Raw genomic sequence first — 100,657 nt, forward strand, 5'->3', positions numbered from 1 at the left:
CAATCGCGGCAAATAGCTGGGCGACCTGCTCAGGATCGGCGCTATCTGCACGCACTGCTAAAGCCCGGCGACCGACAGCTTCGACATCGGCCGCCACGGCACGGGCGGCCGATTCATCGGAAACGAAACTGATCGCTACGTCGTAACCCTGTACGGCAGCTAGCCGCGCAGTCGCCGCGCCTACGCCACGGCCTCCGCCCGTTATCAGAATTAGCGGAGCCTGCGGAACAGTATTCATCGAGCGAACCTCCATATGATGGCGAGATATTGGTTTGGGCCGAAATAGAACCGATGCGAGCGATTGAGTAGGAGCCAGCGTGCGTCGCGAACGAACTCACGTGGTGCGCAGATGCGGCCGAAGTGCAAGCGCCAATGGCAAGACCGCCAAGGCCGTGGCGGCAGTCGCAATAGTGGCGCCGTGCACACCGATTTGATCGCCGAGAAATCCATACACGACCGGAGAGAGCGCTCCCGACGCGATGGTGCCGGTATAGAAAAGCGCAAACGCCCGCTCGGTACGATCGACCGAAGTCAACTCGGGCACCGTGCCGTAAAGAACAGACGACGTCCCGTTGAGCATCGCGCCAAGTAGCGGCAACAAGACCATAGCAGGCGTCAAGGGAAGGTAAATCACTGCAAGGATCAACGCGGCCGTACCGCCTTCGGTAGCGAAGACGGTGCCGATCACGCCCACGCGAGCGCCGAGCCAGCCACAAAGGAACTTGCCCGCGGCGCCACCGATGAAGACGAGCGCGAGTGCTGTACCCGTCATCGATTGCGAAATGCCCTTCGTTTTCAGGAGAAAGGGCAGGAAGGTCAATAAGCCCATCCGCACGGCTGTGTCGAGCACGCCGATCGTGAAGAGCAGCGAGAAGCCGGATCGCGAGTCGTTGCTGTGCTGCCTCGATGCTTTCTGCATGGACGAATCGCCACGCGGTATCGATGGGAGAAAAAGTGCAATCACTGCCGCGACTAAAACGCCGACGATCGACACGGCCCAAAGCGCATGGCGCCACGGCATGACGGTAATGAGAAGCGAGATAGCCGCTGGAAGCGCGGATTTTCCGAGGTCGCCCGAAAAATTGTAGATGCTGAGCGGCCCTCGGGCGTTGCGTCCATATACACGCGAGACTGCTCCCGAAGCCAGCGGATGCTGCGTGCTCGAGCCGCCGCCGGAGATGGCGAGTGCGACACATAAGCCGAGCAGAGTTCCAGATATGCCCGCAGCGGCATAGCCCAGCGCGGCGAGAAGCGTGCCGACCGCAAGCGTCGCGCGTGTGCCGAACTTGCGCGCGAGGCGTCCAGCGGGCAATTGCAGCGTCGCCATCGTACCCGCGTAGACGCCGCGCAAAATTGCCAGGGCGCCGTAACTGAGTCCGAACTCCGTCTGCCAAACCGGCAGCAACGCGTAGATCATGTCGGTGTAACCGTCGTGCAGCGCGTGCGCCGTGCATGACAGCCACAATACGCGCGCGCGTGAAACGGAACTCGACTGACCGGGTCCGTCAGTCAGGTCTGTCGTCGGGGAGGAGAAAGAGAAAAGTCCCATAGTCCAATGAAATGGCGCAAGCGCGGGCCATCGCGACAGCTGGCGCGTTTGGTTACAGAAGACCCTAGTCTAGGTTCGCGCAGAACGTGCCACAACTGACGTAAAATTGGGGTAGACGGGAGAAAAAGTCACCACATGGGCACTGAGAAACGCACAGAGAAACGAGAGAGAGAAGCGGAGATGTTGCCGCCATTGAATGCGTTACGGCACTTCGAGGCGGTCGCGCGCCTTGGGAGTTTCGCCGCCGCAGCGAACGACCTGCACGTCACGCATTGGGCAGTCGGCAAACAGATCCGGTTGCTGGAAGACTGGTTCGGCGTTCCGCTCTTTGAGCGCCGATCTCGCGGCGTCGTTCCTACCGACCAGGGCGCGGCTCTCCTTAACGATGTCGAAGGTGCGTTTGCACGTCTGAGCAGTTCGGTCACCCGCTTGCGCCACAAATCCACTACGCGTCGCATAGCGGGTGTTGTACGCGTGAATACGCTGGCGAGCTTCGCTTTGTGCTGGCTTATACCGCGGCTGGCAGATTTCCAGGCGCACTACCCGGACATTGAAGTTCGTCTCTCGACGACCTCACGCAAGTTGCGCTATGTCGGCGACGCCTTCGACGTCGGTGTGCGCTCAGGGCCCGAGGACGCAGCAGGCCTCACGTCAACAACGCTGATGCCCGATTTGCGTCTGCCTGCCTGCAGTCCAGCGGTGCTGAAAACCCATCCGATCAGGACGGTCGCCGATCTGCGAAATCACACGCTCCTTCACTCTACAAGCACTCGCACAGCCTGGTCCGACTGGTTACGGGACGCTGGCGCACCAGGCTTGCAGAGTGCGCGCCATCTCGACTTCGACCATGTTTTTCTCCAACTGGGCGCAGCCGCTGAAGGCCTGGGGGTAACGTTGGCGTCGCTGCCGCTCATCGAGCGCGAGATCGCAACAGGGCGCCTCGTGTGCCCCATCGCAGAGCCGGCAGGGCGCGGACCCGATTACACATTGGTCGTGAACAAGGACCGCGCGAACGATGACGCGGTCGTTGCGTTCAAGAAGTGGATCGTGACGGCGGCCACGCAGAATTCGGCAGAGCCGGGTACTAGTGAACGTGCGCGAAAGACTCGTCGCAGTAAGCCGCTCGCGGAGTCATCGCGACGTTAGTTGTGGCGATGGTTGTTGCACGTGACATCATCGTCAATCAATCAATCTGCGACAAAAGCAGCGACAAAAGGATCCGCCAAAATGCTCGTACGCCTACTTGGCACACAAGACGCCCCTTCGTTTCACTCGCTCCGTCTCTGCGGACTCAGAGAAGCACCCACGTCTTTCGCGTCGAGCTACGAAGAGGAAGTAGACCGCTCGGCTGAAGTCATCGAAGCTCAGCTGGCGACGCGCAACGGCCGCGGAGTATTCGGTGCTTTTGAAGGCTCGCGTCTAGTAGGAATAGCTGGACTTGGACGCGAGAACCGGCGAAAACTCAACCACAAGGCTTTTGTGTGGGGCGTGTATGTCGCGCCCGACATGAGGGGCTTAGGCGTGAGCAAAAAGCTCGTCGCCGAGGTGCTTACCTTCGCGCGGTCTATCCCTGACATCACCCAGGTGAACCTGACCGTGAACGCAAACAACCCGGCGGCAATTCGCCTTTATACGTCGCTCGGCTTCGAGCAGTTCGGGCGGGAGCACAACTCCTTGATGGTCGACGGACACATGTACGACGAGGTACACATGTCACTTCATTTTGGCGGATGAACTCAGTGGTATTTCAGCGCCCGCCCTTCTAGCCGAACTGCTTCACTGCACAGTAATCGTCTCCTTCATATTCGGATGTATGCTGCAGAAGATCTTATAGACTCCAGGCTTATCGAACTTGAACTGGTAAGTGTCGTTCTGATCAAGCGCGGCCGAGCGGAAGAGACCCGCATCGTTGACGACCACGTGCGGTTCGCTATCAAGGTTTTTCCAGGTCACGGTCGCCCCGGCTTTGACCGTTAGCGACATCGGCGAGAACATAAAATCTTTGATGACCACAGCGTTGGGCTGCTGAGCTAGCACGACGGCGGACATAACGCACATTGCGATGAGCATCGCCACTCCAACACCGATAACAAAGGCGTAGCGAAAAGTAGTCGTTTGCATGATGAGGTCCTCGTTGATAGGCATGGTCTTCAGTCAGACGAGCGTCGTATCGGCGAGCGTGGCTCTCGCGGGATGCCTCATGATCTTGACGCTCGTTACGCCCAGCATCCGCGGGAGTTCCGCACTGGACACCGTAAGCGGCCCGGGGCCCGGCCCGTTTCCAGCCGTCGGCTGCGGGTAGGCTGTCGAGCGAGCGGTATGGAAAGTCACGTTGCCTTCCACCTTCGATACGATCTGATGGATATGGCCGTTTAGCACGGTTACCGAGCCGAAGCGCTTCAGATAACTCATGGCCTGTCCTGCATCGCCAGTACCCCAACCCCACGGTTCGTAGATCGTCCACATCGGCATGTGCGCGAACACAACGATCGGCGTGCTGGAAGAGCGGCCCTTGAGATCTTTCTCCAGCCACTCAAGTTGTTCATCGCCCAGATTCCCCAAACCATTAGCCTTGAAGTGCATGACGTTGACGAGACCAACAAAATGCACGCCACTGTGGTCGAAGCTGTAGTAACCCTTGTTATCCGACGCTTGACCGAAACGTTTGAAGTACTCTGCGCCGGGTCCATCGGTAACATCATGCTCGCCCGGCACGGTGTGCAGTTCGGTGATACTGAGGCCCGACATCAGTTGCGCTGCGAGGTCGAACTCCTCGGGCTTCGAAAGATGCGTGATGTCACCGGTATGAATCGTCAGCGCCGGTTTAACGGGCATCGCGTTGACAAAGTCGATCGTTTGCTTGAGCGTGCCCGCGACGTCGGGATTCGCTTCCTTCTTGAAGCCGATATGAGAGTCGCTGATCTGCAGGAAAAGCGGGACGCCTCCCGAACCTGCTGAAGCGTCTTTGGGTGTGGCCGCAAGGGCCAAATCCACCGGCGACAGAACACCGCCGGTCAATACGAACACGGTGCCCACGCCACCGAATGCCAGACATTTGAGTACGCCCCGGCGCGACGGATCGGATGGATGATCTGACGACATATTCACCTCACAATGGATATTGATGAGGCAGGCGGCTGGACCAGCCGGCTGCGTTCAGTGAGTAGACCGCAGTGGAATCCGATTTATTCCATGGTGGTGGCTGCGTTGCATTTCGATGCCACGGTTCAGCATGTCATTGCATAGCAGAGGCCGAATGTACGCCACACTGCTTAGCATGCCGAATTAATGCAGACACGTTGACGCCGCGCGTTCCGGAATGTTCACGACGACCGGCGTAACAACGCAATGGCCGGGTTCCGATCGCGCCGCTGCAATGACATTTGCAGCGCTGCGGCTACGAAGCGGGATGCGCAAGCAGAGTCGTTACAAAGCCGTTCAGTTCCGCTTGACCAGCGTCGGTGATCGCCCAGTAATTCATTCCCCCGATGCTCCAGTGGGCGACGTGATAACCCTTCTCCTCGTAGATGCGCGGCGGCGGAGCGCCTGCATCGTTACCGGGCCACACGTAAAGATTGACGGGGTGCAACTTGTAGCGATACACCATCACCGCAACGGAGCGGCCGTTCAGATAGTCGAGCCGGCCACCGATCAGCGGATATCCCTGCTGCGCGAGGTCGACTACTGGCGGCGCAAAATCGAGTTTCCCGTCGAACCACGGCTTAACCGTATGCCGGTCCGTTGAGATCACGTCGGAAAGGTGGTTGACCTGCAATGAGCGAACATGACTGTCGACGAGTTCCTCCGTCAGGCGCGTTTCGCCGGAGGGCGCCGCAATGAACAGACTCGCGCCTGCCACCAGCGCGACAACGCTCAACGCCATCGCGCCAACCGGCGACCAACCCAGCGACCGGCCCGCGGACGGCCCGCCGAACCGCTCATGCAGCCGTTGCCAGAGCGTAGGCCGCCCCGGCAGCGCAGCTTTGATCCGTTTCACCAGCTCCGGCGGTGCATCCATGCGCAAATCGGCCTGCCGGAGTTGCGCATTGACCTGACGATCCTGTTCGTAAATTTGTCGGCATTCCTCGCAGGTTGCGAGGTGGCGTTCGAAATCAAGCGCCTCCGACAGGCTCAGTTCCTCGTCGATATAGCCCGGCAGTAATTGCAACGCCTGTTCGTGATCCATCATGCCTCCTCATCCGTCGGTGCGAGCAGTAATGCGAGTTGCCGGCGCCCGCGCCCGAGGCGAGACATCACAGTGCCCATCGGAATGCCCACGATGGCCGCAATTTCCTTGTACGACAAATCTTCCAGTTCGCGCAGCACGATCACTTCGCGGTACTCCAGACTGAGACTCTGCAATGCCTTGTGCACCCGTTTCCGGCTTTGACTGCGGATCAGCACAGTTTCCGGGCCATCGTCCCGCTCAGCGGCGCCGGTTTCGAGGCTATGCATTTCTTCCTCGAACATCGTGGTGTCCGCCGTGTGACTCCGGTTCTGGAGATACCACGTGTAGAACGTGTTGCGCACGATGCTCAATAGCCACGCGCGCGCGTCGTCCCCGCGGAACCCGCCAAAGAACCTGAACGCGCGAAGGTACGCCTCCTGGACCACATCCTGTGCATCCTGGTCGTTATGCGTGAGCCAACGCGCAACGTTGAAGGCCGAATTCATATGAACTAACACGAGCTTCTCGAAGCGCTGCACGGTAATCGGATCGGCCATCTCTCGGAATCCCTGCTGTAACGGCAAAGTGTGACCGACCAACAGCAGACTGCCGGCGTGTCATTTTTATTCCCGAAGTGCAAAATCCATCTGGCGCTCGTACGAGACTAGCCTAACGGCCGCAAAAGGCAAAAGGCGCAACGCTGAATGCCCGACCGCCGCCTTACTCTTACTATAAGGCGACGCTTTGCAGCCGCGCCGCCAGGAACTCGACGAACAGACGCGTGCGCGCGGGCAGATGCCGCGTGGGCAGCCACAGTGCCTGCAACGGCAGCGGCGACAGTTCGTAGTCGGTCAGAACAAGTTCCACCCGACGTTGCTGGACCAGTTCACCGATCTGCCAGTACGCGGCCCGGCCGATGCCGAGACCGCTCGCCACCGCGTCATTCAGCGCTGCCGTGCTATTGCTTTCGAAGCGGCCGCGCACTTGCACCGACTCGTCCTCGCCGCGTTTGCTGCGGTAACGCCACAGCGAGGCGTCGGGTAGCGCCGAACGCACCACGCAATCGTGCTGCTTGAGATCTGCGGGCCGCAGCGGACGCCCGCGCGCTTCCAGATAGGCAGGCGACGCAAACGTCACGCGACGGATCGTGCCCAGCCGCCGCGCAATCAGATTCGAGTCAGGCGTCTCACCGATGCGGATTGTGACGTCCGCACCGGTCGTCGCGGGGTCGTCGTACTCCTCGGAAAGATCCAGCGACGCCGTGAGTTCAGGATAACGCGCGAGAAACGCTGCTAGCAGCGGCGCGATATAGCGCGGACCGAACAGCGTCGGACCGCAGATGTGCAGACGCCCCGACACGGTCGTCGCGTAGTCGGCAAGTTCCGCGCGCGCCATTGCCAGATCGCCCAGCACCTGCTTGATGCGCGCGTAAAACTTCTCGCCTGCAGTGGTAAGCCGGCACTGACGGGTGGTACGCGCAACGAGCAGCGTGCCCGCCTCGCGCTCCAGCACCTGCAGCGAGCGGCTGACCGCCTGTAACGACTTGTCGAGCCTTCGTGCGGCGGCGGTCAGGTTGCCCTCTTCCGCGATCGCGACGAAGGTTTCGAGATCGCGTAACGATCCATTATCCATTTTTACGGGAGGAAGAGTCAGTTGGCAGCCTGATTATCTATCACGAATGTGCAGGTAGCATTCAGAACATGGTTTTTGCCGGAGCGCATGTCCATGTCAGCGAATGAACCGAATCCATCCGATGTCGCCGCGTCGGCGCGCATTCCCACGCGACCTTATGCGATCGCCGTCGGCATTGCGGTACTGGGTCTCTACGCGTCGCAGGCATTGGTCAACGATCTCGCCACCTCGATAGGACTCGGTCCGTGGGCTAACCTTGTGACCATGCTTACGCTCGCCGGCTACTCCGCCGGGCTGCTGCTTCTGGTGCCGCTCGTCGATCTGTTGCCGAACCGCCGGCTCATCATCGCGACACTCGGCGCACAGGTGGTGTCGTTGGCTGTGGTCGCCGCCGCTCGCGAGCCGGTAGCGTTTCTGGTCGCGTCGTTCTTCGTCGGCTTGACGTCGAGCGCAATCCAGATGCTGGTGCCGGTAGTCGCCATGCAGGCGCCGGAGGCGGACCGCGGCCGGGTGGTCGGCGACGTGATGAGCGGGCTGATGCTCGGCGTGCTGCTGTCGCGGCCTGCGGCGAGTCTGATCGCCGGCGCGCTCGGCTGGCGCAGCTACTATGCGATCGACGCCGTCGCGCTCGCCGCGATGACCGCGTGGCTCTGGACGCATGTGCCGGAACGGCGTCCGGCGCACCGTAGCTCGTATGCGGCGCTGATTGTCTCGCTGCTAGGTCTGATCCGCGACGAGCCGGTGCTGCGGCGCCGCGCGCTTTATCAAGGCTTGCTGATGGTGTCGTTCAATCTCTTCTGGACCAGCGCCGCACTGAAGCTCGCAAGCGCGCCGCTTCGGCTCGGCCACACCGGCATCGGCCTGTTCGCGCTGGCCGGCGCGGGCAGCACGATCATCGCGCCGGTTGCGGGACGCCTCGGCGATCGAGGTTTCGACCGGCAAAGCACGATCGCCTTCCACACGATCGTCGTGCTCGCGGCCGGCATCGCGCTAATTGGAGGCAGCGACCACTTGTCTCCTGCCGCTTCGCTCACGCTGCTAGTCGTCGCTGCACTGCTGCTCGATCTCGGTGTGATCGGCGATCAGGCGCTGGGGCGCCGGGCGGTCAACCTGCTCAATCCGCATGTGCGCGGTCGAGTGAACGGTCTTTTCACTGGACTCTTTTTCGTCGGCAGCGCAGTCGGTGCGTTGCTCGCCGGACCGGCGTGGGCTCATGGACACTGGACAGGCGTGTGTGTCGCCGCCGCCCTGTTCGCGACGGCGGCCGCGGCGCTGCATGTTCTGCAGACACCTGCATCCGCACAAGCCGCACCGCCTGCACAACCTGCACAACCTGCAAGCGAGCACCGGACGTGAAACTGCATTCCTGAACCGGAGGACCCCACCATGGACGCAACCCGCCGTACCTTCCGCTATCCGACCGTGAGCATCGATGGCGTCGATATTTTCTACCGGGAGGCCGGCCCGAAAGATGCGCCGACTGTTCTGCTGCTGCATGGCTTTCCGTCATCGTCGCGAATGTACGAACCACTGATGCCCTTCCTCGCGCGCGAGTTTCATCTGGTCGCACCGGACTATCCGGGCTTCGGCAACAGCGAAGCGCCCTCGCCGGATCGCTACACGTACACGTTTGACAATTTCGCACGGTCGATAGAACAGTTCACCGACGCGCTAAAGCTCGATCGTTATGTACTCTTTATGGCCGATTACGGTGGCCCGGTGGGATTCCGTCTTGCAATGGCGAGACCCGAGAAAGTGACCGGCATTGTGGTCCAGAACGCGGTCGCGCATGAGGAGGGACTCGGACCGTTGTGGGAAACGCGCAAAGCGTTCTGGAAAGACCGCGCCCAGCACGAAGAGCGCTTATGGCTCAATCTCGCGTCGCCGGACGCGTTGAAGCTGCGTCACGTGGGCACGAGCCCCGATCCGCAGCGCTACGATCCGGACAACTGGCACGAGGAGCAACACTTCCTGGCGCGCCCCGGACAGGCCGCGATCCAGACCGATCTCTTCTACGATTACCGCACGAATCTGGAATCCTATCCGCGCTGGCAGGCCTGGTTGCGCAAGCACCAGCCGCCGACGCTCGTGACGTGGGGCAAATACGATCCGTCGTTCACGGTGTCGGGCGCGCACGCTTACCAGCGCGACGTTCCTGACGCGGAAGTGCATGTGCTCGATGCGGGCCACTTCGCGCTCGAGGAGGCGAGTGATGAGATCGCCGCGCTGACGCTGGACTTTCTGCGGCGAGTGCATCGAACAGCGTGATGGCGACTTTACAAGAGGGTGCAGTGGTGTCGCGTCTCGACGTGTTGAGCATTTTTTTCGCTACCTGTACATGTCGAATTCATTTCGCGTCAGTGAGGCACCCTGCGCAACTATCGTCGCTGCACCCATCGGTATAGTCAGTTGCTAGACCCGCGCCGCGACTTCTTCACGAAGGTATCAGCCGGCGCCAGCGCGCCCCCATCCGCGCTGCGTAGTGCCACCTTAGGCACCGGCCTTCCACTTGCACGGTCGATCAACTGCGAACGCTTTTCGCCGCGTCCGAACAGGTTGCCTTCGCCCCACTGACGCAACGTGACGATTACCGGAAAGAGCGCTTCGCCCTTCGGCGTCAGGATGTACTCCTGATAGGCGGAACCGTCCGACGCGGCGACCACTTCGAGCACCCCCGCTTCGACGAGGCGCCGCAGCCGGTCGGTCAGTATGTTGCGCGCAATGTCCAGGCTCTCCTGGAATTGCCCGAAGCGGCGCACGCCGTCGAACGCGTCACGCACGATCAGCAGAGCCCACCGGTCTCCGACGATATCGATCGCTCGTGCCACCGGGCACGACGAATCCGCAAGACTCTTACGCGCAGCCATCTGCAACACCTCCTGTTGACCAAACCATTGCCGTTCAGCCCGCGCGCAACACGAAGAGATGAAAACTTCGTCACGCCAGAACCAGTTGCATTTTAAAACAAGCGTGAATACACTTCACGTAGTTTCATTTTGCAACTACGTTTCAGTTTGCGGAAAGGACGATAAATGGATTCCGGATGCACACAATGCGTTGTGACGGACCGGCCCAGGTCACGCGAGGTTCATGCGGAGCACGCCGTAGCGCCAGCGCTGGTTCTACTTCTCGCAATGTGTTGCGCGATGAGCGTCGCCAATGTCTACTACGCGCAACCGCTGCTCGACGCGATTGCCGCGGACTTCGGCATCCAGCAGGCGGCGGTCGGCGGAGTGATCACGGCAACCCAGTTAGGTTGCGCGATGGCCTTGCTGCTGCTCGTCCCGCTCGGCGATCTCGTGAACCGGAAACGCCTGATCGGTGCGCAACTGATACTGCTCGCCGCCGTATTGACCATGACCGGAATCGCGGACTCGCCGCTCATGCTGATGATCGGCATGGTCGGCGTCGGAATGCTCGGTACCGCCATGACGCAAGGACTCATTGCATACGCAGCGGCGCTGGCGCACGAATCGGAGCGCGGCCGTGTGGTCGGCGCGGCTCAAAGCGGTGTGGTAATCGGGCTGCTGATAGCTCGCTGCTTCGCGGGCCTCATTACCGATCTGCTCAGCTGGCGGTCCGTCTATCTGATATCGGGGCTGCTGACAATCGTCATGCTGATCGTGCTGCGGATCGCACTGCCCGCGCCGCGCGTGAACCCCGTCAAAATGAGCTACGCAGAATTGCTACGTTCGATGCTTACCCTGCTTGCGTCGGAACGCGTGTTACAGGTTCGAGGCGCAATCGGCCTCCTCATGTTCGCGGCATTCAGCAGCTTCTGGAGCGCTCTTGTCTTACCGCTGAGCGCCCCACCGTTTGCGATGTCGCATACGCAGATCGGCGCCTTCGGGCTGGTTGGCGCAATCGGGGCGTTGGCGGCAGCCAGAGCCGGGCGCCTTGCCGATCGCGGCCTTGGACAATGGACTACCGGCGCGGCGCTCGTGTGCCTGCTCGTGTCGTGGATACCTATCGGTTTCATGCAGCACAGCATGCTCGCGTTGATCGTGGGCATTGTGCTGCTCGACATGGGTGGCCAGGCGGTCCACGTCATCAACCAGAGCATGATCTTCCGGCTTCGGCCTGAAGCACAAAGTCGCCTGGTCGGTTGCTACATGCTCTTTTATTCAGCGGGAAGCGGTCTGGGCTCGGCAACTTCTACCTACGTATTTGCGCGCACGGGTTGGGCCGGCGTCTGCACACTGGGCTTTGCGTTTAGCATGGCCGCGTTCGTGCTGTGGGCTGTCACGCTGGTTCTCGCGAAGGTTGCGTCCCGCTAGATAGTTGGGCTCTCGTTTTGCAACCGGTCGCCGCTCGGCCAAATTAACTCGGCATTGAGCGCCGACATGTTCACCACTATCGGCCAGATCCGATGAACGGCGCGAGCAAAGGCGACGCAACATGCGTGCGCTTGCCGACCCATGCGCTGCTCAAAACGCCCGTACACTTATGGTTCCGGACGGACGTCCGCTACGGGAGGCTGCGCATGCCGACGATTGCCCTGATCATCCTGACGGTCGCCGTAACGCTCGCTATCGTGCTCGTCATCGCGAACCTGACGAGCGGCGAGAAGAAGATCGAGCACAAGATCGAAAGGCTTTACCCGAGCAACGATCCTCAGTTCACCCGCTCGATGGGGCTGCTGCTCGGGCCACCTGTTGTCGGGGGCAATCAATTCCAGGTGCTCGTAAATGGCGACGAGATCTTTCCGTCGATGATGGAAGGCATACGCTCGGCGCAGCACACCATCACATTCGAAACCTTCATTTACTGGTCTGGCGCGATCGGCGAAAAGGTTGCGCATGCATTGTCCGAGAAGGCGCGTGCGGGTGTCGCGGTGCATGTGCTGCTCGACTGGGTCGGCTCGTCGAAGATGGATAAGCGCTATCTGGAGATGTTGCGCGAGTCGGGGGCCGAAGTCATCCAGTATCACAAGCCGCACTGGACAGGCCTTGGTCGCATGAACGATCGCACGCACCGCAAGCTGCTCGTGATCGACGGACGCATCGGCTATACGGGCGGCGTGGGTATCGCCGACGAATGGACCGGTCACGCGCAGGACGAGAAGCACTGGCGCGACACGCACTTTCGCGTCGCGGGCCCGGCGGTCGGACAGATGCAGGCTGTGTTCATGGACAACTGGGTCAAGGCAACCGGAAATGTACTGCACGGCTCGCCATACTTTCCAGAGATCGACGCTGCCGGTGACGGCCTTGCGCATATGTTCAGCAGCTCGCCCTCGGGCGGCAGCGACGACATGCAGCTGATGTACCTCATGGCTATCACCGCCGCGACGCATTCCATCCACCTCTCGAGCGCCTACTTCGTGCCCGACAAGCTGACGATCAACGCCATCGTCGAGGCCGCGAAGCGCGGCGTGAGGGTGCGTGTCATCACGCCGGGCAAGCATATCGACACGCGCACGGTGCGCGAGGCATCGCGTGCTTGCTGGGGCGACCTGCTGGCGGCAGGCGTCGAAATGTACGAGTACCAGCCGACCATGTACCACTGCAAGGTGATTGTCGTAGACGAGTATCTGGTGTCGGTCGGCTCGACCAACTTCGACAGCCGCTCGTTCAAACTCAACGACGAGGCCAATCTCAACATCTACGATCGCGATTTCGCGCGCCAGCAGACAGCGATTTTCGACGACGACGTCGCTCGCGCGAAACGCATTACGCTCGAAGACTGGCGCCGTCGTCCGCTTGCCGAGAAACTGCTGGAACGCACAGTGGCGCTGCTCGATCCGCAGCTTTGACGATTGGATCGGCACGCCTCACTTGCTTTACTTCAATCAGCGGGCAACGGTATTCGTCCGCACACGATCATTGGCTTCGCGATCGGCAACGCGATGAACATGGGCATGACGCTGGCCGTCTATGCAACGCTGTGCAAACACACGGGTCAGCCGTTCGTTTTCCCGGGCTCCGCCGCGCAATGGGAAAGTCTCACCGACATGACCGACGCCCGCCTTCTCGCACGGCATCTGGAATGGGCCGCCACCTCGCCGAATGCGCGCAATGAAGACTTCAACGTGGTCAACGGCGACGTGTTTCGCTGGAAATGGCTGTGGCCGCGACTGGCGGAATACTTCGGCGTGGAAGCGGCTCCGTTCGACGGCGTCGTGCGTCCGCTTGAAAATCGCATGCAGGATGCGGGCAAGCAATGGGCCGACATTGCCGCACAGTTCGATCTGCGCGAAAGCGATATCGGCAAGCTCGCGTCGTGGTGGCACACGGACGCGGATCTGGGGCGTCCCATGGAAGTACTCACCGATATGACGAAGAGCCGCAAGGCCGGATTCCTCGATTATCAGAGCACGCCTGACGCATTCTTCGAACTATTCGACCGGCTCAAAGAAGAGCGGCTCATTCCGCGTTGAGCCGAAGCGCGGCAGCCAGCCGCGCCGGTCACGTCAGTTACGTCTGTTGCGTCAGTTACGTCCGCGATCGAATAGCGGCGATGCGTGGCTCGCGGCAGCCAGTTCGGCGGCTGCTGCGAGCAGCGTCGGGCCGAGGCTCGCCATGCGCTTCTCGTTGAGCCGCACGAGCGGTCCCGCTATGCTGATCACGCCGATGGCGGGATAACCGCGTCGCAGGACGGGCGCGGCCATTGCCGTCATGCCGGGCGCAAACACTTCGTTAATGGTTGCATAGCCGCGCTCGCGCGCCGCATGAACGAATTTCAACAAGCCGGCAATTGTCGTCGGCGCGTTCGGGCCGTACTGCTTGGGCTGCCCGAAGCCTTGCCGCGAGACGAGTTCCAGCGCTCGCTCGTCGGTCATCGTCATCATCCATGCGTGGCCGGTGGCGCTGCACGACAGGATCGTGTCCATGCCCATGTCGGGGTCGTAGCGCAGGCCCTTCAATGCGCCTTGCGACTTGGCGACCCACGTCAGTCTGTCGCCGTCGACTATTGCAAGCCGCACCAGTTCGCCCGATTTTTCGGCGAGGCGATCCAGTACGGTCTGTGCAATATCCACGATCCCCGAGGTCGCGAGATACCCCAACCCCAAGCCGACGAGCTTGGTTGTCAGCACATAGTCGCCGTGCTCGCGCAACTGCCGCACGTAGCCGCAATTTTTCAAATCGACGAGCAGGCGGTGACACGCGCTGCGCGGAATATCGAGCTCGTCCGCAATCAATGCGAGCGGCGTGCCTTCCATCTGCGTGGCTAGAAATTCGAGGACCGCCATGGTGCGTTCTGTGACGCCGGGCATATCTGTCTCCGGAGGTCCGCGTGCCTCAGCGGAACGCGGTGAAGCCGAATGGTTGCACGATATGAAACGAAATTCCACCCTGGAATAGCGTCCCACCTACCAATGCTAACCTTGGTTCACGAGATTCCCAATGCCCCCAGGAGTCCCGGCAAACAGCAATTTATAAAGCGCGAGAGCAGCGGACGGCGGCGACCGTCGGCACTTCCGCCATATTCCGCACGGCACGTTTTGCACGGCGGCAGGTCAAGGAGACAACATGGCACATGACGCACAACACAGCACATCTGCGGCGATGCGCACGCGCGCGGTGACCGCCGCCGCAATCGGCACCGCACTGGAGTGGTTCGATTTCACGCTCTACGGCGCATTGGCCGCAACGGTACTGCCCAAACTGTTTTTCCCTTCGATGGACTCCACCTCCGCTTTGCTGGCTTCGCTGGCAACGTTCGGCGTGGGTCTCGCCGCGCGTCCGCTCGGCGCGATCATCTGCGGACACCTTGGCGACAAGCTCGGGCGCCGCAATTTGATGCTCGGCACGGTCACGGTTATGGGTCTCGCTTCGATGATGATGGGCTTGCTGCCCACCTATGCCAGCATTGGCGTATGGGCGCCGATTCTGCTCGTCGTATTGCGCATTCTGCAGGGCTTCGCGCTGGGTGGAGAATCGACGGGCGCGCAGTTGATGGCGATCGAACACGCCAGTGCGGATCGCCGCGGCAAGTATTCCGGCCTGCTGGGCTTGTGCTCGCCGCTCAGTCAGATCATGGCGAACGGCGTGCTGCTATTGCTCGCGTCCACGATGTCGGCGAGCGCGTTCGACTCGTACGGATGGCGCATACCGTTTGTGCTGAGCTTCGTGCTGGTGATCGTCGGTGTATATATCCGCCTGAAGGTCAGCGAGACGCCGGCTTTCGTCGAGTTGCGCAAAACGGAGGTCGTGCACGTGAGCAGTCCGCTGCGAGACGCGCTGCGTCTGCACTGGCGAACCGTTCTGCGCTGGATGCTGTTCTTCTGCGGACCCGCTGCGATCTTTTATCTGATCGTCGTGTTCTCGCTCAGCTACATCACGAAGACGCTTGCCATCCCGAAGCAAACCGGCTTTCTGCTGTTGATGGGCGCGAACGTCTGCGCGATTGTCGGAGCGCTTGCCGGCGGCATGCTGAGCGACCGGATCGGCCGCCGCAAGGCGCTCGCCATTGGTTCCACGGCAACGCTGCTGATGCTGTTTGTCTACTTCCAGATTCTCGACACGAAGAGCTTCGTGCCGATGCTTGCGGCCATGGGCTTTTTCCTGGGCTTCACGCAGTTCCAGAGCGGCATTCAACCCGTCGCATTCGCGGAAGCCTTCCCGACTAACGTGCGCTATTCCGGTTCGGCCCTCGCCTACACCGGCGCGAATCTCATCGCAGGGGGGCCGATGCCCGTGCTCGCGGTATGGCTGTTCTCGGTTTGCCACGGTTCGCCGTGGGGCGTCGTGGCCGTGTGCGTCGCGTTCAACGTCATTTCACTGATCGCGATTCTGACGGCGCGCGAAACGCTTGGCATCGACATGAACCGCACGGATTCCACTTCCGCAGTGACGGGCGATGCGGGCTATGTATCGGCCGGCATCGGCAACGGGCGCCACACTTGAGACTTGTCCCGCCTTCGCGTCTTCTTGTCACGCATTACGCAACTTCCGCATTTATGAAACAGGCAAACCGATAATGACCGACCTCGTCTATGTGCTGAACGGCTCGAACCTGAACATGCTTGGCAAGCGCGAGCCGCATCTCTACGGAGCGACCACGCTTGCGCAGATACAGCAGCGGGTCGAGGCGCTCGCTGAGCAACTGGCGCTGACATGTGACTTCCGCCAGACCAATAGCGAAGCGACGCTCGTCGACTGGTTGCAGGAGGCGTTCGAGCGCAACGCTGCAGTCATCATCAACCCGGCGGGCTTCTCGTTTGCGTCGGTGCCTGTCTTCGACGCCGTCAAACTTATCCAGCAACCGTTGATCGAGCTGCACATCACCAACATCCATAAACGCGACGAGACGTATCGGCACTCGCTGATTTCGCGTGCAGCGACGGGGGTGATTTGCGGTCTCGGCGCGAACGGTTACCTGGTCGCATTGCAGGCGATGGCAATGGCGCTTGGGAAAACGCCGGCATTCGACTAACGCGCTTTACTGTCCGCGTTCAAGCTTGCGCGCGCGGGCAACTGCCTCGATGAGCTGGTCCCACGGAGCCGGAGACGGAAAGACTTCGGCGAGAAACGCAACGAACGCCTTCACGTTCGGATTGCCGCGCCGGCTCTCCGGCCATAGCGCAGTCAGCGGATGGCGGGCGTGCGCAAACTCGTGCATGACCGGTACCAGTTCGCCGCGCTTCACATACGGCGCCGCGATATAAGTCGGTGAAAGGCCTATGCCGCCGCCCGCGACCACAACCGCTGCAACTGCGTCGCTGACGTCGATGGTAATGGGCGCGTCCGGCACAATCTCCAGCACGCTCTTGCCCGTTTGGAACGGCCACCGCGCCGGCTGACCGGTGCTCTGATAACGGAAATTCACGCACTCGTGTGCCTTGAGCTCGTCTGGATGCCGAGGCTCGCCGCGTCGACGCAGATAGTCGGGCGATGCGAACGTACAAAGCCGGTGCGGCGCAAGGTGACGCGAGATCAACCGCGAATCGCCGGGGTCGCCAGCACGTATTGCAATATCGACGCCTTCCGCGATGAGGTCCACATATTGATCGCCAAGGCGCAGGTCGACATTCACGTTTGGATATCGCGTGCGAAAGCCGGGCAGCGCTGGCGCGAGGATATGAACGCCAACCGGCAGCGGTGCCGTGACCTTAATGGTGCCGGCGGGTTCAGCGCGGGCGGCGACCACTGCCTGCTCGATGTCTTCCGCTTCGCGCAGCAGGCGCTGCGCGCGTTCGAGCAGGTCGCGGCCTTCCGGCGTCAACGTGAGCGAGCGCGTGGTCCGGCTGAAGAGTCGCAACCCGAAGTGCTGTTCGAGCCGCTGCACGCTTTTGCCGACCGCGGACGGCGAAACCGACAGCGCTCGCGCCGCCGCTGTGTAGCTGCCGAGCGAAGCAGCCCGCGCGAAGGCGATCAGGCCCGTCAGTCGTTCAATTCCGATTTGTTCCATGATGGCATGATTAAAGCGAATCTCAACCCAATTATCAAGGCCACAGCTTCAATTTAATCTGTTCTCCAACGACGCCGCGATGGCGTCTTCAACGGAGAACAACATGAGCAACGCATCGAGCATCGGCACTTTCAGCAACGTCGCAGGCGGCCAGTCGCTGCGCGGACAACTCGAAGGCAAGACCGTGGTGATTGTCGGCGGCACGTCGGGTATCGGCCTCGCGGCCGCGACTCAGGCCAAGGCCGCCGGCGCACACGTGATCGTGGTCGGTCGCAACGCGGCGAGCACGGAAGAAGTAGCCACGAAGCACGGCTTCGACGGCTGGCGCGCGGCTGACGTTACCGACGGCGTTGCGCTCGAAGCTGCTCTGAGTGATATCGCGCGAGTCGATCATCTGGTCTTGCTGGCCGGCACCTTCGTGGCGGGCAAGGTTCGCGAGGCCGAGGTCGACTATCTTCGCCGCGCGTTCGACGAGCGGATGTGGTCCGCGGTCCATGCGGTGCGCGCGGTGGGCGACCGTCTGAGCCAGGACGGTTCGATCACGCTGATCTCAGGCGCGCTCGCCGACCGCCCCAACGCAAACGGGACGGCAGTGCTCGCCGCTGCTTCCGCCGCGATGGAGGCTTTCGCCCGGGGCCTTGCGCTGGAACTCGCGCCGGTTCGCGTCAACACGTTGTCGCCGGGGCCGATCGACACACCGATCTTCAGCAAGGCGCTCGGCGCGAACCGCGATGCGGTTGTCGAGTCGATGCGCAATTCGCTGCCGTTGAAGCGCTTAGGCACGGCGGACGAAGCCGGCGCGAGCGTCCTCTTTCTCATGACCAACGGCTGGATGAACGGGGCGACGCTCAACGTCGACGGCGGATCGCGGCTCGTGTGAAAGAGTGCGCGCCGAGCGCATGCAACAAACGGTGTCGATCAGGAAACCGATCGCTGCGGCGTTGCATCGCTTCGGGCAAATCCGTTCGACGATAGGCAGCCGGTTCAGCGAGCCGCAGACGCCCATTCTTCAGCATCGGCACCAGCTGGAATGTGCATCGGGGCTGACGGATCGGTCGCGGTGCGCCACACCGCTTTGGCGACGTCCTCCGCATGCGTGATCTGCGAGGACGTATCCGCGAACTGCGCAAAGACCTTCTTGCCGAGATCCTCGTACGCCTCGTGCTCAAACCCGTGCATGTTGGCGCGCGCGTTTTCGCCGAAGCGGGTATCGGGCGCGCGGCCCGGCAACACCAGACGTGCCCGAACGCCGAATTGCTCGAGTTCCAGCGCCATCGACTCGGTAAATGCATTCACTGCTGCTTTGCTTGCGCGATACGCGGCGAGCAGCGGCAGTGCCCTCAACGTCACGCTCGAGGTCACGTTCACGACGACGCCGGCGCCGCGCTCGCGGAACTGCGGCAGCACTGCCTGCGTCATTGCGATCGTGCCGAACGTGTTGGTCTCGAACACCTCGTGCACCGTCGATAGCGGAGTCAACTCAGCCGGAGATGCCGCGCCGATACCCGCATTGTTGACGAGCACGTCGATCGGCCCCGCCGCCTCAACGGCCTCGCGGATGCTGTCCGGGTTCGTAACGTCAAGCGCCAGTATGCGCAGGCGCTCCGAAGGCGGGAGCACGTCCGCGCGCGGCGTGCGCATGGTCGCCACGACGTTCCAGTCTTGAGCGAGAAAATGGCGGGCAATTTCGCGACCGAAACCGGAAGAGCAGCCAGTGATAAGCACGGTTTGCATTGAAACTCCTGTGGGAAAGGTTGGCGACTGCTCGTACGATAGATTGCTCGCGCCGTACTCGCTACAATCAAACGTCCGAATTTCATTTGCGAGAGTCCGACCATGACCGACCCACTTGCCGAAGTGGTGACGCTGCTGCAGCCGAGTGCGCGATTTTCGAAGCTCGTTTTCGGCGCGAGTCCGTGGCGCATCAGTCGCTCGGACGCAGGCCAACCGTTCTATTGCGTCATACTCGAAGGCGGATGCCGCATCGCGATCGACGGGCACGATCCAATCGAATTGACGTCCGGCGATTTCGTTCTGATTCCCGCAGCCTACGGCGTCGCCATGTCGAGCCTTCAGCCTCCGCCGCCGGGCATCGAAACGCCCGCGCCCATCGCGCTCGGAAATGGCGAGTTCAGAATCGGCGCGCCTGGCAACAAGATCGACGCACGAATGATGGCGGGACATTGCACCTTCGGTTCACCGGATGCGTCGCTGCTGGTTTCGCTGCTGCCGCAACTCGTGCATGTGCGTGGCGAGCAGCGGCTCGCCACGCTCGTTGACCTGGTGCGGGAAGAATCGCGCGAGCAGCGACCCGCGCGTGAAGTCGTGCTCTCTCGGCTTCTTGAGGTGTTGCTGATCGAGGCGCTGCGCTCATCCGCAAAAACCAACGCATCGCCGGGTCTGGTTTGCGGGCTTTCGGACTGCCGGCTCGCAGCCGCGATTCGCGGCATGCACCAGCGCCCGACGCACGCGTGGACGGTCGCCGAGCTTGCGAAAGAGGCCGCCCTCTCGCGCTCGACGTTCTTCGAACGGTTCAGTCGCGAGGTCGGCGTAGCGCCGATGCAATATCTGCTCACCTGGCGCATGGCGCTCGCAAAGGACATGTTGCGACGGAACGCGGGGCGCATTGCGGAGATTGCAGAACGCGTCGGCTACAGTTCCGCAAGCACATTTAGCGTCGCCTTTACGCGGCACGTCGGCCGGCCGCCAACCCAATATGCGCGCGACGAGCAAGCCGCCACAAACGCGGATTCATAGCGGGTTGTGTCTGTATGCGCCGCGTCACGTCGCGCCGCGTAGGTCAACGACTTGACAAGCCAGGTCACGCCATCTAGTTTACCGGACAATTCTCTCCATTAAACTGGAACATGGACGTTCACCAGATCATCGCGCGACGCATTCGCGAACTGCGCGACGCAAAAGCGTGGTCGCTGGAGACGCTCGCCGAGCGAAGTTCGGTGAGCCGCTCCAACATCTCGCTTATCGAGCGCGGGGAAAGTAGTCCGACCGCGGTCGTGCTCGACAAGCTCGCAACCGCACTCGGCGTTCCACTCGCGTCGCTCTTCGAGCATCCAGATGCTGCTTCAGCAACCGAGCTTTCTCCGCATTCGTCGTTGCGCGATCAGCCGGTATGGAAAGACCCTGTTTCAGGATACATACGGCGTAACGTGTCGCCGCCCGCGTATTCGCCTATCCAGTTGGTAGAAGTGGATTTTCCGCGCGGCAAGGAAGTGAGCTACGACACAAGCGCGCGCGACGCCGATATCCATCAACAGATATGGCTAATTGACGGCTCGATGGAAATCACGGTGGGAGAACGGAAATGGCAACTCGAAACCGGCGACTGTCTCACCATGAAACTGGACAGCCCGATTCGTTTTCGTAACACGTCGCGCCGGCGCGCTCGCTATCTCGTAGCGTTGTGCACTTTGCCCTCCGACTCGCGGAGCGAAAGATGACTGAATCAATAGCCGTTCGGCGCGTCGGCGCTGACGAAGCAATGCGCTACGCCGATCGGCTCGCCGATCTACTGATCGACTGCGTCGAAGGAGGCGCGTCGGTCAGCTTCATGTTGCCCATTTCGAAAGAAACAGCGCTGCAATTCTGGAAGCAGGTGGCCAACGGCGTAGCGCGCAACGAAAGAATCCTTCTTGTCGCTGAATCCGCGGACGGCAAGCTCGTCGGTACCGTGCAACTCGTCACTGCGCAACCTGAAAATCAGCCGCATCGCGCGGACGTCGCGAAGATGCTCGTTTGCCGTGCAGCGAGGCGCCAAGGCATTGCCGCGCGGCTCATGACAGCCGTCGACGAAGAAGCGCGGCGCGCGGGCAAGTCCGTGCTCGTGCTCGACACGGTGACGGGCGGCGACGCCGAGAGACTTTACGAACGCGCAGGCTGGCAGCGCGTGGGAGACGTGCCCAACTATGCGTTGATGCCTGACGGAAGGTTTTGCGGTACGACGTTCTTCCATAAGCAACTGCGGTAGGCGTTCAGCGCTGAATCCGGCACGGCCGTTAGGGGCGCGTTCCGTCGACCTCACGTTTAAAAGATCCGATGCGGCCACCGTTGAATGCGAACCGCTCTCCGATCGCCGCACGACGGATCAATAGTCGGTGAGGCCTCACGCTTCGCCAGGCTGATGCGAACCGTCTTATGGAAGCTTGCCGATACATGCGCTGAATTCGTCGGCGGAGAAGGCGCGAAGCGTTTGCGTCTTGACGTTCCCCGCTGAACCTAGCGCAAGGCCGAACGACAAAAAGCTCTGCTCGTCCGGTGCTTCAACGATGGTGACAATGTCGTATTGCCCCATCGTCCAATAGATCTCCCTCATTTCACAGCCAAAGCTCCTGGCCATTTCCGCAGCCTGACCAGCGCGTTGCGCGCTGTTTTTCACGTTGCGTATGCCTTGGTCAGTAAATTGTGCAAGAACAACATATGTCGCCATGACGTTCTCCTCACTTCCTGCCGGGACCCAGACGCGCAAGACGAACGCGAACGGCTCCGCGCTCACGCACTTTGGACAAGCATCCCGCGCGTAAGCCCAAGTATATGCAACCGATCTAGTGAAAAATCGTCGATTACTAGCCGTCAGTTACGCTAAGTATTTGTCGAGACTCAATGGCAGCGATTTGTGCCGTGCCCGCTGCGCTTTAACTGCCGATTGAAACGAAGAGAAGTACCATCGGCGCTTTGGAGCCGCCCGGCGTCGGTGCGCGAAGCGGCACGCCGTAAGTGCAGCGGAAATCGACGAAACGCGACCATTGAAAACGCACTCCCGCACCGACGCTGACCAGCGAACCGTTACCTGTCTCCGCAGGTTGGTCGATGCGATTCCACACATGGCCAGCGTCGATGAACACAAAGGGTTGCGCCGCCGCGCTGCTCGTGCCGAACGGCAACGCGGGCGCGCGCAATTCGGTCTGCACGTTCCAGCCGCGATCGCCCAGCACGACATACGGCTCGTAACCTCGCACGCTGGACTCTCCTCCCAAGCCCATTTCCTCGCTCGGCAACAGCGTGTTCGGCGTCCACTGGAACGCGCCTCGCCCGCTCAACGTGAATCCGCCGCCAAGCGCGAAAGCGCGCTGCGCAGCGAGTTGCAGATACGCGTAGCGCACTGTCGCGCCGTGTCGCGCCGTGGCGAACGCTGCGTCGTTGTTGGAGCCGTCCAATCTGCCGGGACTTGCCACAAGCGTTGCCGAGGCATGCGCTGCTCCCGCATCGCCCGGCTTGCTGAAATCGTACGTGAGCAGAAACTGGTGTATGTGCGTGTTCGAGTTGAACACCTGAAAGCCGCCGAATTCCAGATCGTTATTGCTGCGCTTGAAGTCATACCCGAGCTGGACGAGTTGCGCCGCATCCGCCGTCGTCGGCAAACGCCAGTCGTAGCGGAAACTCATCTGCGCCGAAATGCCGGTTTGCCCATAACTGTCCGGCAGGCGCGGCGTGCTTTGCGCATAGACGCCGAACATTTCGATGCTGTCGTGCCACGGCAGAGGCACGATATAGCTCAGCGCGTGGGCGGTGAAACGCGCGCGATTGGCGCGTCCCTCAATGTCCGGATTGCCGCTGAAAAAATCATTGCTGGCCGTGAATTGATATGCGATGTGCTGGTCGAGCCCGAACAGATTGCCATAGTCGATACCTGCGAAAAAACGGTCCCGGCCGAGGTCGCGCACACCCGCATTGTCGTACCCGGCGTTCACCCGCAGCGGCAGGCGGTCGTCGGTCTGCAAGATGACGTCGGTCGAATTCGCCGCTTCGCCTGGCGCGAAGACGGCATCCACGCGTCGATAGGGATTTGCGTTGAGTACGGCCAGACCCAGCGACACGTCCGATTGCAGAATCGGCCCGCCCGCTTCGAGCGGCATTTCGCGTTTCAGCAGGTCGTCGGAGAAGTAGCGATTGCCGCTCGTGCGCAGCTGCCCCAGGCGAAATTCCGCGACCGCAACACGCACGACGCCAGAGCTTACGTCCTGCTCGGGCACAAAGACATCCACGAGCGGTTTGCCGGCGGCTCGATAGTGCTCGACCACGGCGCGGCGGATTTCAGCGAGCCGTCCAAAGGTGAGCGGCTCGCCGAGATCGGCCTCGAACGTGCGGAGAAAAGCCGGGTCGAGTTCGGGCAACGACTCGGCGGCAACGCCTGGGTGTGTGGCCGCCGCTGGCGCATTCGCGCCCGCGGGTTCGAATATCAGACCTTCGAGCTTCGCCACCGCGACTTGCGCGGATTGCGCTTCGGACTGCGCGGAAGGTTGCGACGGCGCGCTGCGCGGAGTCGGCGGCGCCGGCCGCGGAGCGACGTCGCGCCAGGCCTGCGCGAACCCCGGCGAAGACTGAAGAGCCGCCAGCAGGCATGACGTCACCAGCGCCCACCGCAGGGGCGGCACGCGCGACGGCTCGTCCGCGAATGAAGTGCGCCGCCTAATGGGCAAGCTGCCAGCGCAACACGGGTTGCGTCGCGCCTGACGGCATCGCCCATACGCCGTTCGGTCCGAAGTCATAACCCGCGAAGTTCGCCGGGTCGCTCATCTGCGCGGTGGTCAGGCCGTTCGACGGCGGCAAGCTCCCGCCACTCGCGGGCTGCCCTGTCGTCTCCTTGTTCCAGTAGACGTCCGGCGCGAGTGTGCCTGAGCCGAACGCAATCACGCCGTGCGTGGGCATGCGTTGCGTTTGAACCGCGCCTGTCGCAAACGACTGCGCGACGGTTCCCTCGTTAATGCCGACCAGCCCGCCGCCGTACCCCGTCGAGAAAACCGGACTGACGCTGCCGGTTGCATACGACTGCGTAATCGAACCGAGGTTGTAGCCGACGAGTCCGCCGTTCGCGTCCGAGCCCGAGACCGAGGCACTGCTCCACGAGCGCTCGATGTTGCCGTCGTTGCGGCCGACCAGCCCGCCGAACGTGGTGCCGTTCTGGAAGAGTTCCATGGCCACGCCGGTCGAATGCGCATTCGCAATCGTGCCCTGGTTCACGCCGGCGAGCAGGCCGCTGCCCGAGTGGCTCGTGCTCACCGAACCGTTTTCCACACCGACATCGCGCAGCACGCCGGTCTGCCCGACAAGACCAAACAGGCCGGACGAATAATCCGTGCTGAAGTCGGCAATCTCGATCTTTGCGTTGCGCACGTTGTGCCACATGCCGTCGAACTGGCCGGTGAAAGGCGTCGTATGGTTGCCGATCGGCGTCAATGTGTAGCCGCTCGCGTCGATGTCCGTACCGAGCGCGTAATTACCCGCCAGATCCTGAGAAATGTTCTGGAGGTCCGTCACGTTATTGACCAGCTTGTAGGCGGTGATCTGCGTGATCTGACCGCTGCCGGCCGCGGCAGCCCATGCGGTATTGGCCAGCAACGTGCCGGGACTGTACGTCCCGTTCATGTCGTAGAGCGCATTGACGAGGCCCGTGCTGCGCGACCAGTCGATCACACCGCGATTGGCCACGCTGCCACCGTTGTCGATGCTGGCGGAGTCCGCGCGCAACGTCAGGCTCCCGCCGCCCTGGTTGCCGACGGTTGCACCTTGTGCGATCGTCAGGTTGCGATACGCAGCAAGCGTCAACGAGGCGTTGCCCTGCCAGCCGATTCCCGAGTTCACGTCGATGTCGCCGGTGCTGCCGTTCGCGCCGGTCGTTTGCACGTTAACCGATGTGCCGGTGCCGAGACTCGTGGAAAGCGCTTGCGCCGCGTTGCCGTCTACGGTGAATGCCGGTGTCGCGATGTTCCACTGGTTAGCCCGGACCGTGGCGCCGCCGGTTGGAAATGCCACCGTGTCCGCGCTCATGTCGACGGTGCCGCCGGTTGCCTCGATCGTGCCGCCTGGCTGCAGCGTGCCGTGTCCCGCAACGAGCCACACGTGTCCGTCGCGCGTGGTCGTGCCCGTTGCGCGGATCGCTTCGTTGTTGCCGGCGAGCGCGTAGATGTTGCCGTCAACGGCTTGCAGGCTGACCTGCGCCGCCTCGATCAAGCCGCTATTCCCGATGGTCCCGCCCGCGCCCTGCTGGCCCGGTTGCACGAAGACCTGCCTGCCCGAGGACGAGTCCTGCAGCAACACCTGCTGTCCGACTGCCAGTTCCACCGTGCCATTCGGCGCGCTGATCGTGCCGGCATTGGCCACCCGTTGCCGCGCGATGAGAAACACGTCGCCGGTGCCGGATCCGATCGTCCCCATGTTGACGATGCTCGCGCCGGAATTGCCCGCGAGTGTCAACGGCTGGCCGTTCATGAATGCGTCGATGTCGACGACGTTGAGCGTCGACGCGACAAAACGTCCGTTCGTCGAAATTACGCCTCCCGAGCCGACAAGGATGCCTTGGGGATTGATCAGGTAGACGCTGCCGCTGGCCGTGAGCGTACCCATGATGGCGGACGGAGAGCCGCCCGTGACGCGATTGAGCGTCGAGCCGTTACCGTTGGCGAACACGACGCGGTTGCCGCTGCCTATCGAAAAGCTATTCCAGTCGACGACGCCCCGGCTCGAACCCTGATTGATGGTCACCGTCGTACCGTCGCCGCTGATGGAGCCGTTTCCGCGGACGAAGCTTCCGCCCGCGGGCAGCGCACCAGCGGCGCGCGCTTCGATTGAAGCGACGCAGCACAGCAGCGCCGCAGCAAGCGGCAGGAGCGCATTGCGCGCACCTCGCCGACGTGAGTTTCCCAGGTCATACCCTGCCGGCGAAGTCTTGATCATCTCGTCTCCTGTCCCACTCGATGGGCGCCGCATGTCTGATCTCTTGCGGTTATGGCGCCACATGACCGCTGCACGCACGCCGTATTATTACAGCCGGTTTCAGGAGCACAATGAGGCCAGGTGAGCGGGATATCGACGGAATGTGCCTAAACGTCTGCAGAATTGGCCACGCCGGGAACAGCGCGTGCGGCAATGCGAATGCGCAAACCCATGATTTCCCCAATAGCAGCCAGGCACCGTGCAAACGACGATTAACTTCGCGTAGCCCGTGCTGGGCGGCGCTTCAATCTCACTTGGGATGCGAGCAGACGTTCTCCTGGAAGCAGTACGAACAGTGCGATTGATAACGCAATGAGCAACAACGATATTGCCGATCAGGTTCCGGCTCTCGTGTGGACTGCCGAAGCACGCGGAACCGTTACTTATGCCAACCTTGCCTGCCGCAAATATCTCGGCAATCCGTTCGCGCCCAACACGACGTTGCACTGGGACCAGTTCGTCCTCGAATCCGACGTCAAGAAAGTGCACGATGCATGGCGCACCGCGCTCACCGACGGCGAGAGCGTGAAGGTCAATGCGCGCCTGCAGCGTTTCGACGGTAAATACCGCTGGCACAAACTGCGCATACGGCCGATCTTCGACGAGGCGCGCGTCGTGTCCGGCGCGTGCGGCATCGCGATGGACATCGACGACTTCGTGAAAGCCGGCGAAGCCTACGAGGTCGGCGAGCGGCGTCTGCGTTTCGCGCTGGACGCGGCGCGTGTCGGCGCGTGGGAATGGGACATGGGCAGCCGCACCGCGCGAATCAGCGCTCAATTGGCACAGATCTACGGTCTCGATCCCGAGCAGGCGGAAGTGCCGCTGCAATGGCTGTTCGACAGAATCCCCGAAAGTCATCGCGCCTGGTTCGCGCGCGAGCTGACCGGCCGCCTGCATCAGTGTGTGCCGTTTGAACTGGACTTTCCGATCCAGCTCGAGGATGGGCAGCGCTTGTGGCTTCGGACGCGCGGCGAGACCGACTGCGGAACCGGCTCCGAAATCGAGCGCGTATTCGGCGTGACATACGACATCACCGAACAGCACGACGCGCAGACAGAACGTGAACGCAGCGAACAGCGCTATCGCGCGCTCGTCGAAGCGAGTTCCGAACTCACCTGGATCGCGGACGCACAGGGGAAGACGCATCAGCTCGGCAACTGGCAGTCATTCGCGGCGCAGGACGGCATGACCGCAGGCTGCGAATGGCTCGACCTCGTTCACCCGGACGACCAGGAAAGCGCTCGCGATAAGTGGTCGCAGATCATGAAGACCGAGATGCCGGGCTCGATGACGTTCCGGCTGCGCCGGCGCGATTCCAGTTGGCGGACGCTGGTCGCGCGGGCCGCGCCTTTACGTGACGACGACGGCACGCTGCGCGAATGGTTTTGCATGGCGACGGACGTCACCGACGAACGCGCCGCAGCCGCCGCGCTCGAAGAGCGCAATCTGCGCCTGCAGGTGGCCATGCGCGCCGCCAGAATGACGATTGGCTATCTGTCGCTCGATTCATGGACGCTCTGCTGGGACAGCGTCGACGCCGTGCCCGGCGTGCAAGCCGCGCCGAGCGCGCTCAGCTACGACGCGGCGCTTCATCGCGTGCACGCCGAAGACCGCGCGTCGGTGGACGCAGCGATGCGCCGCGTCGCGCTCACCGGCGAATTCGACAAACCACTGGAATTTCGCATTTCGTTGGGTAACAGGGAAAGCTGGCTGCAAAGCCAGGCCGTGTTGCAGCGAGACGCCGACGGCCGCCCGTGGCGCGTCATTGCGAGCGCCGTGGATGTCACGCAGCGCAAAACGCTGGAACTCGCATTGCGCGAAACGGATCGCCGCAAAGACGAATTTCTCGCGATGCTCGCGCACGAACTGCGCAACCCGCTCGCGCCGATGCGCAATGCCATTGCCTTACTGCGTCGAGAGAAAGAAGCCGGCCTGAAGGCCGGCGAACTGGTCGGCATGCTGAGCCGGCAGGTCGATCACATGGCGCAACTCGTCGACGATCTACTCGAAGTCTCGCGCATCACGCACGGCCGCATCGTGCTTCGACGCGAGCCGCTACTGGTCGGCGCGGCGGTTTATGGTGCGCTCGAAACGGTGTCGTCAATGGCGAGTTCGCGCGGCCAGCACCTCACCGTGCGGCTGCCGCCCACCCCGGTCTGGCTCCACGCGGACCCGCTGCGGCTGTCGCAGATTCTGGTCAACGTGTTGAACAACGCGTGCAAGTACACGGACCCCGGCGGCAACGTCTGCGTGACCGCCCTCGCCGACGAACGCTTCGCCACCGTCACCATTGAAGACAACGGCAGCGGCATCTCGCCCGATCTTCTGCCGCATATTTTCGATCTGTTCGCGCAAGGCGAGCGAACGCTGGACCGGGCGCATGGCGGCCTCGGCATCGGCTTGTCGCTCGTGAAAAAGCTTGTCGAATTGCACGGCGGCTCGATCGACATTGCGAGTCCCGGACCCGGCCGCGGCGCCACGGTGTCGATCAGGCTGCCGCTCTGCCACGCGCCCGAAGTGCCTGCGCCGCTGCACGACGAACCGTCGGCCGGGGGTCATTCGCATGCGGAGCGCGCTTCGCTGCATGTGCTGATCGTCGACGACAACAAGGACGCCGCCGACTCACTCGCGCTGCTTTGCGAGAGCGAGGGATATCACGTCAGCGTCGCCTACTGCGCCAGCGACGCTCTCGCGCAAGCCGAAGCGGAGCCTGTGGACGCAGCGTTGCTCGACATCGGGTTGCCCGACACGGACGGCTATGAACTCGCCAGTCTGATCCGCCTGAAGGGCGAGGTCCGGCCGGTGCTGATCGCGGTAACGGGATACGGCCAGGCGGACGATCATCTGCGGGTGCAGGCCGCTGGGTTCGACCATCATCTCGTCAAGCCGGTGGACATTGAATATCTGATGTCGCTGCTCGCGGAGTTGGCGCCGGCTGCGGCATCGCCGCATGCGGACTGACCTGCGCAGATTTGCGCAATTTTTTGCAACCCGGGCTCCCGCCCTCACGAGTTGAACGGCGCTGACGGCGGGCGCCGGATTACGCCATCCCAATGCAATAACGTCGGGATGACGACTTGCTGCTTGAAACGCCGGCGGCGCGTGGCGGTCCAATTCACCTACGAATTGGAGCATTGCGCCAAGGGAGTTTATGACTCACACGAGGTTACGCGCGCGCGACATCCGGCGCCTGCTGGTCGCGCTCGTGCTCGGCGGATCGGCCATGTCGATCGCGAATCAGGCGTGCGCCGTCTACGCGATCGCACAATATGGCGAGCCCAAATATCCGGCGGACTTCAAGCATTTCGATTACGTGAACCCCGACGCACCGCGCGACGGCACGCTTGTTCTCGCGAATCCCGATCGCCTGACGAGCTTCGATAAATTCAACCCGTTCACACTGCGCGGCAATCCGGCGCCCGGACTCGGGCTAATGTTCGAGAGCCTGACCACCGGCAGTTCCGACGAAGTCGCGAGCGCGTATTGCCTGCTCGCCGACGACATCGACGTGGCGCCAGATGGCCTTTCGACCACCTTCCACATCAATCCGCAAGCGCGCTTTTCAAATGGCGACGCGGTCACTGCCGAGGACGTCAAGTTCTCGTTCGACACGCTGAAGAGTCCGCAGGCTCTGCCGCAGTTCTCGGTGTACTTCGCGCAGATCGCGCGGGCCGTGGTCGTCAACCGCCTCACGATCCGTTTCGATTACAAGGTCGCGACGCGCGAAATGCCGCTGCTCGCGGGCGGAATCCCGGTGTTTTCGCACAAGTGGGGCATGAGGCCGGACGGCACGCGCATTCCTTTCGATCAACTCGCATTCGAGAAGCCGATAGCGAGCGGAGATTATCTGATCGACAAATACGACAACGGCCGCACCATCAGTTACAGGCGCAACCCCAATTACTGGGGCGCCTCGCTGCCGGTGCGCGTGGGCACGCACAACTTTGCGCGCATCGACTACAAGCTGTATGCCGACGCAGTCGCGAAGCTGGAGGCGTTCAGGGCAGGCGAGTACGACGTGCTGGGCGAGAACGTCGCGCAGAGTTGGGTGCGGCGCGACGTCGGCAAGCGCTTTGACAACGGCGAGCTGATCAAGCGCGAGTTTCCTCACCACAACGGCGCCGGCATGCAAGGCTTCTTCATCAACTTGCGACGGCCGATTTTCCGCGACGTGCGGGTACGTCAGGCACTCGATCTCGCGCTCGACTTCCAGTGGCTCAACCGTCAGCTGTTTTTCGATCAGTACAAGCGCACTGGCAGTTTCTTTGCCAACACGGACTTGCAGGCGACCGGCAAGCCAGGCGAAGGAGAGCTAGCGATTCTGGAGCCTTTGCGCGGACAGCTAGACCCGGCCGTGTTCGGCGAGATGCCGCAACAGCCCGACACCGATCCGCCCGGTTCGCTGCGCGCCAATCTCGTCAAGGCGCGCCAACTGCTGGCGCAGGCGGGCTGGACTTATCGCAACGGGGCGCTGCGCAACATGAATGGGCAGCCGTTCGTATTCGAACTTCTCGACGACAGCGGTAGCGGCACGTCAATGGAGCCGGTCGCCGCCGCGTTCGGCCGCAATCTGCAGAAGCTGGGGATTACGATGAATTTCCGCACCGCGGATTTTGCGCTCGTGCAAAAGCGCCTCGACGCGTTCGACTTCGACATGACAACCGTGCGATTGCCCGATGTCCAGGTGCCGGGTACCGAACAGCTTTCGCGTTTCGGCAGCAAGTATGCGGATCAGCAGGGTTCCGACAATCTGGCCGGCGTGAAGTCGCCGGCTATCGATGCCATTCTGCGACGAGTGGTATCGGCGCAAACGCATGAGCAACTTGCCGACGCGACACACGCGCTCGACCGGGTATTGATGAACGGGTACTACGTGATACCGCACTGGTATTCAGCAAGTCACCGCATCGCATATAGTCGCGACCTCGGCTATCCCGCGAAGCTTCCGCTATATTTCGCCGCCGACGAATGGGTGCTGTCGACATGGTGGAAAAAGAGTTCGGCCAATGCCAGATAGAGCGCAATAGTCAGTGGCCGATTAGCCGCTTTCTCATGCTCGCGGGGAGCATCCATTAATAGATGTCCCCGCGAATTAACACCCGTTTCCTTAACGGTCGAGCTGCTGAATGCCCGCAAGCCGCCATGCCTGGTCGCCCTGTACGCTGCGAACAATGTTCCACACCTCCCGGAACGGCTGGACAGCCGCTGCGCCGTCTTCGCGCATCTGGCCGTAGAAGCGCACGCTGACGAGCGTCTCGTCCGCGGTGTTTTCCACGCCCAGCACTTCGGCTTCCAGTTGCGGCACTTCCGTACGATTCGGCTCACTGCCGCGGCTTTCCAGATCACGCTTGATTTGCGCGAACATCTCCGGCGTAGTCAATTCGAACAGGTCGCCTTGCTCGTTGCGGTCCCATGCGCCTTGCAGACGCATGAACATGTTTTTCGCCAATGCCACCAACTCGGCCTGATCGAGCCCGAGCGGTTGCACGGGCGCCGTCACCGTGCCCGTTGCTCCGGCCGGATTCGTCGCGGCGCGCTGCATGCCGAAAAAGTTCGTGTCCGGCCGCGCGTGACCGGGCTGGTTATGAAGCGGCGAGCCGTTGGTCTGCGACCGGTTCGCGGCGCCGTGTCCATACGCCAGATCCGGGCGACGCCGATTGGCGATGAACCTGAACAGCATCACGCCGGCAACGACCACAAGACCGATCAGCAGCACATTCGACAGCATTTGCGCGAGCCCCGCGCCCAGGCCAAGTGACGACAGCAGCGCGGCAATACCAAAGCCGGCGGCGAGGCCTGCCAGCGGACCTAACCAGCGGTTGCGCGCCGGCGTGGCGGCCGGCGCCTGCGCGGCCTGTTGCGCCGGCTGAGCTTGCTGGCTTCGTTGCGCCGGAGCGGACGGCGACGCCATCTGCGACTGGCGCCCAATGCTTTGACTGCCGCCGACGCGCTTTGCTTGCGCGTCGTTGGCCGCGAGCGCGCCAAGCGCGAGCACGCCCGCGAGACCGAGCGCTACGGTGCCGCGTGTCACCTTGCCGGCAACGCGCCGCAAGCGATCGATAGTTTGCTTATACATATGAACCTCTCTTGATGTGTCAGGGGCCGCCCGCGCCGCACGTCATCTTTTCGCGGCTACCTTACGGACAGTAAAATTTTTCGTCGTTAAACTTGCCATCGGCCAGCCTGCATTCCGCCATGCGCGGACTGCGAACTGTTGCCGTGAATGTAGTGCTCCAGCTGCTGGATCGTGTGTTCCTGCTCCGACATCTGGCTCTTGATCAGGTCGCCGATCGACACCATTCCAATCACCTGCCCCGCGGCGATCACAGGCAGATAACGTATGCGGTGGCCGGTCATGATTGCCATGCACTCCTCGGTCGTCTGCTCCAGGCCGACGTAGCGCACCGCCGTCGACATGATGTCGCGAACCGGCGTATTGCGCGACGAACGGTCCATTAGAACGATCTTGCGCGCGTAATCGCGCTCCGTGACGATGCCGGCAATGCGCCCTTCGTGCGCCACGATCAGCGCGCCGACCTGCCGGTGAGCCAAGATCGCAATCGCGTCGTACACCGACGCCGACGCCTCGATCGACCAGACTGTCTGGGACGCTTTCGAACGCAGAAACTGTGCAACGGATGCCATAAGTCACCTCTGTCAGCTCTAATTGCCGCCCGCTAACGCCTCGGGCCGAGCCTTGAATCTAACCTAACGCGAGACAACGGAAAATTCGTATTTTTGTTGCTGATCATTCGAAAAAACCGTAACGTCGTTTGATTGACGGAGGGAGCGTGAACTTCAAGCATCTGTACTACTTCTGGGTCGCGGCACACGCGGGCGGTATCGTCCGTGCCGGTGAGCAACTTCACATCACGCCGCAAACGCTGAGCGGGCAGATCAAACTGCTCGAGGAGGCGCTGGATAAAAAACTTTTCAAGAAGAGCGGGCGCACGCTCGAATTAACCGATGCGGGTCGGCTGGCGCTCGACTACGCCGACGAAATTTTCTCGCTAGGCTCCGAGCTGGAAAGCGCGGTGCGCCGCGAGCAGGAGGTCGGCACGCAATCCAGGTTTCGCGTCGGCATTGCGGACTCGGTGCCCAAGGCGATTGCGTACCGGCTGCTCGAACCCGCGCTGAGCGCGCCCGCTTCGCTGCGCGTGATCTGCCACGAAGGCAAGCTGCACGCGCTGCTCGCTCAACTGGCCGTGCACCGCCTCGACCTGATCATCGCGGACGCGCCCATCCCCGCCGACGTCAATATCAAGGCGTTTAATCACCCGCTCGGCCGCTCTACCCTGAGTTGCTTTGGCGCCGACGCGCTGCTGCAGGGTGTGCGGAAGCGCTTTCCCATGTCGCTCGGCCAGTTGCCGCTTCTGCTGCCAGGCACCGAATCGGCGGTGCGCCGCAAACTGGATCACTGGCTCGCATCGCGTGCCATCTCACCGCGCATCGTCGGCGAGTTTGACGATAGCGCGATGGCACTCGCATTCGGACGCGAAGGCCGCGGCCTGCTCTTCGCGCCGACGGTGCTGGAGAACCAGTTGCAGGCCGAACACAAACTCACTTCCGTCGGGCAAATCAACACCATCGTCGAGGAATTTTTCGCGATCTCGATCGAACGTCGCATTAGTCACCCAGCTGTCGCGACAATCATCGACGCCGCGCGCAGCGAACTGTTCAATGCGTAGCGTCGCGCGCCGTGCGCGCGAACCCCGTGACCACCGCGCAACTATTTGATTTGTTTGGTGCGCGGTGCCGACACGCCCGTCTGGCCAGGGATAAAGAATCCGCTTCGACAGCCGTTATGCGAACTATGGCGCTGCCTGGCAAGCGCTCCTATCTCTCGCGCTCAACGAACCGTCGAATCCAATAAATGAACCGTCTGACATTGAAACAGAAGTTATGGGTGCCCCTGCTGCTTTGCTGGGCGGCGCTGCTGATCGTCACCGTAGTGAACGCGTTCGAAGCACGTAGCGCACAGATGGACGCACGGCGTTCGGCGCTGGCCGATGTGACCGACATGGCGGCGTCGATTGTCGCCGACTACGCGAAGCAGGCGGACGCCGGCAAGCTTTCCGTCGACGAAGCGAAACAGCAAGCCATTGCCCGCGTCAATGCGCAGCGCTACGGCACCTCGGGCTACGTGACGATTGTGCGCAGCGACTCGGTGATGGTCGCGCACCCGATGAGTCCGCAGCTCAACGGCAAGGACATGAGCGGCTTTCGCGACGCCAAGGGCAATGCGCTGTATCACGACATCGCCGCCGCGGGCGGTTCGGCCACCGGCGCCGGCTATCTGCGTTACTGGTGGCCGAAGCCCGGCGACACGAAGCCGAGCGAGAAAATCGGTTACGTGAAGCGCTTCGCGCCGTGGAACTGGGACTTCATCGCCGGCGCCTACATGGACGACATTCAGGCGGAGTTCTACGCCACGCTGCTGCGCTCGGGCGGCATGTTGCTGGTGCTGGGCGTAGTCGTGTCCTTTGTCGCGTCGCGCGTGGTGCGCAATGTGTCGCGCTCGATCGGCGGCGAACCGTCCGCTGCGGCGGAAATCGCCACGCGCATCGCACGCGGCGATCTCGCTACGCGTATCGACTTGCGCCGCGACGACACCTCCAGCCTGCTGTTCTCGTTGCGTGAAATGCGCGATCAGCTTGCAGCCACCGTCGCACGCATCAAGAATTCGGCCGAAACGATCACGGTCGCCTCGAAGGAAATCGCCGCAGGCAATCTGGACCTGTCGAGCCGTACCGAAGAACAGGCCGCGTCGTTGCAACAAACCGCCGCGAGCATGGACGAGCTCACCAAGACCGTCACGCAGAACGCGGGCAACGCAGCAACTGCGTCCGAACTGGCAAAGGACGCATCAAGCATCGCCGCGCGCGGCGGCGAAGTCGTCAATGACGTCGTTCAGAAGATGGCCGGCATCACGGACAGCTCACGCAAGATCGGCGAGATCATCAGCGTGATCGAAGGCATTGCGTTCCAGACGAATATTCTCGCGCTCAACGCAGCCGTGGAAGCAGCACGCGCGGGTGAGGAAGGCCGCGGCTTTGCGGTTGTGGCGGGTGAAGTCCGCAATCTGGCGCAGCGCAGTGCGACAGCCGCGAAAGAGATCAAGGTGTTGATCGACCAGTCGGTCGAGCAGGTCGGCGAGGGTTCGACGTTAGCCGGGAAGGCCGGCAGTACGATTGGCGAGGTGGTGGAGGCGGTGGGCCGCGTCACGGCGATCATGAACGAAATCGCGGCGGCGTCGAATGAACAGAGTTCCGGCATCGGCGAAGTGAACCTCGCGATTCGCCAGATGGACGACGTCACGCAGCGCAATGCCGCACTGGTCGAACAGGCTGCGGCCGCGGCAGGTTCGCTCGATGAGCAGACCGAGCAGTTGCGCGAGGCTGTCGCGGTGTTCAAAGTCGGCCAGCCCGCCTGATCCGGCTGTTGCGTTCAAACTGAACGCGCATAAAAAAAGGTGCCGCGAACGGCACCTTTTTGAACAACAAGCAGCTTCTGCTGAAGCTTAGAAGCGGTGACGCAGACCGACCGTAGCAGCCGTCTGGTTCTTCGACGACGACGGAGCTTGCGTGATGTCGCCGCTGTAGATCGAAGCGACACCGCCGTCGCCCATTGCGTGCTGGTACACGGCTTGAGCGTAGACGTCCGTACGACGCGACAGAGCGTAGTCAGCCTGCAGGCCGATCTGGTGGTAACGAACCGACGTCGAGCCACCGTTTGCGGCAGTGCCATAGCCCTTGCCGTCGGTGAACGTGTACGCCACGCCCAGGCCGAGAGCCGGGGTCAGGTTGTACTTGCCGTTGACTTCGTAGTTGTTAGCGCGCAGCGATTGCTGAACGCCTGCAACGTTGTCGATACGCGATTGCGTCCATGCCAGACCGACAGTTGCCGGGCCGAAAGCGTACGAACCTGCTGCACCGAATTCACGCTGACGGAAGTTGCCCGTTGCGCCCAGGAAGCCGCCGTCGGTCGCGCCGCCGTTGCTAGCCGTGCCAGCAGCGTTCGTTGCGCCCGGGTTGTTCTGCTGTGCGTAAGCAGCGCCGAAACGCAGACCTTGCCACTGGTAAGCAGCACCGAGGCTGTATTCGCGGTTGTTTGCGAATGCGCCAGCCTGGTTCGAGAAGCCGTACGTGCCGCCGAACGTGAAGCCAGCGTAGTTAGCGCTCGAGTACTTGACCGAGTTGTTAACTGCGAAGCCGCCGTTCGTGTTCAGGTTGTCGTTGTTGAACGGGTGCGCGAAGTACGTGCCGCCCCAGCTGCCCGTTGCGGTCAGCGGTGCCAGGAAGTCTTGCGCTGCGTCGTATTGACGGCCCAGCGTGACCGAACCGAATTGCGCGCTCGACAGACCGACGAATGCCTGACGGTTGAACATGCCGTTGTTGTTAGCGAAACGGCCGTTGTTGACGTTAAAGCCGCTTTCCAACGTGAAGATTGCCTTCAGGCCGCCACCCAGGTCTTCCGAACCGCGCAGACCGAAACGGCTCTGGTCGATGCCGCCGCTGCCGGCTGCCCACTTCGAGTTGTGAGCAACGTTGCTCGTGTAGGTCACGCCAGCGTCCAGCAGACCGTACAGGGTGACGCTGCTTTGTGCGTGAGCGACGGAAGCGAACGATGCGGCAACCGCAACGACGATAAGACTCTTTTTCATGCGTGGGACTCCTGTTCGATAAATTTTCGCGGGGGAGCGGGACCAGCCTCGGTAGTACGCGAACGCGCCACCGCCCTTATCGCCGAACCGTTCTGGCCCGGCTGGGGCACCCTCTAAACGAAGCGTGAGTGTAGGGGGCCACCCGGACAACGGACGCCCGCAATTCGCACAACACGGTCTTGCCGATTTGGCAATAATCGATTGCCCTTAGGGGCTAAGTCTTTGTTTTTGGGAAAGTTATCGCAATGAGGGTCAGGCCATCGACCTGCTCCGGACATAAATTATTTGCAACTTTTCAATAACTAAAGTTGTGCGAATGCAACAGCCTGTAATACGGCCGAAGTAATGCGCGGCGTAGAAAAGCGTACTTCGGGAATGAATAGTTGATGATTAATTGCGCAGTGTGGGCGTCATTACGGGCGCGGGATCAATCATTTGAAAAGGCGGGGAACTTAATTGACTGGATATAGTCGCTTTAATCCACGCCTATTCGCGATAACCGGTTATCTCGGCATTCAGCGACTTTAATCAATGTGGTTATTTGCGTGAACTGCTGGCGCCGTGAGCAACCGGAGAACGTTGGCCGCAGCGCTTCCGGCCGAGCCAATGAAAAGCCGCGCTTCGGGCGGTCGTGGGGAAAGTGCGGCACAAATGCCGCATAAATACGTATTCATGGCCAGTAAGTGAAGCCTTCAGCACGGGCGTGTCCGGAGGTGAACTGCGACGCCGACCGCCGCGTGACCAACCCTGTGCTGAAAGCGGACGGCAATGCATCGAACAGCCTTCCATCTACATTAACGGCACGACCGTGCGCCTTTTCACACGTAGATTCCCTAATTCCAGCAGCGCTGTTGCCGTGGTTCACGGCGGCTGGCGAGACTGTGCTAGCGAGCCTTGTCGTCGGGAGCGCTGCCTGGGGTCAGCGGGTCCGTGTCTGGCGGCGTGCCGGGCAGCGGGCGCGGCTGCTCTTCTGGCGCGTCGAGCGGCTGATTCGAAGGGTCGGCTACGGGATCGACGGTCGGATCGGTTTGCATGACAGGCTCCTGTGGACGGGAAGGACTCCCGCCGACAGCATCGCAACCGTTATTCCCGCGAACGGCGCTCGCACCGCGTGCTGCCGCACCCCTGCTTGACGATGTAGAAACCGCCGAAGCCGCAAGTGGAATTTTCACAAGGCGTCAGTGCGGCGTCCCACATACATCAATGACGGTCCGGACCGCGCTGCGATGAATCGCCGGCGGCGCCATTAAGAAACGGCTCCAGCCCGAATAGCCACGCGAAGCAGAACGTCACCGCCGGCAGCAGCCCGATCTGGCGCTGAGCCGCGCCCTCGCTCACGCCTGCGAGGGGAGTCGCGAGCAGCGGTTGCGACTGGGAAAACTCGGTAGCAGTCTGGTCAGGTTGCATGGTTGTTCTCGTTATCGAAGCTGTGTGGACACAAGGGCATCGAGCGCTGAGCAAACTGAGTGCCTGCTGCCGCGTTGCATTTTGTGCGGCTCTTACAACAGCCGGTGATGGTCAGTGTTTACCCGTCAACCTGCTTTTCGAGCTTGCACCCGCCAGCGAGGCGACACAAAATGTAAGCGCTATCATCAATCTCCCGGCCGCCGTAAGAGCGCCCGTCGGAAAAACTGGGAACGCTTGCGTTTCAAATGTAAGCGCTAACAGTTGAGTTGGTGGTCTGCAGTTTGAAGGTACCGCAAGGGATCAAGCGCCGATCGCCACCACGAAGGTGGCACACCCCCGCCAGCGCCCGCTTGAATCGCCGCACAACTCACGGTCGCCCGACATCGCATCGGTGCGCCCCGCCTGAATCGCAACATGAAACGGAGACAACGATCATGAGCGCAACCTCGAGCCACGAGCAGCCCCCGCCGAAAATCCGCCGCGCCCAGGTCGTGGCGCTCACGCTGCTGATGGTGAGCGGCATCGTCAACTATCTTGACCGCGGAACGCTCGCCGTCGCCAATCCGTTGATCCGTCACGACATGGGCCTGACGCTCGGGCAAATGGGACTGCTGCTGTCCGCATTCTCGTGGAGCTATGCGCTCTTCCAGTTGCCGGTCGGCGGCCTTGTCGACCGGATAGGACCGCGCAAACTTCTCGGCATGGGGCTGATCGTGTGGTCGCTCGCGCAGGCCGCGGGCGGCTTCGTCTCAACGTTCGGCTGGTTCGTGCTTGCGCGGATCCTGCTCGGCATCGGCGAAGCGCCGCAATTTCCGTCGGCAGCCCGCGTGGTCAGCAACTGGTTTCCGTTGCGCGAACGCGGCAAGCCGACCGGCATCTTCAATTCGGCGTCACCGCTCGGAACCGCGCTCGCGCCGCTCTGCCTGTCGGTGCTCGTCGTGAACTTCCACTGGCGATGGGCATTCATCGCGACCGGCGCGGCCGGTCTGATCGTTGCGGCCGTATGGTTCGCGGTTTATCGCGACCCGGTCAAGGCGACCATGAGCGAGGCAGAGCGGCGTTATCTGGAAGGCGACGAAGCGGACCGTAAGCCGGCACCGACTGTCACATTCGCCGAATGGCGCTCGCTGTTCTCGCACGTCACCACGTGGGGCATGCTGATCGGCTTTTTCGGCTCCGTTTATCTGAACTGGGTCTATCTGACATGGCTGCCAGGCTACCTGACCATGGAGCGTCACATGAGCCTGATGCACACCGGCGTCGCCGCGTCGGTGCCGTTTTTCTGCGGTTTCCTCGGCTCGCTCACGGCCGGCTGGTTTTCCGATCTCATCACGAGCCGCAGCGCGAGCCCGGTCGCGAGCCGCCGTAACGCCGTGGTCATTGCAATGCTGGGCATGGTCGCGTTCACGATTCCGGCCGCGCTCGTCGAAAGCAACGTGCTGGCAATCGTCTGTATTTCGGTCGTGGTCTTTCTCGCCAACGCCGCATCCGCGAGTTCGTGGGCGCTCGCGACAGCGGCCGCGCCGCCGAACCGCGTCGGCTCGCTCGGCGCGATTCAGAATTTCGGCGGCTTTCTCGGCGGCGCACTCGCGCCGATTTTCACCGGCTATATCGCGCAGACGTGGTCGTTCGTGCCGGCCTTGCTGACAGCCGCGGGAATCGCGTTTATCGGCGCGATGAGTTATCTGCTGCTGGTGCGCAAGCCGATCGCCGACACGCCCGCCACAAACGAGACGATCCAGGCACCGGCATGAACCGTTCGCCTCTCGCCCGTCCAATCAAATTCTTCTGGAGCACAACAACATGACAATCGCGAAGCCACCCACCGTGTCAATTGAAGGGATTGTTCCCGTGATGCTGACGCCGTTCGACGACTCGGGCGCGATCGACTACGCCGGCCTTGAACGTCTGATCGAATGGTATTTAGCGCAGGGATCGGACGCGCTTTTTGCGGTCGCGCAGTCGAGCGAGATGCAGTTTCTTACGCTCGCCGAGCGCGGCGCGCTCGGGCGGTTCGTCGTCGAGAAGGTCGCCGGGCGAATCCCTGTCGTGGTGTCCGGCCACATCAGCGACGATCCGGACGCGCAAGCCGAAGAACTGAACGTTGCGGCAGCGACGGGCGCACAAGCCATTGTGTTAGTCACCAACCGGCTCGATCCCGCGCGCGAGGGCACGCAGGCATTCGCCGCGAATCTGAAGCGGCTGCTCGCGCGTCTTCCGTCCGACCTGCCGCTAGGTCTGTACGAGTGCCCCGCACCGTATCGACGACTTCTTTCGGATGACGAACTAAAACTATGCATAGACACTGGCCGCTTCATCATGCTAAAGGACGTGAGCTGCGATCTCGCGACCGTGAAGCGCCGCGTCGCGCTGGCGCAAGGCTCGCCGCTGAAGATCCTCAACGCCAACGCGGCGATTGCGTGGGACGCGATGAAAGCCGGTTCGGCAGGCTTTAACGGCGTGTTCACCAACTTTCATACTGACCTGTACAAATGGCTGCGCAACGACGCGGCCCGGGACCCTGCCCTCGCAGATGAACTCGCGACGTTCCTCGTGCTCGCCGCCGTCTCCGAATCGCTCGGCTACCCCGCGCTTGCGAAGATGTACCACCAGCGCATCGGCACGTTCAATTCGATTCGCTGCCGCGTAATCGACTACGACGTCCGCGAACGGTTCTGGGCGCTGGATGCGATACTCGACAAGATCGTGGCCGGCACCGAGCATTTCCGCGCTCGCATCGCGGCACTGGATTCCAGCCGCTAGCGATAACCCGTGCCTCGGGCGATCGTCGCGGCTACGCCAAGAGTGACGCAACGGTAAGATGTCAGGCTTCCAGCTTCACCCCGTACTCCGAACTCATGTCCGACACGCCCGACACACCAGACACAACCGGCTTCGCCGCTACAGCCCGAACTCAGACGAGCCGCGTGCGCCGCGGGACGGGCCGCACGGTGTTGTCAGATGTCGCGAAGCTGGCGGGCGTATCGACGGCGACTGTATCGCGCGTCTACAACGAGCCGGAGAAAGTATCGGCTGCGGTACGCGAGCGCGTCGAACAGGCGGCGCTCGCGCTGAACTGGTTTCCCAACGCCGCGGGGCGCGCGCTTGCGTCTACGCGCAGCCACATCGCGGGCATCATCATTCCCACGCTAGACGATCAGGTGTTCGCCTCGCAGGTAAGCGGCATGCAAGCCGCGTTTGCGACGCGCGGCATTACGCTCGTTCTCGGCTGCTCGAACTACGATCCCACGCAAGCGCTCGTGCAGGTGCGCGCGATGCTCGCGCGAGGCGTCGAGGCAATGGCCATCGTGGGTGAGGCGCATCCGCCAGAACTTTTCGACGCGTTGCGGCTCTACCGCGTGCCGTATGCGGTGACCTACGCGTACCGCAAGGAGAGTCCGCACGTCTGCATCGGCTTCGACAATTTCGCGGCGTATGTGCAAATGACCGAACATCTGATCGCCCTCGGTCATCGCTCATTCGCGGTGTGCATTCAGCCGACGCGCGACAACGACCGGGTGCAGGCGCGCGTCGCCGGTATTCGGGCGGCGCTCGAACGTCACGGCCTCGCGGTGCGACCCGAACACATGTGCGAGGGGGAATCGACAATCGCGTTCGGGCGCCGCAGTCTGCGCTCCATCTGGCAAGCGGCGAGCGAACGCCCAACTGCTCTTATCTGCGGCAACGATCACATCGCGCTTGGCGTGCTGCGCGAAGCGGAAGAACTCGGCATCGCCATACCGCGAGAGCTATCAATAACGGGTTTCGACGATCTCGAGATATCCAGAGAGATTCACCCCACGCTCACCACGATGCGCGTGGATACGCGTGAGATCGGACAACTCACCGCGCAATATCTGCTCGACATGCTGGACGGCAAGCGGGCGCAACGCGGTCAGGAAGTGCACGCGCTACTGCAGGTCAGAGAGTCGACGGGGCCGGCGTCACGATAAGACAACGTTGCGCGCCGCTGTGTCGTATGCACGCCGCAGGCGCTTTGCGCCTTCTTCAATATCGGCAATACCCGGCGCCGCAAACGACAAACGCAACGACGCAGGGTCGATCCTGTCCGCGAAAAATGCCTTGCCCGGCACGAACATGACCTTGTTCTCGATAGCGCGTTGTAAAAGCGCGGACGCGTCGATGCCTTCGATACGCGCCCAGACGAACATGCCGCCGTCAGGCCGATGAAACTGGAGCGTATCGCCAAACTGCGAGCGCAGTGCTTCGCATAGCGCCTCGCATTTGCGCCCGTACATTTCGGTGATGCGCGGCAGGTGTCGTTCGAGCGCACCGTCGGCCAGATATTCGGCGGCAATGGCCTGCGTCCACGGCGCACTGCAAAGGTCGACTGTCTGCTTTGCAATCACACAACGGCGCGTGATTTCGGCCGGTGCGATTGTCCAACCTACGCGCAGTCCAGGCGCGACGATCTTCGAAAGGCTCGCGAAATGCACGACCCAGTCACGTGAGCCCTCTACTTCGGCCGCAAGAGAAATGATCGACGGGACCGCAACTCCGGAAAAGCGCAGATCGCCGTACGCGTCGTCTTCGACAATAAGAAATTTGTATTGCACCGCAAGCTTCAGCAAGGCGATGCGGCGCTCCCGCGTGATGGTTGCGCCGGTCGGATTGGCAAACGTCGGAACCGTATAGAGCAGCTTCGGGCGCGCGACCGTACCCGACGCCAGAAGCTCGGCGAGATGGTCGACGTTGAGGCCGTGCGCATCCACCGGCACGGCAACGATTTTCGCCTGCTGAAGCTTGAGTGCCTGAAGCGTTGCCGGATACGCAGGCTGTTCGGTGAACACGACATCGCCCGGACTCACCAGCACGCGAAGCAGCAGGTCGAGTCCCTGCTGGGAGCCCGTAGTCACCAGCATTTCGTTCAACGCGCATGGCACGCCGCGACGCGCCATCAGGCTTATGAGCTCGTGCTTCAGACGCGGCAACCCGTCGGTCGGCCCGTACTGCAGACAGCTGTTCGGGTCTTGATATGCGCGAGCTTCGGCCTGCTGCAAACCGTCGACATCGAACAGATCGCTAGCCGGATAGCCGCCCGCGAACGAAATCATGCCTGGCTCACCCAGATACTTGAACAGTTCGCGAATCGGAGAGCCTGAAGGATTCTGGAAAGGAGCGGTGAATTCGTACATGTTTTCGGCGGTTGAGCTCAGGTCGTCACGCATTATTCGTGGTCGCCTACACCACGTTTTTTTCCACGATGGGGCGGTTTTCGAGCAGACGCTCCCAGTTCAACGAAGAGAGATCGAGCGACACGTAGCGTCCATTCAGAATCAGTTCGCTTACGCCGCGGCCCGTTGCGGGGCCTTGCTGAAGACCATGTCCGCTGTACCCGTTCGCGAACACGCAGTTTTCGATTTGCGGGTGATAGCCGATGATCGCGTTGTGGTCGAACACGTTGTACTCGTAATAGCCTGACCAGCAGTTCGCGACACGCAGCGCTTCGAACTCCGGCACGCGATGCGCAAGCGTCGGCCAGATGACGTCGTCGAAAAGGCGGTGATCTACCTCGTCAAGCGGCAGATCGTCAGGATCGTTATCCGCGCCCGGCGATGTGCCGCAAATGTAGGTCTTCCCTTCCGGCCGGAAATAGACGCCGGTAGGATCGATCAGCAACGGACAATCCGCGAGGCGAGCCGGAGACGACACATTGAAAATGCTGCGACGGCGAGCAAAGACCGGAATGTCGATGTCCATCATGCCGGCGATCTTCCGCGCCCATGCGCCTGCCGCGTTCACGACCGTATCGCAGGCGAAGCGCTCGCCATTGCTGGCGATGACGTGCGTGATCTTGCGGCCCTCGCGAACGACACCGGTTACATCGGCGGCAATGTAGCGCGCGCCTAGCGACTGCGCTTTCTTGCGAAGCGCCTGCACGAGGCCGTAGCCGTCGAACCATCCTTCGCCGCTCTCCCCGAAGGCGCCCGACGTGAGGTCGGCCACATTCAGCCAGGGGAACCTGGCCTTGAGCGCTTGCTGGTCCATCAGATTGATGTCCGCGCCAAGGCTCTTCTGCAACGCGTGGTTTTCGCGCAGCGTTGCGTCGCCGGCGGCCGTGGCGAGGAACAGGTAACCGCCTTCATGCAAATCGATCGAGGGCTTGTTGCCGTCCACTTCAAGAAGCTCGCCGATATTGCGCAGAAATTCGATACCGTACAGCGACATCTGAATCGATAAGGGCGTGGAGAACTGCTGCCGGATCGAAGCGGCCGATAATGCCGACGACGACTTCGCGTAGCTCGGATCACGTTCGATCACGGACACGGAAACCGTCGGATCGGAAGCGCGCAAGAAGTAAGCAATAGAACTGCCGATAACGCCGCCACCGACAATAACGACTTGTGAACTCACGACTCGCTCCAGGTTGCACATAACCGGGCTGCCCCGGAAAGGGCACCCCGGCATACAGTGGCCGACTTGTCCGGCAGGGCCGCAACGACAGCTCGCGCAAAAAAACGGCTGAGGTTAAACAGCCGTGTACGTGCAGCGCAAAACGCTCAGCCGATGTTGAAATCGATGCCCTGAGCGAGCGGCAGTGCCGACGAATAGTTGACGGTATTGGTCGCGCGCCGCATATAAGCTTTCCACGAGTCGGAGCCCGATTCGCGACCGCCGCCCGTTTCCTTCTCGCCGCCGAACGCGCCGCCAATTTCCGCGCCGCTGGGTCCGATATTCACGTTCGCGATACCGCAGTCGCTGCCCGACGCCGACAGGAAGCGCTCCGCTTCACGCAGGTCAGTCGTGAAGACGCATGACGAAAGACCATGAACCGCTGCGTTGTTTCCGCCGATCGCGTCGTTGAAGTCGCTGTACTTCAGCACGTAGAGAATCGGGGCGAACGTTTCCTTCAGCACGACCGACGTTTGCGAAGGCATTTCGACGATGGCCGGACGAACGTAGAAGCCCTTCTCATTGCCGGCAACCGCATGACGTTCGCCGCCGAACACCTTGCCGCCTTCGCTCTTTGCCTGTTCGAGCGCCGCTTGCATGCGGTTGAACGACTGTTCGTCGATCAGCGGTCCCATCAGCACGCCCTGCTCCAGCGGATTGCCGATCACCACCTTGCTGTATAGCGCCTTCAAACGTTCGACGGCCTTGTCGTACACGCTTTCGTGAACGAACAGGCGGCGCAGCGACGTGCAGCGCTGACCGGCCGTGCCGACCGCAGAAAAGACGATGCCGCGCAGTGCCAGTTCCATATCGGCGCTGCCGGAGACGATGCCCGCATTATTGCCGCCGAGTTCGAGAATCGAGCGGCCAAAACGGCGCGCCACTTCGACGCCGACCGCGCGGCCCATTTCCGTGCTCCCCGTCGCGCTCACGATGTTGGAACGCGGGTCGGAAACCAGCTTTGCGCCGACATCGCGGCCACCGTTCACGACGCTCGTCAGGCCTTCGGGAGCGTCGCCGAATTCCTTCAACGCGTCTTGCAGGATCTTGTCGACTGCCAGCGCGGTGAGCGGTGTCTTTTCCGATGGTTTCCAGACGACCGCATTGCCGCACACCAGCGCGAGCGCGGCATTCCACGACCACACGGCTGCGGGAAAGTTGAACGCGGAAATGATCGTGCACACGCCGAGCGGATGCCACGTTTCAGCCATGCGATGACCCGGACGCTCCGACGCGATCGTCAAGCCGTAAAGCTGACGCGACAGGCCGACCGCGAAATCGCAGATGTCGATCATTTCCTGCACTTCGCCGAGGCCTTCCTGAAGGATCTTGCCGGTCTCGAGCGTGATGATGCTGCCAAGCGCGTGCTTCTGCTCGCGCAGCTTGTTACCCAGCAGACGCACCAGTTCTCCGCGGCGCGGCGCCGGCACGTTGCGCCAGCCTGCGTAGGCCTTCTGGGCGCTGGCCAGTGCGGCGTCGACCTCGGCGACCGTCCGGCTCGCAACGCGGCCGATGAGTTCGCCGTTGATCGGCGAATGGACGGCAATGTCGCCCGCTTCGGCGAGATGGGAAATGCCGAGTTCCGAGAGAATGGCGGATGCTTTCACGATTGAGACCTCTTTGAATTTCCAATACGAAATTTTGGTACGTTCGGAAACTATACACGCGCGGGTTTTTGCCGGCAACATCAACCGCTTCCGCTGCCGCGGCGCGCTCGCAAGCGTTATTTCTGATAGGAAATGCGGCGTGCATTAGGATCGGAACGCCTTATCAGCGTGAGCCACCGGCCTGAATCACCGGCCGGAGGCACCCTACTGTGCCGCGTTCGCGGTCATTTTGAAAATGCCTTGCGCATTACCGGCGTCGAAACGCAGGTCCGTGACCCAGCTACGCGACGCCTGATCGAAAGTGCGCTTGCGAGTAATGAATTCATAGAAGGAGCCAGGTACCGTCCGCGTGACGAGCTTGTCGCCAGTGGACCTGAACTGACGCTCGACCGTGTCCGCGCGATAGGCGGTCTGGAAGACGCGACCCGAGCGCGAGCGCTCGACTTCGGGCTTCATGGGCCGGCCCTTGCCCTTCTCTTCGTCCGACAGCGTGAACACGTCTTCCACCCGATCCGTCGCGTGATTGAAGGCGTTGCCTTCGGTAGCGATCCACGCCATTTCCGCTGATTCGCGCAACAGGACTTCGTAGTCCGCCTCGCTCGGCAGAGCGTGCTGGCGAGCGAACGCGCCGACAATGACCGGCAGCAACTTGTGAGCTGCGTCGATAGCAAGCGCGCCTTCACGCTCCAGTTCCCAGAGTTGCGAAACGGCGAGCGGCGTCAACGGATCTTTCGACGAATGGACAACGTTAGTGACCGCCTGCTGGAACTCGCTGGAGAAGCGTTCGGGATGCAACTCACTCACGAAGAACTGCGCGATTTCATCGGGCGCGTCCTCATGCGCGTACGCACGGCCGGTCATGCCCAGTTTGTCGAGCGGATAGCGGCCGTTCAGCCTGAAGCCAAGCGGACGCAGGATGCGAGTGAATGCCGCCTCGCCCGGAGGCAACGCCCCGTTGCTCTCCCACCTCACCGTGCGCAACGCGCCGTGATCGAAGTACACAGAGCCGCCGTTCGCGATTGTCTCGGTCGTATAGGCGCGCCCATTCGGCGAACGCTCCAGCAGATCCTCGAATAAGGCCATGTTCATCGCCTGCGCGAGTTCGGCGCGCGTCACCGTGCCGTCTTCCCAATCCGCCAGTGCGCTCGGAAATTTGAGGGTTGTAAAGAGCGACTCCGTTTTGGCCGGGCCAAGCAGTTTCAGTAACAGGCGTTCAACGTTCGAATTGCGCATCTGCGTTTCTCTCGGGGGCGCGCCGCCGCAGCGGGAAGGTGTTCATCGACGGCATACCGGAACTGGTAGCCAGAAGGTAGGCGAAGGGGTAGCCAAGCTTACGTGATTCTCATTATTCAAATTGTTGCACCCAGCGTAAAGCGAGATTAAATTGCCACTTGATGACTTTTTGGAATTAACATGCGCAAGTTTAAGGTTCCCGGCACGAGCGCGTTGCTGGCCTTCGAGGCCGCGGCGCGGCACGAAAGCTTCACTCATGCTGCGAAAGAGTTGTCTCTGACCGAGAGCGCGGTTTCGCGGCAGATCCTGACGCTCGAATCGAATCTTGGCGTGCGCCTTTTCGTTCGTTCGAAGCAGCGCGTGATGCTGACTCGCGCCGGGCGTCTGTACGGTACGCAGGTGCGCCGGGCGCTGGAGAATCTGGACCGGGACACGCTGTCGATCATTGCGCACGGCAGCGGAGGCGGTTACCTGGAACTCGCGGTGCTTCCCACGTTTGCATCGCAATGGCTGATTCCGCGAATGAAGGACTTCAACGACCGCAACCCGGACGTTCGAATCAACATGGGTGTTCGCACCGACCCGTTCCCGTTTGAGGAGTCGCATTTCGAGGCCGCCATTCACTATGGCAAGCCGACCTGGCCGGGCACGTCGTCGGACTATCTTTTCGGCGAGGAAGTCGTGCCCGTCTGCGCGCCGTCACTGCTTGCAAAGCCCGTCAGGAGAGCGCACGAATTGCTGAACTACCCGCTTCTCCATTCGACGACGCGCCCCGACGCCTGGTCCCGCTGGTTCGCCAATCTCGGCGTCGAAGATAACGCCACGATGCAAGGCGTCCGGTACGAACTGCACTCCATGCTGATCAGCGCCGCTGCCGCAGGACTCGGCGTGGCCCTCGTTCCAGAATTTTTCGTCGACGAACGGCTGTCGCAACTCGGCCTCGTCATTCCGCTCGCGGCCACCACGGTCGAGGAATCCGCGTATTACCTTGTCTATCCGACAGAGCTAAGTCACGGGAAGCCACTCGAACTCTTCAGAACCTGGCTGATTGAGGAAGCCGGCGCGTATAGCGCGGCAAGGCGCTGACGCGGCGCGTCACTGGCGCCCACGGCATGGCGCTTGCGCAAACCGGAGTGCCGGGCCATGTGCGCGGCACCAGGCGACCTCTTCCCTCTCTGCAGGAGACACCATGAAACTTCTCACGACACAAGACGGCCTGCCGCGGCTGTCATGGGGCCCGATTTTCGCGGGCGTTATTCTTTCGATGATCGTCTATCTGGTCATGAGCGTGCTGGGCACGGCTATCGGCGCGTCGCTGCTCGCGCCGATGTCCAAACCCGACCCGTTGCAAGGCTTCGGCTTCGGCTCCGGCGTGTGGGTAATCATAACGACGGTTCTCGCGGTCTTCGTCGGTTCGTACTACGCAGGACGGTGCGCGCCCGTGCTCGGATGGCTGCATGGCCTGCTGGCATGGGCCGTCATGACGCTGTTCATTCTCTACGGAATGACTTCGCTCATCACGGGAGCGGTCAGCACTGCAGGAAGCGTTGCGGCGACGGGTGCGCAAGTCGGCGCGCAAGTGGGCGCGACTGCGGCCAATCAGCCAGGCGGAGCCAATTCCATCGTTGACACTGCCAAGCAGCAGATGCAGTCGGCCATGGCGTCGGCGGCGTCGATGGCGTCCAGCCCCGAAGCCGGACAACGGGCCCGAGAAACCGCTGACACGGCCGCGCGCGGCGTCGCTCGCGCCAGTTGGTTCTCTTTCGCAGCGCTGATCGTCGGCGCGATTATCGCGATCGTGTCGGGCAGTGCGGGTTTTCGCCATCAGCCGCCGATTGAAGAAAGCGGCGGCTCGGCCGTTGGCCGCAATGCAGTACCGGGCAGCAATCGCGTTGTTTCGCCGCGAAGCAGAGCCTGAACTGCAACTGAAAGAGACGGCATGCGGCCCGCCTCGGGTTGCATGCCGCCGCATGTCGTCGTGCACCGTCAAGTGCGGAGATATGTTTTAAATCGCAAAGGCCGTTGCCACAAATATTTAACATTTGCTGTTGCAAGGAAAAAGACGTTGGATTCCCCTTGCACTAATGCTGTGTGCATTCTCCCCAAAAAAATTGCCGACCGCTTTAGCCGCCCGTCAATAATCGCCCCCATTGGTTATTTGCCGCATTTGGACTAATGTCTAATAACTCTTGGTTAGACAACAAGAACGAACGTTGCGAGGTGGGGGCATGGTCACTTTAATAGACCTGGAGATCGCGCATCTGGGGCGAGTCATGAGCGCGTCAATGACAGGAGATCTCGCGGGGCCAATCCTGCCGGCCGCCTACTGGCGCCTGCGGCTTCATCGACTACTCGATTCGCAGCACCTTACGAATGCACAATTGCGCTCACTCGACCTTCTCCTGCTGCGACTGGACGAACTCGAAGCGCAAGCTTCGAATAGCACCGCAGCCGGAATTGCAATCAGCATGAGCTAGTCGATGCAGTGCCGCGATAAGCCTGCAACGGAGAATTTCGAACGCATTTTTCCGATGCAGGGCATAGCTCTGAATCGCGAATTCGCATAAAAGCGTGAGAGGAATTGCGGCTGCCTGCTACGCGAATGCACGCAAAACATTGCTAGTTGCGCGAGCAACGGTTGGCAAGATTTCCTGTGCGCGCAGGTGACCTGGGTCCGCTAACATACAAACCTGACAGATTCAGATCACGCTGTCCGGTTTGGTGCCCTGCACCTTCACGCCGCTAATTCCAGGAGATAGTTAATGAATAAATCCCGCATATTTCTCGCGTCGATGATGAGCGCGGGTATGCTGGCATCGTCGCTCGTTCTCGCACAACCGCCGCACGACAACCCCGGCAAGGGCGGCGACCACGGTCATGGGGAGAGTCACGGTCACGGGCCCAACCATGGTCATGAATCGAATGGTCATGGCCCCAAGCAGGTGCCACCCGGACACAGCCCCGACGGCCCAGGCAACTCCGCGAACGCGCCCGGACATTGGCGCAAGGGCGATCGCCTGCCTCCTGAATACCGCGACCGTCAGTATGTGATCGACGACTGGCGCGCGTATCGGCTGGCTCCGCCGCCGCGCGGCTATTCGTGGGTCGGCATTGGCGGCGACTATCTGATGGTGCAGATTTCAACGGGAGTCGTCCTGCGCGTCGGGCCGTAAGCACCGATTGGCCGGCCGTTGCATCGGCCGGTCATGAAGCAATAAATTGCCACGCTCCCGTTGCCGGCGACCGTGGCAATTTCTCCATGAGAACCCGCGCAACAAAAGCTGCAATCAACTGGCTCTTCAACCATCCCGCATCACGTCGCAGGCCCGGCAGCGGCCACATGCACTCCCTCCACACGTTGCACACGATTGACACGAAGCGCGCAGCAGCTAAAGAACCGTTGACGCGGCGCCGTTATATCAACCACGTATCGTGAGCCGGCGCGACGCACTTGCGCCGTCGCGGACACTCTTCTTTCTGTGCTTTTTGCCATACCCGATGAAATGCGCATAGATACTTGCGCCAAAATTAATTTCGACAGACAACGTCAACAACCAACCTTCATACTCTGTCACTTCTTAGGCGGACTACTCCGACAGCGGAATCGGAAGCTCGTCAGACAGGGAATCGATGCATGACCGCCGTCCTTGCGACGGCCATTTCCGCGTAGCGCCGCACGCGGATCATGTGGAGCTTACTTTGTAATGAGTTATACCCCAGTCGTTCCGTTCGCCACCGACAAGGCCGACTCCGGCTCTTTCGTAGGCGGCGCACCAGCGTTTCGCCAACTGGTCCGGATGATCGATCGGGTTGCTCCCACCGATCATCCGCTGCTTATTTTCGGGCCGACCGGTTCGGGCAAAGAACTCGTTGCGCGCCGTGTTCACGCACACAGCCTGCGCCAGGATCAACCCTTCGTCGACGTCAATTGCGGCGCGATTCCCGAACACCTCGTTGAAGCCGAACTGTTCGGGCACGTCAAGGGCGCGTTCACCGGCGCGGGCGAAAACCGCCAGGGGCTTTTCCAGCAAGTTGGCAAGGGCACGCTGCTGCTTGATGAAATCGGCGAATTGCCGCTCGCGCTGCAGCCGAAACTACTACGCGTACTTGAAACGCGCACATTCCGTCCGCTGGGATCGTCGACCAGCCTGCAGTTTGCTGGACGCGTGGTTGCCGCGACACACCGCGACCTGCGCGAGCTCGCGCGCGCGGGGCTGTTCCGCGAGGACCTGTTCTACCGGCTCGCGGTCTTCGTACTCGCGGTGCCGGGACTCGAGCAGCGCGTCGAGGATATCCCCGCGCTCGTCAACCACTTCGCGTCACAACACACGCGCCGGCTGGAGTTTGCGCCGGCCGCGCTGCGTCGTCTTGCGCAGCACCCGTGGCCTGGTCATATCCGGCAATTGCGCAACCTGGTCAGCCAGCTGAGCGTGCTCGCGGAAAGCACGGTGATCGACGTGGATACGCTCGAGCCGTTTCTCGCGAACGAGACCAGCGGGCCAGTGTCGCGCGCGAGTCTCGCCGATATGCTGATGCAGCTCGAAGGCCGCGACAAGCTCAACGCCGCCGAAGATTTGCTGATCGACCGCGCACTCGAACGGACGAGCGGCAACAAGAGTGCGGCCGCCGCGATGCTCGGCGTGGGTCGCAAAACAATCGAACGGCGTCTGAAGTCGCGAGAGGAACATCACCGTGAAGCGCGCAAGTGCCTGGAGCATGCGAGCGCGCTGATCGAAGAATCGAAATTTGCCGAAGCAATTCCGCCGCTGCGCCGCTGTCTCGACGTGCTGCAAACGCCGAACGAACAGGACCCCGTGCGCCGCCTCCAGTTCGACGCCTACCGCCTTCTGGGCATGAGCTTGCGCAGCGTGCACGGCTGGCTGTACGCGGAAGCCACGGCCTGCTACGCCGCAGCGCTGGCGGTCGGTGAAGGCGTGTGCTCCCCCGCTGAAATCGCCGCAATCCAGTTCGGCATCTGGACTACGCAGTTAACCACGCTGCAACTCAAGCAGGCACGCGCAACCGCGCAGAACATGCTGGAGCGCGCGCAGAACGCCGGCGATCGCGTGTCGCTCGACGAAGCTCACGTCGCCATGACCAACACGCTGTTCTGGCTCGGCGACAGCGAAGAAGCTCTCGCCTGTCTCGCGCGCGGCAATCTGCTCGGCGTGGGGCGCAACGACATCCGCACCGGTTCGCAAGGAATCGACCTGGCGAGTCTCGCGTTGACGTTCGAAGGACTCGCCGCCTACCAGATCGGCGCCTTCGGACAGGCACGCCGCGCGATGGAAATGCTGATTCTGCGCACATCCGAACCCGGCGTGCACGCGCTCGCTCACGTCGTCAATTTGCAGGGCGCCGCCTGGCTCGCCGCGCTGTTCGACGACGTGGAACGGCTGGGTCAGCTTGCAAGCGAACTGGAGTCGGTGTCGATCGCGCACGGCTTCGCGTTCTATCGCGGAGTCGGGCAGGTGCTGCGCGGCTGTCATCTCAGCGCGCTCGGGCAGGCCGACGAAGCGGAAACTGTCATGCTCGACGGCTACGATAACCACGTCGTTTGCAATGGCGGTGCGCTCTTCTATTCGTTCAAGACGTGGCAGCACGGGGAATTGCTGCTGCGCGCCGGCCGCGCGAAAACGTGCGAGGCGATCCTGGCTACGGCTATCGACGAGACGCTCGCCCGTCAGGAGCGCGTGTATCTGGGCAAGCTACTGGTCACGCGAGCACGCGCGCAGTGGGCGCTCGGCGACGTGAACGCCGCGGAACTCGGGCTGCGCACGGCGCTGTCGACGGCGCTCGCGTTCGGCTCGGTGCCTGGGCGCGTGGATGCCGCGCACCACCTCGCCGATTTGCTGCGCTCGACTGGCCGCGTAGCCGAAGCCATCGAGACGCTCGAGCGCGGCCTGCGTTCGTTGCCGACGGATGCAACGCCTCGCGTCGCGGGCGCCGCGAATCTGCTTGCCGAACTCCAGCAACATGCTTCGTTCCACAACTACACCAAAGGAATCGTAAATGGCATATGAGCTACGCCGGGAAGATCTCGAACCGCTGCTACTGGGCGCAGCTTTCTTCGGCAGCGGCGGAGGCGGCACCATCGAATCCGCACGGCATCTGGCCGCGCACTTCGTAGCCGGCGACTACTATCCCACCGACACCGTCAAGGTCGTTTCCGTCGATGAAGCGACCGAGGGCGCGGCCGTCATGGTCGCCTATCTCGGCGCGCCGGAAGCGATCAACTCGGCGACCTACCCGCTCGGCCCCGTGACGGCGGTGCAGAACGTTCAGGCTCGGCTCGCCTCGCAATCCAAGAAACTCGCCTATGTGATGCCGCCGGAAAGCGGTGCGCTGGGCTTCACGGTGGCTGCACTCGTGGCGGCGAAACTGGGCCTTGCGGTCATCGACGCCGACGGCGCCGGGCGCGCGGTGCCCTCGTTGCCGATGCTGACGTTCGCCGCTACGGAAATCGATCCGCGGCCCGCGTTCCTCGTAAGCCAGGGCGGTCTTTGCGTCGAACTGAACGTGACGCCGCGCGGCGGCAGCGAAGGCGCGCCGACTCATCAGCGGGACGTGTCGGCGATCGTCGAACAGATGATGCGCCCGGTCGTGGCCGATCCGGAGTTCGGCCAGTTCGGCGGACTTGCGATGTGGGTGATGACGCCGGCCGATATCGGCCGCGCGACACCGATTCGCGGCACACTGACACGCGCACTGAAACTCGGGCGTGCGTTGCAGAGCGGAGAGATCGGCAGCGCCCGGCAGATGACCGCCTATCTCGTCGAACGTTGCGGACTGGCGGCGCGCGCAGTTTCCGAACCGGGCGAACTGGTGTCGGCCGAAGTCGATACGAGCGGCGGTTTCGACGTCGGCAAGATTCGCATTCAGGCTGGACAGCATACCTATACGGTGATGTATCAGAACGAGTCGCTACTCGCATGGGACAGCAAGTGTGCACAGCCGATCGTGCTCGCGCCCGACAGCGTCGCCTATTTCGTCGGCGGCGAGGGCCAGGCAGTCTTTAGCAATGGCGACCTCGTCAACGGCGACGGTTCGCTGAATCCGGCAATCGGCAAACGCCCCGTGACGCTAATTGCCTGGCGCGCCGAACCCGAGTTGCGCAAACCGGGCCTCATTCTCGACAGCTTCATGCAGTTGCTGAACTCGCTTGGCTACCTCGGCCCTTACGTGCCGCTCGAATCGCTGCAGGCCGCACGCAAGGGAGATGCATCTTGAACTCGCCCATTCGTATCTGTGTGCTCGTGCCGGTTGCCACGTCCCAGTACAACGACCGCATCATGAAGGCGATTGCGCCTGTCGTGCCGCCCGACGTCCAGGTGGAGATTCGCAACATCACCGAGGGTCATCCCGACATCGAGAACCGCACGAACTGGCTGCAGAACGGCATGCCGGTGGTCGAGCTCGCACAGTCCATCGCCAACGACGGTTTCGACGGCATCTGGCTGACCGACTTCGACATGTGCGGCGTCGAAGCCGCGCGCGAAGTGATCGACATTCCGATCATCGGCGGCTTTCCGGCGTCGGCGTTTACGGCCCTCGCGCTCAGCCAGCGCTTCTCGATCATCACGATCCTGCAAAGCACGCTCGCAATGCAGCGCGGTCATCCGCAAACCTACGGCATAGAAGACACCTTCGCGTCGATTCGCGCGATCGACTGCCCTGTCGCGCAGCTCGAGAACATCGACGTCGTGGTTGTCCGCACCTTCGAAGCTGCGTTGAAGGCGATCAAGGACGACGGCGCGCAGGCGATTCTGCTCGGCTGTACGGGATTCGTGGACGTGGCGAGCCGGGTCTCGACGCTGCTCGGCGAGGCGCTCGGCGCTTACGTGCCCGTGATCGATCCCAATCAGGCGGGGTTCAGCTTCCTCGTGTCGCTGGTGCGTATGCGCGTGCGCCCGAGCAGGCTCACGTACAGCAAGGTCAGCTTGCAGGCGTAAGCAAGGCCGCTTCTGTCCGCCTCATCCCCGTCCGCCCTCATCTGCTTCATCTGCTTTCGTCCGGCTGCGGCATGCAACGCCGCGCCGGACTCCTCTCTGCGCCGTTCGTGGTGCTCGTAATCCTCCCTCACGCCGCCGAGTGCCGCCCGCTGCGGACGAAATCGCCCTATTACGCGCGCCGCATGCCCATGTGGACGAAAACGACCAACTTTGACCGCCAACCTGGACGAGATCGGCCAACACCGGCAGACCCGATTCGCCGACGCGCCCGAGCCTAAGCCATCTCAACATATGGCACGACCATTGCTTATACAAAGGCAGGTGGCCGGAAAGCTGCGACGAAATTGTCCGAATGACCGGGGAGCCTGAGAGACCAAAACAAGATCGCGCGCTGCAACGTGTTCGACGTTCTGTTGCCGCGTTGTTGCGTCCGTTGCGGGACGGCTGACACCGCGGATCGAGTGATCTCGATTCATTATGGCAAGCAGTCGTTTAGTTAAACGAACTAATACGTGCAACGCCGATCGACGCCAACGGTAGCCAGCCGTTGGTAGCAGACTGAGAGAGGGCTGTGCTGTTGTAGCGGTGACGCGTACAAAGATGGCGACCATGCTTCCGCAGAGAAGCAGTTCGCAATGCGCGGCACCAAAGAGCGGAAAATCTTTGGCTATGCACCGAAGATCCGCTGCGGGATGGGTCCGGCCGTCGTTGCCTTCCCTTCGGGAAAGGGCCGCGACGGCTAACCTTGTTGTAACGAGTCGCGGAAAACAAGCTGCTTGAGCAGCCTTACGCAGCGCCAGATTTCAACGGCGCCGTGACGAGAGAAGACTGGCCATCCACGGGGGTTCAAAGATGCACCACCACATTTTCGAAAGCGAGCTTGTTCATCTCGAGCGCGTGATCGCATGGGCGTCCCAGGAGCCTTTTTCACCGACCTATTGGCGAGACCGCGTCGAGCATTTGAAGACGAGTCCGCAAGCACCCATGTACCGGAACCGCATCGCCCGCCTGGCGCGCCTCCTCGCGGAACTCAAAGGATAGCTGCGGTCTTTGCACACTGTGTTTGTCAGTGCGACGTTGCGCGGGTGTCGGGAGTCTTGCCGGCAACCAGGAGCGCGATTGTCGCCACGCAGAAAACGGCGCCCGCATAAAAGGTAGCCGTAGCCCCGATCTTGTCCCACAGCTCACCGGCAATGACGCTCGAAAGCAGCGTGACGACACCGCCCAGCAGATTGAAAAAGCCAAACGCAGTGCCGCGTAATTGCGCCGGCGCGGTGTGAGAAACCATGGTCGCGAGCAGCCCCTGCGTCATGCCCATGTGCAAGCCCCACAATGCGACGCCGAGCAGCACGATGCTCCAGTGGCTGCCGTGTGCAAGCACGAGGTCCGAGGCGATCAGCACGACGACGCCCGCAATCAGCAGCCGCTTGTGATTCATCGTGTCCGCAAGTTTGCCGAACGGATACGCCGACAGCGAATACACGATATTCATGGTCACCATAACGAGCGGAACCAGAGCGATGGGTACGCCACTGCCCATTGCACGCAAAACGAGGAATGCTTCGCTGAAGCGGGCGAGCGCAAACACAGCGCCAATGGCGACGACCCACCAGTAGCGCGCGCCCAGCTTCTTCAGATTCTCCAGCCGCACAGGATTGACGCGCTTCGCGCCCGCTTCACGCGCCGGCTCGTGGATGCCGACCATCAACAGTGCGACCGCCAGCACACCAGGAATGACGGCAAGCCAGAAGGCTAGCCGGAAGTTATCGGCCCACACCGACATGATGACTACCGCGAACAACGGGCCCAGCACCGCGCCGATGGTATCGAGCGACTGACGCAAGCCGAACGCGGCGCCTCTGAGGTGGACAGGTGTGACGTCCGCCACGAGCGCGTCGCGCGGCGCGCCGCGAATCCCCTTGCCGACTCTGTCGATGACGCGCGCGGTCACCACCACGCCGACGGTCGGCGCGATCGCAAAGAGCGGCTTGCTCAACGCGCCCAATGCATAACCGGCCACCGCGAGCCACTTACGGTTCCCGAGGTAGTCGCTCAGCGCGCCCGAAAACACCTTCACTATCGGCGCGGTCGCTTCGGCAATGCCTTCTATCAAGCCGATGGTCGCGGCGCTCGCACCGAGGCTCACTGTCAGGAACATCGGCAAAAGGCTATGGACGATCTCCGACGAGATATCCATGCAAAGGCTCACACAGCCGAGTACCCAGACGCTTCGTGGAATGCTCGCGAGGACGCTGATCCGGATTCTGGCTTGCATGGACGGGTTACCTTTGCAATTGCTCTCAGGACAGCGCACAAAGCCGGCCGGGCCAGAACATTTACTCCTGACACTGCACGTCTTTTCTCGGCACGGCGATAAGTACCGGATACGTGCCGTGATCCAGCTCGACGCGCGCGACCACGGTGATCATCGTGCTGTCGATCTGATCGTACACGCTGACCTGTTCGCGTTTAAGCGTGGTGATGCCGGTACATGCGGACGCCCGGCCCTCGTCGGAAATGCGGCATTGAATCGGGTTGTCCGCAATGTAGCGATATTTGTCCCGATCGGGCGTCGCGAGATATTCACGAACGCTCTGTTCCGACCCGCCCACGCCGGTCACTTTTCCGATCGCACATTGCAGTGCGCCTGTCTCGCCATTCGCGGCTGTTTGAGCGTTCACGGCAGTACTCGCAACGGCCGCCGCAAGGATCAATGCAAAGTGGTATCTCATCGCGCATTCACGTTTGTCGGATCGAAGTGTTGAATTGTAAAGGTACCTGGGGCCAGACTGCCGGGAAGCCTGCGGCTGTGCATTCAGCGTGTAGCAACGCGGGAAGCTGCCTGGCCACACGATGTTGCACGGACGTGCGCAACGCTCGCGACTCGTTGGCACACAGGATGCTGCCAAACACGATACTCGATCCACCGAAAGCAACGCAGAAGGAGCCGCCCATGACCGAAACACCCACGCCCCAAAAACCCGATCCGCAACAGTCCGAAATTGGTCGCGGCACGCCGCCTGCACGCACACCGGAGTCGCTTCCAGAAACGGACGTCCAGCCGGACCAGCAGCCCGTGCGAGACATACCGGGCGTCGGTGTGCCCGGTAGCCAGTCACCTGCTCCGTGAACCCGGTGTACATGGTCTATTGGTCGGAAGCGATAGACGACGCCATCGTGCCGCGCGCCGTATCCTTTGCCGCCGGCGCGATGGCAGAGGCGCTGTCACTTGCCGAGACGTTGCGGCGACGTCAGTCCTGCGGCGAGTCGGTGTGTTTCGTCACCCTTTGCTCGGAAAACCCGAACTCGGTGGGTCGCCCGGGCGTCGCCGATCCACCCGCCGACTATGCGTGGAAGAAGCGCCGTCCATGAGCGCTTCGGCATGCCGATTGCGCATGCACATGACGCACGCGATGGTCGCATCGCGCGAAAACCCGCTTAACTCTGGAGGCACTCATGGCAAACGACAAGACCGAAGGCATCAAGGAAGAACTGAAGGGCATGATCAACAAGGGCATCGGCTCTATCACCGGCAACGAAGACAGGAAGCTCAAAGGTGAAGCGCAAATCACCGAAGGCGAAAACCGCAAGGATCTCGGCGATCAGCGCGAAAACGCCGAAAAGGGCAAGACGGATCCGGGCAACCCGTCGAATCTCTGACTGCATTGACGCGCTTCGGCGGCGGGGCGATCCGAACCGGCCTGCGAGCGTAACCGGGTAACGCACATACCAGCATAATCGCTTGCCTAGTTGCGCTCGTGCGCAATCGCTACGATGGGCGAACCGTCAAAACGGATAACCATCGCGGGAGCCCACCATGAAGCGTTTTCACATCGCACTCGCTGTTGCGAATCTCGACGAATCGATTGTCGACTACAGCCGCCGGCTCGGACAATCGCCCGATGCCGTTGTGCCAGGCAAATACGCGATGTGGCGAACCGACCTGCTCAACTTCTCGATCAACGAGAAACCGGAGCAAGCGGGTCAACTGCGGCACGTCGGATTCGAAGACGATACCGCCAACGCGTATTCAAGCAGCGTCGATGTGAACGGATTGGAGTGGGAGCTGTTTTCCGCCGCTGAGCAGGATGCGCGGATCGTCAGCACGTATGGGGTGGCTGTGCGCTCAACGCAAGCATAGGCGAACCTGGCGTCAGCCTGTAAATAGCGCGCGGCACTCATCGACTACTTAACCATGGTGCCGCTACGCGCACAGCACCATGATCAAGGTAGGCCGCTATCCCGAGCGCTCACCTTCTTCCAGCCTGGACCCGGATCGAACGACTTCGTTGCCTCGGCTTTCGCGGCAGTCTGCGGGCCAAGGTCACGCTCATAGATCTGCCCGGCATGACTCACCATGAAAGTCTTGATACCCGTATCTCCGTAACGCACCGGCCAGGCGATGATGGCGAAACCTCCGAACAGCTTGCCGTCGACAACGTAGTCATAGGCGCCGCCAGGCGCATGCGGTCCCTGTGAATAGAGCAGCTTGTAGTGATAGCCGTGGTAACCGGCGTTCTGGGTGTTGCGCGCGCTTGCATTAACGAACGCATCGCCGAGTGGACTTGGTGGGTCGTCCGGTCCCGTCGGCCAGTACAGACCGTCGTGTTTGCCTGGCGAGCTCACCATCTTCGACGCGTAGGCGAGCACGCCCTCGCCGTCGTGATTGGTCTGCGCGTATTCGCGTTGTGCATCGTAGATTGCGAGCATCGTCTGAATGACTGCCAGTTCGTTGCGGCCGATGCGTCGTTCCCGCATCTCTTCCGCGCCAGCGCGCGTGTCGAAGTGCCATCCCCGGTCGGTCTTCACGAGTGGAATTGGGAGCGTCCAGCCATCGTCGCCTACCGCGATCTCCACGTGTCGCGTATCGATCGGCTTGATCGCATGCGACTTTGACCACATCGTGAGAAACGCGTCCCGCACCTGCGCGCCAACGGGCGGAATCAGATTACGAAAGTCCTTGCCGAAGATGGTGCGCAATGCGTCCTCGCGGTCTTTAACAATTGCGTCACCAAAGGCATTCATTGCGGCCTCCGGAGTAGCGAAGTTCTGCTGCGCATGAGCCGCAGGCGAGATTGCCAACGCAAAAATCGCCGTGATCGCGAGGTTCGTAAAGATGGCAGTCAGCCACTTCCGGAGAACGTGTGAATAGAGTTTCATGGTTCCTGCTCCTCAGCGCCGCCCGCCGCGCATGCCTGATGTCGAAACTGCTTTGGCCACATCTATAGCGAAACGATGAAGGTACCGGCTAACAGAACACGCTTACGAACTCGCACGGACTGACCGCTGCGCAGCGCGCTGCGTTCAGCTTGCGCTGATTTCGTTTGAAAGCGGCTTGCCCGTCTCGAACTCCGTGACGCTTTGCAGGGTTGTCTCGCAGATGGTCGTCACCGCTTCGCGCGTGAGAAAGGCCTGATGCCCCGTGACGATCACGTTCGGGAATGTGACGAGCCGCTGGAGCACGTCGTCGGTGATGATGGTGCCCGACAGGTCACGGAAGAAAAGGTCCGCCTCCTGTTCGTACACGTCGATCGCAAGACCGCCCAGCTGCCCGCTCTTCAGCGCATCGATGACCGCTTCGGTGTCGATAAGCGCGCCTCGGCTCGTGTTGATCAGAAGCGCGCCTCGCTTCGCGCGCGCGAGCGTGCTGGCGTCGATGATGTGGTACGTCTCCGGAGTGAGCGGACAATGCAGGGAAATGATGTCCGCACTCTCGCCGATTTCCTTTGGCCGCGCATAGCGCGCGCCCAGCGCCTCGAATTCCGCCGATGGGAACTTGTCGTAGCCAATCACGCTGCAGCCGAAGCCCAGCATGATCTTCGTGAACACGCGCCCGATCTTGCCGGTACCGATCACGGCCACCACCTTGCCGTTCAGGTCGAAGCCCATCAGGCCGTCGAGAGAAAAATTGAAGTCGCGCGTGCGGTTATAGGCACGCTGGATCTTGCGGTTGATCGCCATGAGCAACGCGACCGCATGCTCAGCGACCGCGTTCGGCGAATAGTTCACTACTCGCACTACCTTGATCCCGAGATCCTGCGCTGCTTTAAGGTCGACGTTGTTAAAGCCGGTGCAGCGCAGCGCGACGAGCTTCGTGCCGCCGTGCACGAGTGCCTGCAGCACAGCGGCATCCGCACAATCGTTGACGAAGATACACACGGCGCCATGGTTCGCGGCGAGGCTGACCGTCTCGATGTCGAGCGGGACATCGAAATACTGGAGACGATGATGATGCCCCGCGTTCGCGGCATTCAGATACTCGCGGTCGTAAGGCTTGGCGCTGAAGACGGCTATGTCCATGATGATCTCCGTGGCAAATTGAATCAGGAGTGCCGGGTGCGATCGTTACGGCTGGTGATCGCGCTATCCACTGGCGAGCGCCGCGGCGACCTGCACGAACAGAATCTTTGCGATGGTCATCGACGGGAAAATCATCGCGTAGCCGACGTCCGGGCGGTCGGTCGGCGCAATGCGATTGGCAAAGGCGAGGATCGCGGGATTGCCCGTCGCGCCGCATAAGACGCCCACCGTCATGTCGAATGGCAGCCTGAAGATCCACAGGCAGACCGCCGCCGTCACGACGACGAGCGCGAGCAGGATCGTCACGCCATAGAGCAGAAAGGACACGCCGGTTACGCCGATGGTCGCGAAGAATTTCGGCCCCGAAGCGATGCCTACCTGCGCGAGAAAGATGGTCAGGCCAAGGTTGCGCAGCACGAGATTGGCCGAGAGCGGCATCGTCCAGACGAAAGGTCCGAAGCGCCGCACCCTGCCGAGCACGAGTGCCACCAGCAGCACTGCCGCCAGCCCGAGCGCGAGCTTGCCGATGCCTGGAATGGATAGTGGAATCGCACCCGCCAGCAGGCCGAGCGCCGCACCGGCACCGATCGAGATGAAGCTCAGTTCGGCAGTACCCTTGATGGAGTCGCCGAAGAACGCACGAACCGCCTTGATCTGGGCGCGATCGAGCAGCAGACCGACGCGGTCGCCATATTCGAGGATGAGGTCCGGGTTCGGCATCAGGTCGGCGTCACCCCGGCGCACGTGCGCAATAGTGCAGACGACGCCCTCGGGAAAGCGGATGTCGCGCAGCATGCGCCCCACCACGAGCCGGCTCGACGCGAACACGCGCGCATAGTCCAGGTCTTCGCGGTGACTCGTCATACGGCCCGGCTGCAGTTCGCCAAAGAGCGTCGTGGCCTCGTGCAGCACGGCCGGGTCGGTGGAGGTCGCGAGCAGCACGTCGTCGGCCCGCAGAACGAGGTCGTCGGCGGCCGGGCGGTTGCGATGCTCGCGACGCACGGCCGCGATCGCCAGCCCGGTCGGCATGCGCGCCACCAGCTGCGCCATGTTCAACCCGATAAACGCAGGATTGCGCAGCGCGATTTCGGCCGTTTCGATGAGCGGGGGCGGCGGGCGCACGATGTTCGGCTTAAGCAATGCACTAAGGGCATACAGGAAGAGAATCGGCCCGGCAACGCCGAACGGATAGGCAACGCTGTAGCCCACGGCCGGCCCGTCGCTTTTCACAGCGGCGATCGCGGCCTGCAGGCTCGCCGTGCTGGTGCCGGCACCGGCGAACATGCCAAGCGATTCGTCGAGTTTCACGCCGAAGAGCGGTACGAACGCGACCGCGACCAGTCCCGAGACGATCACGCCGAGCGCGGCGGCGGCGTTGGCCTTGAGGCCGTCCGGACTCGTCAGTCCCTTGAAGAACTGATCGCCATACTGGATACCGATACCGTAGAGGAAGAGCAGCAGCCCGAATGTGCCGAGCAACGCGGGCGGTGCGGACTTCGGTGCGAAGCCGCCGATCGCCAGGCCGACGAACAGCACTGCGCCCGAGCCGAGCGACACCCCTTTAATGCTGATCTCACCGACCACGTATCCCAAGGCCACCGTGAGAAACAGCACGAAGAGCGGCTGCGTTTCGAGCAACGTCCTGACCGTATCCATGGCGTTTCCCTTTTGCCTTGGAGCGAAGACGCAGCAGCGAATGAGCCCCGCGCCTCCGGGACACGATCCGGCCACCAGCCTCGCGCTCGTCGGGGCATTCCGGCTGCGATCGAAGGCTTTTCGATTGTTGGAATGTGCAGCCCGAAGGCGCATCTACAAATTTATGTTCAATCCAATCGTGAAGACAATAGGACCATCGACCGATGTCGCGCACGCGGCGGCGACTGTAGGCTAGCTGTGGCAGTGTCACGATCCTGATATCGCTCACGGCTTGACGTCAGCGCCGCTGAACGCCGCAACGGCGTCCGGTACGCAGGTCCGCGGCGGAATACCCAACGGCGCAAGTCATCGGGGCAGTTCACGGCGCCTTCCCGACGAGTTCGCGCCGCTCGAAGCAGCACGTTTCAGCCGGGCGTCAAACGGAGTCGCGCCGATGAAAGCTCTTCAGCGTCCACTACGCATCGAGTTGGTCGCGCCTCTTTCGGGCGTCATGGTGCCGCTCGAAACCGTGCCCGATCCGGTCTTCGCACAAAAGATGGTCGGCGACGGCATATCGGTTTCAGGCGCTTTGTACTTTTGAGCGTCTGCATGTTGGTGCTGCCGTTGACCGGCTGCCCGTATTACGCCCCGCCGCCCGGCACCGTTGTCACCGTCCCGGCCAGCTTCGACCGCTCCTTCTCCGCGGCAGCGGGTGCAATGCGCGACGAAGGTCTGGTAATCAGCGTCCAGGACCCCGGCACCGGCACCGCCGTCGGCGAACTGGACGGCAGCACGGTGACGGCGAGCGTGCGCCAGCAACCCGATGGCAGCGTCGTCGTGCAGTTCAATTCGCCCACGCGCAACCCTACGCTGCTCGATCGCATTTCGCGCGGCTACGACCGGCGAATGGGGCGGTGATCGCGCTCACATGAAGTGTCCTGCCGATGAATGTCGCCGGGAAGGGAAGCAAAGTAAGCGTTGTACATTTCACAAGTTGTCGGTTCGTCGTCGTTTTCAGTAGGCCTTACCAGTTTCAAGGAGCAGCCATGTCTTCGTGGAACCATCGATGGGCCACAGCACCGTGGCTGTGGCTGCTCGTCGCGCTGACCCTGGCAGCGGGGGTCGCACATGCCCAGACCGACCAGGCGCCGCCGCGCGAGCCCTTCAAGCCGGAAGAGATCGAAGCGCTGGTCGCGCCGATCGCCCTTTACCCGGACTCCGTTTTGTCGCAAGTACTGATGGCGTCAACCTACCCGCTGGAAATCGTGCATGCGGCGCGCTGGGTCAAGAGCAATCCGAAAGTCACGGGCGACGCCGCCGTGAAGGCAGTCGCGAACGAGCCGTGGGACGTCAGCGTGAAATCGATGGTGGCCTTCCCACAGATTCTCGAACCCATGAACGACAAGCTGGACTGGACCCAGAAGCTCGGCGACGCGTTCCTCGCGCAGCAGAAAGACGTGCTCGCCGCTGTGCAGCGTCTGCGCGCCCGCGCGAAGGAGTCGGGCAACCTCAAGTCGAACGAACAGCAGAACGTGATCATCGAAGCGGCGCCCGCTGGCGGGCAGACCATCGTGAAGATCGAGCCCGCCAATCCGCAGGTCATCTACGTGCCCGCCTACAACCCGACGGCCGTGTACGGTTCGTGGAGTTATCCGGCCTATCCGCCCACCTACTGGCCGCCTTACCCGGCCTACTATCCGGGCGCGGCGCTGGCAACGGGTTTTGCGTGGGGCGTCGGGCTCGCCGCCGCCGGTGCCATCTTCGGCAATGCCAACTGGGGCGGCGGCGACGTCAATATCAATGTCAACAAGGCGGCGAACATCGATCGCAACTTCGACCGCACGAAGGTCGAAGGCGGACGCTGGCAGCACGACGGCAGCCATCGTCAAGGCGTCGCCTATCGCGACAACGCGACCCGTGACAAGTACTCGCGCAACGTCGGCGGCGCAGAGGGCCGCAATGATTTCCGTGGACGCGATACGACAGGCGGCGGACGCGATACGACAGGCGGCGGACGCGCCAACACGGCGGACCGAGGCCAGCGCACCGACCGTTCGGGCGCAGGCGATCGTGCTGGAACGGCGGATCGGTCGAATGCGAATAACCGAGGGGCAGCGGACCGATCGAACGCAAACGCGGGAAATCGCGCGGGAAACGCGGATCGGTCCGCGGCCGGCGAGCGCGGCGGCGTCTCGAACCGCGCTGGCGCGGGCGACCTGTCACGCACCAGCGACCGTGCGGGCGGCGCCGGTGGCGGCTTCAGCGGCGGGGGTCGCGACAACGCCTTTCAGGGCGTCGGCGCAGGCGGCGCGACGCAGCGCAGCGCCGACCGTGGACGCTCCAGCATGCAAGGCTCGGGCTACAGCCGACCTAGCGGCGGCGGCGGCGGCGGCGGTATGCGGGCCGGCGGCGGCGGACGCGGTGGCAGACGCTAGAGAGCGTCGAACCGTGACATCACCACGGCGATTTTGTCGGCATGTAGTCATGGGTGCACCACCTACCGTCGCGCTCGCGTGCGAGCTGAGCGCCTGATCATCGCGCGGATAGTCGCACTAGCGGCGACAACATTCCGACGACCTTGGATGTGTAGGACTTTGGTCCAATTGCCGCGGTATGCGGCGGCCTTCACGATTCAAGCGACGACGTAAAGCCGGATGGCAAGTCGCGCGCCTTCGAATATCGACGTCCACATCGTGGCCTGAGCGGTAAATTCGGGAAATTGGAGCGAGGCATCATGGCAGACATATGGATAGGCAATGTGCAAGACGACACATCGGACGACGAAATAAGGGAATTTCTGATCAAGTACGGATTTCCGTCATTCGACGAAATCAAGCGTGTCGAGGGAACCGGCACGCGGCCCGCCGTTGTGGTGACTTTTCACGACACGTCTCCCGACGCTTTGCGGAATCTGCAATCGCGGATCCACAACATGTTCTGGAAGAATCGGACCATCGTCGTGCAGGTCATGCCAGAGCGCGACGACAGCTAAGCGCAAAAATATTTCAGTGCGTGGCTCAGGCCGCCGTGCGGCCTGCCCGCATGCCAAAACGGCATTTGAGTCGGTGCCTGCTTCGGCCTGCTCCAATGCATCATTGCGTGCCGGCTATCGTCGCCTACATGCCGCCAAATGGCTTCTTCACAGCCAGCTTGTTAGTCACAGACGTGACCCCGTCAACCGCTTTTGCGATCTCTGCGACCTGGCCGATCTGCGCCGCGTCCGTGACCGTGCCGTTCAATGTCACCGCACCGTCTTTTGCGATGACGCTGATATCTCCGGCACGGATCTCCTTGTGCTTGACGATCGCGGCATAGACCTTCCTGCGTAGCGCGCGATCTGCTTTTCTGCCCGTGACCGGTGCTGCGCTGCCCGAGGCTGCACTCGCCGATCCCCCAGGTGCGCTAGCCATCTCGCTTGCCTGTGACCATGCGTTGGTGGAAAGCGGAACGATCAACGTGGCGACGGCCATTACGAGAACGCGAATAGATTTCATGGATTACTCCGGTCGATAAGAATGCAGCAATCAGAACGTATGGCGGATGCCGACCATCGCCGCCGTTGTAGACACCCCCGGTGCGACCGGAGCTCCATAGATGATCGTCTGGTTCATGGTCCCTTTGTTGTCGACGTAGCCGACCTGTGCGTACGCCTTGGTCCGAGCGGACACGTTGTACTCAGCCCCCAGAGAGAATTCGCTCGAATGATTTGCTGAATGGTTTCGATCCTTCAGATAGTAGAAACCGGAAGTGACCTTGAACCGCGGGCTGAATTGATAACCGAGCCCAGCCGACGCCATTTCGAAATTCACGGTGTCACTTCTGGCCGGATTCTTACCCACGCCGTACGAGCCTGAAATCGAAAATCCTGCGACCGAGTACAGCGCGCCAAAGTAGTAAAAACGGTTGTTCGCCTGCCCCGTAGGCACCGCCGCCGGAGTTGCAGGATAAGTAATCGGATACGGATTGGTATCGTGTCCGTTGTAGTACACGGCGGATAGATTCAGACCGTAATTCGAGTACTTGAGCACGGCCGACTCGCGTGTGCCACCCTGGAACTGGCCCGCGACGCCTCCCGGTGCGTACTCGAGTGCGAGCGACGCTCCGTAGAATTTCGGCGATGTGTAGACCAACGCGTTACTGTCATACAGCGCGCCGATCGGTGCGTTCGTGCTCGTGCCAGGCCACCCCGCCGCCTGGTTCACACCGAGCCACGCGGTCAGGATACTTCCGAAATACTGTGCGCCGCGAACGTCGGTTTCCGCCATTGCATAGATCATCGGAATGATCTGGCGGCCGGCATCGAATGAGCCGAATGGCCCGGACGCGCCAATCATCGCGTACTGATTGAAGATCGCGGTGGTGCCCGGCGTGTCAGGCAGCCCCATCCTGCCGTTCGAGCTGTTGAACGAGCCCTGCAGCCTGAAGTTGATCTTGTATCCGCCACCGATGTCTTCGCTTCCCTTCAAGCCCCAGAAGCTCGCGTAGATGCCGCCATCCTTCAGTTGATAGACATGCCCCTGATTGCGCGCGGTCGGCAGGAACGTTGCCGCCGAAGTGCTCTGATAGAGCAGGCCGCTATCGAGTACGCCGTAGAGCGTAACCGTCGATTGCGCATGGGCGGCAACCGCGAACAATAACAGCGCCGCGGCGCCGCTCAACTTCAATTTCATTCTGTGTCTCCAATGTGGTGCCGGACATGGCCGGCTTTTTTTTGCTGTTGCTCGAACGAAGCTGCCTTGATAACCCGGCGTGTCAGTTCGGTAAAAAATAGTCCGCGAATTGCTCCCGCAACCGGTGCTTGAGCACTTTGCCGGTCGCGCCGTATGGAACCGAGTCAACGAATACCACCGCGTCGGGCGTCCACCACTTCGCTACCCGTCCGTCAAAGAACGCCAGTAGTTCGTCCTGGGTGAGCGCGCTGTCCGGCTTTTTAACGACCACCAGCAGCGGCCGCTCGTCCCACTTCGAATGTCGCGCGCCGATGCAGACCGCAGCCGTCACTTTGGGATGCAGGTAGGCGACGTTTTCGATTTCGACGGAGCTAATCCATTCGCCGCCCGATTTGATGACGTCTTTGCTGCGGTCCGTGATCTGCATGAAACCGTCGCGATCGATCTTCGCCACATCGCCGGTTGGGAACCATCCGTCACGCAGCGGCGACTCAGCGTCGCAACCGAAGTACTGCCTCGTGACCCACGGGCCTCGTACCAGCAGGTCGCCGGTCGCGTTGCCGTCCCACGGTAACTCTTCGCCGTCGGGACCGGCGATTTTCATGTCGATACCGAACACCGCGCGTCCCTGCTTTGCCTGGACCGCGTAACGATCGGCCTGCGGCAGCGTGAGCTGATGCGCCTTGAGACTGCATACCGTGCCGACCGGACTCAACTCCGTCATGCCCCATGCGTGCAATACGTCGACACCATGGCGCTCCTGGAATGCTGCGGCCATAGCGGTCGGACAGGGAGCTCCGCCGATCACCGTGCGCCGCATCGACGAGAATGCTCGCCCGAGCGCGTCGACGTGAGCGAGCAATCCTTGCCAGACCGTCGGCACGCCAGCAGATAGCGTCACGTGTTCGGTCTCGATCAGCTCATAAAGCGATTCGCCATCGAGCGCGGGGCCGGGAAACACCAACTTCGCGCCCACCATGCAAGCGATGTACGGCAAACCCCACGCATTCACATGGAACATCGGCACGACCGGCAGGATGGAGTCGCGCGCCGAGCAGTTCAGCGAATCGGGCAACGCGGCCGCGTAGGTATGCAATACGGTCGAGCGGTGGCTGTACAGCACACCTTTCGGATTGCCCGTGGTGCCTGACGTGTAGCACAGCGACGACGCACTGTTTTCGTCGAGCAGCGGCCAGTCGAAAACGTCGCTATTGGCGTCGATCAGATCCTCATAGCACAGCAGCTTCGTGGACAGACTGTGCGTCTCCGGCATATTCGCGCGATCGGTCATGGCTACGAAGATCTTTGCGCTTTTGACGCGTGACGCGACGTTTTCGATCAGCGGCAGAAACGTCAGGTCGAAGAACACGACGCGATCTTCCGCATGATCGATGATGTAAGCCAGTTGCTCGACGTGCAGCCGGGGATTGAGCGTGTGCAACACCGCCCCCGAGCCCGACGCTGCAAAGTACATCTCCATGTGCCGGTAACCGTTCCACGCAAGAGTCGCGACGCGCTCGCCCGGCTGAACACCGAGACCTGCCAGCGCGTTGGCCATGCGGCGCGCGCGTTGTGCGAGATCGCGGTACTGGTACCGGTGAATGTCTCCTTCTACTCGCCGCGACACAATTTCCTGCGCGCCGTGGTGGCGTTCAGCATGCACGAGCAGCGAAGCGACCAGCAGCGGTTGCTCCATCATCAAGCCTTGCATTCTTTGTTCTCCTGAGTGACTGCAGTAGCACGCGCGCCGGTTCCTCTGCCACACAACCGGCATACGTCGTGACAACTTCAGTTCTTTCAATTTCGGGTGGCCGAAACCATAAGCGCAGCAATGACCTCAGGCGAATGAACGCCCGAGAACGTGTATCCCGTGCTGAACACGAAGTGCGGCACGCCCCTTACTCGCGACTGGTGGCGCGACACGCGTCGGCCGATTCCATCGATGCGGCGCACCCATTGCGTCAGATGCGTTTTGAGACTTTCGCCATCCAGACCGCAGTCCTGCCCGAGACGCTCGAGAACCTCGCGGTCTCCAATGTCCTCGCCTTCCAGAAAGTAGGCGACCAGGACGCGGTCGACCAGTGTTGCGCGTTGCGCCTCGCCGAGACGGTTTGCAGCAAAGGCGATCAGTTCATGCGCGGCGGCGGTGTTAGGCAACACGCTGATCCGATCGAATGCAAAGTCGATACCGGCTTCGCTTCCAGCTCGCTGCACTTCTGCGCGCCTTGCGATCACGGCTTCCGGACCGCCGAGGCGCTCGCGACAGAAATCCTGGTACGGCAGGCCATTGAGTGGCGTGTAAGGAAGGAGTTGATGGGACCGCCATCGCACCTTCACCTGTGCGTCGGGGCGCAGTCCGCCAAAGACTGCTATGGCCTTCTCCAGATTGCGTTTTCCAATCAGACACCATGGGCAGATGAAATCGAAAAAGGCGTCGATTGTCAGATTGCGCTTCGAATCGACTTGCCGCCCCACTTTGTTTTCAACGTGCCGTTCCGCCTGGACGATCCAGTTCTGATCACACAAGTTCATCGATCAGTGTCTCCGCCATCGCCCACACACCAAAACCCGCCGCGGGATTGAGGTGCCCCACTTCGCCGAGATCGACGAGGCGACTGCCCCAGTCGGTCGCCATTGCAGATACGCGATTGAACTGCGCAAGCGGATCATTGCGGCTCGCCCCGACGATGCTCGGAAACGGCAAGCGTTTGCGCGGCGTCGGATGCCAGCCGTTTTCGGCCAGTGCATCGATAGTCGGATAACCGGCCGGCAGCGGCGTATCGAGATCGGCCGGCGTGGCGAGCAATGCACCGTGAATCTCGCGGTTGTGCTGCTGTGCCCAGTGAACCGTAATCATCACGCCCGCGCTGTGCGCGACCAGGATTACCGGGCCGTCGATCTTCGCGAGCGCTGCGTCAAGCGCGGCAACGCGTGCCGCGCAACTGAGCTTGTCGTGTTCGAGCGGCGGCACCGAGATTGCATTGGGCAACTTGTGCTGCAACAGGGTTTGCCAGTGGTCCGAGACGTGGTCGCGCAAACCCGGGACCATCAGGATGGTCGGTCTTGTATCGGTAGTCATGAAGCGGTCTTCTTTGCGGTTAATACGGCTTGTCGCCGATAATTCCCGCTCGTTCCATCTTGCGGTGACATGGCGGATAGTCCATCACCGCATAATGCTGCGTGCTGCGGTTGTCCCAGATCGCGATGCTGTTCTTCTGCCAGCGCCAGCGCACCTGGTACTCGGGGATATAGGCCTGACTGATCAGATAGCGCAGCAGATCGCCCGAACCCGGGTTAGCGTCCTGCCCGAAACGCACGCGATCCGGCGTGTGGTAGTTGGTGAAATGCGTGGTGAAAGCACTCACGAACAGAATCTTCTCGCCAGTCTCGGGATGCGTGCGCACGACCGGATGTTCGGCGTCCGGAAACTGCGCCTTGAGTGCATGCCGCTTTTCAATCGGCATCGCGGCACCAAAGCTCGCTTCGATGCTATGTCGCGCGCGCAGGTCGGCAATCTGCGTCTTGATGTGCTCCGGCAGATTCTCGTAAGCGAGTGCCATATTCGCCCACATCGTGTCGCCTCCAACCGGTGGACACTCGACGCACCGAAGGACCGCGCCGAACTGCGGCGCTTCGCGCCAGGTGGCGTCCGCGTGCCATGCGTTTTCGTAACGGTCGTTAGGTTGATCCGGAGTCTTGTAAATGCGCACGAGACCGGGGTACTCGGGGTCGCTACCTGCGACCGGGTGATCTTCCAGGTCGCCAAAGCGTCGGGCGAACGCTACATGCTCGGCGCGTGAGATGTCCTGTCCGCGCAGGAACAGCACGCGATGTTTCAACAGCGCCGCCCGGATCTCACCAAACAGGCCGTTGTCGTGAATGGCGTCGGCGAGATTGACGCCGACTAGTTCTGCGCCGATTGCGCATGTCAATGGTTCGACGTGCATCGCTGGCTCCTTAGATGACGAAGACGGACGAACCCGTCGTCTTGCGCGACTCAAGATCCCGATGCGCCTGCACCGCGTCCTCCAATGCGTAACGCTGGTTCAGCTCGATCCTGATACGGCCGGCAGCGACATGCCCGAATATTTCAGCGGCGAGCTCATTCTTTTCTGCAGGGTCGGCAATGTAGTCTGCCAGCGCCGGACGAGTCAGGAAAAGGGATCCCTTCATTGCGAGAATCTGCGGATTGAACGGCGGGATCGGACCCGACGCCGTGCCGACGCACACCATCAACCCCCTGCGCTTGAGCGAGTCGAGTGATGACTCGAAGGTATCCTTGCCGACGCTGTCGAACACCACATTCACGCCGACGCCGTCGGTCAGTTCGCGCACGCGTTTCGCGACGTCATCGCGGCTGTAATTGATGACGTGATCGCAACCATGCGCGCGTGCCACTTCACCCTTGGCTTCGGTCGACACGGTGCCGATCACGTTGAGCCCAAGCAGCTTCGCCCATTGCGACACGATCAGACCGACGCCACCGGCAGCGGCGTGCAGCAAGATGGTATCGCCCTTCCTGAAGTCGTGGATGCGGCGCATCAGGTAGGCACACGTCAGGCCGCGCATGGTCATGCCGGCGGCCGTTTCGCACGAGATCGTTTCGGGCAGCTTGATGAGAGGCGCAGCCGGGATCAGCCGTTCGGTACTGTAGGCGCCCAGCGTATTGACGAAGCCCGTATAAGTCACGCGGTCGCCTGGCGCGACGTTCGTGACGCCGGCGCCAACGGCCTCGACGATCCCTGCGGCTTCGACGCCCATACCCGCAGGCATCGGCACCGGATACAAACCGCTGCGAAAGTAGGTGTCGGCGAAATTAAGGCCAATCGCCTCGTGGCGCAAACGGACCTGCCCGGCTCCGGGATTGCCCACTTCGACCTCTTCATAACGCAAGACTTCGGGACCACCGGTCTCATGGAAGCGAATCGCTCTAGCCATGTTCAATCTCCTATCCAATACTCAACTGCAAAATGAAATGCACGCGCCGAAGGTCAGGACCTCTGCTCAGCGTACGGCCCGCTCGCGCAGGGCATCCAGACGATCCAGATCACCGGCGTAGTTCCGCCTGCCGATGAAAAATGCAATAGCCGCGACGAGAGGCGCAAACGGCACTAGCTGCAGCGCGCCGAGCAGGCCGATCCGGTCAGCGATGAATCCCGTCAGAATGGCGGCGGGCGCCAGACCCAGCAGATTGTTCGCCAGTGTCAGTGTGGCAAACGCCGACGCGTGAATAGACGGCGGCGTGAGGTTAGCCACCATCGCCCCGGAAGGCCCGCTTGCACCCGCGCTGAAGAACATGCCGAGGCCGATCACCGCGAGTTGCAGCGGACCCGCAGGCATGCGCAAACCGATGATCAGTAACGCGAAGCAAATCAGGCAGAATGCGATCGCAGCCATCCATTTTCTTTCGCGTGCGCGCTTGCTGAGCCGGTCGGCCAGATTCCCACACACCACCATGCCAAGCCCGGTAATCAGCACGAATACCGCAGCACTCATCGCGGCCTTACTGACGGGCATGCCGTAGTAGCGATTCAGGAAGCTCGGCATCCAGGCCCACATTGCGGCGGGAACCAGCAGATGGATGCCACTGCCGATATACGCGCACACTACCGATCGGGTGGAGAAAAGCCCTTTCATCAGCGTGCGCAGACTCATGCGCACGCCCAGACCTTGTACGTGTCTGCCTACGTTTGCCGGCTGAAGCAGCGCAAGCCGCTTCTCGGTGACGATGAACCGATAGACGATTACCAGTACGAGACCCAAGGCCGCCATCGTGCCGAACGCCGAGCGCCAGCCCAGATGAGCCGCCACTGTGCCGCCCAGCGCCATGCCCAGAACCGAACCGAATGCGCCACCAGCCATGAATGTGCCGGTGAGCGTGGAGCGCAGCCGCGCCGGAAATATGCTCAACACGACCGCAATGCCGACACTGCCGTACGCGGCCTCACCGATACCGACGAAAGCGCGCGCAATCAGCATTTCGCCGTGGTTCGTCGCGAGCGCGCAGCCTAGTGTTGCGAGACTCCACATTGCCGCCATCAGCACGATGCTCTTCACGCGTCCCCAGCGGTCCGCGAGTACCGACAACGGGAAGGTGAGCACGCCGACCATCAACGCAACCACGCTGCTCAGCGAACCGAGTTGGGTGTCGGACAAAGCCCAGCTTGCCTTGAGCAGCGGAAAGACGGCATTCAGTACCTGCCGTGACATGTAATCGGAAAGCAGCAATCCTACGGTCAACGCAAAAACCACCCACGCATAGGCGCGGACGTCCGCTTCTTTTACCAGGACATCGCCTGTTGTGTGTTCTACATGCTGCATCAGCATAGTTGTCTCCTCCGCGTCTGGCTCGTCAGCGGTCGTCTTTAGATGACAGCGCAAAGGCTCATTCACCATGACTGCTTCGCCCTGCCCTGCGCCTGTCAAAAATCAGCACCTTCAAAAGCCCGGCACGCTTCACACATCAGCGCGGCGCCTTCATCTCACCGCACGAGGCGGCAACTTTCGACACTCGCAAGTCCGGGTCGGAATCGACCGAGGCATAGGGGATGTCGTGATTGCAAGATACGGGAATCGCGCAATACAATTTAATGATTGCGCGCCATTCTTTTACGAATTGACGCCGCTTAGTGAAAACACCGATGCTCGGCGCAATCGCCGGTCAGCAGTACGTGAGCGGACAGCAAAGCGCGCGCTGCCACGAGGGGAAACGCAATGGAGACGATGCTGCGGTCGGTTGCGATGAGCGGTTATTTCGACGTAACGCGGCGGCTCGGACTTAACCCCGTGGAGCTCGCGCAACAGGTCGGGGTAGATCCGGCTGCGCTTGCAAATCCGGACAGTCGCGTTGCGGTAGCCCCGTGCTGCCGGCTGCTGGAACTCACGGCCAGGATGGCGTCGTCACCAACATTTGCTCTGCAAATGGCCGAAACGCGTCATCAGTTCGGGACAGGTGTGGTCAATGTTCTGCTCGCGCACAAACGCACGTTACGCGACGTGCTGCTAGCCACAGCCGAGTACCGCCATCTGCTCAACGAAGCACTTGCAGTTTATGTCGAAGACGCCGGTGCAACAGTCACGATTCGCGAAGAACTTGTCGTTGATGCCGGTACTCCGACGAATCAGGCGATCGAACTCGCACTCGGAGTTCTCGCTCGCCATTCCAGTGCTCTGCTCGGCGTCCACTGGAAACCGCGCAGCGTTCACTTCACGCACGCCGGTCCCGCCGATCTGACGTTTCACCGACGTTTCTTTGGCTGCCCGATGCAGTTCGGCAGCGACTTCAACGGCTTCGTGTGCGCTGCCGCCGATCTCGACTATCCCAATCCGGCTGCGGACCCGGAACTCGTCCGCTACGCGGAAAGCCTCGCCGCACCACTGAAGCAAGCCGGGACGGATTCGACGGCTCTGGAAGTTCGCAAGGCAATCTACCTCCTGCTGCCTCTGGAGCAAGGTACTGTCGAGCCGGTTGCCCGCCATCTGGGTTTGAGCGTCCGCACGATGCAGCGCCAGTTGGAATTGGTCGAGACCAGTTTCTCAGACCTGGTCGACGAAGTACGGCGAGAACTTGCCGTTCGCTACATGAGCAACTCGCGCTATCCGATCGGACGTGTGGCGGCGCTGCTCGGTTATAGCCAGCAGGGCTCGTTCACGAACTGGTTCAGGTCGCGTTTCGGCATGGCGCCGCGCGACTGGAGAAACAGGCAGGCAAAATGACCGGCGCTGGCGGCCTGCAACAGAACTGTCCCAGCGCTGCTTCTGTATGGACGCAACGCAGGACGTGGTCGGGCAGGCGCAATTGAGTACATCTTGCGCGCTGCCCCACCGCGTTCAGACGGCCTTGCGCAGAAAGCCTTGAGTGCCACCTTTGCGGTTAGGCGCGAAACCGTTGGCCAGCAGCGTTTCTTCCACGGTATCGTAGAACACGCCGATCTTGCTTATATCGCGCGCCTCCTCGGCGGTGGCGATATTGCGGCCGAACTCGCGTGAAATGCGCACCAGTTGCTCGATCTGCTCGACGGAGCTCATCCTCCGCGTGCGCGACTGATTCCACAGGTTGTCTTCGATGCCGCAGCGCACGTGCAGGCCCATCGCGATACCCATCATGTTGACCGGCAACACATTGCGCATCGAGCTTTCCACTGTCAGTACCGCGCCATCGGGCGTAGCGCGCAAGAAGTTGGCAAGGTTATAGATATTCGGCGCGTCCATGCCGCCGCCGATGGCCACCCAGTTCATCACCAGCGGACCCTTGTAGACGCCGCGCCGGATCAACCGCTCGACCGACTCGAAGCTGTTGATGTTGTAGCACTGAAAAGCGCTCTGGATCCCGGCTGCGTTCAAGCGGCGGATGTGCTCTTCTGCCCAGCCCGGCTGGGCGGGCACTGTCATCTCTTTGTACGCATTGTAGACATTGGGATCCTCCATCGAGGTTCCCTTGACGTCGTCGTCTTCCCAATGTTCGACGACGTTCATCTGCGAAGTATTGATCGTCACCGTCACCTGATCGGGTTTTGGATCGAGCTCGGCCAGCATGTGGCGCGTGTCGTCGCTCAGCCATTTGGCCGCGGCACCTTCGGTCTCCGGAGCAAAGCTGATCGAGCCACCGACCTGGATAATCATCTCCGGCACTGCGTTGCGCACGCCAGCAATCAGTTCGTTGAATTTCGACAGCCGCTTGCTGCCTTTGCCGTCAAGTTCGCGGACGTGCAGATGCAATACGGTGGCGCCGGCGTTGTAGCAATCCACTGCCTTCTGGATTTGCTGGTCAATGGTGACGGGGATATCTTCGGGGAAGTCGGAAGGCACCCAAGCCGGCGCATACGGCGCCGCTGTAATGATCAGCGGTTGCTGGTTTTCAGTGTAAAGGGAACCGTCGAGGAAGTTCATGACAGGGTCTCAAAAGGCAGGCTACGGAGGCGGAAAGAGATTGGGCTGCTGAGTGCCTGTCGTTGACAAGGTTCTCGCCCAGCACCGGCATCTCTCCTTTCCGCGAAAACTATGGGACGTTCGCCTTCGCGTCAGACGCGGCAAAAACGAACTCGTCCGACGAAGATACCGTGACCTCAAAACGCGATTTGCCTTTGGGCGCCATAGATTTGTGATTCGATGCCACTACGTGTTTACGCCAACTTCAAGACCGTTCCTGCTGCTCAACGCGCTCGAGCTCCGGCTGTTCTTTAACCCATCGCCAGAACAGCTTGTAACCGACCGCAAGCATCACGGGACCAATGAACAGGCCGATTACCCCGGCTGTCACCATGCCGCCAAGCGCTCCAATCAGCACGACCGGCATTGGCACTGCAACACCGCGCCCAAGCAGTAAAGGCTTCAGTACGTTGTCGGCGAGTCCTGCCACCAGGATATAAACGGAGAAGATAATCGTCGATGCATTCGCCCCTTGCGTGAGTATCACGAAGACGATCACAGGGGCAGTGATCAGCGTGGCGGGCAACTGCATAACGCCGACCAGCAACACCGCGAGCGCGAGCAGACCCGCGCCGGGTATCCCCATGACGACGAACGCGACACCAATGAGCAGCATCTGGATGAACGCAATGCCGACCACGCCTTGGGCGACTGCGCGAACCGTGGTCGTGCACAGGCTGGTTATTTCCAACGCGTTTTCAGGTCCTGAGATGCGCGACGCGATCAACACCGCGCTGCGATGACCCTTCTCCCCGTGCGCCATGAAGATACCCGCGATGATCAACGCGAAGAAAAAAATCAACAGGCCCGCGCCGAGGCCAGTGAGCGTACCGAGCACGGCAAGACCAGCGTCCTTGACTTGCGGCGCGAACCGTTGAGCGAGACCGGTCAGATTAGTCGAGGCCTGCAGCCATAATTCATGCACACGTGGTCCCACTAGCGGCCAACTCGCGACCGATTCGGCAGGCGGCGGGATCGCGAAGCTACCGCTTCTGAGTACTGCGATCATGTGGTCCATCGAATCGGCGATGGCCACGCCCAATAGATAGGTCGGTACCAGAATAACGCCAAACGCGACCAGGATAATCATCGTGGCGACCAGACCATCTCTTCCCGCAAAATGTCGTCGAAGCCTGAGTTGCAGCGGATAGAGAGTAATGGCGAGAATCAACGCCCAGACCATCAGGTTCAGAAACGGGACGAAGATCCGGAAACAGAAAACAGCGAGCACCGCCACGAGTCCGGCGCGGATCAATACGTCAAGCAGCTCTCTCGATAGGCTCCGGGAGCCGGTCGGCGAGATCAGCATCGGAATCTCCTCGCAGATTGTCGCGAAATTCATCTAACGACAAACCAGACTGGCCAGTGACGGAGCATGAACGCGGACACGCACGCTACTTTCGTATTGCGGCAAGCCGCTTACTGGCTCGTGCCGCTGTGTGCGGCAGCAACCGCCGCGTCGCGCTTCTTGTTAGCGGCCGCCTTCTTCTGGTCATAGACTTTCTTTGCAGCCGCGACTTCCCGGTTGTACTCGCGATTGGCTGCTGCGACCTGTTGATGCATTTTCACTATCTCATCCGGATGGTCCGCGGCTGCCGCTGCGGGCGCTGCAGAATTATCTTGCGCCGACGCGAACCCAGGCGGTAGTAGTGCGAGAGATACGGTCATCACTGTTGCAATCGCTTTTTTCATAACGGGCCCCCAATGTGATCTGCTGGTGAGTTTGTCAGTGACAAGCATGCAAGCTTCCAGCGTATATTCGTTGAAGCACGTTTTGTATTGGACTTTGGTCGTACGCGGCGTAATCTTCTCGCGCTTCGCTGTTGGCATCACAACGGTCGCGAGATGTTCTAACAACCTGTTGGGTAGGAGTAGCGGCAGCCACGCGTATAACTCTCATGCTCTCCAATTTCTGGTCGGTCACAACGCACCTTTATTAGTTCGGATATCTATCCAAATCATGGAAGAGCAACCATGTCAGATGGAATCGTTCGGCGCCGAACTACGTCGCGCCGGCCACGTCGGCATAAACCGTCGCGGCCGCGTTTCATTAAGGCGCGCCTGCGTGAATCACTCCAGCTATATCGCGGCTCACTGCCCCAAGAGCGCGATCCGCGGCTGACACCAGCGCGTCGTAACCGTGTCCGTCAATGGGTTGCCGAACCAGCGACTTACCTGCAACCGGCAGCGGTTTGCCAGGGGGAAACACGGCCCAGAGCGCTTCGATGGTTATGGCCTCGCCGGGCGTCGCGTCAAAGCGCATGACGTCCACGCGAACTCGCCACGTACCCGCCGCATCAACGCCCATATTGAAGACCGACACGTGATCCGATGCCAGCAGCGTGGCGAGATCACCTGCGATGGTACGTGCAATGTCCGCCTTCAACGGTTCGCCCCATCGAGCGAACTCGTTGAGCACTACCTGGTTGTTGCCCATGCGCGTGACGATCTGCGGCCGATCGACCACATCGGGAACAGTGACTGGATTGACCACGACATGGACCGGCATCGTGGAGGTCATCGGCGTGAGTGTCGTATCGACCGTCAGCGTATAGAAACTGGCGGTCGGCGAACTGCCGCAGGCGCCCAGCAAGCCGCAAAAAAATACCCCGGCAACGACAGAAGAGATTCGCGTCACGGTTTGTTCTCCTGCTTGCCGCGTACCAGTGCCTCGGGATGCCGCTCCAGATAGTCGGCCAGCGTGCGGACTGCGGCGGCCGTCTGCGCCAACTGGTTCATAGCGTCGGAGACGTTCTGCTGTAGCGCGGAGTCCGGTTGCAGCGCCCCGTTGGCAGAAGTCATCACTCCATGCGCGGCATTCAGGGTGTTTTTCGCTTCTGGAACGACATCGGTGTCGAGATGGGCAAGTAGCGAATTCGCGTTCTGAAGGGTCATCTGCGCGTTCTTGCCGATTGCTTCGAACGGTATCGTATTCAACTTGGCGACCAGACGCGTGACGGAATCCTGAAGCGATTGAAGCGAGCCCGGAACAGTCGGATACTGGGGCGGATTTTTACTCCAATCGATCTTCGCTTTGGGTGCGTCAGGGAAGAAGTCGACGGCAAGATAACGCTGGCCGGTCAGCAGGTTGCCCGTCCTCAATTGCAGCCGCAAGCCCCGTGCAACCAGATAATCCGCGAATTCGCGGGTGTCCTTGACGACTGGGCTGCCAGTCGGACCGCTTTCATAGCGGTTCGTAAACCGCTCGGGATAGTAGGCTACTTCCACCACGATACTCAGCTTCCTGCTCTCGCGGTCGAATCGGGTATAGATGCCACTCACCTCGCCAATCGTAATGCCGCGAAAATCGAGCGGCGCGCCGACAGTCAACCCGCGCACTGAATCGTCGAATTCGGCGACGAACCGGGTGACGATCCGGTCATGACGCTTCATGGCCTCACCGAAGTTCTCGAACAGCGTGAAGGTCGTCTGTGCGGCCGCTTGAGGTTGATCGAGCGAGTGCTCCGGCGTATCGAACGCAACCCCGCCAATGATGATCGATACGAGCGATTGCGCGTTGAGCCGTACCCCGTTGCTGTCGAGAGCGACGTCCACCCCGCTGGCATGCCAGAAGCGCGTGTCGGGTCTGACGAACTTGTCGTAGGGCGCATTGATGAATACGTGCAACGTTACGCCCCTGCCGTCAGGATCGAGAGCATAGGAGGTGATCTGTCCGACCTGCAGCCGCCGATAAAAGATCGGTGTGCCGGCATCGAGCGAACCCATGTTCTGGCTTCGCAGCACAAACTCGCGACCGGGCACATCGCTCGAGATCACAGGTGGAACTTCGAGACCGGTGAAGGTCTGGCGCGGCTTGGCGGAGCCGCCCGCGTCCATGCCGACGAACGATCCCGACAGCAGAGTGCCGAGCCCGGACACGGTGCCGCCCGAGATCCGTGGGCGCACGACCCAGAAACGCGTGTCGTCGACGAGCAGGTCCGATGCATCCTTCACCACCTCCGCAGTTGCAATCACGTGCTTGTGATCTCTCGAAAGGCTGACTCCCTTGATAACGCCGATATCGACTTCCCTGAACTTGATTTTTGTCTTGCCGGCTTCGAGTCCGTCGCCTGTGTTGAACATGATGGTGATCTGCGGCCCCTGATCGAGTACCGCCTTGACGGCAAGCCAACCGCCGATCAGCACGGCGATGATCGGCACCAGCCATACGACCTGGGGCCGCCAACGCGCGCGGGGCGCGACGATGGCTACGGGGACGTCAGGCGGCTCAGGCGTGTTTAGGTTGTCCGGCATGATCCGGCCCGTCCGCGTCCCAGATCAGACGCGAGTCGAACGACATGGCGGCGAACATGGTCAATACGACGACCGCGCCGAACGCGACCGCGGCCAGGCCCGCCTGGATAGTGGCCAGCGCCTTGAACTGCACCAGGGCCACCAGCATGGTGATGACATAAATATCGAGCATCGACCAGCGCCCGACCAGTTCAACCACTCTGTAGATGCGCGTACGTTGTTCGGGATTCCAGCGCGAGTGAACCTGAGTGGAGATCGACAGAAAGGCAATGGCGATAATTTTCAGCATCGGCACTGCGACGCTCGCGACGAACACCACGAGGGCGAGCAACCACGAGCCGGACGTCCAGAGATAAACGACACCGCTCATGATCGTGTCCTTCTCCGCGCCGAACAGCGAGCTGGTGTACATCACCGGCAACACGTTGGCGGGGATATACAGCACCATCGCCGCGAGCAGAAATGCCCACGTGCGCGCCAGGCTGTCCGGCTTGCGAAAGTGCACCGACGCGCCGCAGCGCGAACAGCACAGACCCTGCGCGTGGGCGGGTGCCTTCACCAGTAAGCCGCAGTCATGACACTGCATCAGACCGCACCGCGCGGCGCTCAGCCAGCCGCGCGGTAGAGACAGCGAGCCACCCGTCTGCCCGCCAGGGTTCTGAAGTGCAGTAATTCTCGCCCACAGGTCGCGCGAATCGAACGCGGCGCTCGCAGCGGCGAGGACCAGCATCAATATGCCAAACGACCACAGTCCAACGTCTACAACGACGCTCGCGATGTGGGCGAGTTTGACGAGCGCCACCAGCAAACCGATGATCAGCACTTCAGTCATGCCCCATGGCTGAGCCAGGCGAGCCAGCCGGAACACCGTGGCTGCCCCCCACGGCACGCGGTTGAACCGCAACGGTATGAGCATCCATAGCATCGAGGCGACTTGCACAGCAGGAATGGCAACAGTGGTCAAAAAGACCAGCAGCGCGATCGGCCACATCCCGTCGATGTACAGAACATCCACTGCGCCGATCAGCGTCGTTTCGACCAACGTGCCGTTTACCGACAGTCCGACAATCGGATAGGAGTTGGCAATCGCGAGCAGCACCGCCGCCCCGAGCGACAGGGCCAATGCATTTCCGAGCGAATTTGCCCTGTTCCTGTAAAGCTCGCCATGACAACGCCGGCAACGCAACACGCCGCCTTCGGGAAGGTCGGCATCGACCTGGAGCAGGTCGCATTCATGGCATGCGAGGAGCCTGGCGTGCGTCATCGCGGCGCCTCGGTAGCCGGCACGCCAGCCATAGGCTGCGGGGCAGGCGGTTGAGTCATCTCTTCGGCCTTGACGACCCAGCCGCCGCCCATCGCCTTGTAAAGACGCACGAACGACGTCAATTCGGCGCCCTGGGTCTGTGTATAGCTCAGTTGCGCGTTGAACAGACTGCGCTCGGCGTCGAGCACCTCGATGTAACTCGTGTAGCCGCCTTCGTAGCGCAGCCGCGCAAGGTGCGAGTAGCTGGACAGCGCGGTAACCTGATCCTGCTGGATTCCCAATTGCTCGCGGGATTTCTGCAGCGCGATGAGCGCGTCCGCGACTTCCTGAAACGCAACCTGAATCGCCTTCTGATACGCAAACAGCGCTTCCTGTTGACGTGCCTCCGCCTGATGAACCTGCCCTTCGATGTTGCCGGCAGTGAAGATAGGCAGCGACACGGCGCCGGCGAAAGACCATACACGCGCCGGCCCGGTGAACAGGTTCGAGAATTGGGTGCTGACGGAACCGAACAGCCCCGTTAGCGAGATCGACGGAAAATACAGCGCCCGCGCCGCGCCGATCAATGCATTTTGCGCCACCAGGTTCTGCTCGGCCTGGAGCACATCCGGACGGCGTTCGAGCAGTTCGGACGGCAGACTGGACGGAATCGCGGGCGCGGTCAGCGCGTCCAGATCGTGTCCACGCAAAATCGGCTCGGGATTGCGTCCGAGCAGCACGGCAAGCGCGTCTTCCTGCACTCCGATCTGGGTTTCCAACTCCGGAATAGTGGCTAATGCCGCCTGATACTCAGACTGGCTTTGTGCCAATTCCATCTGCGACACCTCGCCGCCCGCGAAACGCAGCGTGAATACCTTGACCGATTCGGCCCGGCTCTCCACCGTAGCCTTCGCGATGTCCAGCTGCCGGTCGAGGCTGCGCAGATTGATATACGACGAAGCAACCGACGCTACCAGCGAGAGAATCGTGCCGCGGCGACCCTCTTCGCTCGCGAGCAGATTCGCACGAGCAGCTTCGGTCTCGCGCCTCGTCTTGCCAAACAGGTCGATTTCCCAAGCCGCCGAGACGCTCGCGTCGAACTGGTTGTAGACCGGGTTCACATTCGCCGGCAGCGGCACCCCGCCGCTCAGCGTTGCGCGCTGGCGTGACGCATTGAAGTTCGCCCCCACCTGCGGGAAAAGTCCTGAGCGGGTTGTCACGAACTGCCCGCGAAACTCTTCTACGCGCGCGGCGGCGATCTTGACGTCGAGGTTATCCGCGAGCGCGGCAGCGATCAGATCGTTGAGAACAGGGTCTCCAAACTGTTCCCACCAGGCCGTGTTCGCGGTGTCGGCCGTCTCCTGGATGCTGAAACGGAAGGTAGCGGGCACATCGACTTTGGGCCGCGCGTAGTCCGGTCCAAGCAGACAGCCAGTCAGCGACAGCGAGGCGAGCCCCGTCAGAAGCACAACGCCAACGCTCGCAAAGTGCGTGGTGCGCATGTCAGTCACCCTCGCGCTGTGCGGACGGCGTGACCTTCGGCGTGCCCGGACCGCCCGCTACAGGCGCCGAACCTCCCGGGGTGCTTGGGTCTGCTCCCGGCTTCTCCTTGGGGCCGCTTTTACGCGACGACCAGGTTTCAAGCAGGTAATAGAACATCGGAATGAAAAATACCGCGATGACGGTCGCGCCCAGCATCCCGCCGATCACACCAGTGCCGATCGAATGCCGGCTGTTTGCCGACGCGCCCACTGCAATAGCAAGCGGCACACAGCCGAGAATAAAGGCAAGCGACGTCATCACGATCGGACGCAACCGCTCTTCGGACGCTCGCAAGGTAGCATCGAGCACCGACGCGCCTCCTTCCCGGTTGATCACCGCGAACTCGAAGATCAGAATTGCATTCTTCGCCGCGAGCGCGACCAGCATCGTGAGGCCGATCTGGAAATAGATATCGTTTTCGAGGCCCCGCATCAGGATAGCGAGGAGCGCGCCGAACAGCGCGAACGGCACGGCCATTAGCACGCCGACCGGCAACGACCATTTCTCGTACTGGCCGGCGAGGATCAGGAACACCATCACGAGCCCGAAGATGAAAACGATGCCCGACGTTCCCCCGGATTTACGCGCCTCATAAGCCTCACCGCTCCAGGCGACGCCGTAGCCGGCCGGCATTTCGGTGGCAACCTGTTCGAGTGCAGCGATCACCTGGCCCGAACTGAAATCCGGCGCGGCATTCGCCGTCACGAGCACGGCCGGGAAGTTGTTGAAGCGCGTGAGCAGATCGGGACCCGTGACATACCGGTAGGTCGCGACCGCTCTTAGCGGCACCATCGTACCGGTCTTGCTGCGAACAAATATCTGGTCGAGGTCCTGTGGTCTGAGCCGATAAACCGGATCGGCTTGCAGGATGACTTGCCATAGCCGGCTCGACCGGTTGAACTGGGACACGTAAAGGGAACCAAACATCGTCTGCATCGAGCTATATACGTCTTCGATCGGCACGCCGAGTGTCTGGGCTCTTTCCCTGTCCACCTCGACCAGCAACTGCTGTGACGACGCATTGAAGGTCGTCGTGACGCGTGCAAGCTCAGGCCGTTTTCTGGCCCGCTCGATAAACTGCTGCACGACCCCGGCAAGCTGCGCGATCGACGCGTCGCCCTTGCTCTGAATCCATACTTCGGTGCCGCCGGTCGTGCCGAGCCCCGGAATTGACGGTGGATTAACCGGAATCACGACGCCCGCCGTTATCTTCGACAAGGTCTGATACGCATCGACCAGCACGGCCCTCGCATTCTGGGTTTCGCGATTGGCGTGCGTGTAGCGCTCGTCGAAACCTTTCAGGCCGATGAAAAAGGTACTCGCATTGTTTTTGTTCTGCACGTCAAGCAGACTGTATCCATCGACCGTCGTGATACTGCCGACCGCGTCCTGTTTCATGAAGTATTCAGTCACCCGGTCAGACACCGCCCCGGTCCGATCCAGGCTCGCCGCGTCCGGCATCTGGATTGCGCCGAGAAGATAGCCTTGATCTTCCGGCGGAAGAAATGCGCTCGGAACGGATTTGACCATCACGACGGTCAGCGCGATCATCGCGCCAAACACCAGCAACGCGAGAACGAAGCGCTTGATGACGAACTGAATCGCGCGGGAGTAGCTTGCGGTCATCCGTGCGAACGCGTTGTCGAACCAGCGGAAGAAGCCTTTCTTTTCCTTGTGAGTACTTTTGAGCAATAGCGCGGCGAGTGCCGGCGACAGTGTCAGCGCGACGATGCCCGAGATCACCACCGAAATCGCAATCGTAATCGCGAACTGCTTGTACAACTGGCCAGTAATGCCACTCACGAACGCCACCGGCACGAACACCGCGCACAGCACAAGCACGATCGCGATCACCGGACCCGCCACTTCGTCCATCGCGAGCTTGGCCGCGTCTTTCGGATTGAGCTTGTGAACGGTCATGTTGCGTTCGACGTTCTCGATCACCACGATCGCGTCGTCGACCACGATACCGATGGCAAGCACCATCCCGAAGAGGGTCAGCATGTTGATCGAAAATCCGAGCAAGGCCATTCCCATGCAGGTGCCGACAATCGAAATCGGCACTGCCAGCACTGGAATCAACGTCGCCCTGAGGCTTTGCAGGAAAACGAACACCACGATCACCACCAGCACCAGCGCTTCGAAAAACGTATGGATCACATCGGATATGGACGCGCGCGTGAATTCCGTGGTGTCCATTGCAATGTCGTACTGGATGCCCTCGGGAAACGACTGCTTGAGTTGGGCAAGCGTGGCGCGAACCTGCTTCGACACGTCTAGCGCATTCGCGCCCGGTTGCTGATAGACGGCGATGATCGTGGCCGGTTTGCCCTGAAAGCGACTGCGAATGGAGTAGTCCTTCTGTCCCAGTTCGGCATGTCCGACGTCCTTCAGCCTCACGATAGCCGAGCCTTCGCTAGCGGCACGCAGGATAATGTTCTCGAACTCCGCCGGTTCGGCGAGGCGCCCAGTGGTCGTGACCGCAAACGACTGTTCAACCGGGGTGCCGGTCGGCGACTGTCCAATGCGCCCTACAGCGAATTGCTGGTTCTGGGCCTGGACAGCGTTCTGCACGTCGGTCGCGGTGATGCCCAGCTGCGCCATACGATCAGGCTTGAGCCAGACACGCATCGCATAGTCCGGAGTGCCGAAGATGCTCGACTGGTTCGCGCCCGGAATCCGCTTGAGCGCATCGAGCACGTAGATGTTCGCGAAGTTCGCAATGTACGTGCTGGTGAAGCGCTGGTCCGGCGAGTAGATCGCGATGACCATCATGAACGCCGACGACTTCTTCTGCACCTGTACACCCTGCGCCTGAACTGATTGCGGCAGCTGCGGCAACGCAAGGTTCACGCGATTCTGCACGTCGACCTGCGCGAGCTGCGGGTTGGTGCCGATTTCAAAGAAGGCGTTGATCGTCAGATTTCCCGTCGATGAACTCGACGAGTTCATGTAGATCATGTTGTCGGCGCCGTTCACCTGCTGTTCGATTGGCGCGGCCACGTTATTCGCGACGACGTCTGCACTCGCCCCAGGATAGGTGGCGGAGATCGTAATCTGCGGCGGCGTGATGTCCGGATATTGGGCGACGGGCAGCGCGAACATCGTCAACGCACCGCCGAGCGTAATCACAATCGAGATTACAGACGCAAAAATCGGCCGGTCGATGCAGTAGTGGGAAATGCTCATCGTCGCCGTCCTTTACTGGGACGCGCTGGTGCCGGAGACCGGCTCCGTCGCGGCTGTTTTGGGTCCACTAGCCTGGCCGCCTGGTTCCTGCTGTCCGCTGTCCGCGACGGCCGGCCGGTCAACGATCTTGAGCGGCGCCCCGGCCGTGACGCGGATTGCACCGTCTACTACGACACGCTCACCAGGCTTCAGTCCGTCGGTGATGAACCAGTCGTCGCCTTGCCATTCCCCGACTTCGACCACGCGCTGACGGCCTTTAGATTCGGCGTCCACCACCCAGAGAAAATGGCTTTTCGAGCCCTGCAAAACCGCTCGCTGAGGAACCAGGATTGCATTCGGCCGGATCGCTCCGGCCACGCGCGCCCGCACGAACTGCCCAGGTCGCAGCACAGCTTTAGGATTGTCGAAGACGGCCCGTACCAGGAACGTGCCCGTTTCAGTGCTGAATGCGGGATTGGCGAAATCGATCGAGCCGTGTTCTGCATACACAGAACCGTCGGCGAGAACGAGAGACACCGTGAAGTTGTTTTCGGGCGGAAAGCGCAGATGTCCTGTCGCAATCTGGTCGCGGTACCTCAGCATTTCATTCTCGGACACACTGAAGTTCACCCAGATCGGATTGAGTTGATACACAGTGGTGAGCAGCCCCGACTGAGTCGCCGTCACATAGCTGCCGTCCTGCTGTTTGGCGAAGCTCGACAGGCCCGTTAGCGGCGATTTGATCGTCGTGTAGCTGAGATTCAACAGAGCCGTATCCACTTCGCCTTTGGCTGCAATAACGGCTGCGGCGGCTTGTGCCTCGCCGCCAACGGCATCGTCGAGATCCTTCTTGCTCAATGCGTTCTGCGCAACCAGCGGTTGCACGCGGGCCAGGTTGGCTTTTGCGACCTGGTACCGCGCCTGCTGCTGCGACAACTGGCCTTTGGCCGTTTGCAGCGCGGCCTCGAATGGCTTCCGGTCCATCAGAAACATCGTCTCTCCGGACTTCACCAACGACCCTTCTACATAGGTGCGACGATCGAGAAAGCCGTCTACGCGAGCGCGGATCTGCACTTCGCGTGAGCTCTCGGTCTGCGCGGTGAACTCGAATACGACCGGCGTATCGCGAGGCGTGATCGTCATCACCGTGACCTCTGGCGCACTTGCCGCCGGCAATGCCTCCTTCTTGCCGCATCCGGCGACGAATGCAAGCAACGCGAGCAACGTAACCAGCAGTGTGAGCGTGGGGCGGACCGGCGCGACGCTTGCGTTACCCGTGGCGTCAAGAGCGTGACTGTGGAGCGCAAGCAACCGTGTGCTTTGCGCGGCGAGACGGCGGGCATGCGTCGGGCGACCGGGCACGATCACATGCGAGGCGGTGACGAGCGCGCGCGACAAGCGCAAAGCGCGGGCAACAGAGGCCATATTCATCGGGGCGATCCCACTGATTGCGTCCGGGCTTTTCATATCCGCGTTCTCCGGATGACGTCAGCGCGGCTGACGGCTGCATAGATTGCAGTGTGGTTATCCGACAATGTCCGGACAATCGGACTTTGGTCTCATACGTTCCGTACGAAGACGACGCTGCTACGCCGCCGCTCAACGGAGAGCGGCCTCAGGGCACGGGCGGGAAACCCGTCGCCGCCTGAACCGCGCGGATTAGCGCGGCACCGTCGAACGGTTTGCGCAGATAGTCGATGGCGCCGGCGGCGAGCACTTGCGCGCGAACCGACGGGTCGTCGTGGGCGGTGATGATGATGACCGGCATCCCCGAACCGGACAGTTGGCGCTGCACTTCGACGCCGCCAACGCCGGGCATCAGGACATCGAGGATCACGCAGTCGGGCCGGTACGATGCATCGGTCGACAGCCTGTTCAGAAATGCCTCGCCGCTCGAGAACGCCTCCGCGTCGATGCCAGCGGATCTCAACAGGCGCTTGATCGCCCGTCCGACCGATTCTTCATCGTCGACAACCGCTGCGGTCGGAGTGAGATTGGCCATGTGGTACGTTCGGGCTCGTTAGGCGATGTCGCAACGCGATCGTGCAGTCCGAGCCTAACGAATTCACTGGAGATATGAAATAGGACTTTGGTCCACCAAGACCAATCAGGTGCACCGGATTACGACTGGTGGTTACGCGTCAGCGGCACCGCGCGCGATGTGTGAATGCCAGCAGCGCTGGCGTACAGGATGTCTGAAATTTTGATTCGCACCAGCACCGATGAGGCGCGACCTCATCTGCATGGCGCCTGCTCGAACGCAGTCAGCGATATGAGGCGGTCGTGTCCGTCGCGGTCGCGGATTCCGCTTTTTCCGCGAGGCGGACGAGTTCCGCGAGCGAGCCGGCTTTCATTTTTTCCATCACACGCGCACGGTGAATCTTGATGGTCTTTTCTGCTGCGCCCAACTCGCTCGCGACCTGCTTGTTCAGGTAACCCGCCACGACGAGCGTCATCACCTCGTGCTCGCGCGGCGTAAGCTGCTTGACCCGGCTCTGAATGTCCTGCAGTTCGCTGCGCCAACCGAATAGCCGTCGCGCGCGTTCGAGCGCGCGTTCGATTGCGTCGAGCAATACGCTGTCGGTCACCGGTTTTGGCAGGAAGTCTGTCGCTCCTCCTTTCATTGCGTCGACGGCGGAACTCATATTGCCGTGTCCAGACATGAAAATGATCGGTAGCCACTCATGTAACTGATGCTGCAAAGCTAATCCGCTGAGTCCCGGCAGTTGCAGGTCCAGCAGCAGACAGGCAGGGCCGCCGTTCGGATCGAAACGTTCGATAAACGTCTCCGCGCTCTCGAAGGTCTGCACGGAATAACCGGACAGCCGGATCAGTCGCGCCAGAGCAGATCTGACGTGCTCGTCGTCGTCGACGACGAATACCATCGGAGTGACTTCAGTCATGGTGTTTGAACAGGTTGTCATATATCAACCTCGCCTGCGGATGGCAACACGAGCCGGAACGTCGCGCCCCGCTCGCCATTGCTTTCCGCCCAAAGCCGTCCGCCGTGCATCGAGATGATCGAGATACTGATCGACAGGCCGAGCCCGAGACCTTGCGGCTTCGAGGTGGGAAACGGCGAGAACATCTCGCCGAGTTGCTCCGCCTTCAGACCGGGGCCGCGGTCGCTCACGGAAATACTGACCCCTTCACCTTGCGCTGCAGTATCGACTTTCACCGACACGACGCGGTGTTCCGCACAACATCCCTCTACCGCGTCGAACGCGTTTTGCAGCAGATTGATCATGACCTGCTGCAACTGAATGCTATCGCCCCGAACCAGCGGCACACGCCTCCCGATATCGAGCGTCACGCTGACCCCGCGCACCACCGCATCGCGACGCATGAGGTGCATCGCTCCGCTGACCAGACTTCCAATGTCGATGGATCGTGTCTCGGGTGCGGCCCGACGGACGAACTGCCGCAGCTTGCGAACGATCTCAGTGGCTCGAAAACTATCCGCCACGATGTCCGCAAACGCCTCCCGCAAATCAGTTGAACCGCTTCTGGTCAGATGCAGGAATCGCTGTACCGCCTGTGCGTTACTCAGAATCGCGGTGAGCGGCTGATTGATTTCGTGAGCAAGAACGGCCGCCATTTCCGCCAGCTCGAAAACGCGCGCAAGATGCGCGTGCTGCGACTCGTCGCTGACCATCTCTGCGTGAGCTTGCACGTCGTCGGCAGTGACGACCCATACGAATGCGCCAGCCGGTCTGTAGTGCGTACACTTCACGCTAACCGGCCGTTCGCTGCCGTCCTTACATCGTGCAACGGCTGTTCGTCGCGCGCTGGAAGCTGAAAAGTCTTCTGGTACGCCGCTTGATGATGGATGTCCTCGCCGTGCCACCGCGTCGTTATCCATGCGAGGAAACAACTGGGCGAAAGAGAGACCGCTCATTTCCTCCGCTGTATAGGAGAAAAGCGTTGCGGCAAGCTGGTTGGCCTGTACTACCTTATTAGCGTGATCGACCACGATCATCGCCGCAGGCATCATTTCCAGCAGTGGCTTCAGCGCTTCTCTCGCGCGATTAAGCCTCGTGTCTTCAGCGCGACCCGTCGGCCATGACAGATATCTAACCAGCGCACTCTTTAACTGCCCCATACGGTCGGAGCGCGCAGTGGATGGTCGTCTGTATGCCCGGGGGTGCAACTGCTTTCGAACGAAATTGTCCTGTCCGCTCCCCGCTTTGCGAGGTGCCACGTCAGGTATGTCGACCCGCGGCCTGTCATGCGCTCGATTTGCCGTAATCATTCTGGCAGGTCTGCCTGACGGCGTCGGGTTCTGTCTCCTTGCGCTGGCTCCCCATGAATGTTTAAGCCGCTCAAGGGCTGACGCAATCCCCGCCATCATCGTGCGGGGGTCGCGTGTGGGCATATTCATGACTGGACTCTCCGTATTGGCCCTACGGTATCGAGCAGCAACGTGCGCCTCTTCGCGGGAATGTGCTCGAACATGCCACACTACCCGCTCAACAGATCGACAGATGAGCGAGCTCTTCGGTCAATCAGCAAAATGAGATCTAGTAGGTTATTGGTCGGCTCACCTAATCGCACGAAAGCCGTATTTGTTTGGTACCTTTGAGTACCATAGACGGGAAGATAGCCGGATGAAAGGTAGCAACCTGTTTTTTTCAGAATTTTTTTCGAGCGAACTGGAAGCATCGGAAAAAATGGCGTGACTCGCGTTCGACTTGGCGTTCAATAGCCTGTTAATAACATCGTTGCAAGTCGAGAGGGAATTGCGAAAGTACCGTATGGACACATTTGCGCCTTAAAGGCTCACGGTGGCCGTTCGTCACCCGTAGGCGAATTCGAAGGCCGAGGCTACAGGGGCATGGCTTTCGCTGCATCGCTTGCATTCCGCTTCAAGCTCACCTATGCAAGAAGCAATCGAGTTCGCTTATAGCGTACAGGCAGTGAGAATTCAAAACGTTTCCGGTTTGGAATCGCGTTACGCGCTCTACTTCGGCGCGATTATGCTAACTGCGACCAAATAGCATAATTTCGCGCACTGTCTAAAGCTGAGCCAGATAACGATAAGTGCGTGACTGAGATGGCCCGCGATCGAAGTCAATCAGGCGACATTGCAGCATGAACGGGCTGAAGCATTCCTGACCAAGTTCGGATTCCTGACGTTTGACGACATCCAGACTCTATTTCCGAGCGAGTATGCGTCCCGCGCGTCGTGCCGACCTTTAACGACACGACGCCGGATGCGCTGCGTGGATCGCGGACATGTCCTGAAGCGATTGGACCATCGTCGTCCAGGTCACGCCGGAGCGCGACGACGTTAAGATCGAGCAAACGCCCGATACATTGCTATCACATGCTTCAGGGCCTAAAGGTTGAGCTTCGTCACCTTCGCACCGTTAACCGAAGCGTCGGCCATCAGGCCGACATTGGTGAGGACGAGGGCGACTACCTGCGAGGTTGCCGATGTCGTATCGATTGCGCCATTCGCACCTACCTTCACGACCGATACCCCAACATCACCTCCGGCCGACCAGCCAGACGAACTCTGAAATTTGGCGAGCGCGTCGCTTGTCATGAACATGAAAACGACAGCGGTGGATTGTGCCCCCGCCTGAAATCCAAATGACGCCGCCGCCGTGCTGTAATAGCCAGCCGTAGTGCCGCCCACACGCAATGCGCCTTCGCCATACTGGGCGCCCACAATGAACGCAGCCTTCTTCACGTCGGGAAACACCAGAATCCCTTGTGCCTTCGACGCAAGTTCCCGTGAGCCTTGCACCGTTGAGAACAGCCGGCTCAATGTACCGTTCACACTCGCATCAATGGCCTGGCGCTTGGACGCGTCGGTCTCAGCGCTTTTGCCGCCGCCTGACGTCATGGTGCAACCGGCAACCGCCAGAGTGGAAGCAGCCATCGCAGCCGCAGTTCTTAACACGAAGTTCCGTCTGTTCATTGTTGGCCTCCGTTAGCGCTCCGGCCGAAGGACCGGTACGCGGGTAAACACATCGTTCTTAAATCGTTGCGGCAGCAATCACATCACTCAATCGGCCGCAGTCACATGACGCGGTCAGATGAGTACTCAGGTAGTAACGTTAAGGGCTCGTCCCGGCTTGACCAGTTTAGTGATGTCATGGCGACGAGAGGAATAGGACTCTCGCCTTACAGCTCGCCGCTATTTGCGGGCAAGGGTAACGTTCCAGCCACGGTTGCATCACGCGGCCATGAAGCACTTCGCATCCAGCGGAATAACACGCACGCCGTTTCGCTCAGTGGCGGCATCCAATAACACGTTCCGCCTGACTCCAATCTGCAGCGGCCTGCCGATTGTTGCGAGCCCGCGCTCCGCAAACCATCGTGCCGCCAACCGCGCCGATTGCAGCGCCGATTTCAGCGCCCTCGCCGGCTTGGCTAGACCGCAACGCTCAGGAACACACCGCTCAATGCGACGGCGCAAAAGCGGTGTTTCCGGTAAACATCCACAACAGCTCCCAGGGTGTTCCCGACGACGCATAAGCTCGCGTCGTGAGTACATGATTGCGCTGCGTATCTGTTGAGGACAATCGGACCAAGGTCGTATGCGATCACTGCGGCAGATGCCGCATTGCGAACAGCGGTGAATGGGCATGCGCAGTGATCATGCTCTTCTGTCTCGCGATTCTGTCTTTTGAGCCCGCCACGGGTGATCGAAGTGCCCAGTTCCAAAGGCGTAATATAAAATCATACCCATCCATTTTCGCGAGTCGCCCATGCCGAGCAAGCACGCGCTATGCGTTAGTCTTACGGAGCGACTGGCGTCGTTCATAAAGGCAAAAATTGTCGTAGGCCTCTACAGCACGGCAAGCGAGGTCGTCCGTGCCGGACCTCGGCTGCTGCAGGAGCAGTCCATGCCTTCGCTGGACAATAGTGCGGACGGTACGCCCCCGAAGCGGCAGGCCCATCCCGATGGTCGCAAAGGCGCGGCAATGCGGGACAAACGATGACGCGACCCACCACTTTTCCGATTGTCGGCATAGGCGCGTCCGCTGGCGCCGTCGAAGCGCTTGAGGGCTTCTTCCGTGGCATGCCGCGAAACCCCGGCCTCGCGTGCGTGATCGTCACGCATCTGAGTCCCGATCGCGACAGCATGCTGCCGGAAATCGTCGCCCGTTTTACCGACATGCCGGTGCACGCCATTGCAGACGGCACATCCATCGAACCCAACAATGTGTACCTGTTGCCCACCGACGCCGTCGTAAGTGTCAAGGACCGCACACTCCACGTGCAGTCTCAGGACAAGATCCGGCGCGAGCGCAAACCGATTGATGTTTTCTTCAGCACGCTCGCGGCCGACGTCGGCGAACTGTCAGCCGGCGTGATTCTCTCGGGCGCCGATTCCGACGGCACGCTAGGCATCAAGGCAATCAAGGAGCGCGGCGGGTTGACACTGGCGCAGGCCGGCGACGGCTTTGGCCCGCATCATCCGGACATGCCGAGAAGCGCGATCGCGACGGGCCTCGTCGATTTCGTGGTGCCCGCCGAGGTAATGGGCCAGAAGCTCGCGAGCTTCGCCGCGGGCGTCTTCATGCTCGACGGCTTTGCCGGGAAGTCAGGAGCGCAAATCGATGCAAGCGAGTTCGACGAGGCACGCACTGCGATCTACGCGATCCTGCGCAGTCAGGTTGGACATGACTTCAGCGGTTACAAGGTGAACACGTTTGTGCGCCGCGTGCAGCGGCGCATGCAGGTCCTTGAAATCCTCACGCCGGAGGCATACGTTGCGCGTCTGTCGGAAGAGCCGGAAGAAGTCGCCGCTCTGTTTCGAGACCTGCTGATCAACGTGACCAGCTTCTTTCGCGATGCGCAGGCGTTCGAAGCGCTCGCGGAAATCGTGATTCCCCAGTTGCTGGAGGGACGCGGCGCCGACGACACAATTCGCGTGTGGGTGCCCGGTTGCGCGACCGGTGAAGAAGTCTATTCGATCGCCATGCTGCTGCGCGAGCAGATGGATGGCCGCCAGCCGGCGCCGCGCGTACAGATTTTCGCCACCGACATCGACGACGGCGCGCTCGCCGTCGCCCGCGCGGCACGCTACCCGCTAGCGATGCTCGACGGTGTATCCGACGAACGGCGCGAGCGCTTCTTCATTCAGGACGGCAGCAGCTATGTGCTCACAAAGGAAGTGCGCGACTTCTGCATCTTCTCGCCGCATAGTGTGATTCGCGATCCGCCTTTTTCGCGCATCGACCTCGTCTCCTGCCGCAACCTGCTGATTTACTTCGGTACCGAAATCCAGAATCAGGCGATCCCGACGTTTCACTATGCGCTGCGACCGGACGGGTATCTCTTCCTCGGTACATCGGAGAACGTCAGCCAGTTTGACGAACTGTTTCTGCCCGTCGAGAAGAAGCACCGCATCTTCCGGCGCAGAGCTGATGTTTCGCCGCAGATCCGTGTGCCGCTGTCAGTCTCTTCGTTGAAGATCGGGCAACCGGGAGGACTGACGCCGAGCCGCCCTGCGCTCGGCGGCGCAGCGCTGCGGCATGTGGTGGATAACCATATGCTGGAGCGCTTCACACCGCCGCATGTGCTCGTCACGCGCGACGGCGATGTCGTCTATTACTCGGGCCGCACCGGCAAATACCTGGAGGCCGCGCCCGGCGTGCCGACGCGGCAACTGTTTGCGCTCGCACGCAAGGGACTCAGCCTCGATCTGCGGTCGGTGTTTCGCGAAGCGGTCGAGTCGGGCCGTACGGTCACGCGCGAAGGCGTCGTCGTGGAGGGCGAAGACGGCCGTGTGCAGCTCATCAGCCTGACAGTGGAACCGCTGACTGGTCAGCCGCAGGACGAGCATATGTATCTCGTCATCTTCGAGGACGAAGGTCCGCTAGCGGCCCGCGAGGAAGCGCTTGCGCGCGCGCAGTCCATGCACGACGGCACCGCGGCGCAGATCGAAAAGGAGTTGCGCGAGACGCGCGAGCGTTTGCAGTCCATGATCGAAGAGTACGAGACGGCACTGGAGGAATTGAAGTCCTCCAATGAGGAACTGGTCTCGGTCAACGAAGAACTGCAGTCGTCGAATGAAGAGCTGGAGGCGTCGAAGGAAGAACTCGTTTCGCTCAACGAGGAACTGCAAACCGTCAACATGGAATTGAGCGGCAAGATCGACGCGCTCGACCGCTCGAACAGCGACTTGCGAAATCTGTTCGAGAGCACTTCGGTGGCAACGGTGTTTCTCGACCGCAACCTGGTGATCCGTTCGTTCACGCCGGCAATGGACAGCATCTTCCATATCCGTGCTATCGACCGCGGCCGTCCCATCACGGAACTCGTCAGCCGGCTTGAGTTGCACGGGCTCGAGCACGATATCGAGACCGTCTTCAAAACGAACCAGCCGCGGGAGCGCCACGTCAGCGGCAGGGATGGGCTTGCGCATTTCCTGGTGCGCCTTGCGCCGTATCGCAACGGCGACAGGCAGATCGACGGTGTGGTGATTGCTTTTGTCGACGTCACGGACATGGTCCACGCCGAAGACAGGCAGAACGTGCTGATCGGCGAGTTGCAGCATCGCACGCGCAATCTGCTGGCGGTGATTCAATCTATTGCTGAACAGACGCTCACCGCCGACCAAAAGCTGGAAACGTTCACGAGCCGCCTCGCGGCGCTGGGACGCCTGCAGGGATTGGTCGGGGAAGCGGACGGCAATCTGATCAACCTGAGCGATATCGTGCGGCTCGAGTTCGATGCGCTCGGCGTTGCAAACGGCGAACGGGTCAAGATCAATGGCCCGGTCGTGCCGCTCGGATTCCGGAACATACAGATCATCGCGCTCGTCCTGCACGAGTTGGCGACCAATGCGCTCAAATATGGCGCGCTGAAGGAGGAGCAGGCACGACTCGACGTGCGCTGGCGCGTCGAGGCGGGCACCGCCGAGGCTGCATTGCTCGTATTCGAGTGGGTGGAAAGCGGGGTTCGCGCCAGACCGGATAGCAGCCGGACCGGCTTCGGCCGGCAACTCATCGAGAAGGCGCTGAAGTTCACGCTGCAGGCACGCACCGAACTCACGTTCAACGCAGACGGCATCTCGTGTCACATCGAGATACCGTTACCTGCAGCCGGTTCGGCGGGCGGCGATGCGTCGAAAGCCACACCATCGCAGCAACTGCGAACGCGTTGAACGGTCAACGCATCATGGTGTTGGTCGACTGCCTCACGTAACCGACGACGCCAACGCAACCGCCTTCTGCAGGAAGTTCGCTGTCTTCGCGGGCGCGGCCTCGATGCGCGAGGCCAGCACGAGCCGGATCGAGATGGCGTTGCCGAGCACGTCGGTATAAGCGACGCCTTCGACCTGTATCTGACATACCGAAGCCGGCACCAGTGAGACGCCGAACTCGGCAGCGACCAGATTCACCACGGACGAAAGCTGCGGCGCCTGCTGTCCCGCGATCGGCTCGAAGCCGGCTTCCCTGCATGCTCCGACAATGACGTCATGCAGCGTAGGGCTCGCTTCTCGGGGAAGCATCACGAATGGATCTTCTGCCAATGCAGACAGCGCGATCTTGCGTTTCTTCGCGAGACGATGCGTTGCCGGCAATACGACCCGCATCGGCTCGATCGCGATGTGATGGAACTGCACGCCCGCTGGCGACTGACTGCCGAGGCGCACGAAGGCGACGTCCACACGGCCGTCGCCGAGATAGGCGAGCAATTGTGCGGTGTTGCCTTCCGCAAGCGTGAGGGTGACGTTCGGGTAGTCCTGCCGATAATCGCGAATCAGCTTGGATACGACAGGATTGAACGCTGCGGACCCCGTAAAGCCGATGTTGAGCTGCCCGATTTCGCCGCGACCCGCGCTCTGCGCCTTTTCGACCGCGAGCCGCGTGTCGTGCAGGATGCGCTTGGCGTCGGCGGCGAAGGCCTCGCCGGCCTCCGTCAATACAACGCCATGACCGGTGCGGCGAAACAGCCGCACGCCCATTTCGTCTTCTAGCGCGTGGATCTGCTGGCTGAGCGGCGGCTGACCGATGCCGAGTCTTTCGGCCGCGCGAGTGACGTTGCGCTCTTCGGCGACAGCGAGAAAGTAGCGAATATGACGCAGTTCCATCTGATATCTGAAAAAGCTATTTCAGTAAGACGCGATAGATATTGGACAGTATATCAGCGGTGCGACAAAATATCGCTATCGCGCGGTCCGTCCTGAATATCTTCCCGCAATACAACGCCGTTCGATCAAAGGATGAGGTGGGACGATTCGCGCCTATATCGGAGCGAGCGGCGGAGTGCGCCGTTGTGTTTATCTAAAGAGGCAAAGGGGGTCTACTGTGGCTGACACATTAAAAAAACCGAGGCCGGAATTCCGGAACATCGGTATCGGGCAGATATTGACGGCGTATCGCCTGCCGCTTGCAGGGCGCGTGTCGATTCTTCATCGCTTGAGCGGTGGTCTGCTGTTTGTTTTCCTTCCGTTCCTGCTGTACCTCTTCGGCCAGAGCCTGACCTCCGAACTGAGCTTCGAGGTCTTCAAGGGTTTTCTCTCCAACATCATCGTCAAGCTCATCACGCTGGTGCTGGCCTGGGCGTTCCTGTTCCACTTCTGCGCCGGCATCCGTCACCTCGTGATGGACACGCACCGCGCGGTCAACAAGGAAGGCGGCAGGCAGACCTCCATCGTCGTGTTCGTCGTGTCCTCGCTTCTCACGCTCGCCTTCGCGGCGAAACTCTTCGGAGCATTCTAAAAAAATGGCAGCCCCTAACCGAATCGGTCCGAAGCGTCTGGTCGTCGGCGCGCACTACGGTCTGCGCGACTGGCTCGCACAACGCATCACCGCGGTCGTGATGGCCGTCTACACGGTGATCCTGCTCGCGTGGTTCTTCGGCGCGCACGACTTCTCCTACGAAGGCTGGGCCTCGATCTTCGCCACCCAGTGGATGAAGCTGGCCACCTTCGTCACGCTGCTCTCGCTGTTCTATCACGCGTGGGTCGGCATCCGCGACATCTGGATGGACTATGTGAAGCCCGTGGGCATGCGCCTGTTCCTGCAGGCGCTGACCATCGTCTGGCTGCTCGCGTGCGCGGGCTACGCTGCGCAGATTCTCTGGAGAGTGTAAAAGAATGGCTGCAATCAAGAATACTCTGCCGCGTCGCAAGTTTGACGTGGTCATCGTCGGCGCGGGCGGCTCGGGAATGCGCGCGTCGCTGCAACTGGCGCGCGCGGGCCTGTCCGTGTGCGTGCTCTCCAAGGTGTTCCCCACGCGCTCGCACACGGTCGCCGCGCAGGGCGGCATCGGCGCGTCGCTCGGCAACATGAGCGAGGACAACTGGCACTACCACTTCTACGACACGATCAAGGGCTCCGACTGGCTCGGCGACCAGGACGCGATCGAGTTCATGTGCCGCGAGGCGCCCAACGCCGTCTACGAGCTCGAACACTTCGGCATGCCGTTTGACCGCAACGCCGACGGCACGATCTACCAGCGCCCGTTCGGCGGCCACACCGCGAACTACGGCGAGAAGCCCGTGCAGCGCGCGTGCGCGGCGGCTGACCGCACCGGTCACGCGCTGCTGCACACGCTGTACCAGCAGAACGTTGCGGCGAAGACGCAGTTCTTCGTCGAATGGATGGCGCTCGATCTGATCCGCGACGCCGACGGCGACGTGCTCGGCGTGACCGCGCTCGAAATGGAAACGGGCGAGGTCTACATCCTCGAAGGCAAGACGACGCTGTTCGCCACGGGCGGCGCGGGCCGGATCTTCGCGGCCTCGACCAACGCGTTCATCAACACCGGCGACGGCCTGGGCATGGCGGCGCGCTCGGGCATCGCGCTGCAGGACATGGAGTTCTGGCAGTTCCACCCGACCGGCGTGGCCGGCGCGGGCGTGCTGATCACCGAAGGCGTGCGCGGCGAAGGCGGCATCCTGCGCAACTCGAACGGCGAGCGTTTCATGGAACGCTACGCGCCGACCCTGAAGGATCTGGCGCCGCGCGACTTTGTTTCGCGCTCGATGGACCAGGAGATCAAGGAAGGCCGCGGCGTGGGTCCGAACAAGGACCACGTGCTGCTGGACCTGTCGCACATCGGCGCGGAGACGATCATGAAGCGTCTGCCGTCGATCCGCGAGATCGCGCTGAAGTTCGCCAACGTCGACTGCATCAAGGAACCGATCCCGGTGGTGCCGACCATCCACTACCAGATGGGCGGCATTCCGACGAACATCCACGGCCAGGTGGTGGGCACCGCGAAGGGTCACGAGGAGCCGGT

General features: G+C 61.4%; 89 protein-coding genes and 2 pseudogenes (1 of these 91 running past the window's edge). 41 read left to right on the forward strand and 50 right to left on the reverse strand.

Annotated elements, in window-relative coordinates; translation table 11 throughout:
- Both J2W46_RS05090 and J2W46_RS05095 read right to left on the reverse strand, forming a co-directional pair.
- Nucleotides 1-238: the start of an SDR family oxidoreductase gene (locus tag J2W46_RS05090; protein WP_310351827.1), read on the reverse strand. It extends 524 nt beyond the left edge of the window; 238 of the gene's 762 nt are visible here — the first part of the coding sequence; the start codon lies at nt 236-238; its stop codon lies off the left edge, out of view.
- Nucleotides 239-334: 96 nt separating this feature from the next.
- Nucleotides 335-1,549 (reverse strand): MFS transporter, encoded by a 1,215-nt coding sequence (locus J2W46_RS05095; RefSeq protein WP_310351830.1) that lies wholly within the window; start codon nt 1,547-1,549, stop codon nt 335-337.
- Nucleotides 1,550-1,684: 135 nt separating this feature from the next.
- On the opposite strand from J2W46_RS05095, the gene J2W46_RS05100 reads away from it, so the two are divergent.
- Both J2W46_RS05100 and J2W46_RS05105 read left to right on the forward strand, forming a co-directional pair.
- Nucleotides 1,685-2,695: a LysR substrate-binding domain-containing protein gene (locus tag J2W46_RS05100; protein ID WP_310351833.1), complete on the forward strand. Its 1,011-nt coding sequence runs from the start codon at nt 1,685-1,687 to the stop codon at nt 2,693-2,695.
- Nucleotides 2,696-2,716: 21 nt separating this feature from the next.
- Nucleotides 2,717-3,283 carry a GNAT family N-acetyltransferase gene (locus J2W46_RS05105; RefSeq protein ID WP_310351835.1) on the forward strand — a complete coding sequence of 189 codons (567 nt, stop codon included), beginning with the start codon at nt 2,717-2,719 and terminating at the stop codon, nt 3,281-3,283.
- Nucleotides 3,284-3,325: 42 nt separating this feature from the next.
- On the opposite strand, the gene J2W46_RS05110 is transcribed toward J2W46_RS05105, so the two are convergent.
- The 5 genes from J2W46_RS05110 to J2W46_RS05130 form a co-directional block, all read right to left on the reverse strand.
- The gene (locus J2W46_RS05110) at nt 3,326-3,619 is read right to left on the reverse strand and encodes a cupredoxin domain-containing protein (RefSeq protein WP_227471206.1); all 294 of its coding nucleotides are present in this window, start codon (nt 3,617-3,619) and stop codon (nt 3,326-3,328) included.
- Nucleotides 3,620-3,703: 84 nt separating this feature from the next.
- A complete protein-coding gene (locus J2W46_RS05115) occupies nt 3,704-4,651 on the reverse strand; it encodes a metallophosphoesterase family protein (protein ID WP_020066831.1) in 948 nt (315 codons plus the stop codon).
- 295 nt (nt 4,652-4,946) lie between these two features.
- Entirely contained in the window at nt 4,947-5,738 is a 792-nt protein-coding gene (locus J2W46_RS05120; RefSeq protein WP_310351837.1) for an anti-sigma factor family protein, read from the reverse strand.
- On the reverse strand, nt 5,735-6,274 hold the full coding sequence (locus J2W46_RS05125) for a sigma-70 family RNA polymerase sigma factor (RefSeq protein WP_310351841.1): 540 nt from the start codon (nt 6,272-6,274) through the stop codon (nt 5,735-5,737). Before J2W46_RS05125 ends, J2W46_RS05120 begins: the two co-directional genes overlap by 4 nt.
- Nucleotides 6,275-6,446: 172 nt before the next feature.
- Nucleotides 6,447-7,349 (reverse strand): LysR family transcriptional regulator, encoded by a 903-nt coding sequence (locus J2W46_RS05130; RefSeq protein ID WP_020066834.1) that lies wholly within the window; start codon nt 7,347-7,349, stop codon nt 6,447-6,449.
- 93 nt (nt 7,350-7,442) lie between these two features.
- On the opposite strand from J2W46_RS05130, the gene J2W46_RS05135 reads away from it, so the two are divergent.
- Entirely contained in the window at nt 7,443-8,705 is a 1,263-nt protein-coding gene (locus tag J2W46_RS05135) for an MFS transporter (protein WP_310351845.1), read from the forward strand.
- A gap of 30 nt (nt 8,706-8,735) precedes the next feature.
- Nucleotides 8,736-9,617 carry an alpha/beta fold hydrolase gene (locus J2W46_RS05140; protein WP_310351848.1) on the forward strand — a complete coding sequence of 294 codons (882 nt, stop codon included), beginning with the start codon at nt 8,736-8,738 and terminating at the stop codon, nt 9,615-9,617.
- A 137-nt stretch (nt 9,618-9,754) separates the two neighbouring features.
- Here J2W46_RS05140 and J2W46_RS05145 read toward each other — a convergent pair whose 3' ends face one another.
- Complete coding sequence (locus J2W46_RS05145) at nt 9,755-10,216, reverse strand: winged helix-turn-helix transcriptional regulator (RefSeq protein WP_310351850.1); 462 nt, start codon at nt 10,214-10,216, stop codon at nt 9,755-9,757.
- A 165-nt stretch (nt 10,217-10,381) separates the two neighbouring features.
- Here J2W46_RS05145 and J2W46_RS05150 point away from each other — a divergent pair, with 165 nt between their 5' ends.
- The 3 genes and pseudogenes from J2W46_RS05150 to J2W46_RS05160 form a co-directional block, all read left to right on the forward strand.
- On the forward strand, nt 10,382-11,626 hold the full coding sequence (locus tag J2W46_RS05150; RefSeq protein WP_310351851.1) for an MFS transporter: 1,245 nt from the start codon (nt 10,382-10,384) through the stop codon (nt 11,624-11,626).
- 206 nt (nt 11,627-11,832) lie between these two features.
- Nucleotides 11,833-13,104 (forward strand): cardiolipin synthase, encoded by a 1,272-nt coding sequence (cls, locus tag J2W46_RS05155; protein WP_131316287.1) that lies wholly within the window; start codon nt 11,833-11,835, stop codon nt 13,102-13,104.
- Between the two features lie 54 nt (nt 13,105-13,158).
- Nucleotides 13,159-13,728, forward strand: a pseudogene (locus J2W46_RS05160) (NAD-dependent dehydratase); the annotation flags it as partial.
- A gap of 51 nt (nt 13,729-13,779) precedes the next feature.
- Here J2W46_RS05160 and J2W46_RS05165 read toward each other — a convergent pair.
- Entirely contained in the window at nt 13,780-14,565 is a 786-nt protein-coding gene (locus tag J2W46_RS05165; RefSeq protein ID WP_288826362.1) for an IclR family transcriptional regulator, read from the reverse strand.
- Nucleotides 14,566-14,821: 256 nt separating this feature from the next.
- On the opposite strand from J2W46_RS05165, the gene J2W46_RS05170 reads away from it, so the two are divergent.
- The gene (locus J2W46_RS05170) at nt 14,822-16,198 is read left to right on the forward strand and encodes an MFS transporter (protein ID WP_087752033.1); all 1,377 of its coding nucleotides are present in this window, start codon (nt 14,822-14,824) and stop codon (nt 16,196-16,198) included.
- A gap of 73 nt (nt 16,199-16,271) precedes the next feature.
- Nucleotides 16,272-16,727, forward strand: a complete 456-nt coding sequence (locus J2W46_RS05175) for a type II 3-dehydroquinate dehydratase (RefSeq protein ID WP_027778751.1) — start codon at nt 16,272-16,274, stop codon at nt 16,725-16,727.
- A 6-nt stretch (nt 16,728-16,733) separates the two neighbouring features.
- Here the strand turns inward: J2W46_RS05175 and J2W46_RS05180 are convergent, their stop codons facing one another.
- Nucleotides 16,734-17,702 carry a LysR family transcriptional regulator gene (locus tag J2W46_RS05180; protein ID WP_310351857.1) on the reverse strand — a complete coding sequence of 323 codons (969 nt, stop codon included), beginning with the start codon at nt 17,700-17,702 and terminating at the stop codon, nt 16,734-16,736.
- 103 nt (nt 17,703-17,805) lie between these two features.
- On the opposite strand from J2W46_RS05180, the gene J2W46_RS05185 reads away from it, so the two are divergent.
- Nucleotides 17,806-18,582 (forward strand): SDR family oxidoreductase, encoded by a 777-nt coding sequence (locus tag J2W46_RS05185; protein WP_310351860.1) that lies wholly within the window; start codon nt 17,806-17,808, stop codon nt 18,580-18,582.
- A gap of 104 nt (nt 18,583-18,686) precedes the next feature.
- Here the strand turns inward: J2W46_RS05185 and J2W46_RS05190 are convergent, their stop codons facing one another.
- Nucleotides 18,687-19,436, reverse strand: coding sequence for an SDR family oxidoreductase (locus J2W46_RS05190; protein ID WP_310351862.1), 750 nt, complete (start codon nt 19,434-19,436; stop codon nt 18,687-18,689).
- Between the two features lie 102 nt (nt 19,437-19,538).
- Here J2W46_RS05190 and J2W46_RS05195 point away from each other — a divergent pair, with 102 nt between their 5' ends.
- The 3 genes from J2W46_RS05195 (at nt 19,539) to J2W46_RS05205 (ending at nt 21,687) form a co-directional block, all read left to right on the forward strand.
- On the forward strand, nt 19,539-20,459 hold the full coding sequence (locus J2W46_RS05195) for an AraC family transcriptional regulator (RefSeq protein ID WP_310351864.1): 921 nt from the start codon (nt 19,539-19,541) through the stop codon (nt 20,457-20,459).
- Nucleotides 20,460-20,569: 110 nt separating this feature from the next.
- On the forward strand, nt 20,570-21,160 hold the full coding sequence (locus J2W46_RS05200; protein WP_310351867.1) for a helix-turn-helix domain-containing protein: 591 nt from the start codon (nt 20,570-20,572) through the stop codon (nt 21,158-21,160).
- Nucleotides 21,157-21,687: a GNAT family N-acetyltransferase gene (locus tag J2W46_RS05205; RefSeq protein ID WP_310351871.1), complete on the forward strand. Its 531-nt coding sequence runs from the start codon at nt 21,157-21,159 to the stop codon at nt 21,685-21,687. Before J2W46_RS05200 ends, J2W46_RS05205 begins: the two co-directional genes overlap by 4 nt.
- 165 nt (nt 21,688-21,852) lie before the next feature.
- On the opposite strand, the gene J2W46_RS05210 is transcribed toward J2W46_RS05205, so the two are convergent.
- The 3 genes from J2W46_RS05210 to J2W46_RS05220 all read right to left on the reverse strand — a co-directional run bounded on the left by J2W46_RS05210 (nt 21,853) and on the right by J2W46_RS05220 (nt 26,390).
- Entirely contained in the window at nt 21,853-22,146 is a 294-nt protein-coding gene (locus J2W46_RS05210; protein ID WP_087752039.1) for a GYD domain-containing protein, read from the reverse strand.
- A 205-nt stretch (nt 22,147-22,351) separates the two neighbouring features.
- Complete coding sequence (locus J2W46_RS05215) at nt 22,352-24,091, reverse strand: ShlB/FhaC/HecB family hemolysin secretion/activation protein (RefSeq protein WP_374726805.1); 1,740 nt, start codon at nt 24,089-24,091, stop codon at nt 22,352-22,354.
- Between the two features lie 34 nt (nt 24,092-24,125).
- Nucleotides 24,126-26,390 (reverse strand): two-partner secretion domain-containing protein, encoded by a 2,265-nt coding sequence (locus J2W46_RS05220; RefSeq protein ID WP_310351873.1) that lies wholly within the window; start codon nt 26,388-26,390, stop codon nt 24,126-24,128.
- Nucleotides 26,391-26,741: 351 nt separating this feature from the next.
- Here J2W46_RS05220 and J2W46_RS05225 point away from each other — a divergent pair, with 351 nt between their 5' ends.
- Nucleotides 26,742-29,390, forward strand: coding sequence for a PAS domain-containing hybrid sensor histidine kinase/response regulator (locus tag J2W46_RS05225; protein ID WP_310351875.1), 2,649 nt, complete (start codon nt 26,742-26,744; stop codon nt 29,388-29,390).
- A gap of 190 nt (nt 29,391-29,580) precedes the next feature.
- Complete coding sequence (locus J2W46_RS05230) at nt 29,581-31,446, forward strand: extracellular solute-binding protein (RefSeq protein WP_374726806.1); 1,866 nt, start codon at nt 29,581-29,583, stop codon at nt 31,444-31,446.
- 90 nt (nt 31,447-31,536) lie between these two features.
- Here J2W46_RS05230 and J2W46_RS05235 read toward each other — a convergent pair whose 3' ends face one another.
- Both J2W46_RS05235 and J2W46_RS05240 read right to left on the reverse strand, forming a co-directional pair.
- Nucleotides 31,537-32,505, reverse strand: coding sequence for a Tim44 domain-containing protein (locus J2W46_RS05235; protein ID WP_310351878.1), 969 nt, complete (start codon nt 32,503-32,505; stop codon nt 31,537-31,539).
- 86 nt (nt 32,506-32,591) lie between these two features.
- Nucleotides 32,592-33,074: a CBS domain-containing protein gene (locus J2W46_RS05240; protein ID WP_310351881.1), complete on the reverse strand. Its 483-nt coding sequence runs from the start codon at nt 33,072-33,074 to the stop codon at nt 32,592-32,594.
- Between the two features lie 146 nt (nt 33,075-33,220).
- On the opposite strand from J2W46_RS05240, the gene nhaR reads away from it, so the two are divergent.
- Both nhaR and J2W46_RS05250 read left to right on the forward strand, forming a co-directional pair.
- Nucleotides 33,221-34,117 (forward strand): transcriptional activator NhaR, encoded by an 897-nt coding sequence (gene nhaR / locus J2W46_RS05245; protein WP_020066857.1) that lies wholly within the window; start codon nt 33,221-33,223, stop codon nt 34,115-34,117.
- 185 nt (nt 34,118-34,302) lie between these two features.
- Nucleotides 34,303-35,862 (forward strand): methyl-accepting chemotaxis protein, encoded by a 1,560-nt coding sequence (locus J2W46_RS05250; RefSeq protein WP_020066858.1) that lies wholly within the window; start codon nt 34,303-34,305, stop codon nt 35,860-35,862.
- 87 nt (nt 35,863-35,949) lie between these two features.
- Here the strand turns inward: J2W46_RS05250 and J2W46_RS05255 are convergent, their stop codons facing one another.
- From J2W46_RS05255 to J2W46_RS05265, 3 genes are all read right to left on the reverse strand, one after another.
- Entirely contained in the window at nt 35,950-37,092 is a 1,143-nt protein-coding gene (locus tag J2W46_RS05255; RefSeq protein WP_310351883.1) for a porin, read from the reverse strand.
- An 884-nt stretch (nt 37,093-37,976) separates the two neighbouring features.
- A complete protein-coding gene (locus tag J2W46_RS05260) occupies nt 37,977-38,126 on the reverse strand; it encodes a hypothetical protein (RefSeq protein ID WP_165572595.1) in 150 nt (49 codons plus the stop codon).
- A 166-nt stretch (nt 38,127-38,292) separates the two neighbouring features.
- Nucleotides 38,293-38,499, reverse strand: a complete 207-nt coding sequence (locus J2W46_RS05265; protein ID WP_310351885.1) for a hypothetical protein — start codon at nt 38,497-38,499, stop codon at nt 38,293-38,295.
- Nucleotides 38,500-38,933: 434 nt separating this feature from the next.
- Here J2W46_RS05265 and J2W46_RS05270 point away from each other — a divergent pair, with 434 nt between their 5' ends.
- From J2W46_RS05270 to J2W46_RS05280, 3 genes are all read left to right on the forward strand, one after another.
- Complete coding sequence (locus J2W46_RS05270; RefSeq protein ID WP_310351886.1) at nt 38,934-40,253, forward strand: MFS transporter; 1,320 nt, start codon at nt 38,934-38,936, stop codon at nt 40,251-40,253.
- A 49-nt stretch (nt 40,254-40,302) separates the two neighbouring features.
- Nucleotides 40,303-41,262, forward strand: a complete 960-nt coding sequence (locus J2W46_RS05275; protein ID WP_087752046.1) for a dihydrodipicolinate synthase family protein — start codon at nt 40,303-40,305, stop codon at nt 41,260-41,262.
- Between the two features lie 95 nt (nt 41,263-41,357).
- Complete coding sequence (locus J2W46_RS05280; protein ID WP_310351889.1) at nt 41,358-42,452, forward strand: LacI family DNA-binding transcriptional regulator; 1,095 nt, start codon at nt 41,358-41,360, stop codon at nt 42,450-42,452.
- Here the strand turns inward: J2W46_RS05280 and J2W46_RS05285 are convergent.
- From J2W46_RS05285 to J2W46_RS05300, 4 genes are all read right to left on the reverse strand, one after another.
- Nucleotides 42,444-43,655, reverse strand: coding sequence for an aminotransferase-like domain-containing protein (locus J2W46_RS05285; protein WP_310352068.1), 1,212 nt, complete (start codon nt 43,653-43,655; stop codon nt 42,444-42,446). The genes J2W46_RS05280 and J2W46_RS05285 overlap by 9 nt on opposite strands.
- Nucleotides 43,656-43,701: 46 nt before the next feature.
- A complete protein-coding gene (locus tag J2W46_RS05290) occupies nt 43,702-44,874 on the reverse strand; it encodes an NAD(P)/FAD-dependent oxidoreductase (protein ID WP_310351890.1) in 1,173 nt (390 codons plus the stop codon).
- A gap of 146 nt (nt 44,875-45,020) precedes the next feature.
- Complete coding sequence (amaB, locus tag J2W46_RS05295) at nt 45,021-46,520, reverse strand: L-piperidine-6-carboxylate dehydrogenase (RefSeq protein WP_310351892.1); 1,500 nt, start codon at nt 46,518-46,520, stop codon at nt 45,021-45,023.
- Nucleotides 46,521-46,724: 204 nt separating this feature from the next.
- Nucleotides 46,725-47,753: a DUF1338 domain-containing protein gene (locus tag J2W46_RS05300; RefSeq protein WP_310351894.1), complete on the reverse strand. Its 1,029-nt coding sequence runs from the start codon at nt 47,751-47,753 to the stop codon at nt 46,725-46,727.
- Between the two features lie 180 nt (nt 47,754-47,933).
- Here J2W46_RS05300 and J2W46_RS05305 point away from each other — a divergent pair, with 180 nt between their 5' ends.
- The 7 genes from J2W46_RS05305 (at nt 47,934) to J2W46_RS05335 (ending at nt 55,705) form a co-directional block, all read left to right on the forward strand.
- The gene (locus J2W46_RS05305) at nt 47,934-48,839 is read left to right on the forward strand and encodes a LysR substrate-binding domain-containing protein (protein WP_020066869.1); all 906 of its coding nucleotides are present in this window, start codon (nt 47,934-47,936) and stop codon (nt 48,837-48,839) included.
- A 103-nt stretch (nt 48,840-48,942) separates the two neighbouring features.
- Nucleotides 48,943-49,671 carry a YrzE family protein gene (locus J2W46_RS05310; protein WP_310351898.1) on the forward strand — a complete coding sequence of 243 codons (729 nt, stop codon included), beginning with the start codon at nt 48,943-48,945 and terminating at the stop codon, nt 49,669-49,671.
- A 310-nt stretch (nt 49,672-49,981) separates the two neighbouring features.
- Nucleotides 49,982-50,230, forward strand: coding sequence for a hypothetical protein (locus tag J2W46_RS05315; RefSeq protein WP_027804445.1), 249 nt, complete (start codon nt 49,982-49,984; stop codon nt 50,228-50,230).
- 285 nt (nt 50,231-50,515) lie between these two features.
- Complete coding sequence (locus tag J2W46_RS05320) at nt 50,516-50,926, forward strand: RcnB family protein (RefSeq protein WP_131316314.1); 411 nt, start codon at nt 50,516-50,518, stop codon at nt 50,924-50,926.
- 531 nt (nt 50,927-51,457) lie between these two features.
- A complete protein-coding gene (locus J2W46_RS05325) occupies nt 51,458-53,776 on the forward strand; it encodes a sigma-54 dependent transcriptional regulator (protein ID WP_310351902.1) in 2,319 nt (772 codons plus the stop codon).
- Nucleotides 53,766-54,983 carry a DUF917 domain-containing protein gene (locus J2W46_RS05330; RefSeq protein ID WP_310351904.1) on the forward strand — a complete coding sequence of 406 codons (1,218 nt, stop codon included), beginning with the start codon at nt 53,766-53,768 and terminating at the stop codon, nt 54,981-54,983. The genes J2W46_RS05325 and J2W46_RS05330 overlap by 11 nt, the downstream gene beginning before the upstream one ends.
- A complete protein-coding gene (locus J2W46_RS05335; protein ID WP_088174053.1) occupies nt 54,980-55,705 on the forward strand; it encodes an aspartate/glutamate racemase family protein in 726 nt (241 codons plus the stop codon). The genes J2W46_RS05330 and J2W46_RS05335 overlap by 4 nt, the downstream gene beginning before the upstream one ends.
- Before the next feature lie 1,066 nt (nt 55,706-56,771).
- Here J2W46_RS05335 and J2W46_RS05340 read toward each other — a convergent pair.
- Both J2W46_RS05340 and J2W46_RS05345 read right to left on the reverse strand, forming a co-directional pair.
- On the reverse strand, nt 56,772-57,980 hold the full coding sequence (locus J2W46_RS05340) for an MFS transporter (protein WP_310351907.1): 1,209 nt from the start codon (nt 57,978-57,980) through the stop codon (nt 56,772-56,774).
- Nucleotides 57,981-58,041: 61 nt separating this feature from the next.
- Complete coding sequence (locus J2W46_RS05345) at nt 58,042-58,437, reverse strand: hypothetical protein (RefSeq protein ID WP_087752055.1); 396 nt, start codon at nt 58,435-58,437, stop codon at nt 58,042-58,044.
- A gap of 221 nt (nt 58,438-58,658) precedes the next feature.
- On the opposite strand from J2W46_RS05345, the gene J2W46_RS05350 reads away from it, so the two are divergent.
- The 4 genes from J2W46_RS05350 to J2W46_RS05365 all read left to right on the forward strand — a co-directional run bounded on the left by J2W46_RS05350 (nt 58,659) and on the right by J2W46_RS05365 (nt 59,846).
- Nucleotides 58,659-58,835 (forward strand): hypothetical protein, encoded by a 177-nt coding sequence (locus tag J2W46_RS05350; RefSeq protein WP_204522023.1) that lies wholly within the window; start codon nt 58,659-58,661, stop codon nt 58,833-58,835.
- 5 nt (nt 58,836-58,840) lie between these two features.
- Nucleotides 58,841-59,077, forward strand: a complete 237-nt coding sequence (locus tag J2W46_RS05355) for a hypothetical protein (RefSeq protein WP_374726812.1) — start codon at nt 58,841-58,843, stop codon at nt 59,075-59,077.
- An 84-nt stretch (nt 59,078-59,161) separates the two neighbouring features.
- Nucleotides 59,162-59,365, forward strand: coding sequence for a CsbD family protein (locus J2W46_RS05360; protein ID WP_020066882.1), 204 nt, complete (start codon nt 59,162-59,164; stop codon nt 59,363-59,365).
- 157 nt (nt 59,366-59,522) lie between these two features.
- Nucleotides 59,523-59,846 carry a VOC family protein gene (locus tag J2W46_RS05365; RefSeq protein ID WP_310351914.1) on the forward strand — a complete coding sequence of 108 codons (324 nt, stop codon included), beginning with the start codon at nt 59,523-59,525 and terminating at the stop codon, nt 59,844-59,846.
- A gap of 83 nt (nt 59,847-59,929) precedes the next feature.
- On the opposite strand, the gene J2W46_RS05370 is transcribed toward J2W46_RS05365, so the two are convergent.
- The 3 genes from J2W46_RS05370 to J2W46_RS05380 all read right to left on the reverse strand — a co-directional run bounded on the left by J2W46_RS05370 (nt 59,930) and on the right by J2W46_RS05380 (nt 63,661).
- Entirely contained in the window at nt 59,930-60,865 is a 936-nt protein-coding gene (locus J2W46_RS05370; RefSeq protein ID WP_310351917.1) for a DUF2950 domain-containing protein, read from the reverse strand.
- A 144-nt stretch (nt 60,866-61,009) separates the two neighbouring features.
- A complete protein-coding gene (locus J2W46_RS05375; RefSeq protein ID WP_087752058.1) occupies nt 61,010-62,005 on the reverse strand; it encodes a 2-hydroxyacid dehydrogenase in 996 nt (331 codons plus the stop codon).
- Nucleotides 62,006-62,068: 63 nt separating this feature from the next.
- Nucleotides 62,069-63,661, reverse strand: a complete 1,593-nt coding sequence (locus J2W46_RS05380) for an aspartate:alanine exchanger family transporter (RefSeq protein ID WP_204522025.1) — start codon at nt 63,659-63,661, stop codon at nt 62,069-62,071.
- A 433-nt stretch (nt 63,662-64,094) separates the two neighbouring features.
- On the opposite strand from J2W46_RS05380, the pseudogene J2W46_RS05385 reads away from it, so the two are divergent.
- From J2W46_RS05385 to J2W46_RS05400, 4 genes and pseudogenes are all read left to right on the forward strand, one after another.
- Nucleotides 64,095-64,220 (forward strand): annotated as a pseudogene (locus J2W46_RS05385) (PTS glucose transporter subunit IIA); the annotation flags it as partial.
- Nucleotides 64,221-64,249: 29 nt separating this feature from the next.
- The gene (locus tag J2W46_RS05390; RefSeq protein WP_310351924.1) at nt 64,250-64,558 is read left to right on the forward strand and encodes a hypothetical protein; all 309 of its coding nucleotides are present in this window, start codon (nt 64,250-64,252) and stop codon (nt 64,556-64,558) included.
- Nucleotides 64,559-64,686: 128 nt separating this feature from the next.
- Nucleotides 64,687-66,075 carry a DUF3300 domain-containing protein gene (locus J2W46_RS05395; RefSeq protein WP_310351927.1) on the forward strand — a complete coding sequence of 463 codons (1,389 nt, stop codon included), beginning with the start codon at nt 64,687-64,689 and terminating at the stop codon, nt 66,073-66,075.
- A gap of 299 nt (nt 66,076-66,374) precedes the next feature.
- A complete protein-coding gene (locus J2W46_RS05400) occupies nt 66,375-66,632 on the forward strand; it encodes an RNA recognition motif domain-containing protein (RefSeq protein WP_027804449.1) in 258 nt (85 codons plus the stop codon).
- Between the two features lie 124 nt (nt 66,633-66,756).
- Here J2W46_RS05400 and J2W46_RS05405 read toward each other — a convergent pair whose 3' ends face one another.
- The 8 genes from J2W46_RS05405 to J2W46_RS05440 form a co-directional block, all read right to left on the reverse strand.
- A complete protein-coding gene (locus J2W46_RS05405) occupies nt 66,757-67,134 on the reverse strand; it encodes a BON domain-containing protein (RefSeq protein ID WP_310351929.1) in 378 nt (125 codons plus the stop codon).
- Between the two features lie 30 nt (nt 67,135-67,164).
- Nucleotides 67,165-68,310, reverse strand: a complete 1,146-nt coding sequence (locus J2W46_RS05410; RefSeq protein ID WP_310351930.1) for a porin — start codon at nt 68,308-68,310, stop codon at nt 67,165-67,167.
- A gap of 82 nt (nt 68,311-68,392) precedes the next feature.
- Complete coding sequence (locus J2W46_RS05415) at nt 68,393-70,021, reverse strand: 3-(methylthio)propionyl-CoA ligase (RefSeq protein ID WP_310351933.1); 1,629 nt, start codon at nt 70,019-70,021, stop codon at nt 68,393-68,395.
- A gap of 86 nt (nt 70,022-70,107) precedes the next feature.
- A complete protein-coding gene (locus tag J2W46_RS05420; protein ID WP_310351934.1) occupies nt 70,108-70,842 on the reverse strand; it encodes a DsbA family oxidoreductase in 735 nt (244 codons plus the stop codon).
- Nucleotides 70,829-71,389, reverse strand: coding sequence for an RBBP9/YdeN family alpha/beta hydrolase (locus tag J2W46_RS05425; protein WP_310351936.1), 561 nt, complete (start codon nt 71,387-71,389; stop codon nt 70,829-70,831). Before J2W46_RS05425 ends, J2W46_RS05420 begins: the two co-directional genes overlap by 14 nt.
- Nucleotides 71,390-71,408: 19 nt before the next feature.
- The gene (locus tag J2W46_RS05430; protein WP_310066148.1) at nt 71,409-72,257 is read right to left on the reverse strand and encodes a TauD/TfdA dioxygenase family protein; all 849 of its coding nucleotides are present in this window, start codon (nt 72,255-72,257) and stop codon (nt 71,409-71,411) included.
- 10 nt (nt 72,258-72,267) lie between these two features.
- Nucleotides 72,268-73,248, reverse strand: a complete 981-nt coding sequence (locus J2W46_RS05435; protein WP_310351939.1) for a quinone oxidoreductase family protein — start codon at nt 73,246-73,248, stop codon at nt 72,268-72,270.
- 66 nt (nt 73,249-73,314) lie between these two features.
- Nucleotides 73,315-74,637, reverse strand: coding sequence for an MFS transporter (locus J2W46_RS05440; RefSeq protein ID WP_310351942.1), 1,323 nt, complete (start codon nt 74,635-74,637; stop codon nt 73,315-73,317).
- Nucleotides 74,638-75,024: 387 nt separating this feature from the next.
- On the opposite strand from J2W46_RS05440, the gene J2W46_RS05445 reads away from it, so the two are divergent.
- On the forward strand, nt 75,025-76,026 hold the full coding sequence (locus J2W46_RS05445; RefSeq protein ID WP_020066904.1) for an AraC family transcriptional regulator: 1,002 nt from the start codon (nt 75,025-75,027) through the stop codon (nt 76,024-76,026).
- 114 nt (nt 76,027-76,140) lie between these two features.
- Here the strand turns inward: J2W46_RS05445 and J2W46_RS05450 are convergent, their stop codons facing one another.
- From J2W46_RS05450 to J2W46_RS05510, 13 genes are all read right to left on the reverse strand, one after another.
- Nucleotides 76,141-77,199: a BKACE family enzyme gene (locus tag J2W46_RS05450; protein ID WP_310351945.1), complete on the reverse strand. Its 1,059-nt coding sequence runs from the start codon at nt 77,197-77,199 to the stop codon at nt 76,141-76,143.
- Nucleotides 77,200-77,443: 244 nt separating this feature from the next.
- Nucleotides 77,444-78,547 (reverse strand): AI-2E family transporter, encoded by a 1,104-nt coding sequence (locus J2W46_RS05455; RefSeq protein ID WP_310352071.1) that lies wholly within the window; start codon nt 78,545-78,547, stop codon nt 77,444-77,446.
- Between the two features lie 110 nt (nt 78,548-78,657).
- Entirely contained in the window at nt 78,658-78,930 is a 273-nt protein-coding gene (locus J2W46_RS05460) for a hypothetical protein (RefSeq protein WP_027804451.1), read from the reverse strand.
- A 358-nt stretch (nt 78,931-79,288) separates the two neighbouring features.
- Nucleotides 79,289-79,876, reverse strand: a complete 588-nt coding sequence (locus tag J2W46_RS05465) for a PqiC family protein (protein WP_020066908.1) — start codon at nt 79,874-79,876, stop codon at nt 79,289-79,291.
- Nucleotides 79,873-81,492, reverse strand: coding sequence for a PqiB family protein (locus J2W46_RS05470; protein ID WP_310351946.1), 1,620 nt, complete (start codon nt 81,490-81,492; stop codon nt 79,873-79,875). Before J2W46_RS05470 ends, J2W46_RS05465 begins: the two co-directional genes overlap by 4 nt.
- Complete coding sequence (locus tag J2W46_RS05475) at nt 81,467-82,756, reverse strand: paraquat-inducible protein A (protein ID WP_310351948.1); 1,290 nt, start codon at nt 82,754-82,756, stop codon at nt 81,467-81,469. The genes J2W46_RS05470 and J2W46_RS05475 overlap by 26 nt, the downstream gene beginning before the upstream one ends.
- The gene (locus J2W46_RS05480; RefSeq protein WP_310351950.1) at nt 82,753-84,237 is read right to left on the reverse strand and encodes an efflux transporter outer membrane subunit; all 1,485 of its coding nucleotides are present in this window, start codon (nt 84,235-84,237) and stop codon (nt 82,753-82,755) included. Before J2W46_RS05480 ends, J2W46_RS05475 begins: the two co-directional genes overlap by 4 nt.
- A gap of 1 nt (nt 84,238) precedes the next feature.
- Nucleotides 84,239-87,466, reverse strand: a complete 3,228-nt coding sequence (locus J2W46_RS05485) for an efflux RND transporter permease subunit (protein ID WP_020066912.1) — start codon at nt 87,464-87,466, stop codon at nt 84,239-84,241.
- 12 nt (nt 87,467-87,478) lie between these two features.
- Nucleotides 87,479-88,912, reverse strand: a complete 1,434-nt coding sequence (locus J2W46_RS05490) for an efflux RND transporter periplasmic adaptor subunit (protein ID WP_310351952.1) — start codon at nt 88,910-88,912, stop codon at nt 87,479-87,481.
- Between the two features lie 148 nt (nt 88,913-89,060).
- The gene (locus J2W46_RS05495; protein ID WP_020066914.1) at nt 89,061-89,447 is read right to left on the reverse strand and encodes a response regulator transcription factor; all 387 of its coding nucleotides are present in this window, start codon (nt 89,445-89,447) and stop codon (nt 89,061-89,063) included.
- 262 nt (nt 89,448-89,709) lie between these two features.
- Complete coding sequence (locus tag J2W46_RS05500) at nt 89,710-90,348, reverse strand: response regulator transcription factor (protein ID WP_310351956.1); 639 nt, start codon at nt 90,346-90,348, stop codon at nt 89,710-89,712.
- A gap of 17 nt (nt 90,349-90,365) precedes the next feature.
- Complete coding sequence (locus J2W46_RS05505; RefSeq protein WP_310351958.1) at nt 90,366-91,796, reverse strand: sensor histidine kinase; 1,431 nt, start codon at nt 91,794-91,796, stop codon at nt 90,366-90,368.
- A gap of 987 nt (nt 91,797-92,783) precedes the next feature.
- Nucleotides 92,784-93,371 carry a BPSL1445 family SYLF domain-containing lipoprotein gene (locus J2W46_RS05510; protein ID WP_087752080.1) on the reverse strand — a complete coding sequence of 196 codons (588 nt, stop codon included), beginning with the start codon at nt 93,369-93,371 and terminating at the stop codon, nt 92,784-92,786.
- Nucleotides 93,372-94,164: 793 nt separating this feature from the next.
- On the opposite strand from J2W46_RS05510, the gene J2W46_RS05515 reads away from it, so the two are divergent.
- Nucleotides 94,165-94,398 (forward strand): ribbon-helix-helix domain-containing protein, encoded by a 234-nt coding sequence (locus tag J2W46_RS05515; RefSeq protein ID WP_310351962.1) that lies wholly within the window; start codon nt 94,165-94,167, stop codon nt 94,396-94,398.
- Nucleotides 94,395-97,571: a CheR family methyltransferase gene (locus J2W46_RS05520; protein WP_310351965.1), complete on the forward strand. Its 3,177-nt coding sequence runs from the start codon at nt 94,395-94,397 to the stop codon at nt 97,569-97,571. The genes J2W46_RS05515 and J2W46_RS05520 overlap by 4 nt, the downstream gene beginning before the upstream one ends.
- A gap of 33 nt (nt 97,572-97,604) precedes the next feature.
- On the opposite strand, the gene J2W46_RS05525 is transcribed toward J2W46_RS05520, so the two are convergent.
- The gene (locus tag J2W46_RS05525; RefSeq protein ID WP_087752083.1) at nt 97,605-98,501 is read right to left on the reverse strand and encodes a LysR family transcriptional regulator; all 897 of its coding nucleotides are present in this window, start codon (nt 98,499-98,501) and stop codon (nt 97,605-97,607) included.
- 217 nt (nt 98,502-98,718) lie between these two features.
- Here J2W46_RS05525 and sdhC point away from each other — a divergent pair, with 217 nt between their 5' ends.
- The 3 genes from sdhC to J2W46_RS05540 all read left to right on the forward strand — a co-directional run.
- Nucleotides 98,719-99,132 (forward strand): succinate dehydrogenase, cytochrome b556 subunit, encoded by a 414-nt coding sequence (gene sdhC, locus J2W46_RS05530; RefSeq protein WP_204522047.1) that lies wholly within the window; start codon nt 98,719-98,721, stop codon nt 99,130-99,132.
- Between the two features lie 4 nt (nt 99,133-99,136).
- Nucleotides 99,137-99,505 carry a succinate dehydrogenase, hydrophobic membrane anchor protein gene (gene sdhD, locus J2W46_RS05535; protein WP_087752107.1) on the forward strand — a complete coding sequence of 123 codons (369 nt, stop codon included), beginning with the start codon at nt 99,137-99,139 and terminating at the stop codon, nt 99,503-99,505.
- Between the two features lie 4 nt (nt 99,506-99,509).
- Nucleotides 99,510-100,657, forward strand: a 1,148-nt coding sequence (locus J2W46_RS05540) for an FAD-dependent oxidoreductase (RefSeq protein WP_310351971.1), incomplete at its 3' end; no start/stop codon positions are given.

The sequence above is a fragment of the Paraburkholderia strydomiana genome, from assembly GCF_031456815.1.
In the GTDB taxonomy this organism is placed as follows: Bacteria; Pseudomonadota; Gammaproteobacteria; order Burkholderiales; family Burkholderiaceae; genus Paraburkholderia; species Paraburkholderia caledonica.

Excerpts from the sequence above, each read along its gene's own strand:
- J2W46_RS05485 (WP_020066912.1), bottom strand. The coding sequence starts at position 87,466 with ATGAGCATTTCCCACTACTGCATCGACCGGCCGATTTTTGCGTCTGTA.
- J2W46_RS05420 (WP_310351934.1), bottom strand. The coding sequence starts at position 70,842 with ATGAACTTGTGTGATCAGAACTGGATCGTCCAGGCGGAACGGCACGTT.
- J2W46_RS05125 (WP_310351841.1), bottom strand. The coding sequence starts at position 6,274 with ATGGCCGATCCGATTACCGTGCAGCGCTTCGAGAAGCTCGTGTTAGTT.
- J2W46_RS05150 (WP_310351851.1), top strand. The coding sequence starts at position 10,382 with ATGGATTCCGGATGCACACAATGCGTTGTGACGGACCGGCCCAGGTCA.
- J2W46_RS05360 (WP_020066882.1), top strand. The coding sequence starts at position 59,162 with ATGGCAAACGACAAGACCGAAGGCATCAAGGAAGAACTGAAGGGCATG.
- J2W46_RS05210 (WP_087752039.1), bottom strand. The coding sequence starts at position 22,146 with ATGGCGACATATGTTGTTCTTGCACAATTTACTGACCAAGGCATACGC.
- J2W46_RS05365 (WP_310351914.1), top strand. The coding sequence starts at position 59,523 with ATGAAGCGTTTTCACATCGCACTCGCTGTTGCGAATCTCGACGAATCG.
- J2W46_RS05165 (WP_288826362.1), bottom strand. The coding sequence starts at position 14,565 with ATGCCCGGCGTCACAGAACGCACCATGGCGGTCCTCGAATTTCTAGCC.
- J2W46_RS05175 (WP_027778751.1), top strand. The coding sequence starts at position 16,272 with ATGACCGACCTCGTCTATGTGCTGAACGGCTCGAACCTGAACATGCTT.
- J2W46_RS05415 (WP_310351933.1), bottom strand. The coding sequence starts at position 70,021 with ATGCAAGGCTTGATGATGGAGCAACCGCTGCTGGTCGCTTCGCTGCTC.
- J2W46_RS05130 (WP_020066834.1), bottom strand. The coding sequence starts at position 7,349 with ATGGATAATGGATCGTTACGCGATCTCGAAACCTTCGTCGCGATCGCG.
- J2W46_RS05315 (WP_027804445.1), top strand. The coding sequence starts at position 49,982 with ATGGTCACTTTAATAGACCTGGAGATCGCGCATCTGGGGCGAGTCATG.
- J2W46_RS05340 (WP_310351907.1), bottom strand. The coding sequence starts at position 57,980 with ATGCAAGCCAGAATCCGGATCAGCGTCCTCGCGAGCATTCCACGAAGC.
- J2W46_RS05145 (WP_310351850.1), bottom strand. The coding sequence starts at position 10,216 with ATGGCTGCGCGTAAGAGTCTTGCGGATTCGTCGTGCCCGGTGGCACGA.
- J2W46_RS05470 (WP_310351946.1), bottom strand. The coding sequence starts at position 81,492 with ATGCCGGACAACCTAAACACGCCTGAGCCGCCTGACGTCCCCGTAGCC.
- J2W46_RS05515 (WP_310351962.1), top strand. The coding sequence starts at position 94,165 with ATGCCGAGCAAGCACGCGCTATGCGTTAGTCTTACGGAGCGACTGGCG.
- sdhD (WP_087752107.1), top strand. The coding sequence starts at position 99,137 with ATGGCAGCCCCTAACCGAATCGGTCCGAAGCGTCTGGTCGTCGGCGCG.
- J2W46_RS05265 (WP_310351885.1), bottom strand. The coding sequence starts at position 38,499 with ATGCAACCTGACCAGACTGCTACCGAGTTTTCCCAGTCGCAACCGCTG.
- J2W46_RS05250 (WP_020066858.1), top strand. The coding sequence starts at position 34,303 with ATGAACCGTCTGACATTGAAACAGAAGTTATGGGTGCCCCTGCTGCTT.
- J2W46_RS05510 (WP_087752080.1), bottom strand. The coding sequence starts at position 93,371 with ATGAACAGACGGAACTTCGTGTTAAGAACTGCGGCTGCGATGGCTGCT.
- J2W46_RS05185 (WP_310351860.1), top strand. The coding sequence starts at position 17,806 with ATGAGCAACGCATCGAGCATCGGCACTTTCAGCAACGTCGCAGGCGGC.
- J2W46_RS05115 (WP_020066831.1), bottom strand. The coding sequence starts at position 4,651 with ATGTCGTCAGATCATCCATCCGATCCGTCGCGCCGGGGCGTACTCAAA.
- J2W46_RS05520 (WP_310351965.1), top strand. The coding sequence starts at position 94,395 with ATGACGCGACCCACCACTTTTCCGATTGTCGGCATAGGCGCGTCCGCT.
- J2W46_RS05330 (WP_310351904.1), top strand. The coding sequence starts at position 53,766 with ATGGCATATGAGCTACGCCGGGAAGATCTCGAACCGCTGCTACTGGGC.
- J2W46_RS05180 (WP_310351857.1), bottom strand. The coding sequence starts at position 17,702 with ATGGAACAAATCGGAATTGAACGACTGACGGGCCTGATCGCCTTCGCG.
- J2W46_RS05095 (WP_310351830.1), bottom strand. The coding sequence starts at position 1,549 with ATGGGACTTTTCTCTTTCTCCTCCCCGACGACAGACCTGACTGACGGA.
- J2W46_RS05380 (WP_204522025.1), bottom strand. The coding sequence starts at position 63,661 with ATGGATACGGTCAGGACGTTGCTCGAAACGCAGCCGCTCTTCGTGCTG.
- J2W46_RS05225 (WP_310351875.1), top strand. The coding sequence starts at position 26,742 with ATGAGCAACAACGATATTGCCGATCAGGTTCCGGCTCTCGTGTGGACT.
- J2W46_RS05305 (WP_020066869.1), top strand. The coding sequence starts at position 47,934 with ATGCGCAAGTTTAAGGTTCCCGGCACGAGCGCGTTGCTGGCCTTCGAG.
- J2W46_RS05270 (WP_310351886.1), top strand. The coding sequence starts at position 38,934 with ATGAGCGCAACCTCGAGCCACGAGCAGCCCCCGCCGAAAATCCGCCGC.
- J2W46_RS05255 (WP_310351883.1), bottom strand. The coding sequence starts at position 37,092 with ATGAAAAAGAGTCTTATCGTCGTTGCGGTTGCCGCATCGTTCGCTTCC.
- J2W46_RS05260 (WP_165572595.1), bottom strand. The coding sequence starts at position 38,126 with ATGCAAACCGATCCGACCGTCGATCCCGTAGCCGACCCTTCGAATCAG.
- J2W46_RS05460 (WP_027804451.1), bottom strand. The coding sequence starts at position 78,930 with ATGAAAAAAGCGATTGCAACAGTGATGACCGTATCTCTCGCACTACTA.
- J2W46_RS05110 (WP_227471206.1), bottom strand. The coding sequence starts at position 3,619 with ATGCTCATCGCAATGTGCGTTATGTCCGCCGTCGTGCTAGCTCAGCAG.
- J2W46_RS05350 (WP_204522023.1), top strand. The coding sequence starts at position 58,659 with ATGACCGAAACACCCACGCCCCAAAAACCCGATCCGCAACAGTCCGAA.
- J2W46_RS05200 (WP_310351867.1), top strand. The coding sequence starts at position 20,570 with ATGGACGTTCACCAGATCATCGCGCGACGCATTCGCGAACTGCGCGAC.
- J2W46_RS05170 (WP_087752033.1), top strand. The coding sequence starts at position 14,822 with ATGGCACATGACGCACAACACAGCACATCTGCGGCGATGCGCACGCGC.
- J2W46_RS05410 (WP_310351930.1), bottom strand. The coding sequence starts at position 68,310 with ATGAAATTGAAGTTGAGCGGCGCCGCGGCGCTGTTATTGTTCGCGGTT.
- J2W46_RS05405 (WP_310351929.1), bottom strand. The coding sequence starts at position 67,134 with ATGAAATCTATTCGCGTTCTCGTAATGGCCGTCGCCACGTTGATCGTT.
- J2W46_RS05240 (WP_310351881.1), bottom strand. The coding sequence starts at position 33,074 with ATGGCATCCGTTGCACAGTTTCTGCGTTCGAAAGCGTCCCAGACAGTC.
- J2W46_RS05285 (WP_310352068.1), bottom strand. The coding sequence starts at position 43,655 with ATGTACGAATTCACCGCTCCTTTCCAGAATCCTTCAGGCTCTCCGATT.
- J2W46_RS05390 (WP_310351924.1), top strand. The coding sequence starts at position 64,250 with ATGTTGGTGCTGCCGTTGACCGGCTGCCCGTATTACGCCCCGCCGCCC.
- J2W46_RS05525 (WP_087752083.1), bottom strand. The coding sequence starts at position 98,501 with ATGGAACTGCGTCATATTCGCTACTTTCTCGCTGTCGCCGAAGAGCGC.
- J2W46_RS05345 (WP_087752055.1), bottom strand. The coding sequence starts at position 58,437 with ATGAGATACCACTTTGCATTGATCCTTGCGGCGGCCGTTGCGAGTACT.
- J2W46_RS05435 (WP_310351939.1), bottom strand. The coding sequence starts at position 73,248 with ATGGCTAGAGCGATTCGCTTCCATGAGACCGGTGGTCCCGAAGTCTTG.
- J2W46_RS05445 (WP_020066904.1), top strand. The coding sequence starts at position 75,025 with ATGGAGACGATGCTGCGGTCGGTTGCGATGAGCGGTTATTTCGACGTA.
- J2W46_RS05500 (WP_310351956.1), bottom strand. The coding sequence starts at position 90,348 with ATGACTGAAGTCACTCCGATGGTATTCGTCGTCGACGACGACGAGCAC.
- cls (WP_131316287.1), top strand. The coding sequence starts at position 11,833 with ATGCCGACGATTGCCCTGATCATCCTGACGGTCGCCGTAACGCTCGCT.
- J2W46_RS05440 (WP_310351942.1), bottom strand. The coding sequence starts at position 74,637 with ATGCTGATGCAGCATGTAGAACACACAACAGGCGATGTCCTGGTAAAA.
- J2W46_RS05505 (WP_310351958.1), bottom strand. The coding sequence starts at position 91,796 with ATGATGGCGGGGATTGCGTCAGCCCTTGAGCGGCTTAAACATTCATGG.
- J2W46_RS05490 (WP_310351952.1), bottom strand. The coding sequence starts at position 88,912 with ATGAAAAGCCCGGACGCAATCAGTGGGATCGCCCCGATGAATATGGCC.
- J2W46_RS05275 (WP_087752046.1), top strand. The coding sequence starts at position 40,303 with ATGACAATCGCGAAGCCACCCACCGTGTCAATTGAAGGGATTGTTCCC.
- J2W46_RS05430 (WP_310066148.1), bottom strand. The coding sequence starts at position 72,257 with ATGCACGTCGAACCATTGACATGCGCAATCGGCGCAGAACTAGTCGGC.
- J2W46_RS05455 (WP_310352071.1), bottom strand. The coding sequence starts at position 78,547 with ATGCTGATCTCGCCGACCGGCTCCCGGAGCCTATCGAGAGAGCTGCTT.
- J2W46_RS05300 (WP_310351894.1), bottom strand. The coding sequence starts at position 47,753 with ATGCGCAATTCGAACGTTGAACGCCTGTTACTGAAACTGCTTGGCCCG.
- J2W46_RS05395 (WP_310351927.1), top strand. The coding sequence starts at position 64,687 with ATGTCTTCGTGGAACCATCGATGGGCCACAGCACCGTGGCTGTGGCTG.
- J2W46_RS05480 (WP_310351950.1), bottom strand. The coding sequence starts at position 84,237 with ATGCGCACCACGCACTTTGCGAGCGTTGGCGTTGTGCTTCTGACGGGG.
- J2W46_RS05235 (WP_310351878.1), bottom strand. The coding sequence starts at position 32,505 with ATGTATAAGCAAACTATCGATCGCTTGCGGCGCGTTGCCGGCAAGGTG.
- J2W46_RS05310 (WP_310351898.1), top strand. The coding sequence starts at position 48,943 with ATGAAACTTCTCACGACACAAGACGGCCTGCCGCGGCTGTCATGGGGC.
- J2W46_RS05320 (WP_131316314.1), top strand. The coding sequence starts at position 50,516 with ATGAATAAATCCCGCATATTTCTCGCGTCGATGATGAGCGCGGGTATG.
- J2W46_RS05450 (WP_310351945.1), bottom strand. The coding sequence starts at position 77,199 with ATGAACTTCCTCGACGGTTCCCTTTACACTGAAAACCAGCAACCGCTG.
- J2W46_RS05135 (WP_310351845.1), top strand. The coding sequence starts at position 7,443 with ATGTCAGCGAATGAACCGAATCCATCCGATGTCGCCGCGTCGGCGCGC.
- J2W46_RS05190 (WP_310351862.1), bottom strand. The coding sequence starts at position 19,436 with ATGCAAACCGTGCTTATCACTGGCTGCTCTTCCGGTTTCGGTCGCGAA.
- J2W46_RS05325 (WP_310351902.1), top strand. The coding sequence starts at position 51,458 with ATGAGTTATACCCCAGTCGTTCCGTTCGCCACCGACAAGGCCGACTCC.
- J2W46_RS05495 (WP_020066914.1), bottom strand. The coding sequence starts at position 89,447 with ATGGCCAATCTCACTCCGACCGCAGCGGTTGTCGACGATGAAGAATCG.
- J2W46_RS05425 (WP_310351936.1), bottom strand. The coding sequence starts at position 71,389 with ATGACTACCGATACAAGACCGACCATCCTGATGGTCCCGGGTTTGCGC.
- J2W46_RS05375 (WP_087752058.1), bottom strand. The coding sequence starts at position 62,005 with ATGGACATAGCCGTCTTCAGCGCCAAGCCTTACGACCGCGAGTATCTG.
- J2W46_RS05195 (WP_310351864.1), top strand. The coding sequence starts at position 19,539 with ATGACCGACCCACTTGCCGAAGTGGTGACGCTGCTGCAGCCGAGTGCG.
- J2W46_RS05230 (WP_374726806.1), top strand. The coding sequence starts at position 29,581 with ATGACTCACACGAGGTTACGCGCGCGCGACATCCGGCGCCTGCTGGTC.
- J2W46_RS05370 (WP_310351917.1), bottom strand. The coding sequence starts at position 60,865 with ATGAAACTCTATTCACACGTTCTCCGGAAGTGGCTGACTGCCATCTTT.
- J2W46_RS05280 (WP_310351889.1), top strand. The coding sequence starts at position 41,358 with ATGTCCGACACGCCCGACACACCAGACACAACCGGCTTCGCCGCTACA.
- J2W46_RS05220 (WP_310351873.1), bottom strand. The coding sequence starts at position 26,390 with ATGATCAAGACTTCGCCGGCAGGGTATGACCTGGGAAACTCACGTCGG.
- J2W46_RS05475 (WP_310351948.1), bottom strand. The coding sequence starts at position 82,756 with ATGACGCACGCCAGGCTCCTCGCATGCCATGAATGCGACCTGCTCCAG.
- J2W46_RS05205 (WP_310351871.1), top strand. The coding sequence starts at position 21,157 with ATGACTGAATCAATAGCCGTTCGGCGCGTCGGCGCTGACGAAGCAATG.
- J2W46_RS05100 (WP_310351833.1), top strand. The coding sequence starts at position 1,685 with ATGGGCACTGAGAAACGCACAGAGAAACGAGAGAGAGAAGCGGAGATG.
- J2W46_RS05120 (WP_310351837.1), bottom strand. The coding sequence starts at position 5,738 with ATGATGGATCACGAACAGGCGTTGCAATTACTGCCGGGCTATATCGAC.
- J2W46_RS05400 (WP_027804449.1), top strand. The coding sequence starts at position 66,375 with ATGGCAGACATATGGATAGGCAATGTGCAAGACGACACATCGGACGAC.
- J2W46_RS05140 (WP_310351848.1), top strand. The coding sequence starts at position 8,736 with ATGGACGCAACCCGCCGTACCTTCCGCTATCCGACCGTGAGCATCGAT.